The following is a 110831-nucleotide window of genomic DNA, read 5'->3' as shown; positions in this document are numbered from 1 at the left end:
CGCGGCTGGACCGATCTCGGCATCAACGGCACCTTCTGGGTCGGCGCGGGGCTCGGCGCGGCGGGTTCGCTGGTCCTGCTCGACCCGAATCTGCTGCCGGGCGACTGGGGCTGGCGCGCCTGTTTCTTCATCGGCGCGGTACTGGCGCTGGGGATTCTGCCGATGCGCATCTGGGTGCCCGAAAGTCCGCGCTGGCTGCTGACGCATGGCGGCGAACGTCACGCGCATTCGATTGTCGACGGCATCGAAACGCGCTTTCGCGGCGAAGGCCATGCACTCGCGGACGACGACCTCACGCGGCTAAGACTGCGGGCACGCGGACATACGCCGCTGCGCGAGGTGTTTCACACGCTGTTCAACGTGCACCGACGGCGCGCGCTGGTCGGCCTGTCGTTGATGACCGCGCAGGCATTCTTCTACAACGCGATCTTTTTCACCTATGCGCTGGTGCTGACCGATTTCTATCAGGTGCCGGGCGACCATATCGGCTGGTATCTGTTGCCGTTCGCGCTCGGCAACTTTCTTGGACCGCTCGTGCTCGGTCGGCTCTTCGACGTCATCGGGCGACGCAAGATGATCGCCACGACTTACGCGCTGTCCGGCATCCTGCTGACGCTGAGCGGCTATCTGTTCGAGCAGCACATGCTTACCGTCGTGACGCAGACGATCGCGTGGATGGTCGTTTTCTTCTTCGCCTCGGCAGCCGCGAGTTCGGCGTACCTGACTGTCAGCGAATCATTTCCGCTGGAAATCCGCGCGTTGGCGATCGCGGTGTTCTACGCGTTCGGCACTGCTCTGGGCGGCATCATCGGCCCGGCGTTTTTCGGTCGACTGATCGATACACATCAGCGCAGTGAAGTGTTTGTGGGCTATCTGGTCGGTTCGGGGCTGATGCTCGCCGCCGCGGTGATCGCCGCGATCTGGGGTGTGGATGCCGAGCGCAAGTCGCTTGAGAATGTCGCCACGCCGCTTTCGAGCGTCGCGGACGGCGAGGAATGAAGCACGCGCCTCGAACGACTCGGACGGCGGGAAACGAACGACGTGTCTAAGAGCGTCGCTGACGATCCGGAATGAAAAACGCGCGGTCAGCGCCGCGCGTTTTTATCACCACCAAGGCTGCAAGATGCTCAGAACGCCTTCTTCCAGCCACCGCCATAAGCGATGTCAGCAAGCGGCAAACGCTGACGCACCGACTTCTCGCGCTCGCGCAGCACCGGATCGAGTTTATCGACGTCGCCGTAATGGCCGAGCGAAATGATCGCGATCACATCGACGTCGTGCGGCAGCTTGAACGCCGTGCGGAACGCGTTCGGATCGAAGCCGCTCATCTGATGCGCAGCAAGACCAAGCGCATGTGCCTGCAGCACCAGCGCCATCGCGGCAGCACCCGCGTCATACGGCGCGCAACGGTTCACTTCGCCCTTGTTGGTGAGCGTATGCGTGGTCACCGCGATCAGCACCGGCGCCGGCGCATTCCAGCCCTGGTTGAACGGCACCAGCGTGGCGAAAGCCTGCTTGAACGAGACTTCATCGACACTACGGTCGAATACGAGGAAACGCCACGGTTGCGCGTTATACGAAGACGGCGCCCAGCGTGCCGCTTCGAGCACCGAATGCAGATCCTCGCGGCTCACCGGCTCGCTCGAATAGGCGCGCGGGCTCCAGCGACCTGCAATCAGCTCGTGAATGGCAACTGCGGTAGGGGCGGGTTTGTTGGTCATGCGCTTCTCTCGGTCGAAATTCATGATCGACGGGCGGCTGCCCGGGGCTTCATAGCATAACCGGGCTGAGCCGCTAGCGCTCCAACAAGTGCACACTTAGTTTTCACTTCTGCTGCAATGGCAAACGGCCTCGTATGAGGCCGTTTGCTCTAGTGCGCTTTGTTCGCAGTGCGCAGGGCCACAGCTTTACGCCGCTTGCGGCTCCGGCACCTTGGCCGGCCGGTTGATCCGCAGCACGATCACTGCGGCAACCAGGCACAGCCCGCCGGAAATCATCGACGCCACCGTGTAAGTGCCGAGGCTCGCGCGCAGCATGCCCGCGCCGAGCGCCGCGAAGGCCGCACCGAGCTGGTGGCCGGCGACCACCCAGCCGAACACGACCGGCGCCGCTTCCTTGCCGTAGACATCGGTTGCGAGACGCACGGTAGGCGGCACGGTGGCGATCCAGTCGAGTCCATAAAACACCGCGAACAACGGCAGCCCGAAGAAATCGATGCCGAAGGCGTGCGGCAGATACATCAGCGACAAACCACGCAGACCGTAATACCAGAACAGCAACACGCGGCTATTGAAACGGTCCGACAGCCAGCCCGACAGCGTCGTGCCGAACAGATCGAAGATGCCCATGGCGGCGAGCAAGGAGGCGCCCTGCACTTCGCTCATGCCGTAGTCGCCGCACATTGCGATCAGGTGCGTGCCGACGTAACCGTTGGTGCTCGCGCCGCAGATAAAGAAGCTGAAGAACAGCAGCCAGAAGTCACGCGTCTTGCTCGCCATCGCGAGCGTGCCGAAGGCGATGGCCAACGGATTCTGCTTGGTCACCGAATTGGAAATCGGCGAGTCTGCCGGTTCGCCGAACGGGCGCAACTTCATGTCCGCGGGCCGCTCCGGCAACAGGAACGCGACCAGCGGCAATACAACCGCCGCCGCGCCCGCGACGACCCACACCACCTGGCGCCAGCCGTAGTGCTCGGCGATGGCCGCGAGCATCGGCAGGAACACCAGTTGGCCGGTCGCCGAACTGGCCGTAAGAATCCCCATCACGAGGCCGCGATGTGTGGTGAACCAGCGCGTCACCACCGTCGCCGACAGCGACAGCGCCGCCACCCCCGTCGAGCCGCCGACCATCACGCCCCAGATCAGAACCATCTGCCACGGATGCGTCATCAGCGACGACAACGCCACACCCGCCGCCATCGTGCCGAGAGCGATCAGCAGAGTAGGACGCACGCCGAAGCGCTGCATCGCCGCGGCCGCGAACGGCCCCATCAGGCCGTAGAGCGCGATGTTCACGGAGATGGCGAGCGAAATCGTCGCACGGCTCCAGCCGAATTGGTGCTCCAGCGGCACCATCATCACGCTCGGCGTGGCGCGCGTGCCCGCCGCCGCCAGCAGCACCAGAAACACCACCGCCACGGTCAACCAGCCGTAGTGGAAACGTCCGCCAATCAGTCTCGCTGCCCAGTTCATTAATTCTCCAATCGACGCCTGCCCCGCAGGCCGCGCCGCTCGCATTGTTACGACTTCGGTAAAGGACTTGTGACAGATCTGTCACAATGGTGTTGCGATGTTAGTTACTGGTCGGTAACATGTCAAGGCATCAATTCAATTCAGGTGGCATCCATGTCCGATAGTGAAACCCTCAAGCCAACCGGCGCACGGCGAGCACGCGGCACGCAGACGGCCGGCCCGGAGGCGCAGCAGCATCTGCTGCGCGCCGCGGACGAACTGTTCTATCGCGAGGGTGTGCGAACGGTTGGCGTCGACGCGGTGGTCGAGCGCGCGGGTGTGAACAAGATGAGCTTGTACCGCCAGTTCTCGTCGAAGGACGAATTGGTGATGGCGTATCTGGAGCGCAAGGACGAGCAGTTTTTCGGCTATGTGGAGAAAAGCTTTGCCAAGCATCCAGGCGAACCGGCGAGGCAGCTTCAGCAATATTTCGACGACCTGGCCGTGCGTGCATCGGTCGACGATTACCGCGGCTGTCCCTTCGTGAACGTGTCGGTGGAGTTTTCCGACACGACGCATCCGGCGCGGCAATTCGTGTTTCGCAACAAGGAACGGCTGATGGCGCGGCTTCTGGAATTGGCAACCGCGGCAGGCGCCGACGATCCGGTAGCGTTGGCCAACGGGCTGGGTTTGATGATCGAAGGCGTGTACGCGGCCAGCCAGACTTACGGTCCGGGCTGCGGGCCGATTCTGGCCGCACCGAAGGTGGCGGCGCAGTTGATCGCCGCGGCGTGCCGCGGGACGCAAGCGAGGTGAGGATTGGGCCGTCCTGTTGTGGCCGCGTGCGGATCGGTGCCGTTGCGCGCCGTTAGAATGGCACTTTCCTCTTTCGCTGCTTGCCATGTCGTCGCCCGCCGAATCTCATGATGCTGTTATCGCTGCCACTCGTCATTGGCTGACGGAGGCCGTGATCGGGCTCAATTTGTGCCCCTTCGCCAAAGCCGTGCATGTGAAGGGGCAGATTCGCTATGCCGTGAGCGACGCCGTGGATATGGAAGGGGTGTTAGCCGATCTCGAAAACGAGATTCAGGCGCTCGTCGCGGCTAATCCTGACGCGGTGGATACCACGCTTCTGGTTATACCGGGCGCGCTCAGCGATTTTCTCGACTATAACGATTGCCTGTTTTTTGCCGAGAGAATGATCAAACAACTTCGGCTGGAAGGCATTATTCAGATTGCCAGCTTTCACCCGCATTATCAGTTTGAAGGCAGCGAGCCCGACGATATCGAGAACTATACGAATCGCGCACCCTATCCGATTCTGCATCTGCTTCGCGAAGATAGTATCGAACGGGCGGTTCAGGCTTTTCCCGATGCAGAAGCTATTTATGAACGGAATCAGGAGACGCTTCGGCGAATTGGTCTTAAAGGCTGGAATGAATTGATGAAAAAGTAATTCGCGCGGTGGCTACGAAAAAGCCACCGCCGCAGGACGGATCAGGCCGAGACAAAGAACCGTTCTTTCAGCTCCTCGATCCCGAGCGTCTCCATCACTTCATTCAGCCTCTCGGTTGGCCGCCGTCTCGGCAGGTCCTTGAACTGGGCAATAATCAGCTCATTCTTCATGGAATGCTCCCACCCGACCAGCTCGGTCACACTCACCTGATAGCCATGCGCTTCAAGCTGCAGGCAGCGCAACACATTAGTAATCTGGCTGCCAAATTCCCGGGTATGCAACGGATGCCGCCAGATCTCGGTCAACGCATTCCCCAGCGATTTACTCTTGTTCTGCCGTAAAACCCCCGCCACCTCGGCCTGGCAACACGGCACCACCACGATGTACTTCGCACGCTTTTCCAGAGCAAACCGGAGCGCGTCGTCAGTCGCGGTATTGCACGCATGCAGCGCCGTCACGATATCGATCTGCGCCGGCAAACGGTCTGACGTAATCGACTCCGCCACCGACAAATTCAGGAATGACATCCCCTTGAAGCCGAGCCGCTCGGCCAGCTCCTCGGATTTCGTCACGAGATCCTCGCGTGTTTCGATGCCGTAAATGTGCGACGCCCCACCAGCGGCATCCTGAAACTCCTTGAAGAAAAGGTCATACAGGATAAAACCTAGGTATGACTTGCCGGCCCCATGGTCGACGAGCGTCACCGAGCCCTGCTGGTCCTTGAGGTCTTTCAGCAGCGGCTCGATGAACTGGAACAGGTGGTAGACCTGCTTCAGCTTGCGGCGGCTGTCCTGGTTCATCTTGCCGTCGCGCGTCAGGATGTGAAGCTCCTTCAACAACTCGACGGACTGGTTCGGACGGATTTCGTGGGTTTTGCTGGACATCGTGGGAGACCGCCATCGATTGCAACGCGAACGTGCGACAGATGACGGAAAAAAGGAAAAGTTGCTGCCAGTTTACCCAAAGCGCAGCCCGCTCACCTGAGGAGTCGCGTCGACCCTGCGAGAAATGCCACAAACCTGGAACACTTCCTGCTCAAAACGCAATATGCGGGACGTATTCCGATGTGGCTTGAAAGCATCTTGCGGGCCGGCTCACCCGATGGCGTAAGCCGTGTCGCGCATAACAACAAGCTGCCGGCCGTGGCTTCGATCACGCGAACCGAATGCATGTGGGGAGGACGGTCCCGGAACACGGACCGAACGTTACGTAACCAGCAGCGCGCCGCGATCTCAAACGGACGCGCGCCTGGAAAATAGAAGAGGCAGCAATGGACACGGTACCCAACGGAAACGTCGAGCAGAAGTTTCAGGAAATGCTGGCGAAGCTCACCGCCACCCCTGCGTGGTCGGAAAAGCAGCAGCTCGAACTGGAAATGGCACGCGACATTTCCACCGAAATGCTGCGGCTGGCCGAAGTCATGCGCGACGGCAGCGTCGACATGGAAACGTGCCTGACGATGCTGAAGTACGCGAAAGTACTCGACTTCGTGATGACGACGCTCGCTTCGCGTCGCGACATCAAACCGCAAACGCTGCGGGTGATTTTCAAGCTCGCCGGACTGAAGGTGGATGAGGCATATCCCGGCTAGGACGCCCAGACAACGCCGCGACCAGCACGAGCGGCGCGCCGCCGCTCGTGCTGGTTAGCCGGCTTTCATCCCCGCGAAAAAGGACAACGAATCAAGCTCGCGGCCCCTCGACTGGTGGCGTGCCTTCATGAAAGAGCGCCTTGAGCTGGGAGCGCAGTTCCGGCGAGTCCGTATGTTTGTGCACCGTGACGGCATGCTGCACGGCCGCGTCGAGCAATTCGCTCTCGCTGTCGGCGGACAGGGCGACGGTGCAATTCATTTCGCTCGGGAACTCGCGGCAGTCGATGTATTTGCGAGCCATGGCAATCTCCTTGATCAAACGTCGAAACATCCAGACAAACAGCAGGTGCGCAGACCACGTTGCCAGCCGCAGCGCGGCTGCATTGGCCGTGCCCGGCGAAATGAGAGCGGTGGGGTAGTGTGACGCGGGAAAGAAGCGGACTGCGTCCGGTGGAAGGTGTTTGAAAAGTATAGTTCGCGCGAGTGAATAGCGAAGGAGCAAACGTGAGCGCAGGGGATTGCGACACGCCCGAACCCAGCTCTTTTCGGCCGCCAGCTCGCGTTGGCTCGTTGACCGTTCGCCGCGCGCCGTTTGCCCTGAGTTGCCGGCGGTGTGAAAATAGCGCCCTTCGCGCCGCCCGATTGTCAGATCAGGCAAACGCGCCGCCCCTCCGCTCATCCGCAGGACCGCATGTCATCCTCCTTCGATTCCGCCCGCGTCGCCGTGATCGGCGGCGGCCCCTCCGGCTTGATGGCCGCCGAGGCGCTCGCCCAGCACGGCGTACAAGTCGACGTCTACGACGCGATGCCATCGGTCGGCCGCAAATTCCTGATGGCGGGCAAAGGCGGCATGAACATCACGCATTCGGAACCGCTCGAGCCGTTTCTTGGCCGCTATGGAGCGCGCCGCGAACAGATCGCGCCGCTACTCGACCTATTCGGTCCCGACGTCTTGCGGGCCTGGCTGCAGGGGCTTGGCGTCGAAACCTTCGTGGGCAGTTCGGGGCGGGTTTTTCCGGCCGACATGAAAGCGGCGCCGATGCTGCGAGCGTGGTTGCATCGGTTGAGAGAAGCTGGCGTGCGCTTTCACATGCGCCACAAGTGGACTGGTTGGGACAACGACGACGGCGACACCGCGGCGCATACGTTGCGCTTCGAAACACCTGACGGCGAGCAACGCGTGAGCTGCGATGCCGTGGTGTTCGCACTCGGCGGCGCAAGCTGGCCGCGGCTCGGATCGGACGCCGCCTGGGTGCCGCTGCTGAGCGCACGCGAGGTGCCGGTGACGCCGTTGCAGCCCGCGAACTGCGGCTTCGATGCGGACTGGAGCCCCTATCTGCGCGAGCGTTTCGCCGGTCAGCCGGTGAAATCCGTGGTCATCACGCTCACTGACGTAGACAATAAAGTCCACAATCGACAAGGTGAAATACTTCTGACCGAAACCGGCCTCGAAGGGAGCCTGATTTACGCGCTGTCGGCTGCCATCCGGGAGCGGATTCTCGCCGACGGCGACGTCACGATCACGCTGGACCTGGCGCCGGGCTTGACGTTGGAGCGTGTCGTGGCCGAAGTCACTCGACCGCGCGGCTCGCGCTCCATGTCGACTCACCTGCATGGCAGAGTCGGCATTGGAGGCGTAAAACTGGCCTTGTTGCACGAGGTTCTGTCGAAGGAAGCCTTCGCCGATGCGAATGGCCTCGCGCACGCGATCAAGGCGTTGCCGGTGCGACTCACGCGCGCCCGGCCTATCGCGGAAGCGATCAGCACCGCAGGCGGCGTCCCCTTCGAAGCGCTTGATCAACATTTGATGATCGAGCATCTGCCCGGCGCGTTCTGCGCGGGTGAAATGCTCGACTGGGAAGCGCCAACCGGCGGTTATCTGCTGACCGCCTGCTTCGCCAGTGGCCTCGCGGCCGGACGCGGCGCATTAGCGTATCTCAAGGCGCGCGGTGTGCCGGTCTGACACGCCGTTCTTCAGCCGCGCCTCATTACGCGGCATCGCGCTCCCTTCGAGCGCCACCGTTTAGCGCGCCTTCAGACGCCAGAGCGACGTCACTTCAGCCTTGCGCGCCGTATGCAGCGCGTCGGTTTCATCAGTCGACTTCGGGTGCCGTGGACGAATATCCTCGCGACCCACCACGGTCAGCCCCGCCTTTTCAATGGCGGCAAGCAACCACTCGCGCGTACGCAAGCCGAGATGCTCGGCGAAGTCCGACATGATCAGCCAGCCTTCCCCGCCCGGCGACAAATGCTCCGCCAACCCGTCCAGAAAACCGAGCAGCATGCGGCTTTCCGAATCGTAGATCGCGTATTCAATCGGTGAGGCGGGCCGCGCCGGCACCCACGGCGGATTGCAGACCACCAGCGGCGCACGGCCTTCCGGAAACAGATCGGCTTGCACGACCTCGACTTGCTGATCGTAGCCGAGACGCTTGAGATTTTCGCGCGCGCAGGCCAGCGCTCGCGGGTCCTGGTCGGTCGCGACGATTTTCTTCACACCGCGTTTGGCGAGCAGCGCAGCCAGCACGCCCGTACCGGTGCCGATATCGAACGCCTTGTTCAATGACGGCAGCGGCGTGCGCGCCACCAGATCCGCATATTCACCGCGCACCGGCGAAAACACGCCGTAGTGCGGATGGATGCGCTCACCCAGCACGGGAATTTCCACACCCTTCTTGCGCCACTCGTGCGCACCGATCAGACCGAGCAATTCGCGCAGCGACACGACCGAGGGTTCGTCGGTAGACGGCCCATAGGTTTCGATACAGGCCTGCTGCACTTCAGGCGCGCGGCGCAGCGGAATTGCGTACGCAGCGTCGAGCGGAATCAGGATCATGCCGAGCGTGCGGGCGCGTTGCGATTGAGCCTGACGATGCAGGTTGAACGCGTCGATCGGCGTTTCGCCGTGCTTGCGCGGTTTGCGCTCCAGCCGGCGCGTGACCGCCTGCAGCAATTGGCGGGCGTTCTGAAAGTCGCCGTTCCAGAGCAGCGCGGTGCCTTCGCACGCGAGACGATAGGCAGAGTCGGCAGTGGTGCGGTCATCGGCGACGACAACGCGCTTGGGCGGCGGCACCGCGGCTTCGGAGCGCCAACGCGCAGTGCGGGGGCCGTCGGCTTCGGGCCAGGTGATGGTTGCGGGGCTGGTCATGATGAAGGTGGGGTCTGTGTTGCGGGAGTGACGCGGTGAAAACTCGCGTCTCGGGGGCGTTGCCCGCCGGAGTGACTGATCGTGATGCCGACTGACGCCCGAATAGTACCTCTCCCAATCGGGTTCGCGGGGCGGTATCTGTGGGCGGATGCCTGAACAAGGCCGATGCCACCGCCCTTTGCTGCGGTCAGCGGGCAATTCGTAGACTAAAATGTCCACAATCGACAAGGTGAATGAGATCTGGCAAAAATGAGCCGTTTCCGCCTCTCATCCAGCCTGCGAAATCCCCGCCCCAAATAAAAAAGCGGGTTTCTGAAATTATTCAGAAACCCGCTTTCGCACTACTGGTGCGGCTGCAGGACCCACACTCAGCCGCAAGCCTAAATTTTAACATGGCTTCGACGCTTTCGCTGAGTGACCATGCCCCCAGCCGGACCCCCTGAATGGCTGGTTATTGCTGGGCAAATGGCGTAGCCAGTTCGAGTCCTTATGAGCCCCCAGTGCTCCGCATCCTTTTCGACTGATGCTGGCAACCGTAAGGATCAGGACTCGAACCCGAAACCGTCAGGAAGCTCCAGCCAGTTCACCCGCCAGTTCGCGAACCATCTTCTTCGCCTTTTCCGGCATCCGGTGATATCGCTGGACCAGTTCCGCCTCGTTGTCCTCGACCGAGTAAAAGTACGAAACCGGCAGATTTAACACTGCGGCGATCCGGGAGAGAGTCCCAAGATCGGGAACGTGCTTGCCCCGCTCATACTGATTCATCCGCGCACTCGCCGACATCTCATCTATTCCCGCCTCGATTCCCAAACGCTCCTGCGACAGCCCGGAACGCATTCGGGCCTCCCTGAGACGCCGCGCGACCAAGTCCATTCCAGCCTCCGACCAAAGGCTAAGATGTTCTTAGGGGTCGGATTTATATACACTAAGACTTCCTTAGTCTTCGCGATTGCGTGCATGACAGTCGAATCTCATGATCCGGGCGGTAGAGTCCGCATCAAACTCCCGGCGGGCGTGGCCGGGGAAGCCAGCTTCTCCCCATGCGGACGGTATCGCCCCCTGCTTACCCGACGCTGGGCGGAGGGGGATAGCTTCGCGCTCTGGATAGGCATGAACCCCTCGACGGCCACCGGGGAAGTGGACGATCCAACGGTTCGGCGCGAGTGGAACTACACGCGGGTCCGCCTCGGCGTGTCGGCCTACGTCAAGGCGAACGTGATGGACTACCGGGCGACCGATCCGAAGGCGCTGCTGGAACCGGGGATCGAGCCTCAGAGCGAGTCCAACCAGAATACGATTCTGGAGCAGGCTCGAAACGCGAGGTACGTCGTGCTGGCTTTCGGCACACTCACGAAGGCACAGCGTCGGTACGCCTCTGAACTCGTCACAGCACTGGAGGCCGAGGGCATCCCCCTGTTCTGCCTTGGTTTCACCGCTGACGGTTCACCACGCCATCCCCTCTATGTGAAGCAGGACAGTCCCTTGGTGCCTTTCCCGGCCGGCAGCTACGGAATGTAATGACAGTTCGCCGCCTGAGCGCACCTGACATGTACCTCGCGCGCGCGAGGTACATGCGGTGTGTTAGATTTTCTCCAGAATTTCCCACTCCCAATTAATTTAATAAGGATTGCATATCTATGTGGGTCGCAAAGTTGCGTGACGGTCATCTGGAAGTGACCAACTCAAACACCTATGTAATCGCCATCATCCAGACCGGCGTAACCAGCGCAAGCGTCAGCGGGAACGAGGTAGTGGTCTCCTACAAGGATGGCCGGACACTGGTCTGGGATATTGACCAGAAGGTCCCCGTGCGAATTCTCTAATTCTTCCAATCCCCAAGACACCATGAGACACGCATACATAATGGCGGCGTTCGCGCTCGCCACCACCGCCCACGCCGCATCCTTCAATTGTTCTCAGGCCGGAAGCCGGGTCGAGGCCACTATCTGTGCCGACACCCGCCTGAGCCGACTGGACGAAGTACTGACCCAGGATTACCAGTACACGATGGCCTCCGACATTGGCGACGGCGCCCGGAAGGACCTCAGGTCGACCCAGCGGGCGTGGGTCCAGTCCCGCAACCGTTGCACCGACGCCGAGTGCATCCGCGCCGCCTACGCCGCCCGGATCGATCAGGTGTGCGGTAACTACCCTGTCCTGTCCGGAGTCTCCGCGAGTTGCACGTCGGCCGAAGACGCGCTGGCTGGGTTCGGTAATTCGCCGACGCCCGCTCCGTCACCCTATCAAGCCCTGCCCCAGCCGCAATCTGCGCCGTCCCAACCGGCGAATCGCCCGAACGGCGCGCCGATTGACGTCGTGGTGAGCCGACACGCGCAGCAGATCGCATCTCTCGGCTTTTCCCGGGCCCAGTTGCAGTCCCGCATCTATCTGAAGGAGGATCTCGTCAACCCATATCAGAAGTACGTCACGCTGGAGCAGTACCTCGCGCTCATGTACGAGCTGCCGAACGTGACGAAGGTCGCCACGATCAACGCGGGAGGTCGGGACGGATTCAGCGTGAAGGTATTGGGTCAACCGTCGGCAGGCTTCCTGTTCCGGTTTGAGGGCGGCGAGGCGTTCCTGAGCGATATGGTGAAAGGTGACGAGGCGACGCATCTTGAGACGGCCGACGACGAATTCCAGGCTGCGCTCATATTCATGCAGATAGCCAACGCGGCCATCGAGCGAGCTCGCCAGCCATGAGGAAGCCGATGGGGCGGCGTGTGCTGCTGATTGTCGGCAACCGGATCGACACGGCAGTCGGGGCGAGCGGCTACCTCTGCCTGTGCCGGGAGGATGGCGTGGAACTTCGCAAGCTGGTCTGGCGGGAAATGACCCTGCCGGAGCAGCTTTTCGCCTTGCGCGTGTCGGTCGGCGAATTCCTGCCAGACGAGCTGTTGCTACCGATACCGGTCAGTCCGGACGAACAGGCGATCTACCGGGAGGCTTGCCGACTGGCGTCTCACCTGAGGGCTACCCGGGGCTACGGGATCACCATAACGCTGCACGAGCGGGTCACCCCCGCCCTGCCTCCCGCCGGGACGGTACTGAGCCACCTCGATATTGCGTCGGTCTGGGCGGAGAAGGCGGCCGATCTGAAGGGAAAACCGGAGGCCGAAGTCGCGGACGCCTTGGCTATCCGGCGGGGTAACGAGTCCGGGTACGAATATGCCGAACTCTTCTATCTACCGATGCTGGGAGCGAAATTCGGCGACCGCCCCGACGAGGTCCAGTATCACCCGCACCCTACGTCCCAATGACCAATGGGAGATACGAACTCCGGCCAATAGATCCAGCGGTCGCCTCCAAGGTTACCGAGTACGACGAGGACGCCCGCGAGTGGTTCTGGGAGCGGGCGGCAATCAGGGAGTTCGAAGGGGGCTGGCTCCGGGAGCTGGCAGAACGACTTGCCTTGGAGGACACCGAACGGCGGCTTGCGAATCGGGCGTCTCACCAGCCCGACGGATAACGGAGCGCTCCAGGTTCTGCACCACCGAATCTGCCGCTCCGTCCGGAAGCCTTGCCCGGTAACGCACGGAGCGGGGGAGCGGCCGAGATACCTAGGCGCTATTCGGTGCCAACCTATTCGGTACGCACGACAGCCACATCTGGCTCAGTTCGGCCACAAACTGCCGGTCACATGCGCCGCCGGCAGGCCGCTCAGGCGTCGGCTCTGCTTCGCAACCGGCCATCTGACTGTCGCAAGGCGAGCGCTCGTTCAGCGGCCAGAAGGGACATCAGTCTGAGCGGCCAACGACGCCCAGCTCTACCGAGAGGAGGCGTCTCCCCTCTTAATCCCTGTCAGCTTGCCGGATTTCGCGCCATGACGACCCACGCCGCGCCGTTGATCATCACCGACCCCTCGCCGGGGAGGCTCGCGAAGGCGGCACGAACTGCGGCGGAGGCACGGGCGCGGATGTCGTCGGGCTGACCAGCGAGCGCACGCGACAGCGGGCCGACCTCAAGCGTCATCCTCACTGCGTCGTCGATCGCAGCGTCCCGCGTTTCGCCCTCGCCGAACGGGACGGCCGCGTCGAAGGGCGAGATAACGATTTCGGTGAAACCAGCCGCCGTCAGGATGCGCGCCACGTGCTCCCGGTCGCCAAACGAAAACGGTCCGGGCGCTTCGGGATCGGGCAGCGCGCTCGGCGGGACGATGTCCTTGAGCGCGCCCACCGGCAGTCGCATCCAATCGTTCTCGGCCGCTCCGCGCCAGCAGACGAAAGCGACCCGGCCGCCCGGGCGGAGCGCGCGTCGCATGCGGGCGAACGCTGCTGTCGGATCGGGGAAAAACATCACGCCGAAACGCGAGAACAGAATGTCGAACGCGCCTTCGGGCAGCTCTGCGCTGCTGGCGTCGGCCACCAGAAACAGGGCCGGCGTATCGTGGCGTGCAAGCGCGCGCGCTCGATCGATCAGCGGTTCGGATATGTCCACGCCCAGCACTTGGCCCTCCGCGCCGACGCGAGCGGCCAGAGCCATACTCGACGCACCCGCGCCGCAGCCGATGTCCAGCACGCGCTCACCTGTCGCGGGCGCGGCGGCTTCGATCGCGGCCTGGCCGAACACCGCCACCAGAGAGTTGAGCCGGGCCTGGTTGGCGACCCAGCGCTCCCCGCTTTGACCATTCCAGTCACCCATCTGATCAGCACTTTGCTTTGCCATGTCATCTCCTTGACTCGACGATCCGCCTTTCACCGCGTCGATCTACGCCAACCTTTTCGAAGGCGACGACGCAATGAGAGCAGGGATCTGTGCTCTCAAACCACCATCGACTGCTGGGCGAAGATACCCGCCATCGCGCCCTGCGATGAAGCCTGGGTGACCGAGGGCAAGAAGGGCGTGGCGAGGTCGCCAGCGGCGTAGATGCCGGGCATGCTGGTTTGGCGGCGCTCGTCGACCTTGAGGACGATGCCCGTGGGGGTGTCGACCGTGGCGAGGCCCAGTGATTCATGCAGGCTTGCGGACGGCTTGTTGCGCGGATGGGCGAACAGGACGTCGACCACGACATTGCGGCGGGTATCGAGATTGACGGTGGTGATATGGCCATTCTGGTGGGCGATCTCGACGATCCGGCCGTCGATGAGAGATATGTTGCGGCGCGCCAGATCGGCCTGGATATCGGGCGCAATGTCATGACCATCGGCGAAGACAGTCAACTTGTCGGTCCAATCGCGGAACAGCCTGGCAGACTGGTACGACTGCGGGCTGGACCAGACGAGGCCCCAATGCTGGCCGGCGACTTCAAATCCGTCGCAATAGGGGCAGGGCACGATGGACGTGCCCCAGCTTTCGGCAAAGCCCGGAACATCAGGCATCTGGTCGGCGACGCCATAGCTCAGGATCAAGCGGCGCGCCCTCAGGCTTTCGTGATCGTCAGTAACGACGCAGAAATCGTCGATGGCGCCAGACACGCTCTCTGCCCGAGCATTGACGAGGCTGATCGTTGGATAGCGCGACAGCTGCTGCCGCGCCTCGACCAGGATGTCCAGCGGCGGCTTGTGATCGTGGCCGAGCAGGCCATGCGAGTGGCCGGCAAAGCGGTTGCGCGGCCGGCCGGTATCGAGAACGGTGACCTTGCGGCGGGCACGGCCAAGCTGCAGGGCAGCAGCGAGGCCAGCAAAGCTGCCGCCGATGATGATGACGTCATTCATGGTGATGGGCTCCGTGTTGCGGATGGAAGGTTGGGCTGGGCGTGGTGTGCAACATCGTCCGGCGATACGCGTTTGAGACAGTCAGCGAGCACTGCTTCGACATTGGTAAGAAAGTTGCCCATGGCTGTATTGACCAGCCCGACAATGCCGCTCGATATCGCCGGGCGGCCCGGGGGAAACCTGCCCTTGGATTGCACATTTCGATACTTCATGGTATCGTAATTCACGAATTTGAATACTGTCAAGTACTGGAATTGTCGTGACCGAAAATAGCCAGGGCCGGCGCGGCCGGCCCGCCAACGAGGCGCTTCGCCAAACGATCGTCGACGCTGCCTGCGAACTCTTTGTGGAATTGGGTTTTCAAGCGACGACCATGGATAAGGTCGCCCAGCGCGCGAAGATATCCAAGCTCAGCATCTATCGGCACTTCGAGAACAAGGAGGCGCTGTTCAGCGCCGCCATGGTGGCCCGCTGCAATCAATTTGCACCGCAGGCCCTTTGTGAAGGCATCGACGGTTCGGCCGAAGATCAGCTCATGGCGGTCGGATCATCCCTGCTTCGCACGCTGTTGAGCCCCGACGTCCGCAGTGTCGAAGCCATGGTTTTGGCCGACAAGACGAATCAAAGGTCGTTAAGCAAGCTCCATTACGAAGCCGGGCCCGCCCATGTCATCGCTCAAATCGAGGCCGTGTTGCGTCAGTTGCACGCGAAAGCGATTCTGAACGTACCCGATGCTCACCGGTCCGCCCGCTTATTTGGCGCGCTCTTCAAAGGATGCGATCTGCTGCTTATCGCACGCTTCGATGAGGCGAGGGCAATTGACGACAACGAAATCGAGTCCTATTGCCGGTCGGCCGTCGCCATGTTCATCGCCGCGCACGGTGGCATCTAAAGTGCGCTATCGCGGCTTGATGAAGAACACGCAGAGTTGCATACGCTGTTCGCTCTAAGCAATCTGCGGCTGACGCGCGAACGACTGATGCGCGAGGCCGCTGCATGAGCGCAAAAGCCGCCCGCGCGGGCAGCCAAGCCGCCTCACCAACTCACGGGTCTAAGCGTCCGTAGAGGCCGATGACTTGTCCCCCCAGGCGACGGCACGGAACGACCGTTCCACTCCGATACCTGCCCTTAGAACAGAGACTGCTCGACCGACTGCAACGGGTCGATTGCTGCCCGATACTCCTAGCCAGATCACCGTGCGATTAGCTGAATGGGGTAAGCCCTATTGATACCGGAAGGCGCGACGTAACGTCGCCCCCAATCCACCGTCACCTGCTCCCGGCGAATGGCTAACAGCGTTGGCCCATACTGTAGCCGTCGCCCTTTGACCGGTAGAACCTCCACCTCGTAGATGGTGCAGGCACGCAGGTACCTATGGGTGCCTAGCCGCTCCCCCGCTCCGGCCCATGTATGACAAGGCCTGAGCGGGGAGCGGTCATCGTTGGAAGTTAGCCGGGTGAGCGCTCATCGCCATCGGACGTCTTCGACGCAGTGTCGTCACGTGACGAGTCGTCCTCCTTCCGGCCGTCATCGCTAGATTCGCCCTTACCCCCCAGTTCGTCCAGCAGCGGCCCCAGCAGGTCCGTCACCTGATCCTCTTCCCGCGCCCCGTACGCCTTGACCTTCGGCCAGAGGTCCTCGAGGTGGTATCCCTTGAACCTCTGTTCGCCGATAGCCACCGTCCGGGACCGCACCCCGTACGGCCGCAGCACCTTGGCTAACTGACGGGCCGTGATCGGCTTGCCGTACCCGTTGAAGTTCGCCCAACGCTTCTCTAGATCCTCGCTGAGCCAACGGATCAGATGCTCCGACGTCAGCTTCTCTTTGCCAGACTCGGTGAAGGCCGGAAGCAAGTCACGCAGCAACTCCGCCCCGGCACTCGGATCTTCATCGGTCTGGGAGGAGAACATCGCCGCCAGCGTGTCACCGATTTCCGTCCAGTGTTCTCCCGCGAGGAGGCCGGCCGCTCTCAGCGGCAACCAGTTGTCCCCGCCACGGTTGCCGACCTTATCAGTCTTCCTAGCCCATTCGATTGCCGGGCCGTATGCCTCGTAATAGTCGGCCGCAACGCGGGCCAGCTTGCGGTTGAGGATACCAAAGCGCGTCCGGCCTTGAGCGCCGAGGGCCTCAACCCGGTGGTCACTCGGCTTCTTCTCTAGATTGGTGATGTGCGCGCGGGACATGATGGTCGGCGTCGCGCGGCCGATACCGCAAAGCACCTTAGGCCCCCAGATGCGATAGCGATCCAACCCCTTAGAGCTCGCGCCGTCCTTCGAGGCGGCACGATAGGTCCAGGCACTCCGACGGCGATAGCCGTTATTCACGAGGTTGGTCATCATGGCTTTGGCCTTCTCCCCGAGGCTGTCCCACTCGTCGATGAGAACGGTCGGACCGTTTCGCTCATTGAGGATGCGGAAAACGGCGGCGCCAGTGATATTGCCCGCGAATATCGGCTTGCAAGCCAGTTCGCCGATCAGTTCCAGATAGCGAGTCTTGCCGCATCCCTTGTCGGGGGCGGTAATGATGAGCAGCGGGAACGCGTCGATTGCGGGGTGGTCCGACAGCCAGGTCGAAGTGATCCAGAGCGCGTCCCGCTCAAGCATGCGTTGGTCGCAATACACGTACTCGTCCAAGGTGGAAACTATTTCGTCCAGCAACCCGGCCAGATTGACCGGCTCAGGCCACGGCTCCACGCGGCCGAACTCGCGGTCATCGTCCGAAGGCAGATTAAGGGCGTTCAGATCGTCATTGATATGCTTCGCCATAGCTCAGCCCTCCACCGAGAATGCTGCCGGGTTGGCGAGCCAGGCATTCACCTCGTCGTTGCGCCAGACAGTGCAACGCTTACTCATGCGAATCGGCTGAGGCGCGCGCAGACCATTCACAAGCAAACGCCACGTCTCGCGGCAGATGGGGAGGTACGGCTGAATGTCATTGAACCGGCTCAGGCCGCCCGGCAGGAGACGGACGGGCTTCAAATGATCTTGCTTGATCGGGGAGTGATGAACGGCGAGCTTGTGCGCCCCAACTTCGTACGTCTTCATATTTTTTCCTGTGGAAAGCGGGCCATCTGCATTGATGTCCACAGAGGAGAGGCGCGTGGCGCGCCTACCGCACCCCGTTCGCGGTCGACGAAAATGTTACAAAACGTAACTTAACATCACGAAATTCCTCGCTTCGCCTTTCCCAGAGAGGCTTTGCTCAATCACAGATTCACATTTAAGAAGGAGTCCGACTTAGTTAGGCAAATCCTACTAATCGTCGAATAATCTTCAGAATTGGGAGGGAATTTGCTACGCGGCGCACGATGCACATGTCGGAGTGGGATCAAACGGCGAAGCCCTCGCGCGCAAAAGGAAAGGGGGCACGACCTCTCAGCCGTGCCCCTTGGCAATTACCGTCGCGGCGCGAATTGCAGCACGTTCGGCCGCCGCTGATCGTCCAGATAGTCGGCCCACCACTGCATCATCTTCCGGCGCTGGGGTAGGTATTGAGCGTGGTTGTACGCGGCGCGCACACCGTTCCCCTCAACGTGCGCCAACTGCCGCTCGATCCAGTCCGAATTGAATTCCCGCTCGTTGAGGATCGTGGACGCGAGCCCCCGGAAGCCGTGCCCCGTCATGGTGTGCCGGAACCCCATCCGGCCTAGCGCGGAGAGCACGAAGTTTTCGCTCAACGGCTGGTTCCGACGAACGGGACTGGTGAAGACCCAACGCCCGGCCCCGGTCAGCGGCCGGATCTCCTCCAGCACCGCCAGCGCCTGCCTCGACAGGGGCACGATGTGGGGTCGCCGCTTCTTCATCTTCTCGGCGGGAATTCGCCACTCCGCCCGCTCAATGTCGATCTCAGGCCATTCCGCATGGCGAAGCTCGATAGTCCGGACGAATGTCAGATTGAGGAATCGAAGGGCCAGTCGCGTCTCCGGCTCCCCCTGATACGCGTCGATCTTGCGGAGCAGTTCGGGAAGAGCGGACTCGTCAATCCGGGCCATCGGCGTCGCCGGGCGACTCGTCAGCGCGTCGCGCAGATCGACGGACAGGTCACGCTCGGCGCGGTCGGTCGCCACTGCGTACCGGAATACCTGCCCGCATATCTGGAGGGTCTTCTTGGCGATCTCCAAGGCTCCCCGCTTCTCGATCTTGCGGACGACCGCGAGCAGTTCGGAGGCGCGGATCTCCGATATGGGTCGCTTGCCTAGGTCGGGATAGACGTCGCTCTCCAGCAGCTTCCGAATGCGCTCCGTATGCCCCTCGCTCCAGCGTGCCCGCCGGGCATCGATCCACTCGTCGGCCACGATGGAGAATCGGGCTTCGTACAATTCGGCCTCGCGCCGCCGGGCATCATCACGCTGGTGAGCGGGATCGGCCCCGCTCGCCAATAGCTTCTTCGCCGCCTCTCGCCGCTCCCGGGCGTCGGACAGGGAGACGGTCGGATAGTCGCCGAAGCTCATTCGGTTCTCCCGGCCATTGAACCGGAACTTGAGCCGCCACTTCTTCGAACCAGAGGGCATCAGTTCGAGAAACAGCCCCCCGCCGTCGAAGAGCTTGTTCCCCTTGCCTTCGGGATTATGTTTCGCGTTCCGACACGCCATGTCGGTCAACGGTTTGGATGATGACATCAAGCCTCCAGAGATGAATCGCGGCTCTGCACAATGTTAATAGGAGGAGATCGAATTCTCGACCACCTCCATAACATCGGCCTCCCGGCCCGATTCACTCCCTGGAGCTTGAATTACCGATTACTTCCGCGAGAACTGGATGACGTTCGACCGCCCTTCCTGCTCTACGTGATCGGCCCACCACTGCATCATCGTCCGCCGGCCCTCTAGATACTGGGCGTGGTTGTACGCTGCACGCACGCCGTTCCCCTCCACGTGCGCCAGTTGCCGCTCAATCCAGTCGGACGAGAATCCCTTCTCGTTCAGAATGGTGGAGGCGAGCCCCCGGAAGCCGTGCCCCGTCATGCGGGAGTGATACCCCATCCGGTAAATCGCGTAGAGCACCGTGTTCTCACTCATCGGCTGGTGACAATGCCACGAGTGGGGGAACAGCCACCGGCCCCCGCCCGTGAGCCCTCGGAGCTCCTCGATGACTTCCAATGCCTGCCGGGACAGGGCCACGATATGGGGCCGGGCCATCTTCATCTTCTCGGCGGGAATTCGCCACTCGGCCTGCTCGACATCGATCTCGGTCCACTCAGCGTGGCGCAGTTCGATGGTCCGGACGAACGTCAGGGCCAGCAGCTTGAGAGCAAGGCGCGTCACGGGCTGCCCGTGGTACGTATCGATCTTCCGCATCAGCTCCGGCAGTTCCGAGGCATTGATCCGCGTCATGTTCTTGACCGTGCGAGTGCGAAGCGCGCCACGCAGATCGCCCGAGGGATCGCGCTCTGCTCGCCCCGTCATCACGGCATAGCGGAATATCTGCCCGCACATTTGGAGGGTCTTCTTCGCCGTCTCCAGCGCCCCGCGCTCCTCGATTCGACGGATCACCGCCAGCAGGTCGCGGGCGGTAATCTCGCTGATCGGGCGCATCCCTAGATCCGGGTAGACCTCCCGGTCAAGCTGATTGCGAATACGGCCGGCATGATGCTCGCTCCAGCCGTCGCGCTTATTCCCGATCCATTCTTCCGCAATGATGGAGAAGAGATTCTCCGACTTGATAGCCTGCTGACGCCGGGACTCCGCCCGGTGCTGGGCCGGGTCGATGCCTTCGAGCAGTAATTTCTTCGCCGCGTCGCGCTTGTCCCGCGCTTCGGCCAATGAGACGAGTGGATAGTCGCCGAAGCTCATCCGGTTCTCCTTGCCGTTGAACCGGAATTTCAGCCTCCACTTCTTCGAGCCCGTGGGCATCAGCTCCAGAAAGAGCCCCCCACCGTCGAATAATTTCTTCGATCCGTCAGAATCGTACTTCGCGCTCCGACAAATCACGTCGGTCAACCGGTTCGATGCCATTTGATAAGCCCCCTAGGCTTAACTTTGGCCCCCACCCGGCCCCCCTCGCTTCCTTGTTGCCCCCGGCTGAATCTGGGCAACCCCGGCAAAAGAAAACCCCGCGAGACCAAGTCTGGCGGGGCTTTCTGGGCAATGCTGGGTACTACTGGGAAGCTAACTGGTGCCGGCTGCAGGACTCGAACCCGCCACCTCATGATTACAAGTCAAGCGCTCTACCTGATGAGCTAAGCCGGCATGAGGCCGTGATTCTACTTCATTTCACGATCTTGAGGCGAGCCCTTCCGCCACCTTTCGATCCATCATCGTCAGGCTGCGGGCCGTCCGTCGCGGTTTCCGCTTTGGCGGCATCCGCGGCAGACGACGGTTCGACCGCACGCGGCGCCACGCTGACGGGCGCGGCCGGTGCTTCGGTCTCGTCCGCCAGTTCCGCATCGGCGCCTGAATCCTGCGCCTCGCCGCCTGCCGACTCGACCGGGAACGCCATGCCCTGCCCGTTTTCCCGCGCGTAGATCGCGAGAATATTGGCGATCGGCACTTCGATCTTGTGCGACTTGCCGGAGAAGCGCGCGCTGAACTCGATCCATTCATTGCCCATCTGCAACTGGCTGGTCGCCTCGAAGCTGATGTTCAACACGATCTCGTTGTCGCGCACGAACTGCCGCGGCACGCGCGTCTGATTGTCGACCCGGACCGCAATATGCGGCGTGTAGCCGTTATCCGTGCACCACTCGTACAGCGCGCGCAGCAGATAAGGCTTGGTGGAAATCTCTTGCATCAACAGTCCTCTTACCGGGTTGGGGCGCGCGCGGAAAACAATCGAGACGCGGCGCCCTCACCCCAAAGCCAAACTCAACGACGCATCACCTTTTCCGAAGGCGTCAGCGCTTCGATATAAGCCGGGCGGCTGAAAATGCGCTCGGCGTACTTCATCAGCGGTGCAGCGTTCTTCGACAGCTCGATGCCGTAGTGATCCAGACGCCACAGCAACGGCGCGATCGCGACGTCCAGCATCGAAAACTCTTCGCCGAGCATGTACTTGTTCTTCAGGAAGATCGGTGCGAGCTGCGTCAGGCGATCGCGAATCGCGAGACGTGCCTTCTCGTGATTCTTCTCAGCAGCCTTGCCCTTTTCGTTTTCGAGCGTGCCGACGTGAACGAACAGTTCCTTTTCGAAGTTCAGCAGGAACAGACGGGCGCGGGCGCGCTGAACCGGGTCGGCCGGCATCAGTTGCGGGTGCGGGAAGCGCTCGTCGATGTACTCGTTGATGATGTTCGATTCGTACAGAATCAGGTCCCGTTCGACGAGAATCGGCACCTGACCATACGGATTCATCACAGCGATGTCTTCCGGCTTGTTAAACAGGTCGACGTCGCGGATCTCGAAGTCCATGCCCTTTTCGAACAACACCAGCCGGCAGCGCTGGGAGAACGGGCAAGTTGTGCCGGAATACAGAACCATCATGTTTACGTTTCCTCAAAAAGCTGAAAGGCCAGCGCGCGGAAAAACCGTTCAACAGGTTTTTCCTGGCGCCGGCCCCACGCCGGGTAACGGCGTGATTATTTGATATGTTTCCAGTACGCGGCGTTCAGTCGCCAGGCGAAAAAGCTCAGAATGCCGAGGAACAGCAGCACCCACACGCCAAGCTGTCTGCGGGTTTTCTGCGTCGGTTCGGACATCCATGACAGGTACGACACGAGGTCGGCCACAGCAGAATCATAATCTACCGGCGACATCGTCCCCGGCGTGACCTGTTGGTAGCCGACAAATTTATGCACCGTTTCGCCTGTTTTTTCGTCGGTTTCGTCACCGAACTTCGCGGTACGTTGCCCCTGAAGCTGCCACAGCACGTGAGGCATGCTCACGTTTTCATACACCAGATTGTTCCAGCCGGTCGGCCGCGTATTGTCGCGATAGAAGCTGCGCAGGTACGTGTACAGCCAGTCCTTGCCGCGCGCCCGCGCTTCCACCGACAAATCCGGCGGACTCGCGCCGAACCACGCTTTCGCGTCGTCCGGGCGCATCGCCACGGTCATGGTGTTGCCGACTTTATCCGTGGTGAACAGCAGGTTCGACTGGATCGCGCTCGGCGTAATGCCGAGATCGGTCAGCCGGCTGTAGCGCATCAGATTCGCACTATGGCAATTCAGGCAGTAGTTTACAAACAATTGGGCGCCGTGCTGCAACGAAGCAAAATTCTCCGCGTTATCGGGCGCGCGGTCGAGAGGGAAATTCTCGTCCGCGTGCACCGGTCCGGCCAGCACCGCGAGCAGTGTCGCGCCGATCAGCGCGCACGTCGAAAGCAGTTTTTTCATTTCGTGTTCTCCGGGCTCGCGATTAGTGGGGCTTGAACCGCACCCGCTCGGGCGGCTGCTTGAACGTGCCAAGCCGCGTCCAGACGGGCATACCGAGGAAAAACGCGAAGTAGATCAGTGCACACACCTGAGCAATCAACGTCGAGGCGGGCGACGGCGGTTTGGTGCCGAGGAAGCCCAACGTCAGGAAAGCGAGCACGAAGATCCCGTAGAACACCTTGTGAAAAAACGGCCGGTAACGAATCGATTTCACCGGCGAGCGGTCGAGCCATGGCAGGAAGAACAGCGAGATCACCGCGCTGCCCATCACCACCACGCCCCAGAACTTCGATTCGGTGAACGCCATGGCCAGAACCACCAGAACCGCGAGCACCGGCAAGCCGAGCTTCCATTTGCCGCGTGCGCGCACCAGCGCGAACAGGCCGAGCAGCGCGACGATGATCATCAGCACGATCTTGAATGGATCGGTGGTGGCGCGCAACATCGCATAGAACGCCGTGAAGTACCACACTGGCGCAATTTCCTGCGGCGTTTGCAGCGGATTGGCGGGAATGAAGTTGTTCGCTTCAAGGAAGTACCCACCCATCTCCGGTGCGAAGAAGATGATCGCGGCGAAGATGATCAGGAACACCGACACGCCCATGAAGTCGTGCACCGAGTAGTACGGGTGGAACGGGATGCCGTCGAGCGGAATGCCGTCCGGATCCTTCTTTGCCTTGATCTCGATGCCGTCCGGGTTGTTCGACCCCACTTCATGCAGCGCCACCAGGTGCGCGACCACCAGCCCGATCAGCACCAGCGGAATCGCGATCACGTGGAAAGCGAAGAAGCGGTTCAGCGTGACGTCCGAGACGACGTAATCGCCACGAATCCACAGCGACAGATCCGGCCCGATGAACGGAATCGCCGAGAACAGGTTCACGATCACCTGCGCGCCCCAAAACGACATCTGGCCCCACGGCAGCAGGTAGCCGAAGAACGCCTCGGCCATCAGGCTCAGGAAGATCGCGCAGCCGAAGATCCACACCAGTTCGCGCGGCTTGCGGTACGAGCCGTACATCAGCCCGCGGAACATGTGCAGATACACGACGACGAAGAACATCGACGCGCCCGTGGAGTGCATATAGCGGATCAGCCAGCCCCACGGCACCTCGCGCATGATGTACTCGACCGACGAGAACGCGAGCGTCGCGTCGGGCTTGTAGTTCATCGTGAGGAAGATGCCGGTGACGATCTGATTGACCAGCACCAGCAGCGCGAGCGAACCGAAGAAGTACCAGAAGTTGAAGTTCTTCGGCGCGTAGTACTCGGAAACATGCTTTTTCCAAGTGGACGTCATGGGAAACCGGCGGTCGATCCAGCCGACCAGCCCGGTCGTCTCTACTTCATGTTCGATCGCCATTACGCTTCTCCTTTCTCGTCCTTGCCGATCACGAGGCCCGTGGCCGAGGTGAACATGTAAGGCGGGATGTCGAGGTTCTGCGGCGCAGGTTTGTTCTTGAAGACGCGGCCGGCCATGTCATAGGTCGAGCCGTGGCAAGGACACAGGAAGCCGCCTGGCCAGTCGTCGGGAAGATTGGGCTGCGCGCCCTCCTGGAAGCGCGGCGTCGGCGTGCAGCCCAGATGGGTGCACACGGCGACGGCGACGAAAAGGTTCTTGTGGTCGGTGCGTGAACGGAATTCGTTGTTGCAGTACTCCGGCAACGGCATCGAAAAAGGATTCTTGGTGAGAGGATCCGCTACTTCCTTATCGGCTTTCTGGACATCGGCGAGCATCCTGTCAGTGCGATTGATGATCCACACCGGCTTACCACGCCAGGCGACGGTCTTCATGTCGCCGGGCTTGAGATCACTGATATCGACTTCGACCGGGGCGCCTGCCGCCTTGGCCTTTTCAGATGGTGCAAACGAACTAACAAAGGGTACGACAGTGGCAACGCCTCCTATGCCACCTGCTACGGTCGTCGCTATCAGCCAGGTACGGCGGCCGCCGTCGACGCGTTCATCTTCCTTGTCTCGCATTACACGCCCCACTTCTGAGTTGGATTTTTCCTTCACGTCGCTTCTACCGCCGCTAGTTTGCGCGAATGGAGTCGGCATTTACAAGGCCCCATTGCCAAAAACCGTGCGAAGCCCTTGATAAGTCAGGGTTTCTCCGTACGGATCGCAAACTTTTTCGCACCTCCTTTTAAGTGCCCTCTGCGTTATTCGTGCCTTTTTCTTCTCTAATGCCGATTTTCAATTCAGACGGGATTCGGGATATCGATAAACACGTGTTCGATATCGAACTGCTCGGACAGATGCTTGCCCACCGCTTGCACGCCGAAACGTTCGGTGGCGTGGTGGCCGGCCGCGAGGAACGCCACGCCGCTTTCCGCCGAGGTGTGCATCACCGACTCCGACACTTCGCCGGTCAGGTAGACATCAGCGCCGGCATTGATCGCGGCGTCGAACATGCCTTGCGCGGCGCCCGTGCACCAGCCCACGCGGCGCAATTCGCGATCCGGGTCGCCGAACACGAGCGGCGTGCGGCCGAGCGTCTGCTCGACTTGCGCGGTGAAGTGCGCGAGCGTGATCGGCATCGGCAACGTGGCGAGCCAGCCGAGATCGTTCTCGCCGAAGCGCGCGTCGCTGATCCAGCCCATCTTCGCGCCGATTTGCGCGTTGTTGCCGAACTCGGGATGGTCGTCGAGCGGCAGGTGATAGGCGAACAGGTTCAGGTCGTTGGCGATCAGCAGCTTCAGGCGCGCGTGTTTGCGGCCGGTGATCTGCGGCGCCTCGTTGCGCCAGAAGTAGCCGTGATGGACCAGCACCGCGTCCGCACCCCAGTCGAGCGCGGCCTCGAGAAAGGCCGCGGAAGCCGTCACGCCGGTCGCGAGCTTATTGATCCTGCGGCGCCCTTCCACCTGCAATCCATTGGGGCAATAGTCCTTGAAGCGCGCGGTTTCAAGGAGATTGTTCAAGTACAATTCAAGTTCGATCCGATCCATATAAACCTCTAGTCTTCAGATGCTTAGACGCTTTTGGCTGTTCTTTGCCCAAGCGGTGACTGTGCTGTTGGCGCTGATGTTCATCATTGCGACCCTCAAACCGCAGTGGCTCCAGCGTCAAGGGCAATTCGGCAAGCAACTCGCCGAACCGATCGTCGCCCTTCGGGAAGTGGCGCCAGGCATCGGCACGGGTCCTGCACAGGCGTCCTATGCAGACGCCGCGCAAAAAGCCATGCCCGCGGTCGTCAATGTGTTCTCCAGCAAGGATGGCTCACTGCCGCCCGACCCGCGCGCGAAAGATCCGTTGTTCCGCTATTTCTTCGGTGACAAGAACAAAGGCAAGCAGCAGGAACAACCCGCGTCGAATCTGGGCTCGGGAGTGATAGTGAGTTCGGAAGGTTACATTCTAACGAACCAGCACGTCGTGGACGGCGCCGATCAGATCGAAATCGCGCTTGCCGACGGCCGCACCACCAACGCCAAGGTGATCGGCGTCGATCCTGAGACCGATCTGGCCGTGCTGAAGGTCAACATGACCAACCTGCCCACCATCACGCTTGGCCGCATGGACCAGACGCGCGTGGGCGACGTGGTGCTGGCGATCGGCAATCCGTTCGGCGTCGGCCAGACGGTGACCATGGGCATTGTCAGCGCGCTGGGGCGCAATCACCTCGGCATCAACACGTTCGAAAACTTCATTCAAACCGACGCGGCCATCAACCCGGGCAACTCGGGCGGTGCGCTGGTCGACGTGAACGGCAATCTGCTCGGCATCAATACCGCCATCTATTCGCGCTCGGGCGGCTCGCTCGGCATCGGCTTTGCGATTCCTGTCTCGACCGCGCGCAGCGTGCTGGAGAGCATCATCACGACGGGCTCCGTCACGCGCGGCTGGATCGGCGTGGAGCCGCAGGACGTGACGCCGGAAATCGCCGAATCGTTCGGGCTCGAGCAGAAGTCGGGCGCGATTGTCGCGGGCGTGCTGAAAAACGGGCCGGCCGACCGTGCTGGCATCAAGCCGGGTGACATTCTGGTAAGCGTGAACGGCCAGGAGATCACCGACACCACACGTCTGCTGAACGTCATCGCGCAGATCAAGCCGGGCACGGCTGCGAAGGTTCACCTGGTGCGCAAGAGCCACGCGATGGATCTGGACGTGACCATCGGCAAGCGCCCGCCTCCGCCGAAGCAACCGGCAGAAGATAACGGCGGCGGCGATCAGCAGGACGACGACGGCGGTTGAGAAGCGATAGATAGCGGCCAGTGGTGTGGGCACCGCAAAACCAAAAGGGCAGTCCGTGATGGACTGCCCTTTTGGTTTGTCTCTCTGTGCTGCCGTTCAACCCGGCGGACTGTCTTCCGCAATCACGGGTTTCTGCTTGCCGACAATCAACCGCGCCGCAATGATCCCCGCCTCATACAGCACGATCAGCGGAATCGCCAGAATGAGCTGCGAGAACACGTCCGGCGGCGTCACCACCGCTGAAATCACGAACGCGCCCACGACCACATACGGACGGATTTCCTTGAGCTTCTTGATGGTCAGCACGTTCATGCGGACCAACAGCACCACGACAATCGGCACTTCGAACGTCACCCCGAACGCGAGGAACATGGTCAGCACGAAGCTCAGGTAGTTGTCGATATCGGTGTTCATCTCCGCGCCGAGCGGCGCGTTGTAGTGCGCCATCACGCGGAAGATGGTCGGAAACACCACGAAGTACGCGAACGCCATGCCGCACAGGAACAGCGTGTAGCTGCTGCCCACCAGCGGCCCGACCAGCTTCTTCTCATGCTGGTACAGACCCGGCGCGACGAATGCCCAGATCTGGTACAGCACGACCGGCAGCGCAATCACAAAGGCGACCATCATGGTCACCTTCATCGGCACGAAGAACGAGCCGGTGACGTCGGTGACGATCATCTTGCCGTCCTTCGGCAGATTCTGCATCAAGGGCCGCGCCAGCAGCCGGAAGATGTCCGGTGCCCAATACACGAGCCCGACAAACACCACGATGACGGCAAGGCCGGCGCGGATGATACGGTCGCGCAATTCAACGAGGTGAGAAATGAAGGTCTCTTCAGTGCCTTCGTCCTGGGTTTGCTGGGGGTCGCTCACACCGGCCCTCGGTTAGAGATTGTCGTTCTGATCATCAGAAGAACCGCGTCGGACGACGCATGCTGGCCGGCGTATGCCGCGCCACGCGCGCAGCGCCCGACTGCACACGCGTGCGGCGCGTGGTGGCGCGCTTGTACCAGGTGGGCATGGCGGTCTGCTTGACGCGCCAGTTCTTGCGTTTAGCGCCTGCCGGTGGCGTGGTGGTCTGCCACGGCGAATTGCCGGCATCTTCAAGCGCACCGCCGGCAATGCTTGGCGACACCGACGTGCCGCTATTCCACGCGTCGTTCAGTTCGGTTTCATGCTTGCGCAGATTGTCCTGAACGCTGGTTTCGACGTTGCTCGCCGCCGCTTCGAACTCGGTTTTCATGCGACGCAATTCGTCGAGTTCGATTTCACGGGTGACTTCGGCCTTCACGTCGTTGATATACCGCTGCGCGCGGCCGAACAACGCGCCGGCCGTGCGGGCGACGCGAGGCAGGCGCTCAGGCCCGAGTACGACCAGCGCGACGACGCCAATCAGCGCCATCTTGGTTAGACCGAGGTCCAGCATGAAGTGGAGTGTCCGTCAGTAACGCGGTTGGGCCGCGGCTTAGCGGTAATCGCCGGAACGCGGCGTCTTTTCCTTCGCATCCACATCTACCGTGCCATTGCGCGGCAGTTCGCGCTGCTGCGCTTCGCCTGCGGGCGTTTCGGCTTCCTTCATGCCTTCCTTGAAGCCCTTCACAGCGCCACCCAGATCGGTGCCGATATTGCGCAGCTTCTTCGTGCCGAACACGAGCGCCACGATCAACAACACGATCAGCCAATGCCAAATGCTCAACGAACCCATGACTACTCTCCTTAACCCCGACACCGCACGTGATGCGGCAAAACTCGTGCGCCTTGCGGCGTGAATCGAAGCGCGTACGCTCCATCTATACGTTGCCGCGAGCTGTTTCGACTCAACCCGCGACACGGTGTGCCATTTGACCTGACGATCGCGTCGGCGTCGTTACAGTGCAGCAAAAACAACGGCTCTGCTATTGTCAGCGGCCAAAACTCGCTGCGCGCCTCGCAGCCCGCGGTTATTTACGAGCCCAACCTGTCAGCCCATGCGCTGCCACGGACGCGGCCCGGCGAGAATGTGCGCATGTAGGTGATACACCTCTTGCCCGCCTCCCGGTCCCGTATTGATTACCGTGCGAAAACCGCTTTCGCCACCGGTGTACGCCACGCCCAACTGATCGGCCAGACGCGCCACCAGAACAAGCATTCTACCAAGCAGCGGTGCCTCGCTTTCGGTGCAATTCGACAGCGTGGCGACGTGTTTGCGGGGAATCACCAGCACATGCGTTTCAGCGGCCGGGCGGATGTCGCGGAAGGCAACAAACTCTTCGTCCTCGTGGACTTTGGTCGACGGAATCTCGCCGGCGGCGATCTTACAGAAAAGGCAGTTCGGGTCGTGGCTCATCGTATTCCTGACACAGTATGGCTAGAGCGCGAAGCGTCGTGCGGCACGGCTCATATCCGGCCCGGCCGCAGCCGGACCCAACTCAGAACCAGCCACGCGGGTTCGCGAGCGGCTTGTTATCGTACAGATACAGCCAGCCCTTGATAATACGGTACAACATCCAGATGCTGACGGCCCACAGAACCGGAATGCCGATCACCACGAACAGCAGCACAGCGCCAATCGCATAACCCAGCAAGGCCATCCAGAACGAGCGGATCTGCCACTCGAAATGCGCTTCGTAGGGCGTGCCCACTACATCAGGCCGCTTCACGTAGTTGATGATGATCGCGATCAGAATCGTCAGACCACCCGTCAGCCAGTGAACCGCATACAGCGCGTACAGCACATGCGTGAGCGTGCGCAGACTGCGTTCGCGCTCGGGCTCGATCGCGTTGCGGTAGGCCGGCGGCGGATAATTTCCTTGCGACTGTTCCATGCTTGCGTCCTCCCGAGGATGCGATCCTATTCGTTCAGTGCAATGTGGGTGCCGACGTTCGCCACTTCAAGACGCGGCGGACAAGGTAACGTCAAGGTGGCGACAATCAGTCGCCGTTCTCTTCGCGCTCGCGGCTCTTGCGTAGCGCCTTTTCCTCGATGCCCGACAGACCTTCGCGGCGCTCAAGTTCGGCAAGTACGTCAGCCGGGCTCAGGTCGAAATGCGACAGCATCACGAGGCAGTGAAACCAGAGGTCCGCCACTTCGCCGACCAGCGCTTTCGGCGCGCCGCCGTGACGGGTGTCTTTGGCGGCCAGCACAACTTCGGTGGCCTCTTCGCCGATCTTCTTGAGAATCGCGTCATCGCCTTTGTGGAAGAGGCGCGACACGTACGAGACGTCCGGATCGCCGCCCTTGCGGCTGTCAATGATGGCTGCGAGGCGCAGCAGCGTGTCCTTGGTAGACGAAGCCGATTCGGTGGATTGCGTGGATTGCGTCATTTGTAGATGTGTTCGGGATCTTTCAACACGGGATCGACGGCGACCCAGTCGCCATCTTCAACCGTGCCTTCGAATTTCTGGAAAAAGCATGAGTGGCGGCCGGTGTGGCACGCAATGCCCGACACCTGCTCGACCTTCAGCAGCACGACGTCTTCGTCGCAATCGAGCCGCACTTCATGCACATGCTGCACGTGGCCGGACTCTTCACCCTTGAACCACAAGCGCTGGCGCGAGCGCGAGAAATACACCGCGCGGCCGGTTTCGACGGTTTTCGCCAAGGCTTCGCGGTTCATCCACGCGAACATCAGCACGTCGTTGGTCGAGGCTTCCTGCGCGATCACCGGCACGAGGCCGTTCGCGTCCCACCTGACCTTGTCGAGCCACTCTACTGCCGAGGGATTCACCACGTCACAACCTCACCGAAATGCCTTGATCGGCCATGAAGCGCTTGGCCTCGCCCACGGTGTGTTCGCCGTAGTGAAAGATGCTGGCGGCCAGCACGGCGTCCGCGTGGCCGCTCTTGATGCCATCGGCCAGATGCTGCAGCGAGCCGACGCCGCCCGAGGCGATCACCGGAATCGACACCGCATCGGACACCGCCCGCGTAAGCGCGAGATCGAAGCCGCTCTTGGTGCCGTCGCGGTCCATGCTGGTCAGCAGGATTTCGCCCGCGCCCAGTTCGGCCATCTTGCGCGCCCATTCGACGGCTTCGAGGCCGGTGGCCTTGCGCCCGCCGTGCGTGAAGACTTCCCAGCGCGGCGGCTCGCCGTCCGCGGAGACGCGTTTCGCGTCGATGGCGACGACGATGCATTGCGAGCCGTATTTGTCCGTCGCGTCGCGCACGAGTTGCGGATTCGCGACCGCCGACGAGTTCATGCTGATCTTGTCCGCGCCCGCGTTGAGCAGGCGCCGCACGTCTTCGACCGCGCGCACGCCTCCGCCGACCGTCAGCGGAATGAACACCTGGGAGGCGACCGCTTCGATGATCGGCAGAATCAGATCGCGCTGGTCGGAGGTGGCGGTGATGTCGAGGAAGGTCAGTTCGTCGGCGCCCTGCTCGTCGTAGCGGCGCGCGATTTCGACCGGGTCGCCGGCGTCGCGCAGTTCGACGAAGTTGACGCCCTTGACCACGCGGCCAGCCGTGACGTCGAGACAGGGGATGATGCGTTTAGCTAGAGCCATTATCGTGCAATTCTGCCAATACCGCTGATGAGGCCGCTCGCCTGAATCTTCACGAGCGGCGCTGTGCCGGCGCTGCTCGCCGCGTCAGGCCGGAAGCCGGAAATGTGTCGAAGGCACCAGCAAGCGGCTTGACGCGCTTTCGGGACGCGCCGTTGCGTCCGCCGCTTCTAGTCCAGTCCAAGTCCGCTGCTGCGTCGATTCCGAGTCGACACGACGCCTCGAACCTGGAGCCTTAAGCGTCGTCCGATTCGCGCAGCCGGTCGGCGAGGGTCTGCGCCGCCGCGAAGTCCAGATCGCCCGAGTAGATCGCCCGGCCGCAGATCACGCCTTCGATACCTTCGTCCTCGACTTCGCAGAGCGACTCGATGTCCGCGAGGTTCGACAAACCGCCGCTCGCGATCACCGGAATCTTCACCGCGCGGGCGAGGCGCACCGTGGCTTCGATGTTGATGCCCTGGAGCATGCCGTCGCGGCCGATGTCGGTGTAGATGATCGACTCGCAGCCGTAATCCTCGAACTTGCGCGCCAGATCGGCCACTTCATGGCCGGTCAGCTTGCTCCAGCCGTCGGTCGCGACCTTGCCGTCTTTCGCATCCAGACCGACGATGATATGGCCGCCGAAAGCCGTGCACGCATCCTGCAGGAAGCCGGGATTCTTCACCGCAGCCGTGCCGATGATGACGTACGACAAACCGTCGTCCAGATAGCGCTCGATCGTGTTCAGATCGCGGATGCCGCCGCCCAGCTGGACGGGAATCTCGCCACCCACTTCCTCGATGATCGCGCGAATCGCGTCTTCGTTTTTCGGCTTGCCGGCGAACGCGCCATTCAGGTCGACGAGGTGCAGACGGCGGGCGCCGCGATCGACCCAATGCCGGGCCATCGCCGCCGGTTCCTCGGAAAATATCGTCGCCTGGTCCATATCGCCCTGTTTGAGGCGTACACAGTGACCATCTTTCAGGTCGATGGCGGGAATCAGCAGCATAGCAATCGGGTGTTGTCTGGGAGGTGGTTGAAGGTCGGCGGCAGCGGCTGACAAGCCAGCCCGCCATAACGCCGTTTCGCTAGTTTAGTACAACTCTTTCGATGCCCTTGCGGAGCGCCGTATTGGAACGCATGGAGCGGAATCGTCTTGCTGCGGTTGTGGCGCACCGCCAACACCCCGCTTATGGCGGAACGGCGTAGGACAACAGGATGAAGAAAGGCGCTCACGGCTTCCAGTGCACGAAGTTGCGATACACGCGCAGCCCCGCTTCGGCGCTCTTTTCCGGGTGGAATTGGGTCGCGAAGATGTTATCCCGCGCCACCGCCGAGGTAAAGGGCACACCGTACACCGTTTCGCCCGAGGTATGGGCGGCGTTGTCCGGCACGACGTAGTAGCTGTGCACGAAGTAGAAGAACGCGTTATCCGCGACGCCGTCCCACAAGGGATGCGGCTGCGCCTGGCGCACGCGGTTCCAGCCCATTTGCGGGACCTTGAAGCGCGAGCCGTCGTCCTGCACCTGGCCTTCCAGGTCGAAACGCAGCACCTTGCCGGGCAACAGGCCGAGGCCAGGCGTATCGCCCTCGGCGCTCCAGTCGAACAGCATCTGTTCGCCGACGCACACGCCCATCAGCGGCTTGCTGCGCGAGGCCTCGATGACCGCCTCCTGCAGGCCGGATTCGGCCAGACTGCGCATGCAGTCGGGCATGGCGCCCTGGCCGGGCAGCACCACGCGGTCGGCCGAGCGGATCGCTTCCGGCTGATCGACGATCGCCACGTCCGCTTCCGGCGCGGCTTTGCGTAGCGCCTGGGCAACCGAGCGCAGGTTGCCCATTCCGTAATCCACAATCGCTATCGAAGTTTTCATTTCAAGTTAGGCAGCAATGCCTTCAATCCATCGACGATGAATTCCACCGCCAGCGCCGATAACATCAAACCCATGAGCCGCGTACCGATGTTGATACCCGTGCGACCGACCCAACGGGCAATCGGTTCGGCGAGGCGCAGCGAAAAAAAGCAGATCGCCGCCAGCACCGCACCGATCGCGACGAGGCTCAACCGGTCGTACCAGTGCGCCGAGCCGGCCGCATAAATGATCGTGGTGCTGATCGCGCCCGGGCCGGTCAACAGCGGAATCGCCAGCGGTACAACCGCGATGTTGTTCTTCTGCTCGGCCTCATCGCGCTCTTCCGCCGTCGAACGGCTGTTACCGATCTGCGCGTTCAGCATGTTGATGGCCATCAGCAGCATGATGATCCCGCCGCCCACTTCGAGCGACCCGACCGAAATGCCGAAGAAGCTGATGATCTGCTGCCCGAGCAGCGTGGTCACCGCAATCACGCAGAACACCGAAATTGCCGCGATGCGGATGGTTCTGCGCCGCTCGACGTCGCTCTGAAGCGCCGTCAGGCTCATAAAGAACGGGATGGCGCCGACCGGGTTGATCAACGCCAGCAGCGAAATAAACGACTTCAGAATATCCATCGCACACCGGGTGCGGGCAAGCGCAGCCGGTCCTGGTCACGAGGCTGGTAAATGAGCGCTTAAAGGCTGCCCTTGGTCGACGGAATCTGTCCCGCCGCGCGTTCGTCCATCTCGACGGCCATACGCAATGCACGCCCGAAGGCCTTGAACACCGTTTCCATCTGATGATGGGCGTTCAGGCCGCGCAGGTTGTCGATGTGCAGCGTGACGCCGGCGTGGTTCACGAAGCCGCGGAAAAATTCAATGGAGAGATCGACGTCGAACGTGCCGATGCGTGCGCGCGTAAACGGCACATGGAATTCGAGGCCCGGGCGTCCGGAAAAATCGATCACGACGCGCGACAGCGCTTCGTCGAGCGGCACGTAAGAATGACCGTAGCGACGGATGCCCTTGCGGTCGCCAATTGCCTTCGCGACGGCCTGGCCGAGCGTGATGCCGACGTCTTCAACCGTGTGGTGGTCGTCGATTTCGAGGTCGCCATGCGCTTCGATGTCGAGATCGAACAAGCCGTGTCGTGCGATCTGGTCGAGCATGTGATCAAGAAACGGCACACCGGTGGCCAGCTTCTGCTGACCGGTGCCGTCCAGATTGATCTTCACACGGATCTGCGTTTCGCTTGTGTTGCGAACGACTTCCGCAAGGCGCATGGTAATTCCTCGAATCTAGCTAGAAAGCGATAGTAGTGTGGGATGGGAACACGGCGGACCGCGCGCACTTTTCGCAGTAGGGAAAAGCGCTCACGCGGCCATTCAGCTCGCCGTTCAGTGCAGCACGAGTTTCAGTCCGGCGATCAAATGGGCGTTTTCTTCGGGCGAACCGACGGTCAAACGCACGCAATTGACCAGCAATGGATGCATTTTACTCACGTTTTTGATCAAAACCCGTGCTGCCAGCAGCGTTTCGAACATAACGGATGCGTCAGGCACCCGCACCAGCAGGAAGTTGCCGGCGCTCGGGAACACTTCGGCGCCCGGCAATTGGGCCACGGCCTGGGCGAGTTTCGTGCGTTCTTCGCGCAGTTGCTCGGCCTGGGCGTCGAGCACGTCGACGTGGTCGAGCAAGAAATCGGCGGCGGCTTGCGTCAGCACGTTGGTGTTGTAGGGCGGCCGCACCTTGTCGAATTCGGTGAGCCAGGCGGGCTTGCCGACCAGATAACCCAGGCGGATGCCGGCCAGACCGAGCTTGGACACCGTACGCATCACGACGACGTTGTCGAAGGCATCGGCGCGCGGCAGCCAGCTTTGCTGCGCGAACGGCTGATAAGCCTCGTCGATCACCACCAGGCTTTTGTTCGCCGCGGCGATGATGCGCTCCATATCCGCGCCGTCGTACAGCGTGCCGGTCGGGTTGTTCGGGTAGGCCAGATAGATGACCGCCGGTTCATGCTCGGCGATCGCCGCCAGCATCGCTTCGGTGTCGAGCGTGAAATCGGGCTTCAGCGGCACGCCGATGAATTCCAGATTCGCCAGCTTCGCGGACATCTGATACATGACGAAACCCGGCATCGGCGCGAGCACCTTGGCGCCCGGCTTCGCGCACGCCACCGACACCATGCTGATGATTTCATCCGAGCCGTTGCCGAGCAGCACGTCGCAACCCGCGGGCACACCCATCACGCGCTTGATCTTTTCGATCAGCGCTTCCGGGCGCGGCGCCGGGTAACGGTTCAGCGCAACGCCGGCCAGATGCTCGCCGAGATGGGCGGCGAGCACCGGAGGCAGCGAAAACGGATTTTCCATCGCATCGAGCTTGATATAGCCCGTGGCGTCCGGAACCGGATAGCTCGTCATCGCGAGCACGTCGCGGCGGATGATGTCTTGAGGTGTCGTCATAAGTCAGTGGACCGGGCCGCGCGGGAGACGCCGGCGGGTATCGGCGGCTTGCGGACTGCCCCAGGCTGGTCTGTATTGTCGTTATTTAACGGGAAACCGCGCGAAATCCGTCGGCAGGGTTCGCGGACATCGGTTCGATGCCCGCCTGCTCCGTACTCCGGCTCGTCGCGGTCAGCCGCGCTTAGCCGTTCTGCCGCATCCGGTATTCGGCGCTGCGGGCATGCGCCTGCAGGCCTTCGCCGTAAGCGAGTTCGGCGGCGATCTCACCAAGCGTCTGCGCGCCTTCCGCACTGACCTCGATCACGCTCGAACGCTTGAAGAAATCGTAGACGCCCAGCGGTGACGAGAACCGTGCGGTACGCGACGTAGGCAGCACGTGATTCGGCCCCGCGCAGTAGTCGCCGAGGCTTTCACTGGTGTAGCGGCCGAGGAAGATCGCGCCGGCATGGCGGATCAGTTGGCCCCATTGATGCGGTTCCAGCGCGGAGATTTCGAGGTGTTCCGGCGCGATGTCATTGGCGATCGCGCAGGCTTCGGCCATATCGCGCACCTTGATCAACGCACCGCGGCCTTCGAGCGAAGCGCGGATCACGTCCTGGCGCGGCATGCTCGGCAGCAGTTCGTTGATCGCATCGCGTACGCGGGCGATGAATGCATCGTCCGGACACAGCAGGATGGATTGCGCGAGTTCGTCGTGCTCGGCTTGCGAGAACAGGTCCATCGCGATCCAGCGCGGGTCCGTCGTGCCGTCGCACAGCACGAGAATTTCCGACGGCCCGGCGATCATGTCAATGCCGACCGTGCCGAACACCCGGCGCTTGGCCGACGCGACATACGCGTTGCCGGGGCCGCAGATCTTGTCGACCGCAGGCACCGTTTCCGTGCCGTATGCCAGTGCGCCCACCGCCTGCGCGCCGCCGATCGTGAACACGCGATCCACGCCGCCCAGCAAGGCGGCCGCCAGCACCAGCGGATTCTTCACGCCGTCCGGCGTGGGCACAACCATGACGATTTCGCGCACACCGGCCACGCGCGCCGGAATCGCGTTCATCAGCACCGACGACGGATACGCCGCCTTGCCGCCCGGCACGTAAATACCCGCGCGATCCAGCGGCGTGACCTTCTGGCCGAGCACGGTGCCGTCAGCTTCCGTGTACTGCCAGCTATGGCTGCCGCACTCGATCTTCTGCTTCTCGTGGTAACCGCGCACGCGCGCCGCCGCCGCTTCGAGCGCTGCGCGACGCTTCGGCTCGAGGCCTTCGAGCGCCGCCTCCAGTTCGGACATCGGCAACTCGAGCGCCGCGACGCTCTTCGCCTCGACGCGGTCGAAGCGGCTCGTGTACTCGAGCACCGCGGCGTCGCCGCGTGCCTTCACGTCGTTCAGAATCTGCGCGACCGAGCGCTCGATTGCTTCGTCTTCGCTCGCCTCGAACGCGAGTACCGCATGCAGCGACTTCTGGAAGTCGGGAGCGCTGGAATCGAGTTTGCGAATCTTGATAGACATACGGGTATCCGTTTCGGTAAGGCGCGCTAAAGCGTGGTCAAACGAGCGTAGTCAAACTTTTCAGGCCGCAGCGCCGGCCTTCGACGCGCGTTCGAACGCGTCGAGGATCGGCCGCAGCGCCGCGCGCTTGAGCTTCAGCGCTGCCTGGTTCACAACGAGGCGCGACGAAATCTGCATGATCTCTTCCACCTCGACAAGATTGTTGGCGCGCAAGGTATTGCCGGAACTCACCAGGTCGACGATCGCATCGGCGAGGCCGACCAGCGGCGCCAGCTCCATCGAACCGTACAGCTTGATCAGATCGACGTGCACGCCCTTGGCGGCAAAATGCTCACGTGCGGTTTCCACATATTTGGTCGCCACGCGCAGACGTGCGCCCTGGCGCACCGCGTTCGCGTAGTCGAAACCGGCCGCCACTGCGACCGACATCCGGCAACGCGCGATATCCAGGTCGACCGGCTGATACAGTCCGCTGCCGCCGTGCTCGAGCAGCACGTCCTTGCCGGCCACGCCGAAGTCGGCTGCGCCGTATTCGACGTAGGTCGGCACGTCCGTGGCGCGCACGATGATCACGCGCACATTCGCATCCGTAGTGGGCAGAATCAGCTTGCGCGAGGTTTCCGGATCTTCGGCGACTTCAATGCCGGCTGCGGCGAGCAGCGGCAGCGTCTCTTCGAAGATACGCCCTTTCGACAAAGCCAGCGTGAGCGGTGCGCTCACAGCCGGCGACGACGACGTTTGCGGCATCGAACTCATGCCTGGCTCCCCGAGATACGGCGCACCCTGGCGCCGATGGCGTTGAGCTTGGTTTCCATCCGGTCGTAACCGCGATCCAGGTGATAGATACGGTCGATCAGCGTTTCGCCTTCGGCACGCAGCGCGGCGATCACGAGGCTCGCCGACGCACGCAGGTCGGTCGCCATCACCTTCGCGCCGGACAGCTTCTCGACGCCGGTCACGAGCGCGGTGTTGCCGTCGATCGTGATGTTCGCGCCGAGGCGGTTCAATTCCTGCACGTGCATGTAGCGGTTCTCGAAGATCGTCTCGACGACTTGCGAGGTGCCGTCCGCGAGCGTGTTGAGCGCCATGAACTGCGCCTGCATGTCGGTCGGGAACGCCGGATATTCGGACGTGCGGAAGCTCACCGCGCTCGGACGCTTGTCCATGCGCACACGCATCCAGTCGTCGCCCTCTTCGATCGCGACGCCGGCTTCGCGCAGCTTCTCGGTGACCGCTTCCAGAATCAGCGGACGCACCTTACGCAATGTGACATCGCCACCGGCAGCCGCGACCGCGCACAGGAACGTGCCGGCTTCGATACGATCCGGAATCACCGTGTGCTTTGCGCCATGCAGCTTGTCGACGCCCTGGATCACCAGACGGTCGGTGCCGATACCTTCGATCTTTGCGCCCATCTCGACCAGCAGATGCGCGAGGTCACCCACTTCCGGCTCACGCGCGGCGTTCTCGATGACCGTTTCGCCCTCGGCCAGCACCGCTGCCATCAGCAGGTTTTCGGTGCCCGTCACGGTGATCATGTCGGTCACGATGCGCGCGCCCTTCAGACGCTTCGCACGCGCTTCGATGAAGCCGTGCTCGATCGTGATCTCGGCGCCCATGGCCTGCAGACCTTTGATGTGCTGATCCACCGGACGCGCGCCGATTGCGCAGCCGCCCGGCAACGACACGCGAGCGTGACCGAAGCGCGCGACCAGCGGGCCGAGCACGAGGATCGACGCACGCATGGTCTTCACCATTTCGTACGGCGCGACGAGGTTATCGACCTTCGACGCATCCAGCGACACGCAGCCCTCGCCGCTCTCGATCTGCACGCCCATCTGGCCGAGCAGCTTGAGCATCGTGCGCACGTCCTGCAAGTCGGGCACGTTCTCCAGATCCACCGGCTCCGCGCTCAGCAGACTCGCGCACAGAATCGGCAACGCCGCGTTCTTGGCACCTGAGACGACGACTTCACCCGACAGCGGGTAGCCACCTTCAATGACGAGTTTATCCATGCCTGTCAGTTCCTGATTGACCCGGACTTCAGCCGGGCCCGCTTTGACTGTGTTCGACGCGCCGCTACCGGCGTCGCGCCCTTCTTGAGTAATTCGCACTAAATTTCCAGATTACGCGTTCTGCCATTCGGCGGGCGTCAGCGTCTTCATGCTGAGCGCGTGGATTTCTTCGCGCATGCGGTCGCCGAGCGCCGCATACACGAGTTGATGGCGCTGGATCAGACGCTTGCCTTCGAAGCTCTCGGCAACGATGGTCGCAAAGAAATGCTGACCGTCGCCTTCGACTTCGAGATGCTGGCAAGCGAGCCCAGCCGCGATGTATTGCTTGACCTGTTCGGGAGTCGGCAACATGAGAGATGCTCCTGATCAGTGGCGCAGTTTGTAGCCGGAGGCGAGCATGCGCATCGCCACCACGGCCAGCACCACAAAGAAACCGGCAACGATCGCAAGGCTCACGAGCGGATTGATATCCGACATCCCGAAGAAACCGTAGCGAAAGCCGTCGATCATGTAGAAAAAAGGATTGAGCCGCGACACTTCGCGCCACACCGGTGGCAGCGTATGCGTCGAGTAGAACACGCCCGAGAGGAACGTGAGCGGCATAATCAGAAAGTTTTGAAATGCGGCAAGCTGATCGAACTTTTCGGCCCAGATGCCGGCAATCAAACCGAGCGTGCCCAGGATCGCCGCGCCGAAAATCGCGAACGCGATGATGTAAAGCGGCGCGCTGAAGCTGACCGGCACGAACCAGATCGTCACGATGAACACGCCGAAGCCGACCGCCAATCCGCGCGCCACGGCGGCGAGCACATACGCGCCGAACATCTCGTAGTGCGACAACGGCGGCAGCAATACGAACACCAGGTTGCCCGTGATTTTCGACTGGATTAGCGAGGACGAGCTATTCGCAAATGCGTTCTGCAGCACGCTCATCATCACGAGACCGGGAACCAGAAAGCTCGTGTACTCGACGCCCGGATAGACCTGAACGTGACCGCGCAGCGCGTGGCCGAAAATCGTCAGATACAGCAGCGCGGTGATGACCGGCGCCAGCACGGTCTGGAACGACACCTTCCAGAAACGCAGGATTTCCTTGTAAAACAGCGTGCGAAAGCCGCTCATGCCAGCCCCTCGATCACTTCCGGACCGTTCATCACCTGAACGAACACATCTTCGAGGTCGGCTTTGCGGACCTCGATTTCTTCGAATGCGCAGCCCGCTGCGCGGCACTGCGCGAGAATCCGCTCGACGTCGTCATAGCTCGCGAGCCGCAGCAGATGCTGCCGGCCATTGCCGTTGCCCGCGCCGCTTTCCACCTCGAGCGGACGCAACTCGGCCGGCAACACACCTTGCGTAAAACGCAGGAATAGCTGCATGCCGGCAAAGCGCTGCAGCAGCGTGCTGGTGCGCTCGAGCGCGACGACCTCGCCGCGCCGCAACATCGCGATGCGGTCGCACAGCGATTCGGCTTCTTCCAGATAGTGCGTGGTCAGCACGATCGTGTGACCTTCGCGATTCAGGCGCGAGATGAATTTCCACAAGGTTTGACGCAACTCGACGTCGACGCCCGCGGTCGGCTCATCCAGCACGATCACCGGCGGCCGGTGCACCAGCGCCTGCGCCACGAGTACGCGGCGCTTCATGCCGCCCGACAGCGCGCGCATATTGGCGTCAGCTTTCTCGGTGAGGTCGAGATTGGCCATGATCTCGTCGATCCACGCGTCGTTGTTGCGCAGCCCGTAGTAGCCGGACTGGATGCGCAAGGTTTCGCGCACCGTGAAGAAGGGATCGAACACGAGCTCCTGCGGCACCACGCCGAGCGCGCGGCGCGCGTCGCGGAAATCGCTGACTACGTCATGGCCGCGCACCGCAATGCTGCCTTCATCGGCGCGCGCGAGACCCGCGAGTATGCTGATGAGCGTTGTCTTGCCCGCGCCGTTCGGACCGAGCAGTCCGAAGAACTCGCCTTCTTCCACCGTGAGGCTGACGCCCTTGAGCGCCTGCAAATCCTTGTAGCGCTTCTTGACGTTACGAATTTCTATGGCTGACATGACTGTGGGCCGCGTGCGTCGCGGCGCCTAAAGGAGCCCCGAGGGGGCGCAAAAGTGCTGGAAGGGACGAAATTGGGGCCGGTTATATGCCCCGAAAAACGTTTGATTATAGGGCAAAAATCGGCAGCCCCGGCTCGGCCGGGGCGATTGGAAGTGACGCTAGGGGAGCGTCAATGTCGCGCGCGCTGCAAGCAGCATGGGACCGGAGTAACCGCTAAAGCGCTAACTCCGGTCGACATAACAGGGTATCGACGCCGTAGGCTTGTGCGAGGCTGGCGAGACCAGCCGGCAGATTGACGATCTCGAACGCGATGCCGCGCGCCTGGGCGGCACGCTCCCACGCGAGCAGGACGGCAAGCGCGGACGAGTCGAATTGCGCGAGCGGCGCGCAATCCACGCCGGTCGCGCCCGCTGCGATGCGCTGCAAACCCGCCTCGAGCGCGGCTTTCGCGCTCTCGTGGGTCAGCGTCGCGCCGCTTTCGAAGCGGCTGGCGACGACGGCGTTCAGCACTTCGCTCACGACTGCTTGCCCGCGGCCAGTTGCTGATTGCGCTGCGTGAGGAACTGGATCAGTCCGTCCACGCCCTTCTGCTGGATCTGTTCGCTGAACTGTTGCTGATACGCCTGGATCAGCCACGCGCCGAGCACGTTGATGTCATACACACGCCAGCCGTTCGGCGTCTTGTACAGACGATAGTCGAGTTCGATCGGCGAGCCGTTGTTCATCACCACCGAGCGCACCACCGTGTCGGTGTCGTCCGGGTTCATGCGGAACGGCTTGTACTGGATCTGCTGGTCGCGCACTTGTGCCAACGCGCCCGAATACGTGCGGATCAGCAGCATCTTGAACTGCTCGACGACGGCGTTTTGCTGCTCCGGCGTCGCGGTGCGCCAGTTGCGGCCCATCGCCAGTTGCGTGGTGCGGCGGAAATCGGTGTACGGCAGGATCTTTTCGTTGACGAGCTGAGTGATGTGGGTGATGTCGCCTTGCTGGATCGACTTGTCGGCGTGGATCGCATCGATCACCTGCTGGGTGACGGTCTTGACCAGGCCATCCGGCGAATTGGAGTCCACCGTTTGCGCCGAGGCACCGGCACTGGCGAACGAAAACAGCGCTGCGAACAACGGAATCAGGAATAGTTTTTTCATATCGAACCTTGCTTGCCTTAAAAATAGTGCAACCGTTGGAGCCGACATTAACACGCGAGCTCAGCAGCAATCCATGCGCAAACTGCGAGAGTCGTATCGAGGTGTTACGGCCGCACGATCAACGCAATTTGAATGACGGGAAGTTGAAACGCGTCGGCGGAACCAGTTGGCCGGCCGGAATCTGCGTCGTTTCCGGACCGCCGTTCAGGTCGAGCGGCGGTGTTTCGGAGCCGCCGGAGGCGGCTTCAGGTGCAGCCGCCGTGCCGGTTGCGCCCGTGGTTGCGCCAGCCGCCGAAGCAGCTTGCGGCGGCGTTGCGGCGGCCTCACCGGACGCAGCCGATGCTTTCGCGGCAGCACCCTGCGTGCCTGCTGGCGCCGCAGCCGCACCGCTATCGACGTCGTCGTACTTCGGCAGCGGCGCTTCGTCGCCGTAGTTCGGCAGCGACTGCGACTGCTTGCCGTCCGACAACAAATACTGGCGGCGCTGCAGATACGCGTTACGCACGAACGAGTACTTATCCAGCGCGGCGCCTTCCAGTACATCGCTCGCGTTCAGCAGGTTCGCACGCGTATTGATCACGTTCACGCCGTACAGCGCCCACGTCAGGCCTGGCGGATTGATGTAGCTGAGCGGATTCACATAGTAGTTGCCGATCGAGCCGACCGCGTCGCGCACCGTGCTCGGACCGAACAGCGGCAGAACGAGGTAAGGACCCGGCGGCACGCCGTAGTGCCCGAGCGTCAGGCCGAGGTCGTTGTCATGCTTGGGCAATTTAGCGAGCGTCGCCACGTCGAACAGACCGCCAACGCCGAACACCGTGTTGATCACGATCCGCATGATGTCTTCGACGCCATCGGTGATCTTCAACTGCAGCAGATTGTTCGCCGCGATGTAGACGTCGCCGATATTCGAGAAGAAGTTGGTGACGCTGTCGCGCACCGGCTGCGGCGTGATGAAGACGTAGCCCTTCGCGACCGGCTTCAGCGCGTACTGATCGAGCTTGTCGTTGACGGTGAAGATGGTGCGGTTCAAGCCCTCGAGCGGATCGCCCTTGGTCGGCGTCTGCACGGTCGAGCAGCCGGCGAGCGTAGCGGCCGCGAGCGCGAAGGTCGCTATCTGGACGGTGCGCACGCCTCGTTTGCGTAGGGTCTGCATTTTTATTCTCCTTATTGACCGGCCGCGCCAGAGGCGGGCAGAGTCGGCGCCGCCGACGCGGGTGCCGTGGCAGGGGCGGCCGCAGGTGTGGCCGAACCCGCGCCCGGCTTGGATGCGCCCGAGTCCGCGGCCTTGCTATACAGGAATTGTCCGATCAAGTTTTCCAGCACGATTGCCGATTGTGTCATCGAGATCGTGTCACCCGCTTTAAGCATCTCACTATCGCCACCGGGTTCGAGCCCGATGTATTGCTCGCCGAGCAGACCCGAGGTCAGGATCTTCGCCGACGTGTCTTTCGGAAACGGGTATTGCTTGTCGATATCGATCGTGACGACAGCCTGATACGCATTGCTGTCAAAGCCGATCGAGGCAACCCGGCCGACCGTCACGCCCGCGCTCTTCACCGGTGCGCGCGCCTTCAGTCCGCCGATATTGTCGAACTTGAGCTTGACCGGGTACGTTGCCTGAAACGACAACGAGCTCATGTTGCCGGCCTTCAGCGCGAGAAACAGCAACGCCACGAAACCCAACACCACGAACAGGCCGACCCAGAAGTCGAGAGCAGTCTTTTTCATCGTCATCCCAAAGTGAATCCGCCACGCTGCTCCCGCTCCCGTGACGCGCAAACCGAGGCGCGCCCGCCGAGCGGAAACGTGCAGCGCAGTTTTAGCTGAACATCAGTGCGGTCAACAGAAAATCGAGGCCGAGCACCGCAAGCGACGCGTACACGACCGTCTTGGTCGTGGCGCGCGACACGCCTTCCGGCGTCGGCTTGGCTTCGTAGCCCTGAAACAGCGCCACAAAGGTCACCGCGAGGCCGAACACCACGCTCTTGATGACCCCGGCGCCCACGTCGCGCCAGACATCGACGCCGCCTTGCATTTGCGACCAGAACGCGCCGGCGTCGACGCCGATCAGTAGCACACCCACGACATAACCGCCGAACACGCCGACCGCGCTGAAAATCGCGGCCAGAATCGGCATGGAAATAATGCCCGCCCACAAGCGCGGCGCCACCACCACCTTCACCGGGTCCACCGCCATCATTTCCATCGCGGTCAATTGCTCGCCCGCCTTCATCAAGCCGATCTCGGCCGTGAGCGACGTGCCGGCGCGACCCGCGAACAGGAGCGCCGTGACCACCGGCCCGAGTTCGCGCACCAGCGAAAGCGCGACCAGCAGGCCCAACGCCTGTTCGGAACCGTAACGGTTCAGCGTGTAATAACCCTGTAAGCCGAGCACGAAGCCGACGAACAGCCCCGACACGGCGATGATCACCAGCGAATAATTACCCACGAAGTGGATCTGCTTCGTGACAAGGCGCGGCCGGCGCAGCAATGGGAAAAACTCGAGCAGCAGCCGGAAGAAGAACCGCGTGGCGTAGCCGGCCGTGCCCAGCCCGTCGAGTACCGAGCGACCAAGCGCGCTGATCATGACTGACCTCCGCCAATGCCGAAGTCCGCCGCGAGTGGCGTCTTGCTGGGATAGTGGAATTTGAACGGGCCGTCCGGCGCGCCGTCGATGAACTGGCGCACCGTAGGATCGGTCGACGCGCGCAGCTCAGCCGGCGTGCCTTCGGCATGCACCCCGCCGTTGGCAAGGAAATAGACGTAATCGGCGATCGCGAACGATTCCAGCACGTCGTGCGTGACGAGGATCGACGTCGCGCCAAGTGCCTGATTCAGCGCGCGAATCAGGTTCGCGGTGATGCCGAGCGAGATCGGATCGAGGCCGGCGAACGGCTCGTCGTACATCATCAGCTCGGGGTCGAGCGCAATCGCCCGGGCGAGCGCCACACGCCGCGCCATACCGCCCGAAATCTCCGACGGCGCCAAGTCGCGCGCGCCGCGCAACCCGACCGCGTTGAGCTTCATCAACACGAGGTCGCGGATCAGTTCTTCGGGGAGGTCGGTGTGCTCGCGCAGGGCAAAAGCGACGTTTTCGAACACCGACATATCGGTGAACAATGCGCCAAACTGGAACAGCATGCCCATCTTGCGGCGCAGCGCGTAGAGGCCGTCGCGCGTCTGCTGGCCGATGTCCTGGCCATGAAACAGGATCTGGCCGCGCTGCGCGCGCACCAGACCGCCGATCAGACGCAGCACCGTTGTTTTGCCGCAACCCGAGCCGCCCATAACCGCAACGACCTGGCCGCGCTTGAAGCGCAGATTCAGGTTCGACAGGACGAGCCGGTCGCCATAACCGAAGTCGACGTCGCGCAGCTCGAGTAAGGTCTCGGGGGAGGAAGACACGAAACTGACAGTCCTTTTACACGGAAGGCCGAATTATAGGGCCATCATGGAAATGCTGCCGTGAGGTGCCCTGTCCCTTTACTGAACTTGACGATTATTGCGTAAACGCATGTTGCAGCGCAGAAACAGCGGCAGCCGGGTCGGCGGCCTCGGTCACGGCGCGCACCACGGCCGCGCAACCCACGCCCGTCGCCAGCACGCCCGGCAGCACCTGCAGATCGATTCCGCCGATTGCCACCAGAGGCACGACGCCGTCGAGCAGGCGTACATACCGCACCAGACGCTTGAGGCCCTGCGGCGCGGTCGGCATGACCTTGGTGGTGGTCGGAAACACCGCGCCCAATGCAATGTAGCTTGGCCGGAAATGCAGTGCCTTCAGAATCTCGTAGAAGCCGTGCGTCGACAAACCGAGGCGGATGCCGGCGGCGGCAAGTGCCGACAGATCGGCCGTATGCACGTCTTCCTGACCGAGGTGGACGCCGTAAGCGCCCGCTTCCAGCGCGGCTTGCCAGTGATCGTTGATGAAAACCTGGGCGTCGTGCTCACGGCCCGCAGCGACACAGCGGGCAATTTCGTGCTTCAGTTCGTCGGCAGGTTCGGCCGATTTGCGGCGCAACTGGACCGTTTTCACGCCAAAACCCACCACCCGTTCGACCCACTCCGCGGTCGGCAGCACCGGGTACAGACCGAGCCTGTCGGGGCAGCGCGCGAACGCTTGCGCCGGCGCGGCCGGCAGACCGGCGAGGCGTGGGAAGTGCGCGATATCGGCCGGAAATGCGTCGTCCGCTTTGGTTTCGTCGCCGTCGCGCCACGCCAGCGCCAAAACCAGCGCGTCGTGTGGATCAAAGCCACAGTCCAGAAACGCCGCCAGCGCGGAAATCCAGTCTTCCGCCAGATGACCTTCCAGACTGTATTTCTCGCCGCCCAGATGCAGCGTCGCCGCGTTCTCGGCGGCGACGATCACGCCCGCGCCCTGCACCTGCCAGCGCGCCACTTGCTCGCCATGCTGCTGCGCGTCGGCGACGATGATCAGGTCTCCGCCGTTCGGCTCGTCCGGCGCGGTCAGGCAGATGCGCCACGGTGCATGCGTCGGCGGCCACTCGCCCAGGCGGGCGCGGATCCGCTCGGCGGCTTCGGTGAGTTCATCGGCAGGCGGCCAGAAGAGGTCGCGGCCGGTCAAAGGCAAAGTTTGCGTCATGCGGCGCTCCCGTCTTGATGCCAGAACGGCATGCCGACCACCGGCGTGCTCGCGTGCGCGCTTTCGCGCTCGGCCATCGGCCCCGCCAGAAAAGCCTGGCGGCCCGCTTCGACGCCCAGCGCGAAGGCGCGCGCCATTGCGTCGGGGTGCGTCGCCTGGGAAACGGCGGTGTTCAGCAGCACGCCGTCGAAGCCCCACTCCATCACTTGCGCCGCGTGCGACGGCACGCCGAGGCCGGCGTCGACGATCAGCGGCACGTCGGGCAAGCGCTCGCGCAAGACGCGCAGGCCGTACGGATTGATGACGCCCTTGCCGGTGCCGATCGGCGCACCCCACGGCATCAGCGCCTCGCAGCCCGCATCGAGCAGACGGCGGCCGATCACCAGATCTTCGGTGCAATACGGCAGCACCTTGAAGCCGTCCTTGATCAACTGCGTGGCGGCTTCGATCAGGCCGACCGGGTCGGGCTGCAGCGTGTAGTCGTCGCCGATCAGTTCGAGCTTGATCCACTCGGTTTCGAAGATTTCACGCGCCATATGCGCGGTCGTCACCGCCTCGCCGACGGTCAGGCAGCCGGCGGTATTGGGCAGCAGCGGGACGCCATGGCGTTTGAGCAGGTCGAAGAAACCGGCTTCGGCGCCGCCTTCGTTCATCTGCCGGCGCAGCGCGACGGTCACCATGCCGGGCTGCGCCGCGTCGATCGAATCGGACAGCGATTGTAGCGATGGGTAGCGCGAGGTGCCGAGCAGCACGCGGCTCGCGAAAGTCTGGCCGTAGAGCGTGAGCGCGTCGGCGGTTTGGGGGGCAGTCATTTGCATCATCCTGGTCTCCGGCAAGGCGTGGCGCGGGGCTTAACCGCCGGCCACGGGTTGCACGACATCGAGCTTGTCGCCCGGCTGCAGCGCGCGCGCCGCATGCTGGGTACGTGCGACGAAATCGCCGTTCAGCGCGACCGCGAATGGTGGACGCGCGCCGAACGCGGCAAGCGCATCGGCGACAGTCGCGCCTTCGGGCAACGACAACGGCTTCTGATTGATATGAATGTCCATGGTGTTCGAATACGGTTCAATCGATTGGGGCAGCGGCGCGAGCTTGTTGTGCCTGCGGTTATTTCGCGAGCAGGCGCGCAACGCTCATGCCGGCTCCCGCGTGGAGTCCAGTTGAAACAGCTCGCTCCAGCGCGCGGCACTTTGCCAGTCGGCGAAAGCATCGGCGTCGCCAATGCGGCCGTCGAGCAGCGCCGCGGCGAAGCGCACGGCTTCGTCGGCGACTTCGGGCACGATCATGTAGCCGTGCCGGTACAGGCCGTTCACGCGCAATGTCTGCGCGCCATCCCACAGCAAGGCCGGACGGTGGTCCGGCAAAGTCGGGCGGCACTGCGAATTCAGTTCGAGGATGCGTGCCTCACCGAAGCCGGGATGCACGGAAAACGCCGCGCTGAGCAGTTCGAGCGCCGAGCGCACGCTGACCGGCGACATGTCCTCGCCTTCCACTTCGGTGGCACCGATCACGTAGAGATCGTCCTGCTTCGGCGCGATATACAGCGGGTAGCGCGGATGCAGCAGGCGCACCGGCCGCGTCAGTTTGATACCGGGCGCATGCACGCGTACAACTTCGCCGCGAATGCCGCGCAGCGTGGGCAGCACAGACTTCGCGCCCAACCCACGGCAGTCGATCGTAATGCGTGCGGACGGCAGCGCATGATCGTCGACCGGCGTGTTCCAGTGCGTTTCGACACCGCGCTGGGCGAGGCCCGCGGCGAGCGCGGTCAGCACCTGACGGTTATCCAGTTGGCCTTCGCGCGGCAGCAACCAGCCCTGGTTGAAGCGGCCCGCCAATGCGGGCTCGGCGGCGCCGACCTGAGCGCCCGCCAGCGTCACGAAGCCACCGTCGAGCAATTCAGCAGGCGCGTTCGAGCGCACGCGGCGTTCGAACAGTGGCGCTTCGGTGCGGTCGGCGTGATGCCATACGACGAGCGTGCCATTGCGCTGGAAGAACACTGGTTCGGGCAATTCGGCCAGCACTCGCGGCCAGGTGTCGAGCGAACTCGCGCCGAGACGGGTGATCAGCAATTCAGCACTGGCAGCCTCGGCCAGCGGCGCCAGCATGGCGGCGGCGACCCAGGCCGCGGCTTGCGAGCCCGCAGCATCGCCCCGCTCATAGAGCGCCACGCGATGCCCTTCACCGGCAAGACGCCACGCGACGAGGCGCCCGCACAGCCCACCGCCGAGCACGGCGAAATCGGGTTGAGCAGAACGATTCATCGCGCGCACTCCGAGTCACAGCGGCAAGCAACGCTAAAGCAGCACGGCGCGCGGACACAACCGACGAAAGCGCGGTGACGAGCAAAACACATGTCTGAAGAATAGGCGGTCATCGAGTCCTTTCCGTACGGCAAAAAAACGCACGTACCCAGGACGAAACCGGCGGGTGAGGCCGGCCGGGCAAGATGCACGTCCAATGACGGACGCCGCCCGGCGGGGAATGGAAGACTGGCTGCTTCCGGAAACTTCCCGCGCCGGTATTACCCGGATCGGGTGCAAAGGGTCTCTCTCAGCCTCGCCGCCGCTGCATGAAAATCACGCAGCCTGTGGGCAAAGCACCCCTGTTTCGTCGAAGGTCATTAGACCATAAAAGGCGCAGCGCCCGCAAACCAACGGCCTCTGCGGGCACACACCATTGATCCGTCACTATCTTTCGATTCATCAATACGGCCGACTGCAACGCTCTGGCACAATGCCAGGACCGGATGCCGCTGGCGCGCGGGTGACATGCTTCGCCGCCCGAGCGCCAGCGGCATCGAGGCGGGACCTCTGAGCGGAAATTAATTTTCACTTAAGGGCTTCGCCCCAGAATCGGGCGCTTACCCGGACGTGCGTTCGTCGAGCACGACGCCCGGGGCACGCACCGCAAACCCGCCGTGGGGCCGGCCCGACTGGGGCCCGCCCGGCACGGGCCAGCACTTCACCAGGATGCTCATGACACCGAATACCGCTTCCAGCCCCGCGCTGCCGCCGGACGAAAAAGTCTCCGCATGGAGCCTGATCAAACCTTACTGGGTTTCCGAAGAACGAAAAACGGCGTGGGGGCTGCTCATCGCGATCATCGTGATGAATCTGCTCGTCGTGTGGATCAACGTGCGCCTGAACCGCTGGAGCGCTGACTTCTACAACGCGCTGCAGACCAAGAACGTCCACGACTTCCCGCATCTGCTGATGGTGTTCTCGGGGCTTGCGTTCGGCTTCATCATTCTGGCCGTGTACGGCCGCTATCTGCGCCAGATGCTCGGCTTCCGCTGGCGCCAGTGGCTGACCACGCGCTATCTCAACGAGTGGCTGCACGACAGCGCCTTCTACCGTATCGAACGCGACCGGCTCGCCGACAACCCCGACCAGCGGATCAGCGACGACCTGCAATCGTTCGCCACCACCACGCTCTCGCTGACCCTCGACCTGCTGTCCACGGTCGTCACGCTGGTGTCGTTCATCACGATTCTGTGGTCGCTGGCCGGTGCGCTGACCGTCTCGCTCGGCGGCATGCCGATACAGATTCCGGGCTACATGGTGTGGGCCGCGGCGCTGTACGCGGTGATCGGCTCGCTGATCATCCAGAAGGTCGGCCATCCGCTCGTGTCGATCAATTACCAGGCACAGAAAGTCGAGGCGGATTTCCGTTTCGGCCTGATCCGTCTGCGTGAAAACGCCGAGCAGATCGCCTTCTACGATGGTATGGAGACCGAGAAGAAGAACACCCAATCGCTGTTTGGCCGCATCCGCGACAACTGGTGGCAGGTGATGAAGTACACCAAGCGGCTCACCTTCGTGCTGAGCTTCTACGGCCAGATCGCGATCATCTTTCCGCTGGTGGTGGCAGCACCCCGTTACTTCGCGGGCGCTTTCACGTTCGGCGTGCTGATGCAGATTTCGAGCGCATTCGGTACCGTCAGCGATTCGTTTTCGTGGTTCATCAACAGTTACGGCACCCTGGTCGAATGGCGCGCTACCGTGAACCGGTTGCGTGAATTCAGCCGCGTCGTGCATGCGCCGCGTTTGAAGGAATCAGTGTCGCCCGCCACCGCGCATGGCGGCATCAACCTGCATTTTGTCGACGAAGACAAGCTCTCCACAGACGGCCTTCAGCTTGCGCTGCCGAACGGCAACCCGCTGTCGCGCATCCGCGATATCGCGATCACGCCGGGCTCGCGCTGGCTGGTTCGTGGTCCGTCCGGCTCGGGCAAGAGCACGCTGATGCGCGCGCTCGCAGGATTGTGGCCGTTCGGCGACGGCTCGATCGACGCGCCGGTCAACGCGCGCATGATGTTCATCCCGCAGGTCAGCTACATGCCGATCGGCACGCTGAAAGCCGCGCTCACCTATCCGTCCTCTGCTGACACCTACACCGACGAAGAATGCCGCGAAGCGCTCGTCACCTGCCACCTGTCGGAATACGCCGACCGCCTGCAGGAATCGGGACACTGGACACGCGTTCTCTCGCCGGGCGAACAACAACGTCTCGCCGGCGCCCGTGTGCTGCTGCATAAGCCGGACTATCTGTTCCTCGACGAAGCAACCAGCGCGCTCGATTCGGAAAACGAAGCACGCCTCTATCACCTGTTCACCGAGCGACTGCCGCAGGCGGCGATCGTCAGCGTCGCGCATCGCGAATCGCTGGCGGCGTTCCATGGCGAAACGCTCGACGTCGAGCGCTCGGGCGAACCGATTGCCGCGTGAACAGCATGAACAACGCGAGCGACATGAGCGGCACCGGTGACGCGAGCAGCACGACCGGCATGAGCGGTGCCGAACTCGATCGGGTCGTCCTGATCACCGGCGCGGGCTCCGGCATCGGCGCCGCACTGGCCCGGCGCATCGCCGCGCCGCGCACCGCGTTGATGCTGCACGCCCGCGGCGCCGACGACGAAGCGCGCCAGCGTCTTACACAAGTCGCCGCCGATTGCAGCGCAAACGGCGCGTGCTGCGCGACGGTATTCGGCGATCTCGCCGAACGCGGCGCCGCCGAGCACGTGATTCATCAAACGCTCGCGAGCTTCGGCGCGCTTGATCAGTTGGTAGCGAACGCCGGCCACGCGCAACGGCAAACGCTCAACGCACTCGACGCTGACGTGTTCAGCGCCGCCTTCGCCGCCATGCCGGCCGCGTTCGCCGCGCTCGTCAAGCGTGCGACGCCCGCCCTGGAAACCTCGAAGCGGGGTCGCGTGGTCGCGCTCAGTTCGTTCGTCGCGCATCGCTATCGCGTGGATGCGCCGTTCGCCGCAACGGCTGCGGCGAAAGCGGCGATCGAGTCACTGGCCAAAACCGCAGCCGCCGAACTTGCGCCGCATGGCGTGACGGTCAATTGCGTGGCGCCCGGCTATACCCGTAAAGATCGCGGCCCAAGTGCCGATAATGCATCGGTGTGGACTCGCGCCGCCGAAGCGACACCGCTCGGTCACGTCGCCGAGCCCGCGGATATCGCCGCGCTGATCGCCTTCCTGCTCTCCGACGAAGCGCGTCACATCACCGGCCAGGTGATCCATATCGACGGCGGCCTGACGCTCGGCTAGGCAGCACGCCGCAACATCCGGAAACACGCGAGAACAGTTCGAAAGCATTTGCGAAGCCGGCAACCTGTTCCGCGCTTTGAAAATCCCCTGTAGCAGCGACGATAGTCGTGCGGGCTGTACCATGCGCCGCCCGCCCCGCCCCTCCCTGCTACTGGACTCTCCGCACATGTCATTCGATCGCCGCTTCTATCCTTTGACCCAGCGCGCAGCGCTTGCGCTTGGCGCAGCCCTGCTGCTCACGAGCGCCGCGTACGCTGCGCAAGCCACCCAGCCCAATGAGCCGGCGGATGTTTGCCCCGCGCTCAAACACATCGTCGACGCACCCGATTTCAAGCAGTTGCACGCGCAAGCTGCCGCGCAACTGCCGGGCGTATCGGCCGTGGACGACTGCCGCGCCAACACGCACGCCTACGATTGCCACTGGCGCGCACACTGGCAAGCCGACGGTGTCGTCAACGATCCGCTCGAAGAATTCGGCGCCGATATCGCTGCCTGCTTTCCGAACGTCGTGCACGACGTCAACACGCCGACGCGTCAGCATTTCATCGTGACCACCGAAGATCGGCGCGTGAACGTGACGGCCAGCGTGCAAGGGCAAAACGAACTGCGCCTGCGCGTCACGCGCTGAGCGTCGGCCGTTTTTTGCCACGTTCCGCTGCTTTTCCGCTGGGACCCGTCGTCATTCGCCGCACTTCCTTACCGCCACCAGGCACCGCATCATGACCTCTATGCCGAGCTTGAGCGCTTACGCTTTCACGCGGGCCCCAATGGCCGCGTGGGTCATGTTGCGGCGGCCTTGTGCGTGGCTCGCCGCCTCGGCGACCCTCGCATTCGGTCTGAACGGCTGCGCGTGGACGCTGATCTCGGCGGCCGACGCCACCGGCTCCGTGATTCAGGCCGGCTACGCGATCGCGGCGAACTACTCGTCGCCGACCTTCGTCAACGGCCGGCCGGCGAACGTGCATAACGTCTGCATCGAAGTGAATCAGACTGTGACGGTCGGCGATTTCGTGCCGGCGCTGCAGCTTGCGCTCGACCGGCGCGGCATTCGTTCGGACGTCTACAATCCGGGCACCTCACCCGCCGGATGCGAGGCGCGCCTCGTCTACAACGCCGCGATCGATTACGGCCGCCGTTCGTTCAGCGACGAAACGATCCAGTATCTGTCGATCATCGATCTGACGCTGATCCAGCACGGGCGCATTCTCGTCACCGCGCGTTACCAGACCGGCGGCCTCAACACCGACCGTTTCTCTACCGTCTCGACCAAGCTCAATGGTCTGATCGACAAGATGGTGGTCGATCAGACCGATCTGGCCCGGCAGCCGATGCAGACCATCCAGACGTCGCTGGCAAACTAGGCGCACGGCCTGCTTGCTTTCTCTTACGCGAGAAAGGATTCGAAAGCGTTTCGCGCTTTGCGCCGCGCGCGTGGATCACTAAGATGACCTGGATGAACCAATCCATTCTGGTCGTCGACGACGACCCCGTCATACGCGAGCTCGTCAGCGAATATCTGCTGGGGCGTGGCTTCAAGGTGTCCACGCTCGAACACGGCATGGCGCTGCAGCGCAGCTTGCAGGACGAGCGTCCCGCGCTGGTCGTGCTCGACATCATGATGCCGGAGCTCGACGGCATTAGCGCGTTGCGCGCATTGCGCGTCGCCGGCGACGATATTCCTGTGATCCTGCTGACCGCGCGCGCCGATCCGATCGACCGCGTGATCGGCCTCGAACTCGGCGCCGACGATTATCTCGGCAAGCCATTCGAACCGAGCGAGCTGGTAGCGCGGATTCGCACGGTCCTGCGCCGTCGCGGCACGATTGCGCCGAGCGCGCCGGAGCAACGCGCGCCCTATCGCTTCGGTCGTTTCGAGGTGAATTTTCCGGCGCGCGAATTGCGCCGCGACGGTGAGCGGATTGCGCTGCGTTCGAGCGAATTCGCGATGCTCAAGGTGTTCGTCACGCACGCGATGAGCGTACTCACGCGCGCGCAGTTGCTGGAGAAACTGCACGGCAATAGCGAGGTGCATCGCAACCGCAGTCTTGACGTCTCGATCTGGCGTTTGCGGCGGCTGATCGAAGTGGATCCGTCCGAGCCTCGCTATGTGCAGACCGTCTGGGGACGCGGCTACGTGTTCGTGCCGGACGGTGAAATCGGCGCAGCGGAACGTAACGCGCCACCGCTTGCGTGATGTTTGCCTGGCGAGACCTCGGCGCCAGGCCTCGGACTTAGGTAAACCTACGCGGCGTGTCTCGCATCTCGCGCGCACACCGCATCGACGCTAGAACGTCAGCACGCTCAGAAACATTCTCTGCAGCCAGCCCATCGTGGTGGAGTCGGACACCATCCCCACGCCGGCCTGCTCGATGCGCGCATTCGCGACCTTGCTCGACGCCACATAGTTGCCTGCTTCGATATCCTTCGGATTGACGATGCCCGACAGGCGCAAGCGGTCGCGGTTGCCGCTCATCGCGATCACCTTCTCGCCCGACACCACCAGATTGCCGGTCGACATCGTCCCGATCACGGTCACGGCCAACGTGCCGGTCATGCCGCTGACGTCGGCGAGACTGCCCTGCCCCTTGTAGTCAGTACTGGCCGAGCCGATGTTGAACAGCCTCGCGAGCCGCGCGGCTGCGTTGGTCGACTGATCGGCTGCAGTCGCGGTGATGCTGCTCGAACGGCTCGCGGCAGCGGTCGCGCTATTGTTGCCGCTGTACGATTCCGACAAGCGGATCGTCAGCACATCGCCGATATGCTGCGCACGCGGTGTTTCGTAGAGCAGCAAGGGCGCGCCGGCCTGATAGATCGCGCCCTGCGTGTTGACGTTCAGCGGCGCCGACGCGAGCGGCGGCGACATCGGCGTTTCGACGATTGACGGCTGTTGGCCGCTCCCGCAAGCCGCGAGGCAGGCCGCCGCGCCTAGCGCGACAGTGAGACGTAGCGCAGTCATGCATGCTCCTTGGCCGGATCGGCCGGGTAAAAAACGGACTTTGCAGTCGTGGTGCCGATGCTTTGTTCAACGATGCAATCTGAGCCACGCATGCGCCCGCAACCAGCGCGACAGGTGAGGCGGCACATCACCCCGCCTCGGCGCCGCTCGCCTGCCATTGCCGCACGACCGATTTCACCCATGCGTCCGAGCCTTTCAGCAGATAGGTGAGCGTGCCGTTGCGGGTGCCCGGCAGAAAGCACAACGTGATCGAACTCACCGCGTTTTCCCACACGTAGACCGGCATCGCGCCCGACGACGACACGCTTTGCGTCACCAGACGCGGCGTGCCATAGCGGTCCGCGAGCGCGTCGCGCAAGTCTTCGGCGGTGATCTCGTCGATCACGAAGGAAATCTCGTACAGACGCAGCGCGCTCTGGCCGTCGACACGCGCAAAGCGCAGCACATGCTCCAGTGCCGGCGCGCCGTCGACGACGGCTTGCGACACCGCCCAACCGTCGTCCGCGCGATGCGCCCAGCGGCAGGCCACCGTCAGACTCTCGCGCGATTTCAGACGCATGCCGAGCGCGCCCGCCTGCACGTCCGTCTCGCAGACGGGCACGCTGCCAATCGGCGTAGCGCGCACGGTCGAACCCGCGCGGAACTCGTCGAGCGTGATGCCGAGCGCAATGCCGCGAAAGGCGAACGGCGTGTCCTGCGAGCGCCGGCGTGCGTCAGCGGAAGCAGCCTTCGACGCGGCGCTGGCCGCATTCGCTTCGCGCGCGACGGGCTGCGCCTCAGCGAGCATCGAGAGCGCGCCGCCCAGCAGCGCCAGCGCGCAGGCAATCCGTTTGAGTCTCATGATTCAGTCGATGGCAGATGAACACATGTCGAACGGGGTGGCCGCGGCATGGCCGACGACCGGGACGATTTTCAGCGTGGCCGCTGTCAGCCGGCACGGAAGCGCGGCGACGGCGCAGCCGCCGAGTGGCAGCAGCGCCGCGCCGAGCGTCAACCACGCAGCGACACGGATGAAACAGTCAGGAATGCTCGAGGTCGACACACGGGCCTCGGTGCGTCAGGCAGTCGTGTTGACGTGATGCCCGACCAGCCCCGACGGCAGCGACGGGAGCGCCTCGCTGGCGGACTCCCGTGCTTGCGGCGTGGCCAGCGAGTTGTTTGGGGCCGCGGGTTTTTCCGCTGGCGGCGTGGGCGCGAGCGAAGAAAAGCGGGTTGAGCTGAGATTGCTATGAACGGTCATGATGAGCCTCGCGTGGCGCTAGGTTTCGATTTCACGCTGCCTGCCGTGGGCCCAAGGCGTTAGGCTGTTTTCGACATGCGGCGCAACGTACTGCACGACGAATCATCTCGCCGCGCACGCGGTGGCGATGCGCGAAGGAACGCGCGCTTTTCCGCGGTTCTTACGACCCGTTGCGACCCCTTGCCGTCAGTAGCAATTGCGCGCAGATTCTTTCCCCGGAGGAATTCCAGCGGTGCAAAATGACTTCCACGCCGCGCGGCGCATGGGCAAATGGGCCAACGCATTACAGATGCGTTGCCAGATGTGGCGGCCGTGAAATATGCCGTGAGCCTTTGTCGGCGGGCCTCACGCCCGGACCGGCGGGCACGGCGCGAGTTTGGGTAAGCATTGGTAAGAAAACAGTCGGTCGCGCGCCGCGCGTGCCAGTCTAGAATTTCGCCATGAATCCACAGGTCCTTATCGTCGACGACGACCCGGTTGTGCGCGATCTGCTTTGCAAGTTTCTGCAGACGAACGGCTTCGACGCGTCAGTGCTGCACGACGGCACCCATTTGCAACGCCGGCTCGAACGTGAACGGCCGTCGGTCGTCGTGCTCGACATCATGATGCCGAACACCGACGGCTTACGTGCGCTCACTGCGCTGCGTGCCGCCGGCGACGACATTCCGGTGATCTTCGTGACGGCGCGCGGTACGGTGGCCGACCGCATCGTCGGGCTTTCGCTCGGTGCGGACGACTACCTGACCAAGCCGTTCGACCCACGCGAACTGCTTGCGCGCATCCATACGGTGCTGCGCCGCCGCGGGCCGTCCACCACGAGCGCGCCGGAAGCCCGCAAGCCGTATCGCTTCGGGCCGTTCGAACTCGACTTCGCCACCCGCTCGCTGTCACGCGACGACTCGAAGCTGCCGCTGCGCGACAGCGAGTTCGCCCTGCTAAAGATTTTCGTCAACAATCCGTACAAGGTGCTGTCGCGCGTGCTGATCCACGATCTCGTGCATCGCGACAATCTCGCCTTCCGCGATCGAAGTCTCGACGTGCCGATCTGGCGCCTGCGCCGCGTGATCGAAGACGACCCGTCCAATCCCTGCTATGTGCAGACGGTGCGCGGCAAAGGCTACGTATTCGTGCCCGACGCCGACGGCACGCCGTTCGCCGACGAGGCTGCCTCAAGCGCATGAGAAACCCGCTGAACACGCTGTTCGGCAGAATGGCGTTACTGTCGGCAGCGGTGTTGTTCGCGATTCAGGCCGGGTGGTTCGTGCTGGTGGTGATGCAGCCGCCGCGCCACGAAATCGACGGCTTCGCGCGCGGCATTCTGCTCGTGCTGCAGGCCATCAACGGCGAGCCGATGAAGGGCGCCGCGCTCGCGCCCGCCATGCGCGTGCACCTCGTGCCCACCTGGAACATGCCGTCGAGCGTCCATCTGCGCACGCCGGATCAGCGTCCACTGGTCGAACTGAGCCGGCACTTGCGCGAGAACCTGCCGCCCGGCACGCAAATCGCCGTCGACGACCTGCGCCCGCCGCAGCTATGGGTGCTGTTCCCCGGCAAATCGAACTGGGTTGTCGTGCCGGTGGACGTGCCGCCGCGCCCGCGCTTCGTGGTCGAATCCATCTCGATGCTGCTGGCCGCGCTGATTCTGTCGCTGTTCGCGGTCTGGCAGATGCAACGGCCGCTGTCGCGCGTGGCCGATGCCGCCCGCGCGTTCGGTTCAGGCGGCCGGCCGGAACCCGTGACCGTGCAGGGCCCGCGCGAACTGCGCGATCTGATCGGCTCCTTCAACGACATGATGCGGCGCCTGAACGAAGCCGGAGACGACCAGGCGGTGATGCTGGCCGGCGTCGCGCACGATCTGAAAGCGCCGCTCACGCGGCTCAAGTTGCGTGCGAGCGTACTGGTCGCGGAAAACGAGCGCGCCGGCCTGATCCGCGACGTCGACTCGCTGACCAACATCGTCCAGCAGTTTCTGGAGTTTGCGGGCCAGTCCGCCGACGCAGGGCCGCCGGTCGAAGTCGACGAATTCCTGCAGGAACAGTTTTCCGCCAGCGACAGCACCGAGACGCCGCTCTTCACGCTCGATCTGCGCGCCGGTTCGTCGTTCACGCTGCCGCGCACCTTGCTCGACCGGCTGGTCACGAACCTTGTCGACAACGCGCTCGAGCACGGCTCACCGCCGGTGGATATCGCCACGGCGCGCGATGAACGGCATTGGGTAATCAGCGTGCGCGACCACGGCCCAGGCATTCCCGACGACCGCATCGCCGCGGCGATGAAACCGTTCGTACGGCTCGACGCGGCACGCGGCGGCGAAGGTCATTGCGGCCTGGGTCTCGCGATTGTCGCGCGGCTCGCGCACGATCGCGGCGGACGCTGCCATGTGCGCAATCACGCGCAAGGCGGGCTGGAAGTACGGATCGAATTGCCGGTTGGAACGGCACATGCGTAAGGATGATCGAGAAGGGTGAAGCGGCGTTGAGCACGGGCGCTTACACGCCCTTACTGGATGGGCTTTTGTGATGGTTGCGGCCTTATAGTCGCCCCCGGCAACCTCGATGCCGCCCTTCTCTGTCCGCCCGCTTATTTGGGGCGGACTTTTTTTCGTCTATACCTGCCGGCGTAGTCCGCGCAACACTAGGCGCAGCGAGCGCGAGTCAGACGACGAGGCGGTCGTGCAACGTGTCGATCGTCGCTTGAGACAGGCCCAGGCCTTGTGTCAGATAGCTCGCCATCGTGCCGTAGCTCGCCTGCACCTGATCGAACCCCGCCTGCAGATAATTGTCCTGGACAGTGAACAAGGGCGACTCGATCGTGGCGACCGCGTCGCCGTCCTGCGCGCGTACCGTCGCGGTCTGCGCCGCAATCGACTGAGCCAGATAGACGTTGCTCAGCAGATAGTCCTGCATGATGACGTCGAGCGGCACGTTGGCAATGCTGAGCAGGAGAGCCGCGACCCAGCCGGCGCGATCTTTACCCGCATTGGAATGAAACAGTTGCGCGCCCGCGCCATTGGCGAGTCGCGTGAGGAGCTCGCCGTAGCCGACGCGCTGGGCGGCGCCGGTGACATAGGCGCGCGCCTGGGCTTCCATGAACGCGACGGCGGCGCCTGCCGTGTCGAACGTTGGGGCGACGAAGTCGCTGACACCCAGCACGTCGAGCGCTTGCGATGTCGCACCGGCGGGCAGGATATCCGCGGTACGCGCGGTTTCGCCGGGCGTGCGCAGATCGTAGACGGAAGCGATGCCCAGTTTGTCGAGCGCGGCCGTGTCGGCGGCGCTAACGGTCAGCGCGTTCGCGCGATAAAAGGCGCCGCGGCGCATCTGCTTGCCGTCAACCGTGGGATAGCCGGCGGCCGCGCCTGCCACATCGCGGAAGTTACTCACCGAGGTGAGGCGTGGCGTTTCCGGCTGATCGGCGTCCAGATTTCCGCCCCCGCAAGCCGACAGCAGTGAACTGCTCATGCCGGAGAGCAGCAACACGCTTGCCGACGATTTCAGGAATGTGCGGCGCGACTGATAAGCCCGCAAAGGCGTGCTCGCGGAGTGGCGGGATGGCGAGCAGGTTTTTGCGGTTGCGTGCATTAAGGGTGACGAGCGCGGGCGTGAGGAGGACTTTCGCAGCTCGAGTGCTGCCGGCGCAGTTTAACGGCGGAAAATAATTTTTGGGTTACATGGTAGTAGTTCGTAAGGAACCGGAATGGAGTTTCTTATGCCGCCGCCATTTTTGACCACAACTGGCCGCACAACACCCCATCCCCTTAGAATACAAAAAACCCACGATCAAGCCGCCGGAAGGCAAAAACCGCCTGGAGACTACAAAAAAACATGCCCTCTCTCCAATGGTTCACCGAACTGACCCAGCGCGAACGCCGCACCCTCTACGCTGGCTTCGGCGGCTACGCAGTCGACGCGTTCGACTTCATGATCTATTCATTCCTTATCCCGACGCTGATCGCGACGTGGGGCATGACCAAAAGCGAAGCCGGCATGATCGCGACCAGTTCGCTGATTTCGTCGGCGATCGGCGGCTGGCTCGCCGGCATTCTGGCCGACCGTTACGGACGCGTCCGTGTCCTCCAGTGGACCATCGCCACCTTCGCGATTTTCACCTGCCTGTCAGGTTTCACCCATTCGTTCTGGCAACTTCTCACCACCCGAACGCTGCAAGGCATCGGCTTCGGCGGCGAATGGTCGGTCGTGACGATCATGATGGCCGAAACCATCCGTTCACCTCAGCATCGCGCGAAAGCCGTCGGCACCGTGCAGAGCAGTTGGTCGTTCGGTTGGGCCGCGGCGGCCATCATCTATTGGGCGTTCTTCGCGCTGCTGCCGGAACAGGTCGCCTGGCGCGCCTGCTTCTGGATCGGCCTGCTGCCCGCGCTGTGGATCTTCTACATTCGCCGCAATGTCAGCGATCCAGAAATCTTTCTCGAAACGCGCCGCGCTCGCGAAAGCGGCTTCGATACCTCGCATTTCCTGCAGATCTTCTCCTTCCCGCACCTCAAAACCACCCTGCTAGGCAGCGTGCTGTGCACCGGCATGCTCGGCGGCTATTACGCGATCACCACCTGGCTGCCGACCTATCTGAAGACCGTGCGGCATCTGTCGGTCTTCAACACCAGCGGCTATCTGATCGTGCTGATCGTCGGCTCGTTCACCGGCTATATGGTCGGAGCGGTTCTGTGCGACAAGATCGGCCGGCGCGCGTCGTTCGTCCTGTTCGCAATCGGCTCGTTCGTGCTCGGCATGGTCTACACGATGCTGCCGATCACCGACGGCATGATGCTCGCGCTCGGCTTTCCGCTCGGCATCGTCGTGCAGGGGATTTTCGCGGGCGTCGGCGCATATTTGTCGGAACTCTATCCGAATGCGATCCGCGGCTCGGGACAAGGCTTCTGCTACAACCTGGGCCGCGGTCTCGGCTCGTTCTTTCCGATCCTGGTGGGTACACTGTCGCAAACCATGACGCTTGTTAAGGCGATGGGAATCGTCGCCGGTTCGGGCTATCTGCTGGTGATCGTCGCCGCGGTGTGTCTGCCGGAGACCAAGGGTAAAGTGCTTGGTGCGACCAGCCCCATCGCCTGAAAATCGCTGTACACAACCATGAAAACGATTGTTCTGGGCGGCGGCGTCATTGGTGTCGCCACCGCGTTTTATCTGCGCCAGCAAGGCTGCGACGTCACCGTGATCGAGCGCGAGCCGGACGTCGCGCTCTCCACCAGCTTCGGCAACGCCGGCGTGATCGCGCCAGGCTATGTGACGCCGTGGGCCGCGCCCGGCATGCCGGCAAAGATTCTCAAGTATCTGTTCGAGCCGGCCTCACCGCTGATTTTCCGCCCCACCATGGATCCGGCTCAATGGCGTTGGATCGCGCGCTGGCTGCGTGAATGCGACCTCGAACGTTTTCGCGTCAACAAGCAGCGCATGCAACGCATCGCTTATTACAGCCGCGAGTGCCTGCACGAATTCCGTGGCCGACATCCGTTCGACTATGGCCGCAGCCAGGGCTATCTGCAATTGTTCCGCAGCGAGTACGACGTCGAACTCGCGCAACCGGCGTTGACGGTCCTGCGCGATGCGGGCATCGCGCACCGCGAGGTCAGCGCGGCGCAGTGCGTCGAGATCGAGCCGGGTTTGCGCTGGGCGCGTCAAACACCGCTCTCGGGTCTCTACCTCCCCGACGACGAAGCCGGCGATTGCGCCCGCTTCACCCGCGAATTGCGCGCGATCTGTGAGCGCAACGGCGTGCGCTTTTGCTTCGATACACGGGTGAGCTCGCTCGATGTGCGAGGCGGTACGGTTCGCGCGGTGCATGTCAACAGCGAACGCGGCAGCGAGACGTTGCAAGCGGATGCGGTAGTGGTGGCGCTGGGCGTCGACAGTGCAGCGCTGCTCGCGCCGCTCGGAGTGAAGGTGCCGCTCTACCCGGTCAAAGGCTACTCGGCGACGCTGCCGGTCACCGACGATGAAAAGGCCCCGCATGCCGCACTGATGGACGAGTCGCTGAAGACGGCGATCACGCGCTTCGGCAACAACCTGCGCGTGGCCGGCACCGCGGAGCTCGGCAATCGCCAGACGACCTTGCGCGAGCAGGCCTTGCAGACGCTGATGAAAGTGCTCAGGGACTGGTTTCCGCATGCGGCCAATCCGACCTCTGCGCATTTCTGGGTGGGCCGCCGGCCGATGACGCCCGATGGCGCGCCGCTACTCGGCCCGTCCGGTGTGGAGAATCTGTGGCTGAATCTCGGGCACGGCTCGACGGGCTGGGCAATGTCGATGGGCTCGGGCCGGGTGGTCGCGGATTTGATTACGCAGCGCACGCCGGAGATCGATCTGGAAGGGCTGACGTTGGCGCGCTATCGGAAGTAGCAATTAAAAAGCCGGGTCACCCTCTCAGGTGCCCGGCTTTGTTTTTACGGCTTTGTCGTCTCCACCTCTTCCTGCAAGCAGTGGCCGGTTTCCGCGTTGAAGAGCGAAAACCAGCTGGAGACGTTAGCGCGGCAGTTCCGAATGACCCATCAGGAACGCATCGACCGAGCGTGCGCACTGACGGCCTTCGCGAATCGCCCACACTACGAGCGACTGGCCACGACGCATATCGCCCGCGGTGAAGACCTTGTCCACTGACGTGTAATACGCCTTGTCGCCTTCAGTCGACGCGCGCACGTTGCCACGGTTGTCCTTGTCGACGCCGAACGCTTCGAGCACCGGCGACACCGGTTGCGTGAAGCCCATGGCCAGCAGCACCAGATCGGCCTTCATTTCGAATTCCGAGTTCGGCACTTCCTGCATCTTGCCGTCCTTCCATTCGACGCGCGCCGCGATCAGCTTCTCGACCTTGCCGTTCTTGCCTTCGAGGCGCTTGGTAGCAACCGCCCAATCGCGCGAGCAGCCCTCGTCATGCGACGACGACGTGCGCAGCTTGATCGGCCAGTACGGCCACACGAGCTGCTTGTTTTCTTCTTCCGGCGGTTGCGGCAGCAGTTCGAATTGCGTGACGCTCTTCGCGCCATGACGGTTCGACGTACCGACGCAGTCCGAACCCGTATCGCCGCCGCCGATCACGACCACATGCTTGCCCTTGGCGAGCAACTGGTTCGCGACCTTGTCGCCGGCATTGACCTTGTTCTGCTGCGGCAGGAATTCCATCGCGTAATGGATGCCTTCCAGCTCGCGGCCCGGCACCGGCAGATCGCGCGGCGTTTCCGAACCGCCGGCGATCACGACCGCGTCGAACTGTTCTTTCAGCTCGGCCGGCGTGATGGTTTCCTTCGCGGTGTTGCCGATGTGTTCCGGCAGCGAATCCGCACGGCCGACGAACACGTTGGCGCAGAACGTCACGCCTTCGGCTTCCATCTGACGCATGCGGCGGTCGATCAGCCACTTCTCCAGCTTGAAGTCAGGAATGCCGTAACGCAGCAAGCCGCCGATCCGGTCGTTCTTTTCGAACACAGTGACATCGTGCCCCGCGCGCGCGAGTTGCTGCGCGACGGCCAAACCGGCGGGGCCTGATCCAACCACGGCGACCTTCTTGCCCGTCTTGTGCTTCGGCGGCAGCGGCGCGACCCAACCTTCGGCCCACGCTTTGTCGATGATCGCGTGTTCGATCGACTTGATGCCCACCGGGTCGTCGTTGATGCCGAGCGTACATGCCGCTTCGCACGGCGCCGGGCAGATGCGGCCCGTGAACTCGGGGAAGTTGTTCGTCGAGTGCAGCACTTCGATCGCGTTCTTCCAGTCCTGATGGAACACCAGGTCGTTGAAGTCCGGGATGATGTTGTTCACCGGGCAGCCGTTGTTGCAGAACGGAATGCCGCAGTCCATGCAACGTGCGCCTTGAATCTTGGCTTCGTCGTCGGTCAGTGCCGCGACGAATTCCTTGTAGTGCTTCACACGCGTGAGCGGAGCTTCGTACGCCTCGTGGCGGCGCTCATACTCGAGAAAACCGGTTGCCTTGCCCATGTGGTTCTCTTCTCTATCTGTATCAGGTGAGGTGATCTACACCCGCCGCGTCGAACAATCGAATCGTCGAGCGCGGCGGGTACGGCTAAGTGTGACGTCTGCGGGTCGAGCCGCGGGCGGGTCAGTTAAGCGGCGAGGACTTCCTTGTTCGCCTTCTTCGCTGCCATTTCGCCCAGTGCGCGCTTGTATTCGGTCGGGAACACCTTCACGAACTGACGGCGCGACGCATCCCAGTTTTCCAGCAACGCTTTCGCACGCGGCGAACCCGTGAACTGGAAGTGACGTTCGATGAGACCCTTGAGCAGGGCTTCGTCGGTTGCGCCGCTGTGCCACAAGCCCTTGTCGACCGTGCGTTCCTGTTCAGCCTGTTGCAGAACCGGATCGAGCGCCACCATCGACTTGTTGCACTTGCCCGCGAACGTGCTGTCCGGGTCGTACACGTAAGCGATACCGCCCGACATACCGGCCGCGAAGTTACGGCCCGTTTCGCCGAGCACGATCACAGTGCCGCCCGTCATGTATTCGCAACCGTGGTCGCCCGTGCCTTCGACGACCGCAGTCGCACCGGAGTTACGCACGCAGAAACGCTCGCCGGCGACGCCGCGGAAGAACGCTTCGCCTTCGATCGCGCCGTACATCACCGTGTTGCCACAGATGATGTTTTCTTCGGACTTGCCGCGGAAATCGTTAGTCGGACGGATGATGATGCGGCCGCCCGAAAGGCCCTTACCGACGTAGTCGTTACCGTCGCCGACCAGATCCAGCGTCACGCCTCTCGCGAGGAACGCGCCGAAACTCTGGCCTGCGGTGCCCTTCAACTGGATGTGAATCGTGTCGTCAGGCAAGCCGTCGTGGCCGTACTTCTTCGCGATCGTGCCGGACAGCATCGCGCCGACCGTTCGGTTCACGTTGCGCACCGGCTGGATGAACGAGACGTGCTCGCCCTTCTCGATGGCGGCCTTGGCCTTCTCGATCAGCACGTGATCCAGTGCGCGGTCGAGACCGTGGTCCTGCACGTCGACGTGCTTGCGTGCCACGTCTGCCGACACCTGCGGCTGATAGAACACGCGCGAGAAGTCGAGACCCTTCGCCTTCCAGTGTTCGACGCCCTTCTTCATATCGAGCAGCTCGGCGTGACCGATCAGGTCCTCGAACTTGCGGATGCCCAGTTGCGCCATGATTTCGCGCGCTTCTTCCGCAACGAAGAAGAAGAAGTTGACGACGTGTTCCGGCTGGCCCTGGAACTTCGCACGCAGCACCGGATCTTGCGTCGCGACGCCGACCGGGCAGGTGTTCAGGTGGCACTTGCGCATCATGATGCAGCCTTCGACGACGAGCGGCGCCGTCGCGAAACCGAATTCGTCCGCGCCGAGCAGCGCGCCGATCACGACGTCGCGGCCGGTCTTCATCTGACCGTCGGCCTGCACGCGGATACGGCCGCGCAGCTGGTTCAGCACCAGCGTCTGCTGCGTTTCCGCCAGACCCAGTTCCCACGGTGTACCGGCATGCTTCACCGACGACAGCGGCGATGCACCCGTACCGCCGTCATGGCCGGCGATCACGACGTGATCGGCCTTCGCCTTGGCGACACCGGCGGCAACCGTACCGACGCCCGACTCCGACACCAGCTTTACCGACACGCTGGCCGCCGAGTTGGCGTTCTTCAGGTCGTGAATCAGTTGCGCCAGATCTTCGATCGAGTAGATGTCGTGGTGCGGCGGCGGCGAAATCAGGCCGACGCCCGGCACCGAGTAACGCAGCTTGCCGATGTATTCCGACACCTTGTGGCCCGGCAACTGACCGCCTTCGCCCGGCTTCGCGCCTTGCGCCATCTTGATCTGGATCTGATCGGCCGACGCGAGGTATTCCGCCGTCACGCCGAAACGGCCCGACGCCACCTGCTTGATCTTCGAGCGCAGCGAATCGCCGTCCTTCAGCGGAATGTCGACGATCACTTCATCGCCGATCACGGACTTCATGGTGTCGCCGTTCTTGATCGGAATGCCGCGCAGTTCGTTGCGATAACGGTTCACGTCCTCGCCGCCTTCGCCGGTGTTCGACTTACCGCCGATGCGGTTCATCGCGACAGCCAGCGTGGCGTGGGCTTCGGTCGAGATCGAGCCCAGCGACATGGCGCCGGTGGCGAAACGCTTGACGATGTCCTTCGCCGATTCCACTTCGTCGAGCGGGATCGCCTTGGTCGGATCGAACTTGAATTCGAACAGACCGCGGAACGTCATGTGACGCTTGGTCTGATCGTTGATCAGATGCGCGTATTCCTTGTATGTCTGGTACGAGTTGCTGCGCGCCGAGTGTTGGAGCTTGGCGATCGCATCCGGCGTCCACATGTGTTCTTCGCCGCGCACGCGATAGGCGTACTCGCCACCCGCGTCGAGCATGTTCGCGAGCACCGGGTTGTCGCCGAACGCGTCGCGATGCAGACGGATCGCTTCTTCCGCGACGTCGAAGAGGCCAATGCCGCCGACCTTCGACGAGGTGCCGTTGAAGTACTTCGACACAAGGCCTTCAGCCAGACCCACAGCTTCGAAAATCTGCGCGCCGGTGTACGACATGTAGGTCGAAATGCCCATCTTCGACATGACCTTCTGCAGGCCCTTGCCGACCGCCTTCGTGAAGTTGTAGACCGCCTTTTCCGCCGACAGGTCACCCTTCAGGCCGGCCGCGAGCTGGCTGAGCGTTTCCATCGCGAGGTACGGGTGCACGGCTTCCGCGCCGTAGCCCGCGAGCAACGCGAAGTGGTGCGTCTCACGCGCCGAGCCGGTTTCCACGACGAGACCCGCGCTCGTGCGCAGACCGTGCTGGACGAGGTGCGTGTGGATCGCGGCTGTAGCCAGCAGCGCCGGAATCGCGACGTTGTCGCGGTCGGTCTTGCGGTCCGACACGATCAGCATGTTGTAGCCGGACTTGACCGCATCGACAGCTTCCGCGCACAGCGAAGCCAGACGCGCTTCGATACCTTCCTTGCCCCAGGCCACCGGATAGCAGATGTTCAGTTCGTACGAGCTGAACTTGCCGCCCGTGTACTGATCGATCGCGCGGATCTTGGCGATGTCCTTGAAGTCGAGCACCGGCTGCGACACTTCGAGACGCATCGGCGGGTTGATGTTGTTCGTGTCCAGCAGGTTCGGCTTCGGACCGACGAACGACACCAGCGACATCACCATGTTTTCACGGATCGGGTCGATCGGCGGGTTCGTGACTTGCGCGAACAACTGCTTGAAGTAGTGATAGAGCGTCTTGTTCTTGTTGGACATGACAGCCAGCGGCGAGTCGTTGCCCATCGAACCGACGGCTTCTTCACCGGCTTGCGCCATCGGCGCCATCAAGAACTTGAGGTCTTCCTGCGTGTAGCCGAACGCCTGCTGGCGATCCAGCAAAGCAGCGGCTTCGCGGCGTTCCGTGACGACGTCTTCGGCCTTCGGCTCGATTTCGTCGAGCTTGATGCGCACGGCGTCGATCCAGCTCTTGTACGGCTTGGCGTTGGCGAGGTTGTCCTTCAGTTCCTTGTCGTCAATGATGCGGCCGTGTTCCATGTCGATCAGGAACATCTTGCCCGGCTGCAGACGCCACTTCTTGACGATCTTCGATTCAGGAATCGGCAGCGTGCCGGCTTCCGACGCCATGATGACCAAGTCGTCGTCGGTAACGATGTAGCGCGCCGGACGCAGGCCGTTACGGTCGAGCGTGGCGCCGATCTGACGGCCGTCGGTGAAGGCGATCGCGGCGGGGCCGTCCCACGGCTCCATCATCGCGGCGTGGTATTCGTAGAACGCGCGGCGGTTGTCGTCCATCAGCGTGTGCTGTTCCCACGCTTCCGGGATCATCATCATCACGGCGTGGACGAGCGGGTAGCCGGCCATCACCAGCAGTTCGAGACAGTTGTCGAACGATGCTGTGTCGGATTGGCCCGGGTAGATCAGCGGCCACAGCTTGGGCAGATCGTCGCCGAGCACGTGCGACGCGATCGCGCCGGTACGGGCGTTCAGCCAGTTGACGTTGCCCTTCACCGTGTTGATTTCGCCGTTGTGGGCGATCATGCGGTACGGGTGAGCCAGTTCCCACGCCGGGAACGTGTTGGTCGAGAAGCGTTGGTGCACGAGCGCCAGCGCCGACACCGTGCGCTCGTCTTGCAGGTCGCGGTAGTACACGCCAACCTGGCCCGCCAGCAGCAGACCCTTATAGACGACCGTGCGCGCCGAGCACGACGGCACGAAGTATTCCTTGCCGTGCTTGAGCTTGAGCGCCTGGATGCGGTGGCTCGCGGTCTTGCGGATCACGTACAGCTTCCGCTCGAGCGCATCGGTCACCATGATGTCCTTGCCGCGGCCGATGAAGATCTGGCGGATCAGCGGCTCGCTCGCCTTGACGGTGGGCGAAATCGGCATGGTGTGGTCGACCGGCACGTCGCGCCAGCCCAGCACGACCTGGCCTTCGGCCTTCACCGTGCGTTCCAGCTCCTGTTCGCAGGCGAGACGCGATGCATGTTCCTTCGGCAGGAAGACCATGCCCACGCCGTACTCGCCGTTCGGCGGCAGCACGACGCCCTGCTTGGCCATTTCCTCACGATAGAAACCGTCCGGAATCTGGATCAGGATGCCCGCGCCGTCGCCCATCAGCGGATCGGCGCCGACGGCGCCCCGGTGGTCGAGGTTCTCGAGAATCTTCAGGCCCTGCTCGATGATCTCGTGGCTTTTCTTGCCCTTGATGTGAGCGACGAAGCCGACGCCGCAGGCGTCATGTTCGTTTTGCGGGTCGTACAGACCTTGCGCGGCGGGAACCGGGTGAGTCGGTTGCTGGTGGTCGTTCATGGGGACACCGTCTGTGAGGGGCCGGACAGGCCGTTAAAACCGTTTTTCTATTGCCGCAGTGCGCACCGCAACCGCGTCGGCGACTCAGTACGCTTGAATGCTACGCGTGCCAAAAAGTACCGGAATTCGGAATATACGCGACGAATCAACGGAATAGCAAATAAAACGTGATGTTCGAACCCCAATTATCAAGTTGGTGCATTGCGACTATTTTTTATTGGTGCCATATCAAAAAGGTGCAGAAGAAAACGGCATGCGAAGATGCCGTTTCGGGTGCAGCCCTTTGATATGGAACGCTTTATTGCGTCTGCGGCGTTTCGCGGACCTTGCGCGGCCGCCCGCGCGGCAGCGGCGAAACGCGCCGGTTGGCGGCCCGCGCCGCCCATTCACGGTAGGTATCGCTGCCCAGAACCCAGCCTTTCAGAGTGGCCTGCTGAAGCTGACTGGCTTCGCGTTCGTCGAGCGGTTGCTCGCACAACTCCCGGTAGGCGCGCTGTCGTTCGAACGGCGTATTGCCGAGCGACCAGTACAACGGATGGTCGGTAATCAGGCTGTCGAGCGTGAGGCCGATGTGATGGCGGTAGCTCGACCAGCGGTAGTCCTCGGGCGCGCTCACAAGCCCGGCGCGCACCGGCGACATCTCGACAACGCGGCTCGCCAGCAGGAAATACCGCTCCCCTTCGATTACCGTGGCACGGTAGCGGCCCTCCCACAGTGTGCCGCGACGCGCATAACGCCGGTTGAAGTGCGCAACGTAGCGGCGCCCCACCGCCTGCATTGCCTTCGGCAGGCTCGACTCCTCAGTGGGCGTGACGAGCAGTTGGACTGAGCCCGGCATCAACGCATACGCGTGGATGGACAAGTGATGGTCGCGTGAAGCCGCTTTTAAGCAGTCGATGAAAAGCTCGTAGTCCTGGTCGTCGACAAATGCGGGCTGCTGATCGAGTCCACGGAGGATGACGTGCTGCGGCTGGTCAGGGACATAGAGACGTGCAAGCCGTGCCATGCTGGAGTATCCAATAGTCGCGTTGGTATATACCCGAAGGTCCGAAAAGCCGCGTGGGCGCTGGGTTCGGCGCGGCGCGGCTTAGCCAGAAACCGCCCGGCGCTTAGGGAGAAAGCTCTAACTGCCGCGTATGGTTTGTTTCAAACGTTGTGGTCATAATGAGCGGGCCTTTTTTGGAGGAGCACATATGAAATTAAAACAGGCCATAACGGGGATCGCGGCGCTCGCCTGCATGACGGCAGCTCACGCGCAATCGGCCGGCAGTTTTTACGCTACGACGGGGTGGTTCCATTTCGCCCCTCAAGACAGTAGCGATCCTTTGAAAGAAACAAGCGTCGGCGGGACACCCGTCAACATCTCAGTACCCGGCACAGGCGCTGGCATCGACAGCTCCGACACCCTCGGCTTAAGCCTAGGCTACTTTGTCACCGATCACATCTCCGCGGAAGCCGAAATTGGCATTCCGCCGAAATTCAACCTGCTAGGCACAGGCACCTTCGGGCAATTCGGTACGCTCGGCTCCGCGAAGCAATGGAGTCCTGCTCTCCTGTTCAAATACTACTTCAACGACGCCACCGCGGCGTTCCGACCGTATGCCGGGCTCGGCGTCACGTACGTCTGGTTCACGGACGCGAAGATCACCAACACTGCGTTTGAACAAGGCGTACTGCATGGTCCGACCTCGGTATCGACGGATCGTTCCTGGGCACCGGTGTTTAATCTCGGTTTCAACTATGCGTTCACCAAACACTGGTTCGCAGGCCTCTCCGTCTCATACATACCGCTCAGCGTAACCGCGAAACTGACCTCGAACGCTGCGACTCCGGTTGGCAACCTGACCGTGACGTCCGAGGCAAAAATCAGACTCAACCCGATCGTTACTTTCGCGAAGATAGGTTACGTCTTCTAGGGAGGCAGGCTGTGCCTGCATGGATCGAACCGTCGCGAACAGTCCGCACCTCGGCCAAACGCCGTCACACACGTGACGGCGTTTTTGATTCTATGCCTCTGTCACCTATTTTGGTAAATGCCGGATGCGTTGTAATTTTGACCACCGATCGACCTTTCCAGTGCAATTTCTGCCGCCAGCAACCGTCGGCACGTGTGTGATGATCTCGCTGGAACACCGCGCAGCCTTTGGCATCGAAGTTGCGTGACGCCATGTTTCGCATGAGTATGCGGAGACTTTTATCATCCTCATCGACGGAGCGACCATGACAACACTTCCGAACACGCGAGACGCCCTCGGCGAATCCTGGACCACCACGAGCCGCCGTGCGCGGCGTATTGCTCGCCGTAGCCGCCATGCGGCCGCAGATATCGCAGGTGAACTGCGCACGCTGATGTCGGAACTCGAATCCACCCTGGCGGACGGCACCCAGGCCGACGCGGTGGCGCTGCGCAGCAAACTGCACAAGCAGCTCGGCGCAGCACGCGAGCGCCTGAACGACACCCGTGAAGCCATGCGCGAACGCGCTGAAGTGGCGATTGCCGATGCCGACGACTACGTGCATGAAAACCCTTGGCAGACAATTGCAATCGTCGGCGGCGTTGCGCTGATTGCCGGCGCGCTGTTCGCGTCGCGGCTGCGGTAGGCGGGATGTAGCGACAAGTGGAGAGACGGGCCGCCGCCTGTCGGCGCGGGCCCGTTCAGTTGTCGTCGATCACGAACAGCCGCTGATACTCTTTCACCGCGTATCGATCCGTCATGCCCGCGATGTAATGGGCGATCAGGCGCGGTTGCTGCGACGCGTCCGTCGATTGATAACCGGGTGGCAATAGCCGCGAATCTTCGGTGAACGCATCGAACAGACCGGCCACCACTCGACGCGCCTTGTTGGCCATGCGCATCACGCGATAGTGGCGGTACAGGTTTTTGAACAGAAACCGCTTGAGCGCCGCCGCCTGCGCGGCGATCGCTTCACTATGCGCGACCAGCGGCGGTGCGGCGCGCACTGCGTCCAGCGAGACTGGCGCGTGCCTTGCAAGATTGAGCGAGGTCGTATCGATCAGGTCGACGATCAACGTATTGATGATGCGGCGCACCGTCTCGTGAATCAGCCGACGCCCTTCGATCTGCGGAAAGTCGCCGCGCGCCGCCACGTAGTGCGTCTGCCATAACTCCACTTCGGCAAGCTGCTCCACCGTGAGCAAGCCTGAGCGCAAGCCGTCGTCGACATCGTGGTTGTTGTACGCAATCTCATCGGCGACATTGGCGATCTGCGCTTCGATGGAAGGCTGCCGCCCCTCCAGAAAGCGCTCGCCGAGCGCGCCGAGCCGCCGCGCGTTCTCACGCGAGCAGTGCTTGAGAATGCCCTCCCGCGTTTCGAAGCAGAGATTCAGGCCGTTGAACGCGCCGTAGTGCTCCTCCAGATCGTCGACCACCGCGAGGCTTTGCAGGTTGTGCTCGAAGCCGCCATGCTCGCGCATACATTCGTTCAGCGCATCCTGGCCCGCATGGCCGAACGGCGTATGACCGAGATCGTGCGCAAGCGAAATGGCTTCGACGAGGTCTTCATTGACGCGCAGGTTGCGAGCCACCGAACGGGCAATCTGCGCGACTTCCAGGCTATGCGTGAGTCGCGTGCGAAACAGATCGCCTTCGTGATTCACGAATACCTGAGTTTTGTATTCGAGCCGGCGGAACGCCGTCGAATGGACAATGCGGTCGCGGTCGCGCTGGAATTCGGTGCGCGCGCTTGGCGCGACTTCGGGATAGTGGCGGCCGCGCGACTGCGCGGAATGCGCTGCATACGGCGCGAGATGCGCTTCGAGTGCTTCCTGCGAAGGCACGCCGCTCACCGGCGTGCCTGCGGGGTCATGCTTTACATCGTCGCTGCGCCTGTCAGTCACCGGATTCTCCGAAACATGGGCGGCGCCTCGTGACGCTGGTGCGTGTTGCCTTGCTGCTAAGCCTCTGCCGAGTCGGTTTAGACGGCGGCGACCAGCGTGGCATGCACCTCGGCGTCGGGCGCCTGGGTGATCAGCGTCTCACCGAAACGCTTCAGCAGAATGAATTTGATCGCGCCGGCTTCCGCCTTCTTGTCGACCCGCATGAGGTCGACATAACGCGACTCGCCGAGCGCAGGCGCCCGGGTGGGCAGATGCGCGGCAACGATCACGTCGACCAGACGCTTGCGCGCCGCTTCGTCGAGATAACCCATGCGCACGGACAGGTCCGCCGCCATCACCATCCCGCAGCCGACCGCCTCGCCGTGTAGCCATTCGCCATAGCCGAGCCCGGCTTCGATCGCGTGGCCGAACGTATGGCCGAAATTGAGGATCGCGCGCAGCCCGCCTTCGCGCTCGTCCTGCGCCACGACCGAAGCCTTGATCTCACACGAGCGCTTGACCGCCCCGGCCAGCGCTTCGGGCTCGCAGCGATTGAGCGCCTCGATGTTCGCTTCGATCCAGCCGAAGAAACCGGCGTCGGCAATCGCGCCGGTCTTGATCACTTCGGCGACGCCCGCGGCCAGTTCGCGCGCCGGCAGCGTGCGCAGCGCGCCGATGTCGGCGATCACGGCCTGCGGCTGATAGAACGCGCCGATCATATTCTTGCCGAGCGGGTGGTTGATGCCCGTCTTGCCGCCCACCGACGAATCCACCTGCGATAACAACGTAGTCGGCACCTGGATGAACGGCACGCCGCGCATGTAGCAGGCCGCGGCAAACCCCGTCATGTCGCCGATCACGCCGCCGCCCAAGGCAATCAGCGTGGTCTTGCGATCGGCGCGCGAGCCCAGCAGCGCGTCGAAAATCAGGTTCAGGGTTTCGAGGTTCTTGTACGCTTCGCCGTCGGGCAAAACGACCGTGGAGACCTGCTTGCCGAGCGGCGCCAGCGCGGCGCGCAGCTTGTCGCCGTAAAGCGGGTCGACCGTGGTATTCGTGACGATCGTGACCGAACTGCCGGCGATATGCGGCGCGAACAACGCGGTCTGGCCGATGAGATCGGCACCGATATGGATGGGGTAGGCGCGCTCGCCCAGTTCGACATTGACGGTAATCATACGGTCCATTATGACGCAGGATGTTTGGCGACGCCGGCCATCTCGAGCTGCATCAGAACCATGTTGACGAGTCCGTTGACCGAAGGCCGGCCAGTTTCGATCACGAAGTGCGCACATTCCCGGTATAGCGGATCGCGCACTTCGTAGAGCGCCTCGAGGCGCGCTTTGGGGTCTTCGGTTTGCAAAAGCGGGCGATTCTTGTCGCGCCGGGTGCGCAGCCACAGATCGTGCGGATTGGCGCGCAAATAGATCACCACGCCCCGATTTTGCAGCGCTTCGCGGTTTTCCGGCCGCAGCACCGCGCCGCCGCCTGTGGCCAGCACGATATTTTCGCGCCCGGTCAGGTCGGAAATCACATGCGCCTCGCGATCGCGAAAGCCCGCTTCACCTTCCAGTTCGAAGATCACAGGGATGCGCGCGCCCGTACGCGCCTCGATTTCATGGTCGGAATCGAAGAACGGGCGATCGAGACGGCGCGCAATGGCCCGGCCCACGGTGGTTTTGCCTGCCCCCATGAGCCCTACAAAAAATACATTGGCGTGTGCGTCCCGCGCTTGCAACGGTGTCCCTCTGGCTAATCCGGTATGGTTCGTGCCGCAGCTTACTGGCAAAGCGGCTGCCTTGTCGAGCCTGCCGGCCGCCGCGGGAGAGCGGCGGCAGCGTGCCCCTAATTTGTCTGAACGACGCGCGGCGTGATGAAAACTGCCAGTTCACTGCGCTGGTCCCGATGGGCCCGATGGCGGAAAAGCGCGCCTAAAACCGGTATTTTGCCCAGGACCGGCACCCGCGTCACATCGTCCCGGTTGTCGGTCGCGTAAATTCCGCCGATCGACACCGTACCACCATCTTCGACTTCGACGCGCGTTTGCACGTGTTTGGTGTTGATCGCGGGCCCGGCGTCGGTCTGCTCGCCGACGCTGTCCTTGGCGACGTCGAGGTCCAGCACCACTCTGCCGTCCGGCATGATTTGCGGCTCGACCTCCAGTTTGAGCGTAGCGCGGCGAAACTGCACGCCCGACACGCCCTGCCCCACTTTCGCCTGATAGGGCAGCTCGGTGCCCTGCTCGACGACCGCTTTCATCCGGTCCGCCGTCACGACCCGGGGGCTCGAGACGATTTCGCCGCGCCCTTCGGCCTCCAGCGCGCTCAGCTCGATGTTCAGGAGCCGCGTCGCGCCGGCTGCGAACAAGGTCAGCCCGGCGGTGGCGGCATCGAAACCGGAAATCGGCCGCGCCGACAGATCGTACACGGTGCCGTCCGTGCCGCCCGTCAAGCCTCTGGCGGTGCCGTCGGCGTTGGCGGCCGCCATGGAGAGCCGCACGCCGAGATTGCGCGAAAAACCATGCTCACCCTCGACGATACGCGCTTCGATCAATACCTGACGGGTTGGCCGGTCGACGGACGCAAGCAACGCCGTGATTTGCGCGAGGCGTCCTTCGAGATCGGTGACGAACAACAGGTTGGTGCGCGGATCGGCAGTCGCGGCACCGCGTTTGGACAGCACGCGCTGGTTTCCGGCACCGGTCAGCAAGCGCCGCACGTCTTCGGCCCGAGCGTAGTGCAGCTCGAACGTGCGGCTTGCGAGCGGCTCAAGGTCAGCGGCTCTCGCGTGCGCTTCGAAACGCTGCCGTTCGCGCGCGGCCAGCTCCGCAATCGGTGCGACCCAGATCACGTTGCCGTGGCGCTCCATGGCGAGCCCGTTGACGTCGAGCAAGGTATCGAACGCGGTGCGCCACGGCACCTTGTCGAGTCGCAGGGAGACGGCGCCGCGCACTCTCTCGCTCGCGACGATGTTCAGGCCGGTGAACTGGGCGAACGCGTTGAGCACCGCGCCGAGTTCCGCGCGCTGGAAGTTAAGCGAAATCGGTTTGTCGTCGGCGGCGAGTTTGGCGTCTGCCTGCGTTTTCGGTGCGTCGCTCAGGCGCGCAAGCGGAGGCAGTGGCACCGGCGGCCCTTCGAGCGCCGAGGTTCCAGTGGCGTCGTTGTACGCCGACGCCGCGGATTGCCTCCGTAGCGGCACTGAACCGTCTGCGTCGCCGGCCAGGTCGTCGGCGCGTCCGATGTCAGCGGTTGCCGCCGCTCGGGATACGCCAGAGTCAGCGACGGAGTCGTCCACGGAATTGTCGCGGAACGGGTTGGGTACTTCTGCAGCGATGCCGCGTGGCAGAGGTGGTACGTCGTATCGAACATCGGGCGACGCAATGGCGTCGTCGAGCGGCATGTATGCGGGCAGCGGCGGCAGCGGTGGGGTTGAAGCGTGCGCGATGCCGACGCTTATAGCCATGCATGCGACCAGGTTGCGAATCGGGTTGCGAAGCAGGCAGCGAAGCGGATTGTGAATCGAGCTGCGAGCCACGTTGCGAAACGGGCTCCCACACATCCTTCCAGGCAAGCCGCGACACACGCCAGAACCAAACCACACACGAACGCCGACACGCGAGGCAGCGAGACCGAACGGTTTCATCAGCCTCATCAGGACGTCTCCGCCAGTGCCAGCGTACGTGTCGCGCCGCCATTGACCAGCGTGATGCTGAGCGCGTCGAGCCGCGTGACGCGCTCGGTACCGAGCTGCTGCCCGGATACGACCGTGGTCGCGCCATCCGGCGTATCGAGCAAGGCGAGTCCGCGTGTGCGATCGTGCAGCAAGCCGACCAGGCGCAATTGCGAAGCATCAGGCGGCGGCTCGCCGGACGCGGGCATCTGCGGAAGCGAGAACGGGTCGAAGAACACGATGTTTTCTTCGTCGTCCGAATCTAGGCTTTCGTCGGCAAACGCGTCCGCGGTCGCAGTTGAAGGCAGCGGCCTCAGCGCGCTGAATACGTGCAGCGTTGCCCTCACCGCTAACGAATCGGCATCGCGCTTGACCGTCACGTCTACGGGCACGATCAGCACCGGCAGATCCGACAGGCCGCGCAGAAATGCCATCAGGTGGACGAAATCGGTGTGCGCGGTGAGCTGTACAGGACGCATGCTTTCGACACCTGAGCCGCTGGCGGCGCCCGGTTCCACCGAGAGCAACGAGACGCTATTTTGCGCCGCTAGTTCGGATACGATCCGCACGTCGTCCGCGGAGGTCCATGACGCAGGCAGTTGTGCGCCCGGCATGGCGGCAACGTCCCGACGCAGCGCGGGCAATTGCGTCAGCGCACGGTGCGCGTCCGTGAGATGCCGCGTGGCCGCCTCCAATGCCGTACGGCTCGCCTCGACCCCGCCGAGATCGGCCACAACCCAGCCATGCGTGCCAAGTCCGAACACCACCGCTGCGATCAGCAATGCGACCGCCCAACGGCGCCGGCGACTCCAGGCAGCGAGCGGCACACGTGCGCGCTTCATCCACTGGGAAAAAGCGGGCCGCGCGCTTGCCGCGCCGCCGAACCCGACAAAAGTCGTACTCATTTCGTATCTCCTGATTGTTCAGATTTCATCTGACGTTGCGCGGCCAGACCCGACGTATAGGCCGTTTTCTTCGGCGGGTCGCCCCAGCGCAGATGCGCTCCGAATTCGATCGGGCCGGTCACGCTGGCCGCCGCCACCGGACTGCTGCGTGGCGCCGAGCGACGCAGATCGCTCACCTCGGCGCCCTTCACGCCGCGGATCGCGCTCAAGCGTTTGAGCCACTCGGCCGATGCGATATGTCCGCGCGAGGTCGCGAGCAACTCCGTCTCATGCTCGCGCTGCCGCATCTGCTGCAACACCACGCCGTCACCTGGTTCAAAACTCAACGCATCCAGCAAATCGCGCAAATGCGTAAGCGGCTCGGACAGGTTCATCGCACGCGCCACGCCTTTGCGTTGTTCGTCCTGCACCCGCAGCAATCTGGCGTGCTCGGCGAGCGGCGCGGCCAGCTGCGCGAGCGATTGTTCGATCGACGCGCGCCGCGCATCCAGCCGCGCCCTTTCGAATGCCTGCCATCCGACTAACGCGAACACGGCCGCAAAGCCGGCGAGCGCGGCGGCAAACCATTCGAGCAAACGCCGCCGGCGCGCGAGACGAGCGTTACGCTGCCTGTATGGCAGCAGATTGAAGCCGCCGAGCCACGCCTGTGCGAAGCGCACGCCATGCGTGGAAGCACGCGTGTCCGGGCTCACGGGATCCAAACGGGGCTGTAGGCCGCGTATCATTCGAGTACTCCGCGCAACGCAAGTCCGAATGCGACCGCGGCGGCCGGCTCGTGCAACAACGGATCGTGCAGTTGACGTGCGCGCCCACCCAGCGCCGCACACTCGAACGGCATCACTGTGCAGCCCAACACGTCGGCGATATCCGCAATCGAGAAACCCACGCTGTCGAGCAGATCGACCTTGCCGCTCAACAACGCACAGTCGAGTACGGGGCCGTGGACGAGATCACGCAACGCGTCGGCGAGATCGGCGTGTTCGGGCGCCGGGTAGCGCATTTCGCCGACCAGGCAATCGTCGACGATGCGCCAGCCATACACGCCGTCCGTGCCGATCCAGAGCGCGACGTAGGGCTCGTGCGGATCGAGTTCGTGACTCGCCGCGTAGCGCATTGCACGCAAAGCCGCGTGCGGCTCGCCATCGATCGCGGTGAGCGAGATGCCGGCGGTCGCTGCGCATTCGATACGAGCTTCGAGATGCTGGCGCGCGGTTGCGGCGATCGTCACCGAACGGATTGGCGAACGCGTTTCGTCGACGAACCAGTCGACAGCCAACGCGTGGCGCTCGAGGCCTGCGATGCGCTCGACTTCGTTCATCACCGCCGGCTCGAGTTCGGCAAGTTCATGCCCGCCGTCTCCCACGCAACCGGCGAGCGCGGCTAGCCGTGTGAGCGGCACGGTAGTAGTCAACGTGGCCGAGGCAGGCAGCGCCATCGCGCAGCGCAATGCATGCGTCGCACACACGCGCGGCAGCCCCGCGAATGCGTCGCGCAACGCACGCGCCACCGCATGCCGGTCGGCGATCTCTGTGCCGGCCATTGCGCCTGCGCCGAGCGGCACAGTGCTCGCATGTTCGATATGCAGCGCGGCACGTGCGCGCGAATGCTGACTCACCACGACCAGCCGCACAGCCTGCGAACCCACATCGATTCCCGCAGCAAAACGCTGCGCACCGAGTTGCACACCTTGAAGCCACGAGCTTTTGAACGTCATCACGCCCTCCCTCAGACTCACGCGACGAACCATTCGAACGCGAGTAGCGAGGGAGGATTGTGCTTAGCCGTGTCGCCGCGCGACACTCAGCCGAATGGCTAACGTTGCGCGACGCGCGCGCTCTCTGCCATCAAAGCGTCTACAGTGAAGTCATTCCCGCGCGGTGTGCAGACTTGTCAAGAACTGTCAGTAAGCATGCCGAAAGCTGAAAAGCGAGGCGGCTATAATCGCGGGACTGTTTTTTGGTGCCCATATGCAATCCACGTCTCCTACGTCTCCGCCGCCCGCGCCGCAGAAGCGCAAACGCCCCTTGTGGCTCAAGCTCATCATCGGCTTTGTGGGTCTGATCGTTGCAGGCATCCTGTGCGTGCTGCTGGTGCTCGGTTATGCGCTGGTGGTAGCAACGCCGAACCTGCCGTCGCTCGATGCGCTGACCGACTACCGGCCGAAGGTGCCATTGCGCATCTATACGGCTGACCACGTGCTGATCGGCGAATTCGGTGAAGAGCGGCGCGACATCGTCCATATCCAGGACGTGCCCGATAGCCTGAAGAAAGCCGTGCTGGCAATCGAAGACGCGCGCTTCTACGATCACGGCGGCGTCGACCTCACAGGCATCGCGCGAGCCGGCTTCGTCGCACTGACCAACGGCCACGCCACGCAAGGCGCCAGCACGATCACCATGCAGGTGGCGCGCAACTTCTTCCTGTCGAGTGAAAAGACCTACACGCGCAAGATCTACGAGATGCTGCTCGCGTACAAAATCGAGTCGAAGCTGTCGAAAGATCAGATTCTCGAGGTGTACATGAATCAGATCTATCTCGGGCAGCGTGCGTATGGCTTCGCGAGCGCCGCACGGGTGTACTTCGGGAAGGATCTGAAGGACCTGACCCTGGCGGAATCCGCCATGTTGGCGGGTTTGCCGAAGGCGCCGTCCGCATATAACCCGGTGGTCAATCCGAAGCGCGCGAAGATCCGCCAGGAGTACATCCTGCAGCGCATGTACGAACTGCACTACATCACTCAGGAACAATACGACGAGGCAAGCAGGCAGCCGCTGATCGTCAAGGGCGCGGGCAAGGAATTCAGCGTGCACGCGGAGTACGTCGCGGAAATGGTGCGGCAGATGATGTACGCGCAGTATCGCGAAGAGGCGTATACGCGCGGCCTGAACGTCGTGACCACCATCGACTCGGCCGATCAGGACGTCGCTTACCGGGCGCTGCGCAAAGGTCTGATGGACTACGAACGGCGCCACGGCTATCGCGGGCCGGAAGCGTTCATCGATTTGCCGTCCGATGCGGACGACCGCGAACAGGCCATCGACGACGCGTTGCTCGAACATCCCGACAACGGTGAAATCATCGCCGCGGTGGTCACGGCAGCGAGCCCGAAGCAGGTGCAGGCCACTTTCATCGACGGCAACGTCGCGACCATTCAGGGCGACGGCCTGCGCTTCGCGCAGTTCGCGCTCGGCACGCGCGCGCAGCCGAATCAACGCGTGCGGCCCGGCGCGATCATTCGCGTCGTGAAGGATGACGACGGCAACTGGTCGATCACGCAGTTGCCGCAAGTGGAAGGCGCGTTCGTTTCAGTGATCCCGCAAGACGGAGCGATTCGCGCGCTGGTCGGCGGTTTCGACTTCAACAAGAACAAGTTCAACCACGTGACACAAGCGTGGCGTCAGCCGGGTTCGAGCTTCAAGCCGTTCATCTATTCGGCCTCGCTCGAAAAGGGGCTCGGGCCGGCTACGGTGATCAACGATGCGCCGCTGTTTTTCAGCGCTGCGGAGACAGGCGGCCAGGCGTGGGAACCGAAGAACTACGGCGGCGGTTTCGATGGTCCGATGACCATGCGCACCGCGCTGCAGAAGTCGAAGAACCTCGTGTCGATTCGCATCCTGAACCACATCGGCACCAAGTACGCGCAGCAATACATCACGCGTTTCGGCTTCGACGCGGATCGTCACCCGGCTTATCTGCCGATGGCGCTCGGCGCGGGACTCGTTACCCCCTTGCAGATGGCTGGCGCATTCTCGGTGTTTGCTAACGGCGGCTATCGCATCAACCCGTATCTGATCGCGGAAGTCACCGATCAGCGCGGCATCGTCGTGGCGCACGCGCAACCGCTGGTCGCCGAGCAAAGCGCGCCGCACGCGATCGAACCACGCAATGCGTATGTGATGAACAGCCTGCTGCAAAGCGTCGCGCAACGGGGCACGGGCGCGAAGAGCAACGTGCTGAAGCGTACCGACCTCGGCGGCAAGACCGGCACGACCAACGATTCGCGCGATGCGTGGTTCGCCGGCTATCAGCACACGCTTACGGCCATCGCGTGGATAGGCTACGACAACCCGCGCAGTCTCGGCGATAAGGAAACGGGGGGCGGCCTCGCGTTGCCGGTGTGGATCGAATACATGGCGCGCGCCCTCAAAGGCGTGCCGGACTACAAGATGCCGATGCCCGACGACGTGACCGAGCTCGGTTCAGAACTGTATTTCGACGATTTCACGCCAGGCCACGGTTTCGTCTCGACGGTCGGTATCAGCCAGGCAGCGCTGGATGCCGAGGCGAGCGGCGCGTCCGCGGCCGCGCCCGAGCAAGTCGGCGAACAGGAAAAGCAGGACATCATGAATCTGTTCCGCGGGCACTAAAGACGCGCTCAGAAGAGGCGGCAACGTCCGCCAGAAAAAAACCGCCGCGCTCGATGCGCGGCGGTTTTTACCAAGCGCTTTACGCTTCGAAGTGAACCGGCTCGCCGGCCTGCTGCGTCGCGTACTCCGACAGCGCGGCGAAAAACTCGGTGCCGCTGCGCGTATCGCGCCATTCACCGTCGATGAAACGGAAGTGGAAACCACCCGCTTTCGCAGCGATCCAGATCTCGCTCATCGGCGGCTGCAGGTTGACGATGATCTTCGTGCGGTTCTCGAATTCGAGGGTCAGGACATTGCCGCTGCGCTCGAGTTCGATGTCGGCTTCCGTGTCGTCGAGCGCGCGTTCGATGGCGGCTAGCGCGGCTTCCGCGCGGGTCAGGTAATCACTATCGGACATGCTAAACTCCATCGATTATTTATTCAGGGACAGTCATGCGAGTCGTATCTCGGATGCGCGCGGCGGCGCCCGGCCGCGCGATTGTAGCGGGTTTAGCCATTCTCGCAGGTTGTGCACTTGCCGGCTGCGGGCAACGCGGTTCGCTCTATTTGCCCACCGTGCCGCCGCTACCGGCCAAGCCGATCGATCGCACGCAACCGCCGTCGCCGGATGAAGTGAAATCGGGTGTGGGAACCCCCTCCCCGATGGGTGACGTACCGGATACTTCTGGCGCACCGCTCTCGTTGTCGCCGGAAAGCGAACTCGCCGCACCTCCCGCATCTGCTGCGACGCCAGCGCAGCCTGCTTCCGCCGTCACTCCCGCTCAATAAGACTTTCGCATGACTCGATCCGCATTTGACTACGTCGACGGCGTGTTGCACGCCGAGGGCGTGTCCGCCGCCTCACTCGCCGAACAGTTCGGCACGCCGCTGTACGTCTATTCGCGCGCTGCACTCACCGAAGCGTGGAATGCCTACGCAGGCGCTTGCGCCGGCCGCCGTGCGACCGTGCACGTCGCCGTCAAGGCCAATAGCAATCTCGCGGTGCTGAACGTGTTCGCGCGCCTCGGCGCGGGCTTCGACATCGTGTCGGGCGGTGAACTGGCGCGCGTGCTGGCCGCCGGCGGCAAAGCGGAAAACACCGTGTTTTCCGGTGTCGGCAAGCATGCGGACGAGATGCGTCAGGCGCTCGCGGCCGGCGTCAAATGCTTCAACGTCGAATCGATTCCCGAGCTCGACCGCCTGAATGCGGTGGCGGCGGAAATGGGCAAAAAGGCCCCCGTCTCGCTGCGCGTGAATCCGGACGTCGACGCGAAAACGCATCCGTATATTTCCACCGGCCTGAAGTCGAACAAGTTCGGCGTCGCGTTCGAAGATGCACGCGCTACGTATCGCGCCGCCGCGGCAATGACGCATCTCGACGTGGTCGGCATCGACTGCCATATCGGCTCGCAGATCACTGAAGTCGCACCGTATCTGGACGCAGTCGACAAGGTTCTCGAACTGGTCGAACAGATCGAGCAGGACGGCGTGAAGATTCGCCACATCGACGTAGGTGGTGGTCTCGGCATCACGTACGACGACGAAACCCCGCCGGAAATCGGCGACTTCGTGCGCACCGTGCTGGATCGCATCGAAGCGCGCGGTCATGGGCATCGTGAAGTGTATTTCGAGCCGGGCCGTTCGCTGGTCGGCAATGCGGGTGTACTGCTCACACGCGTCGAGTTTCTGAAGCCTGGCGCGGAAAAGAACTTCGCCATCGTCGACGCGGCGATGACCGATCTCGCGCGCCCGGCGATGTACGAGGCGTATCACGCGATCGAGGCTGTCGTTAAGCGCGACGTGCCCGCCCACGTGTACGACGTGGTCGGCCCGGTTTGCGAAAGCGGCGATTGGCTGGGTCGTGAGCGTCTGCTGGCGGTCGAACCGGGCGATCTGCTGGCGATTCGCTCGGCTGGCGCCTATGGCTTCGTGATGAGTTCGAACTACAACACCCGTCCGCGTGCGGCCGAGGTGATGGTTGATGGTACACAGGTGCATGTGGTCCGTGCACGTGAAGAGGTGAAGCAGTTGTTTGCGGGCGAGACGATCTTGCCGGCGTAAACGTCAGAGCCTGGAGTTCCTCGATAAAAAAGGCGAAGCCACTGCGGCATCGCCTTTTTTTATTTGCGCGCCGCACCCGATGCTCAGCGTGTCTTTACCCTCCGCTCGCGCAGCCATACGAGCAAACGCCACCCCAGCAACGCGACCATGATCGCGCCGTAGATCTTCGGCAAGATCAGGTCGTGCTTGCCCGCCTTCATCCACCAGAAGTGCAGGATCGCGAGCCCGCCGATCGCATAGATCGCGCGATGCAATGTCTGCCAGCGGCGTCCGAGTTTGCGCACCATCGCGCGCGGCGACGTAACGGCCAACGCGATCAGCAGCACGAATGCCGCGAAACCCACAGTGATGAAAGGCCGCTTGCCGATGTCCTTGAGAATCGCGGCAACGTCGAACCACTTGTCGAACCACAGGTACGTGGTGAAGTGCAGCGTCGCGTAGAAGAAAGCATAAAGACCTAGCATCCGGCGGAACCTGGCTAATGCAGTGATGCCGGTCAGTCGACGCAACGGCGTCACCGCCAGCGTGATGCAAAGAAAGACGAGCGTCCACAGGCCCGTCGAGCGCGTGATGAACTCGATCGGATTTGCGCCTAGCCGATCGGTCATGCCGAACAGCACGATGCGCGCGAGCGGATACCACGCCGCAATGAACACCACGATTTTCGCGGGCACGACCCAGCGCGTACCGGTGACGGGCCGCTTTGTCGTCGCTGGCGCCGGCGCTTTGGCACGCAGCGTTGTGCGTGAGGTCTCGGTAACGGGTTGCGTATCGGAAGCCATGGTGACGCCGCTCAAAAGTTCTTCTTCAGGTCCATGCCCTGATAGAGCGACGCGACCTGATCGCCGTAGCCGTTGAACATCAACGTCTTGCGCTTGGGCGTGAAGAAACCGTCTTCACCGATGCGCCGCTCGGTGGCCTGACTCCAGCGCGGGTGATCGACGTTCGGATTCACGTTCGAATAGAAACCGTATTCGTTCGAAGCGTACGTGTTCCAGCTTGTCGGCGGCTGCTTGTCGAGGAAGCGGATTTTCACCAGCGACTTCGCGCTCTTGAAGCCGTACTTCCACGGCACCACCACACGGATCGGCGCGCCGTTCTGATTCGGCAACACCTGACCGTAGAGACCCATCGTCAGGAACGTCAGCGGGTTCATTGCTTCGTCCATTCGCAGACCTTCGGTGTACGGCCAGTCGAGTACCGGCGTCGACAGCCCGGGCATTTGCGACGGATCGGCGAGCGTGATGAATTGCACGTACTTCGCGTTGCCGGTCGGCTGCACTCGCTTGATCAACTCCGAGAGCGGCACGCCGATCCACGGTATCACCATCGACCAGCCTTCGACACAACGTAACCGGTACACGCGTTCTTCGAGCGGCGCGAGCTTCAGCAATTCGTCGATGTCGTACACCTTCGGATTCTTGATTTCGCCCTCGACGCTCACCTTCCACGGGTGCGGACGCAACGTACCGGCGTTGTGCGCGGGATCCGCCTTGTCGGTACCGAACTCATAGTAGTTGTTGTACGTGGTGATGTCCTTGTACGGCGTGATCTTGTCGAGCGCGACGAACTTCGCGTTGGTCTTCGCGGCGAGCTTTTGCGCCTTCGGATCCGGCGACGAATAGGCTGCTAGCGCTTCGCCGTTCACGCCGATCAGACTGCCGAGCGCCAGCGCACCCGCTGCCTGCAACACGCGCCGCCGGTTCTCGAATAAACGCTGGGGCGTGATTTCGCTGCGTGCGATGTCATCGCCGACAAGTTGAGTTCTATCGCTTCGCTTGATCCACATCGTGCTGCTCCTTGCCGGCCCATCGGGTTGTCTATCTTACGGGGCCATATTGATGAATCGGCTCGTTTAGCCACTCGCCCAGCCATCCTTGGGTGCTGATCTAACAAACACACTGGATGCTGCAAATATTCCGCCGGACGTAAAAAAACCGCCGGTGCGAAGCACTCGGCGGTTTTTAGTCGGCTCAGAACGGCCGATCTTACAGCTTGCCGTAGCTATGCAGCCCCGACAGGAACATGTTGACGCCGAGGAACGCGAAGGTCGTCACCAGCAGGCCGGTCAGCGCCCACCATGCCGCCACCGCGCCGCGCAGGCCCTTCATCAGGCGCATATGCAGCCAGGCCGCGTAGTTCAGCCACACGATCAGCGCCCACGTTTCCTTCGGGTCCCAGCTCCAGTAGCCGCCCCACGCTTCCGCGGCCCACAGCGCGCCGAGGATCGTCGCGATCGTGAAGAACGCGAAGCCGACGGCGATCGACTTGTACATCAGGTCGTCGAGCACATCGAGCGGCGGCAGACGGTCTGCCAGCACGCCGCGCTCTTTCGCCAGATACGCGACCGCGACCATCGCCGACAGCGCGAAACTGCCATAACCGATGAAGTTGGCCGGCACGTGGATCTTCATCCACCAGCTCTGCAGCGCCGGCACGAGCGGCTGGATCTGCTGGGCGTCACGCGCGACCGAGTACCACATCAGGAAACCGACCGCCGCGCTGATCACCAGCAGCACGAATGCGCCGAGCGCACGCGTGTTGTAGTGCTGCTCGTAGTACAGATAGAACAGCGCGGTGATCAGGCTGAACAGCACGAATACTTCGTACAGGTTCGAGATTGGAATATGGCCGACGTCCGCCCCGATCAGGTACGACTCGTACCAGCGCACCATCAGACCGACAAAGCCCATCACCACCGCGGCCCACGTCATTTTCGAACCGATCGCGGCACCGGTCGGTGAACGCGACAGCAGGCCGATCCAGTAGAAGACGGTGGCGAAGACGAAGAGCGCGCTCATCCACAGAATCGCGGACTGGCTCGACAGGAAATACTTAAGGAAGAACGCGCTATCCGCGCGCGACAGATCGCCCTGATAGATCTGGATTGCCAGCAACGACAGCGCGGCGATGCCCACCATCAGCGGACGCACCGGCTTCCAGCGCCAGCCGAGTACGACGAACACCGGCACCGCTAGGCACAGCACCAGTTTGTCGTAGTAGTTCATGAACGGGTGATAGCGCGATAGCGCAAACCCCGCGCCCGCGACCATCACGACGGCGAACAGCCAGTCGACGATGCCGAGCCGTTTCAGAAACGGCCGCTCGTCATACTCAGCAACGTTGAGTGCCTCGTTCGCGAACGACTTCTGCGGCCGCGAGGGTGAAGAGGAGGATGAAGAAACCTGAGTCAAGTCCATGATCTTACCGGGTCGAATCTTGTGAGCGTGCGGACGGCGCGCCGGCATGGCCGGGTTTGTCGGAGGCGCCGGCGGCGTCGGATGCTTCAGTGAGTTTGGCGCCCAACGCGGCGCCGACAGCGTCGCGCGTTTGAACGAACTCCTTTTCGAAATCGAGCGTTTTGCGCGCGCTCGACATCGCCATCACGACATTCGTGCCGTGATCGGTATCTTTGAGCCAGAACCAGAGGCGCCGTTCGCGGACGTAGAACATCGAAAAGATGCCCAACACGAGGAGCAGGCTGCCAAGATACACGACTTTTTTGCCCGGCGCGCGCGTCAACTGAAATACCGAAGCTTGCACCTGCTTGAATGAGTCAAGCTGCAAATAGACCGGCGAACCATACAGAAAGCTGTCGGATATCGCATTGATCGAGCTCTGAACGAAGCGGCTGGCGTCCGCATTGGCCTGTGCGTCCGGCTCGCCTAGCTGCTCACGCGACAGTTGCCACAGGTCCCACGTCGCGCCTTCCAGCATGCGCAGCAGCAGGCCCGCGGCTTTTTCCTGCTCGCCCTTCGGCACCGAATGATCGATGAACCCGGCGACCGCCTGGAAGCCGCCGACCGTCTGGCCGTTCGGCATCTTGATACCGTTGTCCGCACCCGCAAACAGGGTCAGGACACGCAACGCGCTTTCTTCCAGGTGCTGTTGCAGTTCGGTATTCGAACCCGGCACCGAGCGCAGCGCGAAACGGTGAGCGGCCGTCGCGCGCATGGCCGGATTTTCAAGCGTGGCGCGCAGGTTCATCCATTCCTTGACGGTCCCACCGGTGTCGGCGGGAATCCGCAGGTAGCGGAAGGGATCGTCCGGATTCAGACGCATGCCGGCGAGGAACATCTTTTCGCCCGCGACGTCCACCGGCAGCATGTAGTTGTTGTACTCGCGCGCCTGGCCGTCCTTGTCGCGCACCTTGTACTGCACCGACGGACCGACGTTATGCAGATCGAGCGGCTTCGAGCTCTTGGCACCGGAGCCGAGGCGCTCGTCAAACGCTTCTTTCAGCGACCGATGCGCGGCGACGCCACGTGCATCGTTCTGGCCGCTGCCATTGGAGACGTTTTCAACGTTGATCGCACGGAAATCGGTGAATTCGACGGTCTGGCCGTCAGCCAGCGGCGTGGCCGTGCCCAACGGCGCGTTGCCGCCGATCGTGCCGCCGAACGGCGCGGTCTTCGCGCTCGCGCCGGACATCGGATACGCGGTCATCTGCATCTGCGAGCCGCCGTCCTGGAAGCTCGACTGATAGATCGACACGCCGTCGTAGGTGAACGGCTTGTTCACTTCGACGCGTGCCGGCACGCGTGCGCCCGTCTTATGGTCGACCACGACGATGTCGCTCGCGAACAGCTTCGGCATGCCCGTCGAGTAGTAATCGACGATGAACTTGTTCAGCTCGATCGAAAACGGCAGGTCCTGGATCAGCGAGCCGTCCGGCTGGTTAAGGATCGCCGTCGACACGTGCTGCCCTTCCGGCACCCACGCATAGCCGCGGAAAGTCGGGTTCGATTGCGACAGACGATGTTCCGGCGGAATGTCGTTGATCACCGTGTTGGCGCGGATCGGCGACTTGTCGAACAGCCACATTTGCAGCTTGATCGGCAGATTGCTGTCGAGCAGGCCGCCCAGACAGATCACCACAATCGCAATGTGCGCCGAGATGTAGCCGAACTTGGTCAGCGCGCCGCGCTTCGCTGCGATCAGCGTTGCACCGTCCGACTCACGTGTGACGAACTTGTAGCCGAGCTTGGCCGAGAGTTTGGCGAGTACCGCCGCGGTCTGCGCGCGCTTGCCGTGCACCGCGAACTCGCCCTTATGATGGAACGCGCGCAAGCTGCCTTCGCGGACCTTGTCTTTCCAGCTCTTGGCGTCCGCGACCATTTTCGGCGCATTGCGGATCACGCACAGCGACACCGACACCATCAGGAAGCCGAGAATCAGCATGAACCACCACGAGCTGTACACCGTGTACAGGCTCAGCGAGCGGAAGATGTCCGCCCAGAACGGGCCGAACTGATTGACGTAGTTGGGATACGGATCGTCCTGCGTGAGGACGGTGCCGATAATACTGGCGATCGACAGGATCACGAGCAACGAGATCGCGAAGCGCATCGAACTCAATACCTCGATGATGCTGCGCGTGAAGCGATTGCCCGACTTCGACTGCAAACCCGACGTGGTGAAGCTCATTCATACTCCGACTGAACAGCAAAAAAGGGTGAAGGGCTGTCGTAGACACGACACCCTCACCCTTTTCTTGTTTTGTACCGGCCTCGCCGGGCCGGTTGCTTGCGGGCGGACTTCTTAGTGCAAGCCCGCGATGTAATCGGCTACAGCCTTGATCTCGCTGTCCGACAGACGCGATCCGACGGCGTGCATCGCCTCATTGTTGTTACGTGCGCCCGAGCCCTGCGTGAACGCGGTCAACTGCGCCACCGTGTATTCGGCCCACTGCCCCGACAGACGCGGATACTGCGACGGAATCCCCTGACCGGTCGGTCCGTGGCAACTCGCGCACGCCGGTACTCCCTTGTCCGCAATCCCACCGCGATAAATCTTCTGACCGAGCGGGACGGTGTCCTTGCTATGCGCGTAACCTGGTTTCGGGGTCTGCGTCGAGAAATAAGCCGCCACGTTGACCACGTCCTGATCGGACAGCGCCGCGGCCATGCCCGCCATGATCGCATTGTTGCGCGCGGGCTGCTTGGCCCCCGGCTGCGTTTTGAAATCCATCAGTTGCTTGACGAGATACTCGGGATGCTGACCTGCCAGCTTCGGATACGCACCACCAGCACTGTTGCCGTCTGCACCGTGACATGACGCGCAAACCTGCACTGCGATTGCCTGCCCCCGATTGACGTCCGGCTTTGCCGGATCTGCTGCTCGTGCCTGAATTGCCAAACCTGAAAGACCTGCCGCTACTTGAAGCACCATCAGAGTCTTGCACAGTCGATTCATTCGCACACCCTGTCTCGTCTTGTGGGATTTTAGAGGTTTTGCAAGATACGACAGCGACTGAGTGACCGCAAAGAGCCGCCAAGGCACGCGGGCTGGCCCCCTCAGGTTTTCAGTAAACCATCGTATTGTACAATAACTCGCTAATCGCTAAGACGCCAGTCGGGCTTGACCCGTCCCCACTCCGGGTTCCCCGGCGTCTCGAATACCGGCCTGATCATGTCCTTCCTGCTCCACCAATCCCGCTTTTTCACGACCGTCAATCACTTACGTGATCTGCCGGTCACCGCGCAACCCGAGATCTGCTTTGCGGGACGCTCGAATGCGGGCAAGTCCACGGCCATCAATATTCTGTGCAATCAGAAGCGTCTGGCGTTCGCCAGTAAGACGCCTGGCCGCACCCAGCACATCAATTATTTCTCGGTGGGCAAGGAGGACGAGCCGACCGCGCATCTGGTCGACCTGCCGGGCTACGGCTATGCGGAAGTGCCGGGCGCGGCCAAGGCACACTGGGAAGCACTGCTCTCCACCTACCTGCAGTCGCGCTCGCAACTGCGCGGCATGATCCTGATGATGGACTCGCGCCGTCCGTTGACGGATCTGGACCGGCGGATGATCGAATGGTTCGCGCCGACCGGCAAGCCGATCCACACGCTGCTGACGAAGTGCGACAAATTGACGCGCCAGGAAAGCGTCAACGCCTTGCGCGCGACACAGAAAGGTTTGGGCGAATATCGCGCCGCAGGCTACCAGGGCGAACTGACCGCACAGTTGTTCTCGGCGCTCAAGCGCGTCGGCATCGACGAAGCGCACGAACTGATCGAAAGCTGGCTGATCCCCGAGGCCAAGGGCGAAGCAGACGCGCCGCAGTAATCGCGCGGCGGGTACGAGCCCAGGCAAAAAACGCCATTCCGGCCGCCCATAAAAAAACCCGCCGCTTTAACGGCGGGTCAAACAGCCTAATCGAAAAAACGACAGGCACCCGCTCAGGGAGGAGAAGCGGGGAGGTCAGCGCAGGGCGCCTTGCTCGATCGGTATGATATACCATTGTCTCGAAAAGTTTCCGGGAGTGGAGGCAGGCGCTACTTGTCCACTCCACACATCCACGTTTCTTCGATTCGGTTATGAGCTTCTTTCCGCACTACCGTCCGCGCCGCATGCGCCGTGACGACTTCTCGCGCCGTCTGATGCGAGAAAACATTCTCACCACCAACGATCTGATCTACCCCGTGTTTATCGTCGAAGGCACCAACGTGCGGCAAGCCGTACCGTCGATGCCAGGCGTCGAGCGCGTGTCGGTGGATCTGCTGATGGGTGTGGCCGAGCAATGCGTCGAGCTGGGCGTGCCGGTACTGGCGCTCTTTCCGGCAATCGACCCTTCCTTGAAGACGCCTGATGGCCGCGAGGCGACCAACCCGGCGGGTCTGATTCCGCGCGCGGTTCGCGAACTGAAAAAGAACTTTCCCGACCTCGGTGTGCTGACCGACGTCGCGCTCGATCCGTACACGAGCCACGGCCAGGATGGCTTGCTGGACGAAGCGGGCTACGTGATCAACGACGAGACCGTCGAGATCCTCGTGGAACAGGCGCGTGTGCAAGCTGAAGCGGGCGTCGATATCGTTGCGCCCTCGGACATGATGGACGGCCGCATTGGCGCGATCCGCGAAATGCTCGAGAGCGAGGGACATATCCACACGCGCATCATGGCTTACGCGGCCAAGTTCGCGTCGGCGTTTTACGGCCCGTTCCGCGATGCCGTCGGTTCCGCGACGAACCTCGGCAAGGGCAACAAGATGACCTACCAGATGGATCCGGCCAATTCGGATGAAGCGTTGCGCGAAGTGCAAGCGGACATCGAAGAAGGCGCGGATATGGTGATGGTTAAGCCGGGCATGCCGTATCTGGACATCGTGCGTCGTGTGAAGGACGAGTTCAAGTTCCCGACCTACGTGTATCAGGTCAGCGGTGAATACGCGATGCTGAAGGCGGCCGCGCAGAACGGCTGGCTCGATCACGACAAGGCGATGATGGAATCGCTGCTGGCGTTCAAGCGAGCAGGCGCGGATGGCGTGCTGACCTACTTCGCGCTGGATGCCGCGCGGATTTTGCGCTCACAGAAGTGATTTAACGTGTCGCTTTGCCGGCGGCGCTAGTCTTTGAAAGCGCCCCAAAAAAACGGAGGCCGACTTTAAGTCGTGCCTCCGTTTTTTATTCATGTTCTGGCGTGCGCCTTTTACAGGCGCGGTGGCGCGGGTTTCTATGCGCGCTCAGACAGGCGAGCTGCTTTGCGTTACGCCCCGGGGGCACTCGCGCGATCGAGGGTGCGCAAAAACTTGTCCGCGGACTCGTAGCCGACGACGCGCAGCACTTCCTTGCCGCCCTGGTCGAAAAAGATGATGCCGGGCGGGCCGAACAGGCTGAAGCGCTTGAGCAGCATCTGATCGTCGGCGTTATTCGCGGTGACGTCGGCGCGCAGCAGGTTCATCTGCTTCAACTTCGCCTGAACGCGCGGATCGCTGAACGTGAACTTCTCCATCTCTTTGCAGCTCACGCACCAGTCTGCGTAAAAATCGAGCATAGCGGGCTGCGCAGCCGTTTTGACGGCCTCGTCGAGCTCGGTCGAGGAACGCACCGAAGCGAACGTCAGATCGCTCTGTGGCGCTGTATTCGGCTTGTTGGAGGCGTTTGCCACGCTTGCGTCCCCGCCGCCACGTGCGGCCAGGACCGCTAACGGACGCAGGGGATCGGACGAGCCCGCAGCGAGGCCGACCAGCAGCACCGCCGCCCAGATTGCCAGCGCGGTGCCAATACCGCGGCCGAGGCGACGCCACACCGAAGCGCCCGCGGCTGGTGCCGAGAAAAGACCGAGCCCGACGGCGGCGATCAGCAACCACAACGCGCTCAACAGCATGGCCGCGGTCGCGCCGAGTACCGGCCAGACGATCCACAGGGCCGCCGCAAGCAGCACGACGCCGAAAAACACCTTGACGCCGTCCATCCATGCGCCGGCGCGCGGCAGCAAAGTACCGGCGCCAAGACCGATGATCAGGAGCGGTACGCCAAGACCGAGTCCCATCGAGAACAGCGCAGCGCCGCCGAGCAGCGCGTCGCCCGTATGCGCAATGAATGCCAGCACGGCAAAAAGCGGCGCGGTCATGCAGGCCCCGACTACCAGCGCGGACAGGGCACCCATTACCGCCACAGCGGCAAACTTGCCGCCGGAACGTCCGGTCGACGCGCGCGACACGCCGTCCTGCCAGCGCTGCGGCAAAGCGATGTCGAAGCCCGCGATCAGCGTCAAGGCGAAAACGGTCAGCAGTACGCCGAACGTACCGAGCACCCACGGATTCTGCAGCCACGCACCAAGACTCTGCCCAACGAGCGCGGCCGCAATGCCAAGCGCCGTGTACACGAGCGCCATGCCGATCACATAGGCCAGCGACAAAGCAAAGCCGCGGGCGCGCGTCACCCGCGCGCCTTCGCCAATAATGATCGCCGACAGGATCGGGATCATCGGATACGAGCACGGCAGCAGGCTGAGCACGGCGCCGGCCAAGAAATAGAGCCCGATGATCGCGAAAAAGCCACCGCCTTGCAGCAGCGACTGAGCGTAGTCGGCGCTGGTGGCGCGTTCATACCACGACGCGCCGCCCGCCGCGGATTGCTGCGCGGCGGCAGTAGCCGCCGCACTGCCGGCCGGCTGCAAAGCCTCGCCGCTCACGTGGTACACGCGCTCCATCGGCGGATAGCAGATGCCTGCATCGGCACAGCCTTGAGACGTGACGGCCAGGTCGAACGGCCCCTGGGCCTGTTTCACCGGGATGCGGATCGTCAGCTCACTGCGATACGTCTCGACGTTCTTGTTGAAGGTCTGATCGAACTTGACATGACCAGCCGGCAATTGGGGCTCGCCAATCGTCGTCGTGCCGTTGCGGGTCGCGAACGCGAAGCGCTCACGGTACATGTAGTAACCGTCCGCGATCTTGTACGTGACGTCGACTTCGCCCGGTTTCTCGGTCGCGCTGAATTTGAAGGCGACGGCGGGATCGAGGAAGTCGTCCGCAGCGCGGGCAAGCGTGCCGAACTGCGCGAATATCAGGCCGCCGAACAGGAAGAAGACTACGCGCAACGCGTGACGCGCACGTCGATTTAGACCGTTAAACATGGAGAGGACGTTGGGTTTCAGCAGCAATCCACTGGCCGTACGCGACCGATGCCGTAGCTTGCCACGAGAGGATTTCCGGCGTGTCGTAGGGATGGTGGGCCTGAATGTACTGCTCGAGCTCGAGCGCGCGTGCCGCGCTGGTCTTGAACAGCAATTGGATCTCCTGCGTGGTTTCGACGGCGCCCTGCCAGTGATAGCTGGACTGCACAGTGCCCAACTGCGTGACGCAGGCGCATAGCCGCGCGGCCAACGCATCCGCGGCGAGCTTCTGAGCAACGGCAGCATCCGGTACCGTGGTCAGAATCAAGGTCACATTCAAGCTCACGCTCACGAAGGCTCCAGACAGACACGATTCAAGTGCCAATATCGTATCACCTCGCCTCGCGGTGCCGCAGACGCCCACGCAGCAAGCATGCGGCATTTGGCCGCCGCGATCGACATGCCGCAGTGAAATTCGCCGCTATAAACAAAAAAGCCAGGCTTGGCGCCTGGCTTTTTCTTCGATGCTAAAAAGCTTACTCAGCTTCTTGCACTTCAACTTCTTCGACTTCCGGACGGTCCAGCAATTCGACCAGTGCCATCGGTGCGTTGTCGCCGACGCGGAAGCCGAACTTCAGGACGCGCAGGTAGCCGCCCGGACGGGTAGCGTAACGCGGGCCGAGGACTTCGAACAGCTTCGTGACCGAGTCACGATCGCGCAGGCGGTTGAACGCCAGACGACGATTTGCCAGCGACGGCTTCTTGCCGAGCGTGATCAGCGGCTCGACGACTTTACGGAGTTCTTTCGCCTTCGGCAGCGTCGTCTTGATGACTTCGTGCTCGATCAACGAGTTGGACATGTTACGGAGCATTGCCAGACGGTGGCTGCTCGTGCGGTTCAGTTTCCGCAAACCATGACGGTGACGCATGTTAATTCCTTTGATTCAAAGTTTTGGTCCAGCTCTTCTATCGCGCTCGGTCTACCCTCGGTTTCCCAACGGTGATGAGTGCACGGGCCGGTAGTGAAAAAAGCCAAGACGCGGATTTTAAAGGAAAATCCGCGTCTTTGCCAGTGCAGCAGCGGGGTCTTATCCCGAGATTACTTCTCGACTTACTTGTCCAAACCTGCCGGCGGCCAGTTTTCGAGTTTCATGCCGAGCGTCAAACCACGCGACGCCAGTACTTCCTTGATCTCGTTCAACGACTTGCGCCCCAGATTCGGGGTCTTGAGCAACTCGTTTTCCGTACGCTGGATCAGGTCGCCGATGTAGTAAATGTTCTCGGCCTTCAGGCAGTTCGCGGAACGAACCGTCAGTTCGAGATCATCAACCGGACGCAGCAGGATCGGATCGATCTGCGGCGCACGCGACGGCGCTTCCGCCGTTGCTTCAGTGCCTTCCAGTGCAGCGAACACCGACAGTTGATCAACCAGAATACGCGCCGATTGACGGATCGCTTCTTCCGGCGAGATCACACCGTTGGTCTCGATGTTCATCACGAGCTTGTCGAGGTCGGTACGCTGTTCGACGCGCGCGCTTTCAACGGCGTAGCTCACGCGGCGAACCGGCGAGAACGACGCGTCCAGCACGATACGGCCGATGATCTTGGCCGACTCTTCGCCGTAACGACGCACATTGCCCGGCACATAACCACGGCCCTTTTCGACCTTGATCTGCACGTCGAGCTTGCCGCCCTTCGACAAATGCGCAATCACGTGATCCGGGTTGATCACTTCGCAATCGTGCGCGAGTTCGATGTCGCCAGCGGTGACAACGCCTTCGCCTTCCTTGCGCAGCGTAACCGTCACTTCGTCACGGTTATGCAGCTTGAACACTACGCCCTTCAGGTTCAACAACAGGTTGACCACATCCTCTTGCACACCGTCGAGCGTCGAATACTCATGTACGACGCCTGCGATCGTCACTTCGGTCGGCGCGTAGCCGATCATTGACGACAGCAGCACGCGCCGAAGCGCGTTACCCAAGGTGTGGCCGTAACCGCGTTCAAACGGTTCCATGACCACTTTCGCGTGGCTCTCACCAAGCGATTCAACAGCGATGATCTTGGGCTTCAACAAACTGGTTTGCATAGGTTTTCCTTTTCAATACCCTCGGCTCGTTACACCGATAAGGCTGACCGGTAACAACCTGAAAATAAACAGCCGAGACGCCCCCTTGCGCAACGCAATCGGGGTGCCCCGGCCGTTAATCCGATTACCGCGAATACAATTCGACGATCAGGCTTTCGTTGATATCGCCAGCGATGTCGCTGCGTTCCGGCTTCTGCTTGAACGTACCTTCGAATTTCTTCGAATCGACAGCGACCCAGCTCGGCAGACCGCCTTGCTCAGCCAGCGACAGCGCTTCGAGAATACGCGCCTGCTTCTTCTTTTGTTCGCGCACTGCGACGACGTCGCCTGCCTTCACTTGCATCGACGGGATGTTCGACACCACGCCGTTCACCGTGATCGCCTTGTGGCTCACGAGCTGACGTGCTTCAGCGCGCGTCGAGCCGAAGCCCATGCGATACACGACGTTGTCGAGACGCGATTCGAGCAATTGCAGCAGGTTTTCACCCGTGTTGCCCTTCAGGCGGTCGGCTTCAGCGAAGTAACGGCGGAATTGACGCTCGAGGACACCGTAGATGCGCTTCACTTTTTGCTTTTCGCGCAGCTGCGTGCCGTAGTCGGACGTACGTGCACCCGACGTGCGGCCGTGCTGGCCAGGCTTGCTGTCAAGCTTGCACTTGTCAGCGAGCGAACGACGGGCGCTCTTCAGGAAGAGGTCAGTGCCTTCACGGCGGGACAGCTTGGCCTTAGGGCCGATATAACGTGCCACGTTGATTCCTTCTATGATTGATCACACGAATGCATGCACTCGCGCTAGTCCGAACCCTTTGGGTCGAACGGTGGGCTTAGTCAATTCAATAGCGCAAGCAGCCTGTGGTCGCCGGCTTGAACCCCGGCGGCGACAGGCGCTAGCGAAAACAGCGTCTTAGATACGACGACGCTTCGGCGGACGGCAGCCGTTGTGCGGGACCGGCGTCACGTCGGAGATCGCGGTGATCTTGATGCCAAGACCATGCAACGCGCGCACCGCCGATTCGCGGCCAGGGCCGGGACCCTTGATACGCACTTCGAGGTTCTTCACGCCGTATTCCATCGCCACGCGGCCAGCCGATTCGGCTGCCACCTGGGCTGCAAACGGGGTCGATTTACGCGAACCCTTGAAGCCCTGACCACCCGACGTTGCCCAAGCAAGTGCATTGCCTTGACGATCGGTGATCGTGATGATGGTGTTGTTGAACGACGCGTGAACGTGAACCACGCCCTCGGCGACGTTCTTCTTGACCTTCTTGCGAACGCGTTGCGCCGCGGAGTTGTTCGAAGCCTTAGCCATTACGTTTTCCTGTAACTGTCAGTTCCGCTTACTTCTTCAGCGATTGCGCTGCACGACGCGGACCCTTGCGCGTACGGGCATTCGTACGCGTGCGTTGGCCACGCAGGGGCAGGCCCTTGCGATGACGCACGCCACGGTAGCAGCCGAGATCCATCAGGCGCTTGATGTTCATCGTCGTTTCACGGCGCAGATCGCCTTCAACGATGAACTTGCCGACTTCTTCACGCAGCTTTTCGAGGTCTGCGTCGTTCAGGTCCTTGACCTTCTTCGAAAATGCCACACCAGCAGCGACGCAGATGTCGCGCGAGCGCGTGCGGCCGATACCGTAAATTGCCGTCAGGCCGATTTCGGTATGCTGGTGATTCGGGATGTTAACCCCTGCGATACGAGCCATTGTTTTTCCTCAAACAAAAAGCGCAGCAAAAAGCGCGGCGTTCAGCCTTGACGCTGTTTGTGGCGCGGATCAGAGCTGCAAATCACGCGCACAACGCCTTTGCGCTTGATGATCTTGCAATTGCGGCAAATGCGCTTAACCGATGCCATCACTTTCATGATATTACCCTTTTTTCAAATCACTTCGCCCGGAACACGATCCGCGCACGCGACAGATCGTAAGGCGTCAATTCAACCGTTACCTTGTCGCCCGGCAAGATTCGGATGTAGTGCATCCGCATCTTGCCGGATATGTGTCCCAATACGACATGGCCGTTTTCCAGCTTCACCCTAAAGGTAGCGTTAGGCAGGTTTTCGATGACTTCACCCTGCATCTGGATAACATCGTCTTTGGCCATAAGTCCTTTCAACGCATCGGGACGCCGCCGCCTTTGAAATTAGCTTTCTTCAGCAGCGATTCATACTGTTGCGACATAACGTACGACTGCACCTGCGCCATGAAATCCATTGTGACGACGACAATGATCAGCAGCGACGTTCCACCAAAATAAAACGGCACGTTCCAGCGCAGTACCAAAAATTCAGGCAGCAGACAAACAAACACGATGTAGATCGCACCAGCCAGCGTCAGACGCGTCAGGATGCGGTCGATGTATCGCGCAGTTTGATCGCCCGGGCGGATGCCTGGGACGAAAGCGCCACTCTTTTTCAGGTTGTCGGCCGTTTCTCTGCTGTTGAACACCAGTGCGGTGTAGAAGAAGCAGAAGAAGACGATCGCCAACGCGTACAGCAACACGTACACGGGTTGACCGGGCTTAAGGGCTTCGGCCACGTTGTGCAACGTGTCTGCGAACCAGCTGGTACGCGACCCCGAACTAAACCAGTTCAGGATGGTTGCCGGGAAGAGAATGATCGACGATGCAAAGATCGGCGGAATCACGCCCGACATATTCAACTTCAGCGGCAAATGTGAAGACTGTCCGCCGTAAATCTTGTTACCGACCTGCCGCTTGGCGTAATTCACAAGAATCTTGCGCTGGCCGCGTTCGATGAACACCACCAGATACGTCACACCGGCGATCAGCGCGACCACGATAATCGCTGAGATGATGCTCATCGAGCCGGTTCGCACCAGTTCAAAAAGACCACCGATTGCGTTCGGGAAACCCGCCGCAATACCGCCGAAAATGATGATCGAGATACCGTTACCAAGCCCGCGTTCCGTGATCTGCTCACCCAGCCACATCAGGAACATCGTGCCGGTCACCAGCGTCACGACCGTCGTCAGCCGAAATACCATCCCCGGATCGATCACCAGGCCCGGCTGATTTTCCAGTGCGACGGCAATGCCGAACGCCTGGAATGTCGCCAGCAGGACCGTAAAGATACGCGTGTACTGCGTAATCTTCCGTTGACCCGCCTGCCCTTCCTTTTTCAGCGCTTCCAGTTGCGGCGAGACAATCGCCAGCAACTGCATGATGATCGACGCCGAAATGTACGGCATGATCCCCAGCGCAAAAATCGTGAACCGCGAAAGTGCACCACCCGAGAACATGTTGAACATGCCAAGGATGCCGCCCGACTGGCTTTGGAACAACTTTGCCAGCTGGTCCGGGTCAATACCCGGCACCGGAATGTGCGCGCCGATACGGTAGACGATCAACGCCAGCAGCAGGAACACTGCACGCCGACGCAGATCGCCAAACTTCGCCGCGCTGCGACCGGGTTTTGCGAGACTCGGACTGTTAGCCAAGTACCTTCTCCGATGCAAATGCTAGTGACGGCAAATAACTTGCGCGTTACTCGGCAAAAGAGCCGCCGGCTGCTTCAATAGCAGCGCGCGCACCCTTCGTCGCACCCAGACCCTTCACAACGATCTTGCGCTTAAGCTCGCCCGTCGCGATGATCTTGGCGCTCTTGATCAGCTCGCCGAGCAGGCCGGCTTGCTTCAGAGCCAACAGATCGATTTCGTCGACCGGCAGCTTTTCCAGATCAGAGAGACGCACTTCACCGACGAATTCCTTCGTCAGCGAGGTGAAGCCACGCTTCGGCAGGCGACGTTGCAGCGGCATTTGACCGCCTTCGAAGCCAACCTTGTGAAAGCCGCCCGAACGCGACTTCTGACCCTTGTGACCGCGGCCAGCCGTCTTGCCCAGACCGGAGCCGATGCCACGGCCGACGCGACGCTTAGCGTGCTTCGAACCTTCAGCCGGCTTCAGGTTATTCAATTCCATTATCAACTCCTTGAGTCCTGGTCAGCCGCTTAGCTGATGACCTTAACGAGGTACGAAACCTTGTTGATCATGCCGCGCACAGCCGGCGTGTCCTGCAACTCGCTAACCGAGTTGAGTCGGCGCAGGCCCAAGCCACGCACCGTTGCACGGTGCGTTTCACGGGTGCCGATCAGGCTCTTGACGAGCTGGACCTTGACAGTTTTATCAGACATGGTGTCCACCTTAGCCCAGAATATCTTCGACGGACTTGCCGCGCTTCGCCGCGATATCACCCGGCGTCGACTGCTTGCGCAGACCGTCGAGCGTTGCACGAACGAGGTTGTACGGGTTCGTCGAACCGTGGCTCTTGGCCACAACGTTCTGCACGCCCATCACGTCGAACACTGCGCGCATCGGGCCACCAGCGATCACACCGGTACCGTCCTTCGCCGGGGCGAGGAGGACCATCGATGCGCCGTGCTTACCGTGCACTTCGTGTTGCAGGGTACCGTTCTTAAGCGGCACCTTGAACATGTTGCGGCGAGCCTGTTCCATCGCCTTCTGAACAGCGACCGGCACTTCCTTCGCCTTGCCCTTGCCCATACCGACGCGGCCATCACCGTCGCCGACCACGGTCAGTGCGGCAAAACCGAGAATCCGGCCGCCCTTCACAACCTTGGTCACGCGGTTGACCGAAATCATCTTTTCGCGCAGGCCGTCGTCGCGTTCGTCAGCCTGAACTTTCGCTTGCATCTTTGCCATGACGAATTCTTCCCTTAGAACTTGAGTCCGGCTTCGCGCGCCGCATCAGCCAGCGCTTTCACGCGGCCGTGGTAACGGAAACCCGAACGGTCGAAGGCGACGGATTCGATGCCGGCAGCCTTAGCCTTTTCTGCAATGCGCTTACCGATCAGGGTCGCAGCAGCGACGTTGCCGCCCTTGCCAGTCTGATCAGCCAGTTGCGCACGCACTTCGGCTTCGAGCGTCGACGCGCTGGCGAGCACCTTGGTGCCGCACGGCGAGAACACTTGCGCATAGATGTGCGTGTTCGTGCGATGCACGGCGAGACGCGCGACCTGCAGCTCAGCGATCTTGATACGCGTCTGACGAGCGCGGCGCAGGCGAGATTGAGTCTTATCCATGATTGCGCACCCTTACTTCTTCTTCGTTTCTTTGAGGATCACAACCTCGTTGGCGTAACGCACACCCTTGCCCTTGTAGGGCTCCGGCGGGCGATAGCCGCGCACTTCTGCAGCGACCTGGCCAACTTGTTGCTTATTGATCCCCTTGATCACGATTTCGGTTTGCGTCGGGGTTTCAGCCTTGACGCCTTCCGGCATCTGGTGCACCACGGGGTGCGAGAAACCCAGCGACAGGTTCAGCTTGTCGCCTTGCGCCTGTGCGCGGTAACCGACGCCAACCAGCGTCAGCTTGCGCTCGAAACCCTTCGTCACGCCGTTCACCATGTTCGCAACCAGTGCGCGCATCGTGCCCGACATCGCATTCGCTTCGCGGCTTTCGTCCACCGGCTCGAATTTCAGCGTGCCGTTGTCGTTCACCACCTTCACGAGGCTGTTTGCAGCCTGCGAAATCGTACCCAGCGGGCCCTTGACGGTAATGCGTTCGTCGCTCAGGGCCACTTCTGCGCCTTGCAGCGCGATCGGGCTTTTACCTACTCGAGACATGTTTCTCTCCTTTCGGCCTTAAGCGACGTAGCAGATGACTTCGCCGCCAACGCCCGTTGCACGCGCCTTGCGGTCCGTCATCACGCCCTTCGGCGTCGACACGATTGCCACGCCGAGGCCATTCATGACCACGGGGATGTCGTTACGGCCGCGGTACACACGCAGACCAGGCTTCGAAACGCGTTCAATGCGCTCGATCACCGGACGGCCAGCGTAGTACTTCAACACGATGTTCAATTCAGACTTCGCACCTTCGGACTTCACTGCGAAATCATCGATATAGCCTTCGTCCTTCAGGACCTGCGCAATCGCAACCTTGACTTTCGACGAGGGCATTGTCACCGAAACTTTCTCAACCATCTGCGCATTGCGGATGCGAGTCAGCATATCGGCGATAGGATCACTCATGCTCATTTACGTTTCTCCTATTACCAGCTCGCCTTGGTCAGGCCAGGGATCTCGCCGCGGAACGCGATTTCGCGAATCTTGTTACGCGCCAGCCCGAATTTACGGAACGTGCCACGCGGGCGACCGGTAATTGCACAACGATTGCGCTTACGGGTCGGGTTAGAGTTGCGCGGCAGTTGTTGCAGTTCCAGACGTGCTGCGTAATGCTCTTCGTCCGACTTGCTCATATCGCCGATAATCGCTTTCAGCTCAGCACGCTTGGGAGCGTACTTAGCGGCCAGGCGAGCACGCTTCTTTTCACGTTCGATCAGTGCCAGTTTAGCCACGGTAACCTCAGTTTCTGAACGGGAACTTGAAGCTGGCGAGCAGAGCCTTTGCTTCGTCGTCGGTCTTCGCAGTTGTCGTGATGCTGATGTTCAGCCCACGCAGTGCGTCGATCTTGTCGTAGTCGATTTCGGGGAAAATGATCTGCTCTTTCACACCGATGTTGTAGTTGCCGCGACCATCGAACGCACGACCCGACACGCCACGGAAGTCGCGCACACGGGGGAGCGCAACCGTCACGAAACGGTCCAGAAATTCGTACATTGCCTGACCACGCAACGTGACCATTGCACCGATCGGATAGCCCTGACGGATCTTGAAGCCAGCGATTGCCTTGCGTGCCTTCGTGATCACCGGCTTCTGGCCTGCGATCTTCGTCAGGTCGCCAACGGCGTTTTCGATGATCTTCTTGTCAGCAACCGCTTCGCCAAGGCCCATGTTCAGGGTGATCTTGGTGATGCGCGGCACTTCCATCACGGACTTGTAACCGAACTTCTCGATGAGGCCGGGTACAACCTTCTCTTTGTAAAACTCTTGCAAACGAGCCATTTTTTTACTCCGCAGCGTCAGGCGCTCAGCACGGCACCGGTCGTCTTAAGGAAACGGACTTTCTTGTCTCCCTCGACCTTGATGCCTACACGCGACGCCTTGCCATTCGCGTCGACCAATGCGACGTTCGAAATTTGCAGCGGCATCGTCTTGGCTTCCACACCACCCGTCGTACCCTTCATCGGGTTCGGCTTGACGTGCTTCTTGACGAGGTTGATGCCCTCGACAATTACCTTGTCTTCGCCAACGGACAGCACGACGCCGCGCTTGCCTTTATCTTTGCCGGTGATGACGATAACTTCGTCACCTTTGCGAATCTTGTTCATCGCGACTCCTTACAGCACTTCAGGTGCCAACGAAACGATCTTCATGAATCGTTCGCTGCGCAACTCGCGCGTAACAGGCCCGAAAATACGGGTGCCAATAGGTTCGAGCTTGGCATTCAACAGCACTGCAGCATTGCCATCGAACTTGATCAGCGAGCCGTCCTGACGGCGCACGCCCTTGGCGGTGCGAACCACCACGGCGTTGTAAATTTCGCCTTTCTTCACGCGCCCGCGCGGCGTTGCTTCTTTGACGGTCACCTTGATGATGTCGCCAATGCTGGCATAACGACGCTTCGAGCCGCCGAGAACCTTGATGCACATGACTTCACGCGCACCGGTGTTGTCGGCCACTTCAAGCCGAGTTTCGGTCTGGATCATGGTTTATCTATCCCAACTTAATCCGGTCACACCACCATGGCGTACCCGGTCAGTCTTGGTCCCGTCAGCCAATCGGCTGCTTGGGTATGAACAGCAGCGACGGCAAACGAAACCCGCCATCGCAATCCGGTGAATCCTTCGGAACAGACTGGCGCCTGAACCGCTTCCCCCACCAACTTCGCCCGCGACGGGGCTCCCATAAAAGAGGGAAGACCGAGATTATAACAAATAATCTCGGTCTTGCAAGCGAAACTTACTGCGATTTCAACTACTTCTACAACTTTGCGGCGTCAGATGACGCGAGCAGCCTCGACCAGGCGAGCCACAACCCAAGCTTTCGTCTTCGAAATCGGACGCGTTTCCTGGATTTCAACGAGGTCACCCTCGTTGTACGTGTTCGCATCGTCGTGCGCGTGGTACTTCTTCGAACGCACAACGTACTTGCCGTAGATCGGGTGCTTCACGCGGTGCTCAACCAGCACGGTGACCGTCTTGTCCATCTTGTTGCTGACGACCTTGCCGACCAGCGTCCGCTTGAGCGAGGTTTTTACGCTATCGTTCATTTCTGGTTCGCCTTCTCAGTCAGGACGGTCCGCACACGTGCGATGTCGCGACGAACCTTCTTCAGTTGGCTCGTGTTCGTGAGCTGCTGGGTCGCGAGTTGCATGCGCAGGCCGAATTGCGCCTTCAACAGGTCCGACAGCTCCTTGTTGAGCGCGGCCTGATCTTTCTGGTGAAGTTCGGAAGCCTTCATCATTTACTCCTTAGGCGCCGAGCTGACGCACGATAAACGTCGTCTTGAGCGGCAGCTTAGCTGCAGCCAGACGGAACGCTTCGCGTGCCAGCTCTTCGGTTACGCCGTCCATTTCGTACAGCATCTTGCCCGGTTGAATCTCCGCGACGTAGTACTCAGGGTTACCTTTACCGTTACCCATACGTACTTCAGCCGGCTTGTGCGAGATCGGCTTGTCCGGGAAGATGCGGATCCAGATGCGGCCACCACGCTTGATGTGACGCGTCATTGCACGACGTGCCGCTTCAATCTGGCGCGCGGTCAAGCGACCACGACCGATAGCCTTCAGGCCGAACTCACCGAACGACACCGCGTTGCCGCGGGTAGCGATACCGGTGTTACGACCCTTCTGCTCTTTGCGATATTTTCTGCGTTTCGGTTGCAGCATCGTTATTCTCCAGTCTTCCCGCCGTCGCCGGCACCGCCAGCACGACGGGGAGCGCCACGGCGTGCACCTGCCGGGCCACCACCTTCACCATCGCGACGCGGACGACGATCGCCACCCGGACGTGCGTTGCGGCGCGGACGCTTTTCTTCGGCGACTTCTTCAACCACCGGTGCGTCGTTGCGGCCGAGCGTGTCGCCCTTGTAGACCCACACCTTCACGCCGATGATGCCGTACGTCGTCTTCGCTTCCGAAGTTGCGTAGTCGATATCAGCACGGAGCGTATGAAGGGGCACGCGACCTTCGCGATACCATTCCGTACGAGCGATTTCGATACCGTTCAGGCGGCCAGCGCTCATGATCTTGATGCCTTGAGCACCCAGACGCATTGCGTTTTGCATCGCACGCTTCATCGCGCGGCGGAACATAATCCGACGCTCGAGTTGTTGCGTGATCGAGTCAGCGATCAGTTGCGCATCGGTTTCCGGCTTGCGGATTTCTTCGATGTTGACGTGGACCGGAACGCCCATGCGGCGTTGCAGTTCCGACTTCAGCAGCTCGATATCCTCGCCCTTCTTACCGATGACGACGCCCGGACGCGAGCTATAAATCGTGATGCGCGCGTTTTTCGCCGGACGCTCGATAACGACGCGACCAACCGAAGCGTTTTTCAGCTTCTTCTTCAGGTATTCACGAACACCGATGTCTTCCTGCAACATCGCCGCGAAATTGTTGTTGTTCGCGTACCAACGCGACGCCCAATTGCGGCTGACGGCCAAACGGAAGCCAGTCGGATGAATTTTCTGTCCCATCGTATGACCCCTTAATTCCCGACCGTCACAGTGATGTGACAGGATTGCTTCTCGATGCGGTTACCGCGGCCTTTAGCGCGCGCAGTAAAACGCTTGAGCGATGCAGCCTTGTCGACCATGATGCTCGTTACCTTGAGCTCGTCGATATCGGCGCCTTCGTTATGCTCCGCATTCGCGATCGCCGACAGCACGACCTTTTTCACGATTCCCGCAGCCTTCTTCGGCGAGAACGTCAGAACGTTCAGCGCCTTGTCGACCGGCAAACCGCGGATCTGGTCAGCCACAAGGCGCGTTTTCTGCGCCGAGATGCGGGCACCGCGATGAATTGCTTTCACTTCCATCATGAGCCCCTTATTTCTTAGCCTTCTTGTCGGCTGCGTGACCCTTGAACGTCCGGGTCAATGCAAACTCGCCAAGCTTGTGGCCGACCATGTTTTCCGAGATGTACACCGGAACGTGTTGACGGCCGTTGTGCACAGCAATCGTCAAACCGATGAAATCCGGCAGAATCGTCGAACGACGCGACCAGGTTTTGATCGGCTTCTTGTCACGCGCAGCGGCTGCCGACTCAACTTTCTTCAGCAAATGGGCGTCGCAGAACGGACCTTTTTTTACAGAACGTGCCATTGCCTACTCCTTAACGCTTGTGACGGCGCTGGACGATCATGCTCGTCGTGCGCTTGTTGCTGCGGGTGCGATAACCCTTAGCAGGCGTGCCCCACGGGCTCACCGGATCGCGACCTGCAGCCGTCTTGCCTTCACCACCACCGTGCGGGTGATCGACCGGGTTCATTGCAACGCCACGCACCGTCGGGCGGATACCGCGCCAGCGGTTCGCGCCAGCCTTACCGATTTGACGGAGGCTGTGCTCTTCGTTGCCAACTTCACCAATCGTCGCGCGGCATTCAACGTGAACGCGGCGGATTTCACCAGAGCGCAGGCGGACCTGTGCGTAAATGCCTTCACGAGCCAGCAACATCGCCGACGTGCCAGCCGAACGCGCCATTTGCGCGCCCTTGCCCGGCAGCATTTCGATGCAGTGGATCGTCGTACCGACCGGAATGTTACGGATCGGCAGCGTATTGCCTGCCCGGATCGGAGCTTCCGAACCCGACATCAGTTGCTGGCCAACCGTCACACCCTTCGGAGCGATGATGTACTTGCGCTCGCCGTCTGCGTACAGAACCAGCGCGATGTTCGCGCTACGGTTCGGATCGTACTCAAGACGTTCGACCTTTGCCGGAATGCCGTCCTTGTTGCGACGGAAATCGACGACACGGTAGTGATGCTTGTGACCACCACCCTTGTGACGCGTGGTGATGTGACCGTTGTTGTTACGGCCGGCGGTCGTGGATTGCGAGTCGAGCAGCGGTGCGAACGGCTTGCCCTTATGCAGATCCTTGTTGACCACCTTGACCATCGCACGGCGACCCGGCGAAGTCGGCTTAACTTTAACGATTGCCATGATTACTTGGCCTCCGCTTCAAAGTTGATTTCCTGGCCGGGCTTCAGGCAGACGTACGCCTTCTTCACGTCCTTGCGCTTGCCCATGAAGCGGCCAAAGCGCTTGGCTTTGCCCTTCGAGACCAGCACGTTGACGGAATTGACTTCCACCTTGAACAGCAGCTCGACTGCAGCTTTCACTTCCTGCTTCGTGGCATCGGGCGCGACTTCGAACACAACTTGCTCGTTCTTGTCGGCCACCAGCGTCGCCTTTTCGGAGATCACCGGCGCGAGCAGGACCTGCATCAAACGATGATCGTTCTTGCGAATCTCGCTCATGACAGCAACTCCTCGATCTGGGCGACCGCAGCCTTCGTGATCAGGATCTTCTTGAAGTAGATCAGCGACAGCGGGTCGGCGTAACGCGGCTCGACAACTGCCACATGGGCGAGGTTGCGCGACGCGAGGTACAGGTTTTCGTCAACCGTGTCGGTAATCACCAGCACGGAGTCGAGACCCATCGCCTTGAATTTTTCGGCCAGCAGCTTCGTCTTCGGCGCTTCGAGCGTCAGCTCGTCGACCACCGAGATGCGGCCTTCGCGGGCCAGCTGCGAGAAGATCGAGCAGAGACCTGCGCGATGCATCTTCTTGTTGACCTTGTGCGAAAAGTTTTCTTCGGGTGAATTCGGGAAAATCCGGCCACCGCCGCGCCACAACGGGCTCGACGACATACCGGCACGGGCGCGGCCCGTACCCTTCTGGCGCCACGGCTTCTTGGTCGTGTGCTTGACTTGCTCACGGTCCTTCTGCGCGCGGTTGCCGCTACGGGCATTCGCTTGATACGCCACCACAACCTGGTGAATCAGGGCTTCGTTGTAATCGCGGCCGAACACTACGTCCGACGCGCTAACGCCTGCACCTTCCTGACCATTGGCATTCAGGAGCTTAAGTTCCATTATTTCGCTCCTTTCACGGCACGCGTCTTCACGGCCGGCGTAACGAATACCTTGCCACCCTTCGCACCCGGAACGGCGCCCTTGACCAGCAACAGCTTGCGGTCAGCGTCGATACGAGCAATTTCGAGGTTTTGCACGGTTACCGTATCGTCACCCATGTGACCGGTCATGCGCTTACCCGGGAAAACACGACCCGGATCCTGCGCCATACCGATCGAACCCGGCACGTTGTGCGAGCGCGAGTTACCGTGCGATGCACGGCCGGATGCGAAGTTGTAACGCTTGATGGTACCGGCGTAGCCCTTACCGATCGACACGCCTTGCACGTCGACCTTCTGGCCTACTTCGAACAGGTCGGGACCGACCACGGTGCCGTTCGACAACTCGGCAGCCTTGGCAGCATCGATCTGGAATTCTTTGAGGATTTCACCGGCTTGAACACCGGCTTTGGCGAGATGACCGGCCAACGGCTTCGTCACGCGCGATGCACGGCGCGTACCGAATGCAACCTGCACGGCGGTGTAGCCGTCGGTTTCAACAGTCTTGATCTGCGTCACGCGGTTGTCGGACACGTCCAGCACGGTAACGGGAATCGAATCCCCTTCTGCCGTGAAGATACGGGTCATGCCAACCTTGCGACCTACGAGTCCAAGGCTCATCGTTTTCTCCATTCCCGACTGCGATTGGTCGGGGCTAATTTACAAAATGCCGGTGCCGTTTCGGGCGTGAAATCACGCTGCAGCACACCGACTTTTTTGCGCAAATGCGCGAAAAGCCTTGCATTATAGCGAGGCTTTTCGTTTTCCGCAAGCAATCAATGACTTAGCGTTGCCCGGCACGCCAGGCAACCTCTGGAAGCCTTATTGCAGCTTGATTTCCACGTCCACGCCAGCCGGCAGGTCCAGCTTCATCAGTGCGTCAACGGTCTTGTCCGTCGGATCGACGATGTCCATCAGACGTTGGTGCGTACGGATTTCGAGCTGATCGCGCGACGTCTTGTTGACGTGCGGCGAACGCAGGATGTCGAAACGTTGAATGCGGGTCGGCAGGGGCACCGGACCACGAACGATTGCGCCAGTCCGCTTTGCCGTGTCGACGATTTCGGCTGCCGATTGATCGATCAGGCGATAGTCGAAAGCCTTCAGGCGAATGCGGATTTTCTGGTTCTGCATGACAATTCCTTGGAAAGAGCGAGGCGGTATTGCGCCGCCAGATAGTAAAAGAACGTAGAGCCGGGCTGGGATAGGAGTAAGCGCTGAAGCGCCAACTCCTATCGACACGCCATGGTGCTGGCGCCCGGCTCCGGGCACCACTTACTGCAACTTCAACCCTCGATTTTACTCGAGAATCTTAGCGACCACACCTGCGCCGACCGTACGGCCACCTTCGCGGATTGCGAAGCGCAGACCTTCTTCCATCGCGATCGGGTTGATCAGCT

126 protein-coding genes, 1 tRNA gene, 2 pseudogenes and 1 riboswitch (1 of these 130 running past the window's edge) are annotated in these 110831 nt (G+C 62.0%); of the genes and pseudogenes, 28 read left to right on the top strand and 101 right to left on the bottom strand.

Annotated features, from left to right (window positions below; all coding sequences use genetic code 11):
• A protein-coding gene (locus M0D64_RS24320) for an MFS transporter (RefSeq protein WP_266259555.1) crosses the window boundary here: on the top strand, window positions 1-999 show its 3' portion. Its footprint begins 477 nt before the window's first position; 999 of the gene's 1476 nt are visible here — the last part of the coding sequence; the start codon falls outside the window, past its left edge; it ends in the stop codon at window positions 997-999.
• A gap of 128 nt (window positions 1000-1127) precedes the next feature.
• Here the strand turns inward: M0D64_RS24320 and M0D64_RS24315 are convergent, their stop codons facing one another.
• Both M0D64_RS24315 and M0D64_RS24310 read right to left on the bottom strand, forming a co-directional pair.
• Window positions 1128-1721 carry a nitroreductase family protein gene (locus M0D64_RS24315; protein WP_266259554.1) on the bottom strand — a complete coding sequence of 198 codons (594 nt, stop codon included), beginning with the start codon at window positions 1719-1721 and terminating at the stop codon, window positions 1128-1130.
• Window positions 1722-1907: 186 nt separating this feature from the next.
• Entirely contained in the window at window positions 1908-3191 is a 1284-nt protein-coding gene (locus M0D64_RS24310) for an MFS transporter (RefSeq protein WP_154561024.1), read from the bottom strand.
• 153 nt (window positions 3192-3344) lie between these two features.
• On the opposite strand from M0D64_RS24310, the gene M0D64_RS24305 reads away from it, so the two are divergent.
• Window positions 3345-3986 (top strand): TetR/AcrR family transcriptional regulator, encoded by a 642-nt coding sequence (locus M0D64_RS24305; RefSeq protein WP_266259553.1) that lies wholly within the window; start codon window positions 3345-3347, stop codon window positions 3984-3986.
• An 85-nt stretch (window positions 3987-4071) separates the two neighbouring features.
• A complete protein-coding gene (locus M0D64_RS24300) occupies window positions 4072-4626 on the top strand; it encodes a DUF1415 domain-containing protein (protein WP_266259552.1) in 555 nt (184 codons plus the stop codon).
• Between the two features lie 41 nt (window positions 4627-4667).
• Here the strand turns inward: M0D64_RS24300 and M0D64_RS24295 are convergent, their stop codons facing one another.
• Window positions 4668-5510 (bottom strand): SAM-dependent methyltransferase, encoded by an 843-nt coding sequence (locus M0D64_RS24295; RefSeq protein ID WP_266259551.1) that lies wholly within the window; start codon window positions 5508-5510, stop codon window positions 4668-4670.
• A gap of 386 nt (window positions 5511-5896) precedes the next feature.
• On the opposite strand from M0D64_RS24295, the gene M0D64_RS24290 reads away from it, so the two are divergent.
• Entirely contained in the window at window positions 5897-6217 is a 321-nt protein-coding gene (locus M0D64_RS24290; RefSeq protein ID WP_042329129.1) for a hypothetical protein, read from the top strand.
• A 91-nt stretch (window positions 6218-6308) separates the two neighbouring features.
• Here the strand turns inward: M0D64_RS24290 and M0D64_RS24285 are convergent, their stop codons facing one another.
• On the bottom strand, window positions 6309-6518 hold the full coding sequence (locus M0D64_RS24285; protein ID WP_266259550.1) for a DUF1059 domain-containing protein: 210 nt from the start codon (window positions 6516-6518) through the stop codon (window positions 6309-6311).
• Window positions 6519-6908: 390 nt separating this feature from the next.
• Here M0D64_RS24285 and M0D64_RS24280 point away from each other — a divergent pair, with 390 nt between their 5' ends.
• Window positions 6909-8180 carry a TIGR03862 family flavoprotein gene (locus tag M0D64_RS24280; protein ID WP_266259549.1) on the top strand — a complete coding sequence of 424 codons (1272 nt, stop codon included), beginning with the start codon at window positions 6909-6911 and terminating at the stop codon, window positions 8178-8180.
• Window positions 8181-8240: 60 nt separating this feature from the next.
• Here the strand turns inward: M0D64_RS24280 and M0D64_RS24275 are convergent, their stop codons facing one another.
• Together M0D64_RS24275 and M0D64_RS24270 are read right to left on the bottom strand one after the other, a co-directional pair.
• Window positions 8241-9365, bottom strand: coding sequence for a class I SAM-dependent methyltransferase (locus M0D64_RS24275; RefSeq protein ID WP_154561012.1), 1125 nt, complete (start codon window positions 9363-9365; stop codon window positions 8241-8243).
• A gap of 564 nt (window positions 9366-9929) precedes the next feature.
• A complete protein-coding gene (locus M0D64_RS24270) occupies window positions 9930-10238 on the bottom strand; it encodes a helix-turn-helix domain-containing protein (protein WP_266259548.1) in 309 nt (102 codons plus the stop codon).
• Between the two features lie 24 nt (window positions 10239-10262).
• Between M0D64_RS24270 and M0D64_RS24265 the strand changes: the two genes are divergently transcribed.
• From M0D64_RS24265 to M0D64_RS24250, 4 genes are all read left to right on the top strand, one after another.
• Window positions 10263-10883, top strand: a complete 621-nt coding sequence (locus M0D64_RS24265) for a DUF1643 domain-containing protein (RefSeq protein WP_308102509.1) — start codon at window positions 10263-10265, stop codon at window positions 10881-10883.
• 119 nt (window positions 10884-11002) lie between these two features.
• Window positions 11003-11188 (top strand): hypothetical protein, encoded by a 186-nt coding sequence (locus M0D64_RS24260; protein WP_266259546.1) that lies wholly within the window; start codon window positions 11003-11005, stop codon window positions 11186-11188.
• A 40-nt stretch (window positions 11189-11228) separates the two neighbouring features.
• Window positions 11229-12068 (top strand): lysozyme inhibitor LprI family protein, encoded by an 840-nt coding sequence (locus tag M0D64_RS24255; protein WP_266259544.1) that lies wholly within the window; start codon window positions 11229-11231, stop codon window positions 12066-12068.
• Between the two features lie 20 nt (window positions 12069-12088).
• On the top strand, window positions 12089-12625 hold the full coding sequence (locus tag M0D64_RS24250; RefSeq protein WP_266259542.1) for a hypothetical protein: 537 nt from the start codon (window positions 12089-12091) through the stop codon (window positions 12623-12625).
• Window positions 12626-13166: 541 nt separating this feature from the next.
• On the opposite strand, the gene M0D64_RS24245 is transcribed toward M0D64_RS24250, so the two are convergent.
• Window positions 13167-14030 (bottom strand): class I SAM-dependent methyltransferase, encoded by an 864-nt coding sequence (locus M0D64_RS24245; RefSeq protein ID WP_266259541.1) that lies wholly within the window; start codon window positions 14028-14030, stop codon window positions 13167-13169.
• A gap of 95 nt (window positions 14031-14125) precedes the next feature.
• Complete coding sequence (locus M0D64_RS24240) at window positions 14126-15019, bottom strand: NAD(P)/FAD-dependent oxidoreductase (RefSeq protein ID WP_266259540.1); 894 nt, start codon at window positions 15017-15019, stop codon at window positions 14126-14128.
• A 259-nt stretch (window positions 15020-15278) separates the two neighbouring features.
• On the opposite strand from M0D64_RS24240, the gene M0D64_RS24235 reads away from it, so the two are divergent.
• Window positions 15279-15911 (top strand): TetR/AcrR family transcriptional regulator, encoded by a 633-nt coding sequence (locus M0D64_RS24235; protein WP_201127437.1) that lies wholly within the window; start codon window positions 15279-15281, stop codon window positions 15909-15911.
• Window positions 15910-16019, top strand: a pseudogene (locus M0D64_RS24230) (IS5/IS1182 family transposase); the annotation flags it as partial. The gene M0D64_RS24235 and the pseudogene M0D64_RS24230, both read left to right, overlap by 2 nt.
• A gap of 448 nt (window positions 16020-16467) precedes the next feature.
• On the opposite strand, the gene M0D64_RS24225 reads toward M0D64_RS24230, so the two are convergent.
• From M0D64_RS24225 to M0D64_RS24175, 11 genes are all read right to left on the bottom strand, one after another.
• Complete coding sequence (locus tag M0D64_RS24225; RefSeq protein WP_266259539.1) at window positions 16468-17784, bottom strand: DUF3631 domain-containing protein; 1317 nt, start codon at window positions 17782-17784, stop codon at window positions 16468-16470.
• 3 nt (window positions 17785-17787) lie between these two features.
• Window positions 17788-18063, bottom strand: coding sequence for an AlpA family transcriptional regulator (locus M0D64_RS24220; RefSeq protein WP_266259538.1), 276 nt, complete (start codon window positions 18061-18063; stop codon window positions 17788-17790).
• Between the two features lie 350 nt (window positions 18064-18413).
• Window positions 18414-19637, bottom strand: coding sequence for an integrase arm-type DNA-binding domain-containing protein (locus M0D64_RS24215; protein ID WP_266259537.1), 1224 nt, complete (start codon window positions 19635-19637; stop codon window positions 18414-18416).
• A 120-nt stretch (window positions 19638-19757) separates the two neighbouring features.
• On the bottom strand, window positions 19758-20972 hold the full coding sequence (locus tag M0D64_RS24210) for an integrase arm-type DNA-binding domain-containing protein (RefSeq protein ID WP_266259536.1): 1215 nt from the start codon (window positions 20970-20972) through the stop codon (window positions 19758-19760).
• Window positions 20973-21130: 158 nt separating this feature from the next.
• A tRNA-Thr gene (locus tag M0D64_RS24205) sits at window positions 21131-21206 on the bottom strand.
• A gap of 19 nt (window positions 21207-21225) precedes the next feature.
• On the bottom strand, window positions 21226-21747 hold the full coding sequence (locus tag M0D64_RS24200; RefSeq protein WP_154561010.1) for a ClpXP protease specificity-enhancing factor: 522 nt from the start codon (window positions 21745-21747) through the stop codon (window positions 21226-21228).
• Between the two features lie 74 nt (window positions 21748-21821).
• Complete coding sequence (locus tag M0D64_RS24195) at window positions 21822-22433, bottom strand: glutathione S-transferase N-terminal domain-containing protein (RefSeq protein ID WP_006052302.1); 612 nt, start codon at window positions 22431-22433, stop codon at window positions 21822-21824.
• 95 nt (window positions 22434-22528) lie between these two features.
• Window positions 22529-23284: a cytochrome c1 gene (locus M0D64_RS24190; RefSeq protein ID WP_266259534.1), complete on the bottom strand. Its 756-nt coding sequence runs from the start codon at window positions 23282-23284 to the stop codon at window positions 22529-22531.
• Between the two features lie 22 nt (window positions 23285-23306).
• Window positions 23307-24686, bottom strand: a complete 1380-nt coding sequence (locus M0D64_RS24185; protein WP_154561006.1) for a cytochrome bc complex cytochrome b subunit — start codon at window positions 24684-24686, stop codon at window positions 23307-23309.
• A complete protein-coding gene (gene petA / locus M0D64_RS24180; RefSeq protein ID WP_154561004.1) occupies window positions 24686-25306 on the bottom strand; it encodes a ubiquinol-cytochrome c reductase iron-sulfur subunit in 621 nt (206 codons plus the stop codon). Before petA ends, M0D64_RS24185 begins: the two co-directional genes overlap by 1 nt.
• A 221-nt stretch (window positions 25307-25527) precedes the next feature.
• Entirely contained in the window at window positions 25528-26274 is a 747-nt protein-coding gene (locus tag M0D64_RS24175) for a Nif3-like dinuclear metal center hexameric protein (RefSeq protein ID WP_266259533.1), read from the bottom strand.
• 19 nt (window positions 26275-26293) lie between these two features.
• On the opposite strand from M0D64_RS24175, the gene M0D64_RS24170 reads away from it, so the two are divergent.
• Entirely contained in the window at window positions 26294-27517 is a 1224-nt protein-coding gene (locus M0D64_RS24170) for a Do family serine endopeptidase (RefSeq protein ID WP_154561000.1), read from the top strand.
• A 96-nt stretch (window positions 27518-27613) separates the two neighbouring features.
• On the opposite strand, the gene tatC is transcribed toward M0D64_RS24170, so the two are convergent.
• The 29 genes from tatC to M0D64_RS24025 all read right to left on the bottom strand — a co-directional run bounded on the left by tatC (window position 27614) and on the right by M0D64_RS24025 (window position 49893).
• Window positions 27614-28393, bottom strand: coding sequence for a twin-arginine translocase subunit TatC (gene tatC, locus M0D64_RS24165; RefSeq protein ID WP_168435727.1), 780 nt, complete (start codon window positions 28391-28393; stop codon window positions 27614-27616).
• 34 nt (window positions 28394-28427) lie between these two features.
• Window positions 28428-28946, bottom strand: coding sequence for a Sec-independent protein translocase protein TatB (gene tatB, locus M0D64_RS24160; RefSeq protein WP_154560998.1), 519 nt, complete (start codon window positions 28944-28946; stop codon window positions 28428-28430).
• A gap of 39 nt (window positions 28947-28985) precedes the next feature.
• The gene (gene tatA / locus M0D64_RS24155; RefSeq protein WP_028199650.1) at window positions 28986-29225 is read right to left on the bottom strand and encodes a Sec-independent protein translocase subunit TatA; all 240 of its coding nucleotides are present in this window, start codon (window positions 29223-29225) and stop codon (window positions 28986-28988) included.
• Between the two features lie 255 nt (window positions 29226-29480).
• Window positions 29481-29846 carry a histidine triad nucleotide-binding protein gene (locus M0D64_RS24150; RefSeq protein ID WP_154560996.1) on the bottom strand — a complete coding sequence of 122 codons (366 nt, stop codon included), beginning with the start codon at window positions 29844-29846 and terminating at the stop codon, window positions 29481-29483.
• A gap of 82 nt (window positions 29847-29928) precedes the next feature.
• Window positions 29929-30324 (bottom strand): hypothetical protein, encoded by a 396-nt coding sequence (locus M0D64_RS24145; protein ID WP_266259532.1) that lies wholly within the window; start codon window positions 30322-30324, stop codon window positions 29929-29931.
• 106 nt (window positions 30325-30430) lie between these two features.
• Window positions 30431-30823 carry a phosphoribosyl-ATP diphosphatase gene (locus M0D64_RS24140; RefSeq protein WP_054036629.1) on the bottom strand — a complete coding sequence of 131 codons (393 nt, stop codon included), beginning with the start codon at window positions 30821-30823 and terminating at the stop codon, window positions 30431-30433.
• A complete protein-coding gene (gene hisI, locus M0D64_RS24135) occupies window positions 30820-31230 on the bottom strand; it encodes a phosphoribosyl-AMP cyclohydrolase (RefSeq protein ID WP_171926364.1) in 411 nt (136 codons plus the stop codon). The genes M0D64_RS24140 and hisI overlap by 4 nt, the downstream gene beginning before the upstream one ends.
• A gap of 1 nt (window position 31231) precedes the next feature.
• Complete coding sequence (hisF, locus tag M0D64_RS24130) at window positions 31232-32005, bottom strand: imidazole glycerol phosphate synthase subunit HisF (protein ID WP_154560992.1); 774 nt, start codon at window positions 32003-32005, stop codon at window positions 31232-31234.
• 232 nt (window positions 32006-32237) lie between these two features.
• Window positions 32238-32990 carry a 1-(5-phosphoribosyl)-5-[(5-phosphoribosylamino)methylideneamino]imidazole-4-carboxamide isomerase gene (gene hisA, locus M0D64_RS24125; protein WP_054036624.1) on the bottom strand — a complete coding sequence of 251 codons (753 nt, stop codon included), beginning with the start codon at window positions 32988-32990 and terminating at the stop codon, window positions 32238-32240.
• Window positions 32991-33213: 223 nt separating this feature from the next.
• Window positions 33214-33855 (bottom strand): imidazole glycerol phosphate synthase subunit HisH, encoded by a 642-nt coding sequence (gene hisH / locus M0D64_RS24120; protein WP_266259531.1) that lies wholly within the window; start codon window positions 33853-33855, stop codon window positions 33214-33216.
• A complete protein-coding gene (locus tag M0D64_RS24115) occupies window positions 33852-34472 on the bottom strand; it encodes a MarC family protein (protein WP_266259530.1) in 621 nt (206 codons plus the stop codon). Before M0D64_RS24115 ends, hisH begins: the two co-directional genes overlap by 4 nt.
• A gap of 59 nt (window positions 34473-34531) precedes the next feature.
• Window positions 34532-35119, bottom strand: a complete 588-nt coding sequence (gene hisB / locus M0D64_RS24110) for an imidazoleglycerol-phosphate dehydratase HisB (protein WP_054036619.1) — start codon at window positions 35117-35119, stop codon at window positions 34532-34534.
• Window positions 35120-35233: 114 nt separating this feature from the next.
• Window positions 35234-36304 (bottom strand): histidinol-phosphate transaminase, encoded by a 1071-nt coding sequence (gene hisC, locus M0D64_RS24105; protein ID WP_266259529.1) that lies wholly within the window; start codon window positions 36302-36304, stop codon window positions 35234-35236.
• A gap of 181 nt (window positions 36305-36485) precedes the next feature.
• Entirely contained in the window at window positions 36486-37808 is a 1323-nt protein-coding gene (hisD, locus tag M0D64_RS24100; RefSeq protein ID WP_154560984.1) for a histidinol dehydrogenase, read from the bottom strand.
• A 60-nt stretch (window positions 37809-37868) separates the two neighbouring features.
• Window positions 37869-38564, bottom strand: a complete 696-nt coding sequence (hisG, locus tag M0D64_RS24095; RefSeq protein WP_093643445.1) for an ATP phosphoribosyltransferase — start codon at window positions 38562-38564, stop codon at window positions 37869-37871.
• A complete protein-coding gene (murA, locus tag M0D64_RS24090; protein ID WP_266259528.1) occupies window positions 38561-39922 on the bottom strand; it encodes a UDP-N-acetylglucosamine 1-carboxyvinyltransferase in 1362 nt (453 codons plus the stop codon). Before murA ends, hisG begins: the two co-directional genes overlap by 4 nt.
• A 12-nt stretch (window positions 39923-39934) precedes the next feature.
• Complete coding sequence (locus tag M0D64_RS24085; protein WP_054036615.1) at window positions 39935-40174, bottom strand: BolA family protein; 240 nt, start codon at window positions 40172-40174, stop codon at window positions 39935-39937.
• Window positions 40175-40189: 15 nt separating this feature from the next.
• Window positions 40190-40945: an ABC transporter permease gene (locus M0D64_RS24080; protein WP_266259527.1), complete on the bottom strand. Its 756-nt coding sequence runs from the start codon at window positions 40943-40945 to the stop codon at window positions 40190-40192.
• A complete protein-coding gene (locus tag M0D64_RS24075) occupies window positions 40942-41874 on the bottom strand; it encodes an ABC transporter ATP-binding protein (protein WP_154560982.1) in 933 nt (310 codons plus the stop codon). Before M0D64_RS24075 ends, M0D64_RS24080 begins: the two co-directional genes overlap by 4 nt.
• A 214-nt stretch (window positions 41875-42088) precedes the next feature.
• Entirely contained in the window at window positions 42089-42394 is a 306-nt protein-coding gene (locus M0D64_RS24070; RefSeq protein WP_097390546.1) for a lipid asymmetry maintenance protein MlaB, read from the bottom strand.
• Window positions 42391-43023, bottom strand: a complete 633-nt coding sequence (locus tag M0D64_RS24065) for a phospholipid-binding protein MlaC (RefSeq protein WP_154560980.1) — start codon at window positions 43021-43023, stop codon at window positions 42391-42393. The genes M0D64_RS24070 and M0D64_RS24065 overlap by 4 nt, the downstream gene beginning before the upstream one ends.
• 118 nt (window positions 43024-43141) lie before the next feature.
• Window positions 43142-44179 carry a VacJ family lipoprotein gene (locus M0D64_RS24060; RefSeq protein ID WP_266259526.1) on the bottom strand — a complete coding sequence of 346 codons (1038 nt, stop codon included), beginning with the start codon at window positions 44177-44179 and terminating at the stop codon, window positions 43142-43144.
• Window positions 44180-44190: 11 nt separating this feature from the next.
• Entirely contained in the window at window positions 44191-44754 is a 564-nt protein-coding gene (gene mlaD / locus M0D64_RS24055) for an outer membrane lipid asymmetry maintenance protein MlaD (RefSeq protein ID WP_154560976.1), read from the bottom strand.
• 91 nt (window positions 44755-44845) lie between these two features.
• Window positions 44846-45613: a lipid asymmetry maintenance ABC transporter permease subunit MlaE gene (gene mlaE, locus M0D64_RS24050; protein WP_054036607.1), complete on the bottom strand. Its 768-nt coding sequence runs from the start codon at window positions 45611-45613 to the stop codon at window positions 44846-44848.
• The gene (locus tag M0D64_RS24045; protein WP_266259525.1) at window positions 45610-46431 is read right to left on the bottom strand and encodes an ABC transporter ATP-binding protein; all 822 of its coding nucleotides are present in this window, start codon (window positions 46429-46431) and stop codon (window positions 45610-45612) included. Before M0D64_RS24045 ends, mlaE begins: the two co-directional genes overlap by 4 nt.
• Window positions 46432-46525: 94 nt before the next feature.
• Window positions 46526-47629: a thiamine phosphate synthase gene (gene thiE, locus M0D64_RS24040; protein ID WP_266259523.1), complete on the bottom strand. Its 1104-nt coding sequence runs from the start codon at window positions 47627-47629 to the stop codon at window positions 46526-46528.
• Window positions 47626-48441, bottom strand: a complete 816-nt coding sequence (locus M0D64_RS24035) for a thiazole synthase (protein WP_054036603.1) — start codon at window positions 48439-48441, stop codon at window positions 47626-47628. The genes thiE and M0D64_RS24035 overlap by 4 nt, the downstream gene beginning before the upstream one ends.
• Window positions 48442-48480: 39 nt before the next feature.
• Window positions 48481-48678, bottom strand: coding sequence for a sulfur carrier protein ThiS (gene thiS / locus M0D64_RS24030; protein WP_028199627.1), 198 nt, complete (start codon window positions 48676-48678; stop codon window positions 48481-48483).
• Between the two features lie 84 nt (window positions 48679-48762).
• A complete protein-coding gene (locus tag M0D64_RS24025) occupies window positions 48763-49893 on the bottom strand; it encodes an FAD-dependent oxidoreductase (protein ID WP_266259522.1) in 1131 nt (376 codons plus the stop codon).
• A gap of 229 nt (window positions 49894-50122) precedes the next feature.
• Window positions 50123-50246, bottom strand: a riboswitch (TPP riboswitch).
• Window positions 50247-50607: 361 nt separating this feature from the next.
• Between M0D64_RS24025 and M0D64_RS24020 the strand changes: the two genes are divergently transcribed.
• The 5 genes from M0D64_RS24020 to M0D64_RS24000 all read left to right on the top strand — a co-directional run bounded on the left by M0D64_RS24020 (window position 50608) and on the right by M0D64_RS24000 (window position 55386).
• Window positions 50608-52359, top strand: a complete 1752-nt coding sequence (locus M0D64_RS24020) for an ABC transporter ATP-binding protein/permease (RefSeq protein ID WP_266259521.1) — start codon at window positions 50608-50610, stop codon at window positions 52357-52359.
• Window positions 52360-52418: 59 nt separating this feature from the next.
• Window positions 52419-53192, top strand: a complete 774-nt coding sequence (locus M0D64_RS24015; RefSeq protein WP_266259579.1) for an SDR family NAD(P)-dependent oxidoreductase — start codon at window positions 52419-52421, stop codon at window positions 53190-53192.
• A gap of 166 nt (window positions 53193-53358) precedes the next feature.
• Window positions 53359-53820 (top strand): hypothetical protein, encoded by a 462-nt coding sequence (locus M0D64_RS24010; RefSeq protein ID WP_266259520.1) that lies wholly within the window; start codon window positions 53359-53361, stop codon window positions 53818-53820.
• Window positions 53821-53911: 91 nt separating this feature from the next.
• Window positions 53912-54553 (top strand): hypothetical protein, encoded by a 642-nt coding sequence (locus M0D64_RS24005; protein WP_266259519.1) that lies wholly within the window; start codon window positions 53912-53914, stop codon window positions 54551-54553.
• A 92-nt stretch (window positions 54554-54645) separates the two neighbouring features.
• Window positions 54646-55386, top strand: coding sequence for a response regulator (locus M0D64_RS24000; protein ID WP_266259518.1), 741 nt, complete (start codon window positions 54646-54648; stop codon window positions 55384-55386).
• Between the two features lie 90 nt (window positions 55387-55476).
• On the opposite strand, the gene M0D64_RS23995 is transcribed toward M0D64_RS24000, so the two are convergent.
• From M0D64_RS23995 to M0D64_RS23980, 4 genes are all read right to left on the bottom strand, one after another.
• Entirely contained in the window at window positions 55477-56148 is a 672-nt protein-coding gene (locus M0D64_RS23995) for a flagellar basal body L-ring protein FlgH (RefSeq protein ID WP_266259517.1), read from the bottom strand.
• Window positions 56149-56275: 127 nt separating this feature from the next.
• The gene (locus M0D64_RS23990; RefSeq protein WP_154560960.1) at window positions 56276-56989 is read right to left on the bottom strand and encodes a hypothetical protein; all 714 of its coding nucleotides are present in this window, start codon (window positions 56987-56989) and stop codon (window positions 56276-56278) included.
• Window positions 56990-56992: 3 nt separating this feature from the next.
• Window positions 56993-57160, bottom strand: coding sequence for a DUF6726 family protein (locus M0D64_RS23985; protein WP_323135781.1), 168 nt, complete (start codon window positions 57158-57160; stop codon window positions 56993-56995).
• 45 nt (window positions 57161-57205) lie between these two features.
• Window positions 57206-57388, bottom strand: a complete 183-nt coding sequence (locus M0D64_RS23980) for a hypothetical protein (protein WP_154560956.1) — start codon at window positions 57386-57388, stop codon at window positions 57206-57208.
• Between the two features lie 440 nt (window positions 57389-57828).
• Between M0D64_RS23980 and M0D64_RS23975 the strand changes: the two genes are divergently transcribed.
• Together M0D64_RS23975 and M0D64_RS23970 are read left to right on the top strand one after the other, a co-directional pair.
• A complete protein-coding gene (locus M0D64_RS23975; RefSeq protein WP_115781190.1) occupies window positions 57829-58569 on the top strand; it encodes a response regulator in 741 nt (246 codons plus the stop codon).
• Window positions 58566-59837, top strand: coding sequence for an ATP-binding protein (locus tag M0D64_RS23970; protein ID WP_154560954.1), 1272 nt, complete (start codon window positions 58566-58568; stop codon window positions 59835-59837). The genes M0D64_RS23975 and M0D64_RS23970 overlap by 4 nt, the downstream gene beginning before the upstream one ends.
• Before the next feature lie 205 nt (window positions 59838-60042).
• Here M0D64_RS23970 and M0D64_RS23965 read toward each other — a convergent pair whose 3' ends face one another.
• Window positions 60043-60969, bottom strand: coding sequence for a tyrosine-protein phosphatase (locus tag M0D64_RS23965; RefSeq protein WP_266259515.1), 927 nt, complete (start codon window positions 60967-60969; stop codon window positions 60043-60045).
• A gap of 243 nt (window positions 60970-61212) precedes the next feature.
• Between M0D64_RS23965 and M0D64_RS23960 the strand changes: the two genes are divergently transcribed.
• Window positions 61213-62472, top strand: coding sequence for an MFS transporter (locus tag M0D64_RS23960; RefSeq protein WP_266239761.1), 1260 nt, complete (start codon window positions 61213-61215; stop codon window positions 62470-62472).
• Between the two features lie 18 nt (window positions 62473-62490).
• Window positions 62491-63756 (top strand): D-amino acid dehydrogenase, encoded by a 1266-nt coding sequence (locus tag M0D64_RS23955; RefSeq protein ID WP_266259514.1) that lies wholly within the window; start codon window positions 62491-62493, stop codon window positions 63754-63756.
• Between the two features lie 123 nt (window positions 63757-63879).
• Here the strand turns inward: M0D64_RS23955 and M0D64_RS23950 are convergent, their stop codons facing one another.
• The 3 genes from M0D64_RS23950 to M0D64_RS23940 form a co-directional block, all read right to left on the bottom strand.
• On the bottom strand, window positions 63880-65349 hold the full coding sequence (locus M0D64_RS23950; protein WP_266259513.1) for a glutamate synthase subunit beta: 1470 nt from the start codon (window positions 65347-65349) through the stop codon (window positions 63880-63882).
• Window positions 65350-65474: 125 nt separating this feature from the next.
• Window positions 65475-70178 (bottom strand): glutamate synthase-related protein, encoded by a 4704-nt coding sequence (locus M0D64_RS23945; protein WP_266259512.1) that lies wholly within the window; start codon window positions 70176-70178, stop codon window positions 65475-65477.
• A gap of 298 nt (window positions 70179-70476) precedes the next feature.
• The gene (locus M0D64_RS23940) at window positions 70477-71184 is read right to left on the bottom strand and encodes a transposase (protein ID WP_054036587.1); all 708 of its coding nucleotides are present in this window, start codon (window positions 71182-71184) and stop codon (window positions 70477-70479) included.
• 187 nt (window positions 71185-71371) lie between these two features.
• Between M0D64_RS23940 and M0D64_RS23935 the strand changes: the two genes are divergently transcribed.
• Both M0D64_RS23935 and M0D64_RS23930 read left to right on the top strand, forming a co-directional pair.
• A complete protein-coding gene (locus M0D64_RS23935) occupies window positions 71372-72094 on the top strand; it encodes an OmpW family protein (RefSeq protein ID WP_154560942.1) in 723 nt (240 codons plus the stop codon).
• Window positions 72095-72398: 304 nt separating this feature from the next.
• On the top strand, window positions 72399-72779 hold the full coding sequence (locus M0D64_RS23930; protein WP_154560940.1) for a YqjD family protein: 381 nt from the start codon (window positions 72399-72401) through the stop codon (window positions 72777-72779).
• Between the two features lie 55 nt (window positions 72780-72834).
• Here M0D64_RS23930 and M0D64_RS23925 read toward each other — a convergent pair whose 3' ends face one another.
• The 7 genes from M0D64_RS23925 to pilM all read right to left on the bottom strand — a co-directional run bounded on the left by M0D64_RS23925 (window position 72835) and on the right by pilM (window position 80301).
• Complete coding sequence (locus tag M0D64_RS23925) at window positions 72835-74037, bottom strand: deoxyguanosinetriphosphate triphosphohydrolase (protein WP_266259511.1); 1203 nt, start codon at window positions 74035-74037, stop codon at window positions 72835-72837.
• A 77-nt stretch (window positions 74038-74114) separates the two neighbouring features.
• Complete coding sequence (gene aroB, locus M0D64_RS23920) at window positions 74115-75200, bottom strand: 3-dehydroquinate synthase (protein ID WP_154560938.1); 1086 nt, start codon at window positions 75198-75200, stop codon at window positions 74115-74117.
• The gene (locus tag M0D64_RS23915; protein ID WP_154560936.1) at window positions 75200-75751 is read right to left on the bottom strand and encodes a shikimate kinase; all 552 of its coding nucleotides are present in this window, start codon (window positions 75749-75751) and stop codon (window positions 75200-75202) included. Before M0D64_RS23915 ends, aroB begins: the two co-directional genes overlap by 1 nt.
• A gap of 107 nt (window positions 75752-75858) precedes the next feature.
• Window positions 75859-77475: a type IV pilus secretin PilQ gene (locus M0D64_RS23910; RefSeq protein WP_266259510.1), complete on the bottom strand. Its 1617-nt coding sequence runs from the start codon at window positions 77473-77475 to the stop codon at window positions 75859-75861.
• Window positions 77476-77663: 188 nt separating this feature from the next.
• Complete coding sequence (locus tag M0D64_RS23905; RefSeq protein ID WP_266259509.1) at window positions 77664-78587, bottom strand: hypothetical protein; 924 nt, start codon at window positions 78585-78587, stop codon at window positions 77664-77666.
• The gene (locus M0D64_RS23900) at window positions 78584-79279 is read right to left on the bottom strand and encodes a fimbrial assembly protein (protein WP_266259508.1); all 696 of its coding nucleotides are present in this window, start codon (window positions 79277-79279) and stop codon (window positions 78584-78586) included. Before M0D64_RS23900 ends, M0D64_RS23905 begins: the two co-directional genes overlap by 4 nt.
• Window positions 79280-79308: 29 nt before the next feature.
• The gene (gene pilM, locus M0D64_RS23895) at window positions 79309-80301 is read right to left on the bottom strand and encodes a type IV pilus biogenesis protein PilM (RefSeq protein WP_266259507.1); all 993 of its coding nucleotides are present in this window, start codon (window positions 80299-80301) and stop codon (window positions 79309-79311) included.
• Window positions 80302-80554: 253 nt separating this feature from the next.
• On the opposite strand from pilM, the gene M0D64_RS23890 reads away from it, so the two are divergent.
• Window positions 80555-82954 (top strand): penicillin-binding protein 1A, encoded by a 2400-nt coding sequence (locus M0D64_RS23890; RefSeq protein WP_171926354.1) that lies wholly within the window; start codon window positions 80555-80557, stop codon window positions 82952-82954.
• Between the two features lie 79 nt (window positions 82955-83033).
• On the opposite strand, the gene cyaY is transcribed toward M0D64_RS23890, so the two are convergent.
• Window positions 83034-83351, bottom strand: a complete 318-nt coding sequence (cyaY, locus tag M0D64_RS23885) for an iron donor protein CyaY (protein WP_054036574.1) — start codon at window positions 83349-83351, stop codon at window positions 83034-83036.
• Window positions 83352-83386: 35 nt separating this feature from the next.
• On the opposite strand from cyaY, the gene M0D64_RS23880 reads away from it, so the two are divergent.
• Both M0D64_RS23880 and lysA read left to right on the top strand, forming a co-directional pair.
• Window positions 83387-83722: a lipoprotein gene (locus M0D64_RS23880; RefSeq protein ID WP_154560930.1), complete on the top strand. Its 336-nt coding sequence runs from the start codon at window positions 83387-83389 to the stop codon at window positions 83720-83722.
• 9 nt (window positions 83723-83731) lie between these two features.
• Window positions 83732-84994: a diaminopimelate decarboxylase gene (gene lysA / locus M0D64_RS23875; RefSeq protein WP_266259506.1), complete on the top strand. Its 1263-nt coding sequence runs from the start codon at window positions 83732-83734 to the stop codon at window positions 84992-84994.
• An 83-nt stretch (window positions 84995-85077) separates the two neighbouring features.
• On the opposite strand, the gene msrQ is transcribed toward lysA, so the two are convergent.
• From msrQ to M0D64_RS23850, 5 genes are all read right to left on the bottom strand, one after another.
• Window positions 85078-85776, bottom strand: a complete 699-nt coding sequence (gene msrQ, locus M0D64_RS23870; RefSeq protein WP_266259505.1) for a protein-methionine-sulfoxide reductase heme-binding subunit MsrQ — start codon at window positions 85774-85776, stop codon at window positions 85078-85080.
• 11 nt (window positions 85777-85787) lie between these two features.
• Entirely contained in the window at window positions 85788-86783 is a 996-nt protein-coding gene (gene msrP / locus M0D64_RS23865; protein ID WP_266259504.1) for a protein-methionine-sulfoxide reductase catalytic subunit MsrP, read from the bottom strand.
• Between the two features lie 199 nt (window positions 86784-86982).
• Window positions 86983-88194 (bottom strand): c-type cytochrome biogenesis protein CcsB, encoded by a 1212-nt coding sequence (gene ccsB / locus M0D64_RS23860; protein WP_171926350.1) that lies wholly within the window; start codon window positions 88192-88194, stop codon window positions 86983-86985.
• A gap of 4 nt (window positions 88195-88198) precedes the next feature.
• Window positions 88199-90421 (bottom strand): cytochrome c biogenesis protein ResB, encoded by a 2223-nt coding sequence (locus tag M0D64_RS23855; protein WP_154567035.1) that lies wholly within the window; start codon window positions 90419-90421, stop codon window positions 88199-88201.
• Between the two features lie 114 nt (window positions 90422-90535).
• Window positions 90536-91189 carry a cytochrome c gene (locus M0D64_RS23850; RefSeq protein ID WP_154567036.1) on the bottom strand — a complete coding sequence of 218 codons (654 nt, stop codon included), beginning with the start codon at window positions 91187-91189 and terminating at the stop codon, window positions 90536-90538.
• A 216-nt stretch (window positions 91190-91405) separates the two neighbouring features.
• On the opposite strand from M0D64_RS23850, the gene yihA reads away from it, so the two are divergent.
• Both yihA and hemB read left to right on the top strand, forming a co-directional pair.
• Window positions 91406-92059 carry a ribosome biogenesis GTP-binding protein YihA/YsxC gene (gene yihA, locus M0D64_RS23845; protein ID WP_266259503.1) on the top strand — a complete coding sequence of 218 codons (654 nt, stop codon included), beginning with the start codon at window positions 91406-91408 and terminating at the stop codon, window positions 92057-92059.
• Window positions 92060-92310: 251 nt separating this feature from the next.
• The gene (hemB, locus tag M0D64_RS23840) at window positions 92311-93309 is read left to right on the top strand and encodes a porphobilinogen synthase (RefSeq protein ID WP_266259502.1); all 999 of its coding nucleotides are present in this window, start codon (window positions 92311-92313) and stop codon (window positions 93307-93309) included.
• Window positions 93310-93476: 167 nt separating this feature from the next.
• On the opposite strand, the gene dsbD is transcribed toward hemB, so the two are convergent.
• The 32 genes and pseudogenes from dsbD to M0D64_RS23680 all read right to left on the bottom strand — a co-directional run.
• Entirely contained in the window at window positions 93477-95351 is a 1875-nt protein-coding gene (gene dsbD / locus M0D64_RS23835; protein ID WP_266259500.1) for a protein-disulfide reductase DsbD, read from the bottom strand.
• Complete coding sequence (cutA, locus tag M0D64_RS23830) at window positions 95344-95670, bottom strand: divalent-cation tolerance protein CutA (protein WP_154567041.1); 327 nt, start codon at window positions 95668-95670, stop codon at window positions 95344-95346. Before cutA ends, dsbD begins: the two co-directional genes overlap by 8 nt.
• 196 nt (window positions 95671-95866) lie before the next feature.
• Window positions 95867-96259 (bottom strand): 50S ribosomal protein L17, encoded by a 393-nt coding sequence (gene rplQ, locus M0D64_RS23825; RefSeq protein WP_006052227.1) that lies wholly within the window; start codon window positions 96257-96259, stop codon window positions 95867-95869.
• A 182-nt stretch (window positions 96260-96441) separates the two neighbouring features.
• Window positions 96442-97419: a DNA-directed RNA polymerase subunit alpha gene (rpoA, locus tag M0D64_RS23820; protein WP_006052226.1), complete on the bottom strand. Its 978-nt coding sequence runs from the start codon at window positions 97417-97419 to the stop codon at window positions 96442-96444.
• Window positions 97420-97543: 124 nt separating this feature from the next.
• The gene (gene rpsD, locus M0D64_RS23815) at window positions 97544-98167 is read right to left on the bottom strand and encodes a 30S ribosomal protein S4 (protein WP_007180123.1); all 624 of its coding nucleotides are present in this window, start codon (window positions 98165-98167) and stop codon (window positions 97544-97546) included.
• Window positions 98168-98323: 156 nt separating this feature from the next.
• Complete coding sequence (gene rpsK / locus M0D64_RS23810) at window positions 98324-98728, bottom strand: 30S ribosomal protein S11 (protein WP_006052224.1); 405 nt, start codon at window positions 98726-98728, stop codon at window positions 98324-98326.
• Window positions 98729-98756: 28 nt separating this feature from the next.
• Window positions 98757-99122, bottom strand: a complete 366-nt coding sequence (rpsM, locus tag M0D64_RS23805; RefSeq protein WP_006052223.1) for a 30S ribosomal protein S13 — start codon at window positions 99120-99122, stop codon at window positions 98757-98759.
• Between the two features lie 41 nt (window positions 99123-99163).
• Window positions 99164-99280 carry a 50S ribosomal protein L36 gene (gene rpmJ, locus M0D64_RS23800; protein ID WP_004199844.1) on the bottom strand — a complete coding sequence of 39 codons (117 nt, stop codon included), beginning with the start codon at window positions 99278-99280 and terminating at the stop codon, window positions 99164-99166.
• Window positions 99281-99300: 20 nt separating this feature from the next.
• The gene (infA, locus tag M0D64_RS23795) at window positions 99301-99519 is read right to left on the bottom strand and encodes a translation initiation factor IF-1 (RefSeq protein WP_004521905.1); all 219 of its coding nucleotides are present in this window, start codon (window positions 99517-99519) and stop codon (window positions 99301-99303) included.
• Between the two features lie 8 nt (window positions 99520-99527).
• Window positions 99528-100874, bottom strand: a complete 1347-nt coding sequence (gene secY, locus M0D64_RS23790) for a preprotein translocase subunit SecY (protein WP_063497536.1) — start codon at window positions 100872-100874, stop codon at window positions 99528-99530.
• A gap of 46 nt (window positions 100875-100920) precedes the next feature.
• Window positions 100921-101355, bottom strand: a complete 435-nt coding sequence (gene rplO, locus M0D64_RS23785; RefSeq protein WP_054036556.1) for a 50S ribosomal protein L15 — start codon at window positions 101353-101355, stop codon at window positions 100921-100923.
• A gap of 29 nt (window positions 101356-101384) precedes the next feature.
• Window positions 101385-101567, bottom strand: a complete 183-nt coding sequence (rpmD, locus tag M0D64_RS23780) for a 50S ribosomal protein L30 (protein ID WP_007180126.1) — start codon at window positions 101565-101567, stop codon at window positions 101385-101387.
• A 10-nt stretch (window positions 101568-101577) separates the two neighbouring features.
• Window positions 101578-102096, bottom strand: a complete 519-nt coding sequence (gene rpsE, locus M0D64_RS23775) for a 30S ribosomal protein S5 (protein ID WP_006052219.1) — start codon at window positions 102094-102096, stop codon at window positions 101578-101580.
• A gap of 14 nt (window positions 102097-102110) precedes the next feature.
• Complete coding sequence (rplR, locus tag M0D64_RS23770) at window positions 102111-102476, bottom strand: 50S ribosomal protein L18 (protein ID WP_006052218.1); 366 nt, start codon at window positions 102474-102476, stop codon at window positions 102111-102113.
• Between the two features lie 12 nt (window positions 102477-102488).
• Entirely contained in the window at window positions 102489-103019 is a 531-nt protein-coding gene (gene rplF / locus M0D64_RS23765) for a 50S ribosomal protein L6 (RefSeq protein WP_028199570.1), read from the bottom strand.
• A gap of 18 nt (window positions 103020-103037) precedes the next feature.
• On the bottom strand, window positions 103038-103433 hold the full coding sequence (rpsH, locus tag M0D64_RS23760; protein ID WP_006052216.1) for a 30S ribosomal protein S8: 396 nt from the start codon (window positions 103431-103433) through the stop codon (window positions 103038-103040).
• A 14-nt stretch (window positions 103434-103447) separates the two neighbouring features.
• Window positions 103448-103753 (bottom strand): 30S ribosomal protein S14, encoded by a 306-nt coding sequence (gene rpsN, locus M0D64_RS23755; protein WP_006052215.1) that lies wholly within the window; start codon window positions 103751-103753, stop codon window positions 103448-103450.
• A gap of 7 nt (window positions 103754-103760) precedes the next feature.
• Window positions 103761-104300: a 50S ribosomal protein L5 gene (gene rplE / locus M0D64_RS23750; protein ID WP_006052214.1), complete on the bottom strand. Its 540-nt coding sequence runs from the start codon at window positions 104298-104300 to the stop codon at window positions 103761-103763.
• 17 nt (window positions 104301-104317) lie between these two features.
• Entirely contained in the window at window positions 104318-104626 is a 309-nt protein-coding gene (rplX, locus tag M0D64_RS23745) for a 50S ribosomal protein L24 (RefSeq protein WP_028199569.1), read from the bottom strand.
• Window positions 104627-104635: 9 nt separating this feature from the next.
• Window positions 104636-105004 (bottom strand): 50S ribosomal protein L14, encoded by a 369-nt coding sequence (gene rplN, locus M0D64_RS23740; RefSeq protein ID WP_006052212.1) that lies wholly within the window; start codon window positions 105002-105004, stop codon window positions 104636-104638.
• 290 nt (window positions 105005-105294) lie between these two features.
• Window positions 105295-105567, bottom strand: coding sequence for a 30S ribosomal protein S17 (gene rpsQ / locus M0D64_RS23735; protein WP_007180129.1), 273 nt, complete (start codon window positions 105565-105567; stop codon window positions 105295-105297).
• Window positions 105564-105758 carry a 50S ribosomal protein L29 gene (rpmC, locus tag M0D64_RS23730; protein ID WP_007180130.1) on the bottom strand — a complete coding sequence of 65 codons (195 nt, stop codon included), beginning with the start codon at window positions 105756-105758 and terminating at the stop codon, window positions 105564-105566. The genes rpsQ and rpmC overlap by 4 nt, the downstream gene beginning before the upstream one ends.
• Window positions 105759-105768: 10 nt before the next feature.
• A complete protein-coding gene (rplP, locus tag M0D64_RS23725) occupies window positions 105769-106185 on the bottom strand; it encodes a 50S ribosomal protein L16 (RefSeq protein WP_007180131.1) in 417 nt (138 codons plus the stop codon).
• A gap of 2 nt (window positions 106186-106187) precedes the next feature.
• Complete coding sequence (rpsC, locus tag M0D64_RS23720; RefSeq protein ID WP_011490053.1) at window positions 106188-106994, bottom strand: 30S ribosomal protein S3; 807 nt, start codon at window positions 106992-106994, stop codon at window positions 106188-106190.
• An 11-nt stretch (window positions 106995-107005) separates the two neighbouring features.
• Complete coding sequence (rplV, locus tag M0D64_RS23715; RefSeq protein ID WP_197070230.1) at window positions 107006-107338, bottom strand: 50S ribosomal protein L22; 333 nt, start codon at window positions 107336-107338, stop codon at window positions 107006-107008.
• 7 nt (window positions 107339-107345) lie between these two features.
• On the bottom strand, window positions 107346-107621 hold the full coding sequence (rpsS, locus tag M0D64_RS23710; RefSeq protein WP_054036552.1) for a 30S ribosomal protein S19: 276 nt from the start codon (window positions 107619-107621) through the stop codon (window positions 107346-107348).
• A gap of 10 nt (window positions 107622-107631) precedes the next feature.
• Window positions 107632-108459 (bottom strand): 50S ribosomal protein L2, encoded by an 828-nt coding sequence (rplB, locus tag M0D64_RS23705; RefSeq protein ID WP_063497538.1) that lies wholly within the window; start codon window positions 108457-108459, stop codon window positions 107632-107634.
• Between the two features lie 2 nt (window positions 108460-108461).
• Window positions 108462-108776, bottom strand: a complete 315-nt coding sequence (gene rplW / locus M0D64_RS23700; protein WP_007180135.1) for a 50S ribosomal protein L23 — start codon at window positions 108774-108776, stop codon at window positions 108462-108464.
• On the bottom strand, window positions 108773-109393 hold the full coding sequence (rplD, locus tag M0D64_RS23695) for a 50S ribosomal protein L4 (RefSeq protein ID WP_007180136.1): 621 nt from the start codon (window positions 109391-109393) through the stop codon (window positions 108773-108775). Before rplD ends, rplW begins: the two co-directional genes overlap by 4 nt.
• A complete protein-coding gene (gene rplC / locus M0D64_RS23690) occupies window positions 109393-110052 on the bottom strand; it encodes a 50S ribosomal protein L3 (RefSeq protein WP_007180137.1) in 660 nt (219 codons plus the stop codon). The genes rplD and rplC overlap by 1 nt, the downstream gene beginning before the upstream one ends.
• A gap of 201 nt (window positions 110053-110253) precedes the next feature.
• The gene (gene rpsJ, locus M0D64_RS23685) at window positions 110254-110565 is read right to left on the bottom strand and encodes a 30S ribosomal protein S10 (protein ID WP_006998489.1); all 312 of its coding nucleotides are present in this window, start codon (window positions 110563-110565) and stop codon (window positions 110254-110256) included.
• A gap of 165 nt (window positions 110566-110730) precedes the next feature.
• A pseudogene (locus tag M0D64_RS23680) lies at window positions 110731-110831 on the bottom strand (elongation factor Tu); the annotation flags it as partial.

The sequence above is a fragment of the Paraburkholderia sp. WS6 genome (genome assembly GCF_030464835.1).
Lineage (GTDB): Bacteria > Pseudomonadota > Gammaproteobacteria > Burkholderiales > Burkholderiaceae > Paraburkholderia > Paraburkholderia madseniana.
The sequence above is the reverse complement of the archived record's forward strand: the minus strand, read 5'-3'. Positions and strand labels throughout refer to the sequence as shown.

Coding starts and splice junctions, on each gene's coding strand:
- rplP (WP_007180131.1), bottom strand. CDS start 106,185: ATGCTGCAACCGAAACGCAGAAAATATCGCAAAGAGCAGAAGGGTCGT.
- hemB (WP_266259502.1), top strand. CDS start 92,311: ATGAGCTTCTTTCCGCACTACCGTCCGCGCCGCATGCGCCGTGACGAC.
- M0D64_RS24240 (WP_266259540.1), bottom strand. CDS start 15,019: ATGAATGACGTCATCATCATCGGCGGCAGCTTTGCTGGCCTCGCTGCT.
- M0D64_RS24080 (WP_266259527.1), bottom strand. CDS start 40,945: ATGAGCGGCTTTCGCACGCTGTTTTACAAGGAAATCCTGCGTTTCTGG.
- tatA (WP_028199650.1), bottom strand. CDS start 29,225: ATGGGTTCGTTGAGCATTTGGCATTGGCTGATCGTGTTGTTGATCGTG.
- M0D64_RS24305 (WP_266259553.1), top strand. CDS start 3,345: ATGTCCGATAGTGAAACCCTCAAGCCAACCGGCGCACGGCGAGCACGC.
- M0D64_RS24115 (WP_266259530.1), bottom strand. CDS start 34,472: ATGGATATTCTGAAGTCGTTTATTTCGCTGCTGGCGTTGATCAACCCG.
- aroB (WP_154560938.1), bottom strand. CDS start 75,200: ATGGACCGTATGATTACCGTCAATGTCGAACTGGGCGAGCGCGCCTAC.
- M0D64_RS24215 (WP_266259537.1), bottom strand. CDS start 19,637: ATGTCATCATCCAAACCGTTGACCGACATGGCGTGTCGGAACGCGAAA.
- M0D64_RS24170 (WP_154561000.1), top strand. CDS start 26,294: ATGCTTAGACGCTTTTGGCTGTTCTTTGCCCAAGCGGTGACTGTGCTG.
- hisD (WP_154560984.1), bottom strand. CDS start 37,808: ATGTCTATCAAGATTCGCAAACTCGATTCCAGCGCTCCCGACTTCCAG.
- rpsK (WP_006052224.1), bottom strand. CDS start 98,728: ATGGCTAAGGCTTCGAACAACTCCGCGGCGCAACGCGTTCGCAAGAAG.
- M0D64_RS24075 (WP_154560982.1), bottom strand. CDS start 41,874: ATGTCAGCCATAGAAATTCGTAACGTCAAGAAGCGCTACAAGGATTTG.
- mlaE (WP_054036607.1), bottom strand. CDS start 45,613: ATGATCAGCGCGCTTGGTCGCTCGGTACTCGACGGGCTGGGCACGGCC.
- M0D64_RS24300 (WP_266259552.1), top strand. CDS start 4,072: ATGTCGTCGCCCGCCGAATCTCATGATGCTGTTATCGCTGCCACTCGT.
- M0D64_RS24000 (WP_266259518.1), top strand. CDS start 54,646: ATGAACCAATCCATTCTGGTCGTCGACGACGACCCCGTCATACGCGAG.
- M0D64_RS24035 (WP_054036603.1), bottom strand. CDS start 48,441: ATGACTGCCCCCCAAACCGCCGACGCGCTCACGCTCTACGGCCAGACT.
- M0D64_RS23975 (WP_115781190.1), top strand. CDS start 57,829: ATGAATCCACAGGTCCTTATCGTCGACGACGACCCGGTTGTGCGCGAT.
- M0D64_RS24145 (WP_266259532.1), bottom strand. CDS start 30,324: ATGGAACAGTCGCAAGGAAATTATCCGCCGCCGGCCTACCGCAACGCG.
- tatB (WP_154560998.1), bottom strand. CDS start 28,946: ATGCTGGACCTCGGTCTAACCAAGATGGCGCTGATTGGCGTCGTCGCG.
- rpsE (WP_006052219.1), bottom strand. CDS start 102,096: ATGGCAAAGATGCAAGCGAAAGTTCAGGCTGACGAACGCGACGACGGC.
- rpmD (WP_007180126.1), bottom strand. CDS start 101,567: ATGTCTGATAAAACTGTCAAGGTCCAGCTCGTCAAGAGCCTGATCGGC.
- M0D64_RS24185 (WP_154561006.1), bottom strand. CDS start 24,686: ATGGCGATCGAACATGAAGTAGAGACGACCGGGCTGGTCGGCTGGATC.
- rpsH (WP_006052216.1), bottom strand. CDS start 103,433: ATGAGCATGAGTGATCCTATCGCCGATATGCTGACTCGCATCCGCAAT.
- M0D64_RS24025 (WP_266259522.1), bottom strand. CDS start 49,893: ATGAATCGTTCTGCTCAACCCGATTTCGCCGTGCTCGGCGGTGGGCTG.
- msrP (WP_266259504.1), bottom strand. CDS start 86,783: ATGTGGATCAAGCGAAGCGATAGAACTCAACTTGTCGGCGATGACATC.
- M0D64_RS23945 (WP_266259512.1), bottom strand. CDS start 70,178: ATGAACGACCACCAGCAACCGACTCACCCGGTTCCCGCCGCGCAAGGT.
- rplO (WP_054036556.1), bottom strand. CDS start 101,355: ATGGAATTGAATAACCTGAAGCCGGCTGAAGGTTCGAAGCACGCTAAG.
- M0D64_RS23935 (WP_154560942.1), top strand. CDS start 71,372: ATGAAATTAAAACAGGCCATAACGGGGATCGCGGCGCTCGCCTGCATG.
- M0D64_RS23880 (WP_154560930.1), top strand. CDS start 83,387: ATGCGAGTCGTATCTCGGATGCGCGCGGCGGCGCCCGGCCGCGCGATT.
- M0D64_RS24225 (WP_266259539.1), bottom strand. CDS start 17,784: ATGGCGAAGCATATCAATGACGATCTGAACGCCCTTAATCTGCCTTCG.
- M0D64_RS24295 (WP_266259551.1), bottom strand. CDS start 5,510: ATGTCCAGCAAAACCCACGAAATCCGTCCGAACCAGTCCGTCGAGTTG.
- lysA (WP_266259506.1), top strand. CDS start 83,732: ATGACTCGATCCGCATTTGACTACGTCGACGGCGTGTTGCACGCCGAG.
- rpsM (WP_006052223.1), bottom strand. CDS start 99,122: ATGGCTCGTATCGCAGGGGTTAACATCCCGAATCACCAGCATACCGAA.
- rplF (WP_028199570.1), bottom strand. CDS start 103,019: ATGTCTCGAGTAGGTAAAAGCCCGATCGCGCTGCAAGGCGCAGAAGTG.
- M0D64_RS24005 (WP_266259519.1), top strand. CDS start 53,912: ATGACCTCTATGCCGAGCTTGAGCGCTTACGCTTTCACGCGGGCCCCA.
- M0D64_RS24310 (WP_154561024.1), bottom strand. CDS start 3,191: ATGAACTGGGCAGCGAGACTGATTGGCGGACGTTTCCACTACGGCTGG.
- infA (WP_004521905.1), bottom strand. CDS start 99,519: ATGGCCAAAGACGATGTTATCCAGATGCAGGGTGAAGTCATCGAAAAC.
- M0D64_RS24260 (WP_266259546.1), top strand. CDS start 11,003: ATGTGGGTCGCAAAGTTGCGTGACGGTCATCTGGAAGTGACCAACTCA.
- msrQ (WP_266259505.1), bottom strand. CDS start 85,776: ATGGCTTCCGATACGCAACCCGTTACCGAGACCTCACGCACAACGCTG.
- M0D64_RS24265 (WP_308102509.1), top strand. CDS start 10,263: ATGTTCTTAGGGGTCGGATTTATATACACTAAGACTTCCTTAGTCTTC.
- rpmJ (WP_004199844.1), bottom strand. CDS start 99,280: ATGAAAGTGATGGCATCGGTTAAGCGCATTTGCCGCAATTGCAAGATC.
- rplQ (WP_006052227.1), bottom strand. CDS start 96,259: ATGCGTCACCGTCATGGTTTGCGGAAACTGAACCGCACGAGCAGCCAC.
- M0D64_RS24315 (WP_266259554.1), bottom strand. CDS start 1,721: ATGACCAACAAACCCGCCCCTACCGCAGTTGCCATTCACGAGCTGATT.
- rplE (WP_006052214.1), bottom strand. CDS start 104,300: ATGGCTCGTTTGCAAGAGTTTTACAAAGAGAAGGTTGTACCCGGCCTC.
- mlaD (WP_154560976.1), bottom strand. CDS start 44,754: ATGAAAAAGACTGCTCTCGACTTCTGGGTCGGCCTGTTCGTGGTGTTG.
- dsbD (WP_266259500.1), bottom strand. CDS start 95,351: ATGTTTAACGGTCTAAATCGACGTGCGCGTCACGCGTTGCGCGTAGTC.
- M0D64_RS24255 (WP_266259544.1), top strand. CDS start 11,229: ATGGCGGCGTTCGCGCTCGCCACCACCGCCCACGCCGCATCCTTCAAT.
- M0D64_RS23970 (WP_154560954.1), top strand. CDS start 58,566: ATGAGAAACCCGCTGAACACGCTGTTCGGCAGAATGGCGTTACTGTCG.
- hisG (WP_093643445.1), bottom strand. CDS start 38,564: ATGAGTTCGATGCCGCAAACGTCGTCGTCGCCGGCTGTGAGCGCACCG.
- M0D64_RS23995 (WP_266259517.1), bottom strand. CDS start 56,148: ATGACTGCGCTACGTCTCACTGTCGCGCTAGGCGCGGCGGCCTGCCTC.
- rplW (WP_007180135.1), bottom strand. CDS start 108,776: ATGAGCGAGATTCGCAAGAACGATCATCGTTTGATGCAGGTCCTGCTC.
- M0D64_RS23990 (WP_154560960.1), bottom strand. CDS start 56,989: ATGAGACTCAAACGGATTGCCTGCGCGCTGGCGCTGCTGGGCGGCGCG.
- rplB (WP_063497538.1), bottom strand. CDS start 108,459: ATGGCAATCGTTAAAGTTAAGCCGACTTCGCCGGGTCGCCGTGCGATG.
- M0D64_RS23965 (WP_266259515.1), bottom strand. CDS start 60,969: ATGCACGCAACCGCAAAAACCTGCTCGCCATCCCGCCACTCCGCGAGC.
- M0D64_RS23910 (WP_266259510.1), bottom strand. CDS start 77,475: ATGGCTATAAGCGTCGGCATCGCGCACGCTTCAACCCCACCGCTGCCG.
- M0D64_RS24280 (WP_266259549.1), top strand. CDS start 6,909: ATGTCATCCTCCTTCGATTCCGCCCGCGTCGCCGTGATCGGCGGCGGC.
- M0D64_RS24015 (WP_266259579.1), top strand. CDS start 52,419: ATGAGCGGTGCCGAACTCGATCGGGTCGTCCTGATCACCGGCGCGGGC.
- ccsB (WP_171926350.1), bottom strand. CDS start 88,194: ATGGACTTGACTCAGGTTTCTTCATCCTCCTCTTCACCCTCGCGGCCG.
- M0D64_RS24195 (WP_006052302.1), bottom strand. CDS start 22,433: ATGATGGTTCTGTATTCCGGCACAACTTGCCCGTTCTCCCAGCGCTGC.
- rpsS (WP_054036552.1), bottom strand. CDS start 107,621: ATGGCACGTTCTGTAAAAAAAGGTCCGTTCTGCGACGCCCATTTGCTG.
- pilM (WP_266259507.1), bottom strand. CDS start 80,301: ATGACGTTCAAAAGCTCGTGGCTTCAAGGTGTGCAACTCGGTGCGCAG.
- M0D64_RS24020 (WP_266259521.1), top strand. CDS start 50,608: ATGACACCGAATACCGCTTCCAGCCCCGCGCTGCCGCCGGACGAAAAA.
- hisA (WP_054036624.1), bottom strand. CDS start 32,990: ATGCTGCTGATTCCCGCCATCGACCTGAAAGATGGTCACTGTGTACGC.
- rpsJ (WP_006998489.1), bottom strand. CDS start 110,565: ATGCAGAACCAGAAAATCCGCATTCGCCTGAAGGCTTTCGACTATCGC.
- rplD (WP_007180136.1), bottom strand. CDS start 109,393: ATGGAACTTAAGCTCCTGAATGCCAATGGTCAGGAAGGTGCAGGCGTT.
- M0D64_RS24290 (WP_042329129.1), top strand. CDS start 5,897: ATGGACACGGTACCCAACGGAAACGTCGAGCAGAAGTTTCAGGAAATG.
- hisF (WP_154560992.1), bottom strand. CDS start 32,005: ATGGCTCTAGCTAAACGCATCATCCCCTGTCTCGACGTCACGGCTGGC.
- M0D64_RS23905 (WP_266259509.1), bottom strand. CDS start 78,587: ATGAGTACGACTTTTGTCGGGTTCGGCGGCGCGGCAAGCGCGCGGCCC.
- M0D64_RS24285 (WP_266259550.1), bottom strand. CDS start 6,518: ATGGCTCGCAAATACATCGACTGCCGCGAGTTCCCGAGCGAAATGAAT.
- rplV (WP_197070230.1), bottom strand. CDS start 107,338: ATGATGGAAGTGAAAGCAATTCATCGCGGTGCCCGCATCTCGGCGCAG.
- M0D64_RS23930 (WP_154560940.1), top strand. CDS start 72,399: ATGACAACACTTCCGAACACGCGAGACGCCCTCGGCGAATCCTGGACC.
- rplR (WP_006052218.1), bottom strand. CDS start 102,476: ATGGATAAGACTCAATCTCGCCTGCGCCGCGCTCGTCAGACGCGTATC.
- M0D64_RS24140 (WP_054036629.1), bottom strand. CDS start 30,823: ATGACGCAATCCACGCAATCCACCGAATCGGCTTCGTCTACCAAGGAC.
- M0D64_RS24010 (WP_266259520.1), top strand. CDS start 53,359: ATGTCATTCGATCGCCGCTTCTATCCTTTGACCCAGCGCGCAGCGCTT.
- yihA (WP_266259503.1), top strand. CDS start 91,406: ATGTCCTTCCTGCTCCACCAATCCCGCTTTTTCACGACCGTCAATCAC.
- M0D64_RS24200 (WP_154561010.1), bottom strand. CDS start 21,747: ATGCAAGAGATTTCCACCAAGCCTTATCTGCTGCGCGCGCTGTACGAG.
- rplC (WP_007180137.1), bottom strand. CDS start 110,052: ATGAGCCTTGGACTCGTAGGTCGCAAGGTTGGCATGACCCGTATCTTC.
- rpsQ (WP_007180129.1), bottom strand. CDS start 105,567: ATGAACGATAGCGTAAAAACCTCGCTCAAGCGGACGCTGGTCGGCAAG.
- M0D64_RS24065 (WP_154560980.1), bottom strand. CDS start 43,023: ATGAAAAAACTATTCCTGATTCCGTTGTTCGCAGCGCTGTTTTCGTTC.
- rpsC (WP_011490053.1), bottom strand. CDS start 106,994: ATGGGACAGAAAATTCATCCGACTGGCTTCCGTTTGGCCGTCAGCCGC.
- M0D64_RS23980 (WP_154560956.1), bottom strand. CDS start 57,388: ATGACCGTTCATAGCAATCTCAGCTCAACCCGCTTTTCTTCGCTCGCG.
- petA (WP_154561004.1), bottom strand. CDS start 25,306: ATGCGAGACAAGGAAGATGAACGCGTCGACGGCGGCCGCCGTACCTGG.
- M0D64_RS23855 (WP_154567035.1), bottom strand. CDS start 90,421: ATGAGCTTCACCACGTCGGGTTTGCAGTCGAAGTCGGGCAATCGCTTC.
- M0D64_RS24150 (WP_154560996.1), bottom strand. CDS start 29,846: ATGAGCCACGACCCGAACTGCCTTTTCTGTAAGATCGCCGCCGGCGAG.
- M0D64_RS24270 (WP_266259548.1), bottom strand. CDS start 10,238: ATGGACTTGGTCGCGCGGCGTCTCAGGGAGGCCCGAATGCGTTCCGGG.
- hisH (WP_266259531.1), bottom strand. CDS start 33,855: ATGAAAACTTCGATAGCGATTGTGGATTACGGAATGGGCAACCTGCGC.
- hisB (WP_054036619.1), bottom strand. CDS start 35,119: ATGCGCCTTGCGGAAGTCGTTCGCAACACAAGCGAAACGCAGATCCGT.
- M0D64_RS24275 (WP_154561012.1), bottom strand. CDS start 9,365: ATGACCAGCCCCGCAACCATCACCTGGCCCGAAGCCGACGGCCCCCGC.
- M0D64_RS23955 (WP_266259514.1), top strand. CDS start 62,491: ATGAAAACGATTGTTCTGGGCGGCGGCGTCATTGGTGTCGCCACCGCG.
- thiS (WP_028199627.1), bottom strand. CDS start 48,678: ATGGACATTCATATCAATCAGAAGCCGTTGTCGTTGCCCGAAGGCGCG.
- rplX (WP_028199569.1), bottom strand. CDS start 104,626: ATGAACAAGATTCGCAAAGGTGACGAAGTTATCGTCATCACCGGCAAA.
- M0D64_RS23890 (WP_171926354.1), top strand. CDS start 80,555: ATGCAATCCACGTCTCCTACGTCTCCGCCGCCCGCGCCGCAGAAGCGC.
- M0D64_RS24085 (WP_054036615.1), bottom strand. CDS start 40,174: ATGTTGCCGACTCCCGAACAGGTCAAGCAATACATCGCGGCTGGGCTC.
- M0D64_RS23960 (WP_266239761.1), top strand. CDS start 61,213: ATGCCCTCTCTCCAATGGTTCACCGAACTGACCCAGCGCGAACGCCGC.
- M0D64_RS23850 (WP_154567036.1), bottom strand. CDS start 91,189: ATGAATCGACTGTGCAAGACTCTGATGGTGCTTCAAGTAGCGGCAGGT.
- M0D64_RS24210 (WP_266259536.1), bottom strand. CDS start 20,972: ATGGCATCGAACCGGTTGACCGACGTGATTTGTCGGAGCGCGAAGTAC.
- rpmC (WP_007180130.1), bottom strand. CDS start 105,758: ATGAAGGCTTCCGAACTTCACCAGAAAGATCAGGCCGCGCTCAACAAG.
- M0D64_RS23940 (WP_054036587.1), bottom strand. CDS start 71,184: ATGGCACGGCTTGCACGTCTCTATGTCCCTGACCAGCCGCAGCACGTC.
- M0D64_RS24220 (WP_266259538.1), bottom strand. CDS start 18,063: ATGAAGACGTACGAAGTTGGGGCGCACAAGCTCGCCGTTCATCACTCC.
- cyaY (WP_054036574.1), bottom strand. CDS start 83,351: ATGTCCGATAGTGATTACCTGACCCGCGCGGAAGCCGCGCTAGCCGCC.
- M0D64_RS24190 (WP_266259534.1), bottom strand. CDS start 23,284: ATGAAAAAACTGCTTTCGACGTGCGCGCTGATCGGCGCGACACTGCTC.
- rpoA (WP_006052226.1), bottom strand. CDS start 97,419: ATGCAAACCAGTTTGTTGAAGCCCAAGATCATCGCTGTTGAATCGCTT.
- thiE (WP_266259523.1), bottom strand. CDS start 47,629: ATGACGCAAACTTTGCCTTTGACCGGCCGCGACCTCTTCTGGCCGCCT.
- hisC (WP_266259529.1), bottom strand. CDS start 36,304: ATGACGACACCTCAAGACATCATCCGCCGCGACGTGCTCGCGATGACG.
- M0D64_RS24245 (WP_266259541.1), bottom strand. CDS start 14,030: ATGGCAAAGCAAAGTGCTGATCAGATGGGTGACTGGAATGGTCAAAGC.
- M0D64_RS24175 (WP_266259533.1), bottom strand. CDS start 26,274: ATGGATCGGATCGAACTTGAATTGTACTTGAACAATCTCCTTGAAACC.
- M0D64_RS23950 (WP_266259513.1), bottom strand. CDS start 65,349: ATGGGCAAGGCAACCGGTTTTCTCGAGTATGAGCGCCGCCACGAGGCG.
- M0D64_RS24060 (WP_266259526.1), bottom strand. CDS start 44,179: ATGCAGACCCTACGCAAACGAGGCGTGCGCACCGTCCAGATAGCGACC.
- rplN (WP_006052212.1), bottom strand. CDS start 105,004: ATGATCCAGACCGAAACTCGGCTTGAAGTGGCCGACAACACCGGTGCG.